101 protein-coding genes, 1 tRNA gene and 2 pseudogenes (2 of these 104 running past the window's edge) are annotated in these 114,515 nt (G+C 70.8%); 37 read left to right on the top strand and 67 right to left on the bottom strand.

Annotation, left to right across the window (positions count from 1 at the left end):
• The 9 genes from tmk to bldG form a co-directional block, all read right to left on the bottom strand.
• A protein-coding gene (tmk, locus tag WN71_RS02280; protein ID WP_046581582.1) for a dTMP kinase crosses the window boundary here: on the bottom strand, window positions 1–254 show its beginning. Its footprint begins 2,986 nt before the window's first position; only the first 254 of its 3,240 coding nucleotides appear in the window; it begins with the start codon at window positions 252–254; its stop codon lies off the left edge, out of view.
• 169 nt (window positions 255–423) lie between these two features.
• Window positions 424–3,276: a type I DNA topoisomerase gene (gene topA, locus WN71_RS02275; protein ID WP_046581580.1), complete on the bottom strand. Its 2,853-nt coding sequence runs from the start codon at window positions 3,274–3,276 to the stop codon at window positions 424–426.
• Between the two features lie 429 nt (window positions 3,277–3,705).
• Window positions 3,706–3,903, bottom strand: coding sequence for a hypothetical protein (locus WN71_RS02270; RefSeq protein ID WP_046581579.1), 198 nt, complete (start codon window positions 3,901–3,903; stop codon window positions 3,706–3,708).
• 173 nt (window positions 3,904–4,076) lie between these two features.
• Window positions 4,077–6,362, bottom strand: a complete 2,286-nt coding sequence (locus tag WN71_RS02265) for a serine/threonine-protein kinase (protein ID WP_046581577.1) — start codon at window positions 6,360–6,362, stop codon at window positions 4,077–4,079.
• A 274-nt stretch (window positions 6,363–6,636) separates the two neighbouring features.
• Entirely contained in the window at window positions 6,637–8,166 is a 1,530-nt protein-coding gene (locus WN71_RS02260; protein WP_240529537.1) for a DUF7059 domain-containing protein, read from the bottom strand.
• Between the two features lie 171 nt (window positions 8,167–8,337).
• A complete protein-coding gene (locus WN71_RS02255; protein ID WP_046581575.1) occupies window positions 8,338–8,955 on the bottom strand; it encodes a hypothetical protein in 618 nt (205 codons plus the stop codon).
• A 196-nt stretch (window positions 8,956–9,151) separates the two neighbouring features.
• Entirely contained in the window at window positions 9,152–11,557 is a 2,406-nt protein-coding gene (locus WN71_RS02250; RefSeq protein WP_046581574.1) for a sodium-translocating pyrophosphatase, read from the bottom strand.
• 533 nt (window positions 11,558–12,090) lie between these two features.
• Complete coding sequence (locus WN71_RS02245) at window positions 12,091–12,525, bottom strand: ATP-binding protein (RefSeq protein WP_046581572.1); 435 nt, start codon at window positions 12,523–12,525, stop codon at window positions 12,091–12,093.
• A 277-nt stretch (window positions 12,526–12,802) separates the two neighbouring features.
• Window positions 12,803–13,144: an anti-sigma factor antagonist BldG gene (gene bldG, locus WN71_RS02240; RefSeq protein ID WP_003975386.1), complete on the bottom strand. Its 342-nt coding sequence runs from the start codon at window positions 13,142–13,144 to the stop codon at window positions 12,803–12,805.
• An 80-nt stretch (window positions 13,145–13,224) separates the two neighbouring features.
• On the opposite strand from bldG, the gene WN71_RS02235 reads away from it, so the two are divergent.
• Window positions 13,225–15,702, top strand: coding sequence for a DEAD/DEAH box helicase (locus tag WN71_RS02235; protein WP_079177590.1), 2,478 nt, complete (start codon window positions 13,225–13,227; stop codon window positions 15,700–15,702).
• On the opposite strand, the gene WN71_RS02230 is transcribed toward WN71_RS02235, so the two are convergent.
• The 6 genes and pseudogenes from WN71_RS02230 to WN71_RS02210 form a co-directional block, all read right to left on the bottom strand.
• Window positions 15,644–16,090 carry an Rv3654c family TadE-like protein gene (locus WN71_RS02230; protein ID WP_420856440.1) on the bottom strand — a complete coding sequence of 149 codons (447 nt, stop codon included), beginning with the start codon at window positions 16,088–16,090 and terminating at the stop codon, window positions 15,644–15,646. The genes WN71_RS02235 and WN71_RS02230 overlap by 59 nt on opposite strands.
• The gene (locus WN71_RS02225) at window positions 16,087–16,452 is read right to left on the bottom strand and encodes a TadE family type IV pilus minor pilin (protein WP_046581632.1); all 366 of its coding nucleotides are present in this window, start codon (window positions 16,450–16,452) and stop codon (window positions 16,087–16,089) included. The genes WN71_RS02230 and WN71_RS02225 overlap by 4 nt, the downstream gene beginning before the upstream one ends.
• 49 nt (window positions 16,453–16,501) lie before the next feature.
• A complete protein-coding gene (locus WN71_RS42490) occupies window positions 16,502–16,693 on the bottom strand; it encodes a DUF4244 domain-containing protein (RefSeq protein WP_079177596.1) in 192 nt (63 codons plus the stop codon).
• A 326-nt stretch (window positions 16,694–17,019) separates the two neighbouring features.
• Window positions 17,020–17,811 carry a type II secretion system F family protein gene (locus tag WN71_RS02220; RefSeq protein ID WP_046581563.1) on the bottom strand — a complete coding sequence of 264 codons (792 nt, stop codon included), beginning with the start codon at window positions 17,809–17,811 and terminating at the stop codon, window positions 17,020–17,022.
• On the bottom strand, window positions 17,808–18,677 hold the full coding sequence (locus WN71_RS02215; protein WP_046581561.1) for a type II secretion system F family protein: 870 nt from the start codon (window positions 18,675–18,677) through the stop codon (window positions 17,808–17,810). Before WN71_RS02215 ends, WN71_RS02220 begins: the two co-directional genes overlap by 4 nt.
• Window positions 18,667–19,047: pseudogene (locus tag WN71_RS02210) on the bottom strand (ATPase, T2SS/T4P/T4SS family); the annotation flags it as partial. The pseudogene WN71_RS02210 and the gene WN71_RS02215, both read right to left, overlap by 11 nt.
• A gap of 44 nt (window positions 19,048–19,091) precedes the next feature.
• Between WN71_RS02210 and WN71_RS39440 the strand changes: the two are divergent.
• The 6 genes from WN71_RS39440 (at window position 19,092) to WN71_RS41380 (ending at window position 26,027) form a co-directional block, all read left to right on the top strand.
• Window positions 19,092–20,654 (top strand): recombinase family protein, encoded by a 1,563-nt coding sequence (locus tag WN71_RS39440; protein ID WP_079177589.1) that lies wholly within the window; start codon window positions 19,092–19,094, stop codon window positions 20,652–20,654.
• Window positions 20,655–21,952: 1,298 nt separating this feature from the next.
• Window positions 21,953–22,429, top strand: coding sequence for a hypothetical protein (locus tag WN71_RS41390; RefSeq protein ID WP_143074791.1), 477 nt, complete (start codon window positions 21,953–21,955; stop codon window positions 22,427–22,429).
• A gap of 238 nt (window positions 22,430–22,667) precedes the next feature.
• Window positions 22,668–22,925: a hypothetical protein gene (locus tag WN71_RS02205; RefSeq protein ID WP_046581558.1), complete on the top strand. Its 258-nt coding sequence runs from the start codon at window positions 22,668–22,670 to the stop codon at window positions 22,923–22,925.
• A complete protein-coding gene (locus WN71_RS41385) occupies window positions 22,918–23,397 on the top strand; it encodes a hypothetical protein (protein WP_143074790.1) in 480 nt (159 codons plus the stop codon). The genes WN71_RS02205 and WN71_RS41385 overlap by 8 nt, the downstream gene beginning before the upstream one ends.
• A gap of 162 nt (window positions 23,398–23,559) precedes the next feature.
• On the top strand, window positions 23,560–24,396 hold the full coding sequence (locus WN71_RS02200) for a phage major capsid protein (protein ID WP_046581631.1): 837 nt from the start codon (window positions 23,560–23,562) through the stop codon (window positions 24,394–24,396).
• 1,004 nt (window positions 24,397–25,400) lie between these two features.
• Entirely contained in the window at window positions 25,401–26,027 is a 627-nt protein-coding gene (locus tag WN71_RS41380) for a hypothetical protein (RefSeq protein WP_143074789.1), read from the top strand.
• 95 nt (window positions 26,028–26,122) lie between these two features.
• Here the strand turns inward: WN71_RS41380 and WN71_RS02190 are convergent, their stop codons facing one another.
• Genes WN71_RS02190 through WN71_RS02180 form a run of 3 tightly spaced genes read right to left on the bottom strand, consistent with a single transcriptional unit; the run spans window position 26,123 to window position 27,739 of the window.
• Window positions 26,123–26,977 (bottom strand): helix-turn-helix domain-containing protein, encoded by an 855-nt coding sequence (locus tag WN71_RS02190; protein WP_046581555.1) that lies wholly within the window; start codon window positions 26,975–26,977, stop codon window positions 26,123–26,125.
• 20 nt (window positions 26,978–26,997) lie between these two features.
• Window positions 26,998–27,513 (bottom strand): DUF6879 family protein, encoded by a 516-nt coding sequence (locus WN71_RS02185; protein WP_046581552.1) that lies wholly within the window; start codon window positions 27,511–27,513, stop codon window positions 26,998–27,000.
• On the bottom strand, window positions 27,485–27,739 hold the full coding sequence (locus WN71_RS02180) for a hypothetical protein (protein ID WP_046581630.1): 255 nt from the start codon (window positions 27,737–27,739) through the stop codon (window positions 27,485–27,487). The genes WN71_RS02185 and WN71_RS02180 overlap by 29 nt, the downstream gene beginning before the upstream one ends.
• A gap of 182 nt (window positions 27,740–27,921) precedes the next feature.
• Here WN71_RS02180 and WN71_RS39430 point away from each other — a divergent pair, with 182 nt between their 5' ends.
• Window positions 27,922–28,122, top strand: coding sequence for a hypothetical protein (locus WN71_RS39430; RefSeq protein ID WP_079177595.1), 201 nt, complete (start codon window positions 27,922–27,924; stop codon window positions 28,120–28,122).
• Between the two features lie 457 nt (window positions 28,123–28,579).
• Here the strand turns inward: WN71_RS39430 and WN71_RS02175 are convergent.
• Together WN71_RS02175 and ssd are read right to left on the bottom strand one after the other, a co-directional pair.
• Window positions 28,580–29,497: pseudogene (locus WN71_RS02175) on the bottom strand (TadA family conjugal transfer-associated ATPase); the annotation flags it as partial.
• A 29-nt stretch (window positions 29,498–29,526) separates the two neighbouring features.
• Window positions 29,527–30,630 (bottom strand): septum site-determining protein Ssd, encoded by a 1,104-nt coding sequence (ssd, locus tag WN71_RS02170; RefSeq protein WP_046581549.1) that lies wholly within the window; start codon window positions 30,628–30,630, stop codon window positions 29,527–29,529.
• A gap of 581 nt (window positions 30,631–31,211) precedes the next feature.
• Between ssd and WN71_RS02165 the strand changes: the two genes are divergently transcribed.
• A complete protein-coding gene (locus tag WN71_RS02165) occupies window positions 31,212–32,045 on the top strand; it encodes an HAD family hydrolase (protein WP_046581547.1) in 834 nt (277 codons plus the stop codon).
• 450 nt (window positions 32,046–32,495) lie between these two features.
• Here the strand turns inward: WN71_RS02165 and WN71_RS02160 are convergent, their stop codons facing one another.
• A complete protein-coding gene (locus tag WN71_RS02160; RefSeq protein WP_046581545.1) occupies window positions 32,496–33,359 on the bottom strand; it encodes a Fic family protein in 864 nt (287 codons plus the stop codon).
• 101 nt (window positions 33,360–33,460) lie between these two features.
• Between WN71_RS02160 and WN71_RS02155 the strand changes: the two genes are divergently transcribed.
• Window positions 33,461–34,447: an ATP-binding protein gene (locus tag WN71_RS02155; RefSeq protein ID WP_046581543.1), complete on the top strand. Its 987-nt coding sequence runs from the start codon at window positions 33,461–33,463 to the stop codon at window positions 34,445–34,447.
• Between the two features lie 25 nt (window positions 34,448–34,472).
• Here WN71_RS02155 and WN71_RS02150 read toward each other — a convergent pair whose 3' ends face one another.
• The gene (locus WN71_RS02150; protein WP_046581541.1) at window positions 34,473–35,765 is read right to left on the bottom strand and encodes a polysaccharide deacetylase family protein; all 1,293 of its coding nucleotides are present in this window, start codon (window positions 35,763–35,765) and stop codon (window positions 34,473–34,475) included.
• Between the two features lie 336 nt (window positions 35,766–36,101).
• Here WN71_RS02150 and WN71_RS02145 point away from each other — a divergent pair, with 336 nt between their 5' ends.
• From WN71_RS02145 to WN71_RS42485, 6 genes are all read left to right on the top strand, one after another.
• Window positions 36,102–38,561, top strand: a complete 2,460-nt coding sequence (locus WN71_RS02145; protein ID WP_046581539.1) for a SulP family inorganic anion transporter — start codon at window positions 36,102–36,104, stop codon at window positions 38,559–38,561.
• 391 nt (window positions 38,562–38,952) lie between these two features.
• Complete coding sequence (gene acs / locus WN71_RS02140; protein WP_046581537.1) at window positions 38,953–40,908, top strand: acetate--CoA ligase; 1,956 nt, start codon at window positions 38,953–38,955, stop codon at window positions 40,906–40,908.
• Between the two features lie 326 nt (window positions 40,909–41,234).
• Window positions 41,235–42,605 (top strand): Na+/H+ antiporter NhaA, encoded by a 1,371-nt coding sequence (nhaA, locus tag WN71_RS02135; protein WP_420856441.1) that lies wholly within the window; start codon window positions 41,235–41,237, stop codon window positions 42,603–42,605.
• 115 nt (window positions 42,606–42,720) lie between these two features.
• Window positions 42,721–43,251 (top strand): phage holin family protein, encoded by a 531-nt coding sequence (locus WN71_RS02130; protein ID WP_046581533.1) that lies wholly within the window; start codon window positions 42,721–42,723, stop codon window positions 43,249–43,251.
• Window positions 43,248–44,198, top strand: coding sequence for an alpha/beta fold hydrolase (locus WN71_RS02125; RefSeq protein WP_046581531.1), 951 nt, complete (start codon window positions 43,248–43,250; stop codon window positions 44,196–44,198). The genes WN71_RS02130 and WN71_RS02125 overlap by 4 nt, the downstream gene beginning before the upstream one ends.
• Window positions 44,199–44,373: 175 nt before the next feature.
• Window positions 44,374–44,553, top strand: coding sequence for a hypothetical protein (locus tag WN71_RS42485; RefSeq protein ID WP_079177587.1), 180 nt, complete (start codon window positions 44,374–44,376; stop codon window positions 44,551–44,553).
• A gap of 49 nt (window positions 44,554–44,602) precedes the next feature.
• On the opposite strand, the gene WN71_RS02120 is transcribed toward WN71_RS42485, so the two are convergent.
• The 3 genes from WN71_RS02120 to nth all read right to left on the bottom strand — a co-directional run bounded on the left by WN71_RS02120 (window position 44,603) and on the right by nth (window position 47,556).
• A complete protein-coding gene (locus tag WN71_RS02120; RefSeq protein WP_046581529.1) occupies window positions 44,603–45,802 on the bottom strand; it encodes a MarP family serine protease in 1,200 nt (399 codons plus the stop codon).
• Window positions 45,803–45,815: 13 nt separating this feature from the next.
• On the bottom strand, window positions 45,816–46,517 hold the full coding sequence (locus WN71_RS02115; protein WP_046581628.1) for an NUDIX hydrolase: 702 nt from the start codon (window positions 46,515–46,517) through the stop codon (window positions 45,816–45,818).
• Window positions 46,518–46,620: 103 nt separating this feature from the next.
• Window positions 46,621–47,556: an endonuclease III gene (gene nth / locus WN71_RS02110; protein WP_107469536.1), complete on the bottom strand. Its 936-nt coding sequence runs from the start codon at window positions 47,554–47,556 to the stop codon at window positions 46,621–46,623.
• A gap of 311 nt (window positions 47,557–47,867) precedes the next feature.
• Between nth and WN71_RS02105 the strand changes: the two genes are divergently transcribed.
• Window positions 47,868–48,542: a Crp/Fnr family transcriptional regulator gene (locus WN71_RS02105; RefSeq protein WP_046581525.1), complete on the top strand. Its 675-nt coding sequence runs from the start codon at window positions 47,868–47,870 to the stop codon at window positions 48,540–48,542.
• 162 nt (window positions 48,543–48,704) lie between these two features.
• Window positions 48,705–49,544, top strand: coding sequence for a nucleotidyltransferase domain-containing protein (locus tag WN71_RS02100; protein WP_046581524.1), 840 nt, complete (start codon window positions 48,705–48,707; stop codon window positions 49,542–49,544).
• Window positions 49,545–49,629: 85 nt separating this feature from the next.
• On the opposite strand, the gene WN71_RS02095 is transcribed toward WN71_RS02100, so the two are convergent.
• The 4 genes from WN71_RS02095 to WN71_RS40655 form a co-directional block, all read right to left on the bottom strand.
• On the bottom strand, window positions 49,630–50,460 hold the full coding sequence (locus tag WN71_RS02095; protein ID WP_046581522.1) for an MBL fold metallo-hydrolase: 831 nt from the start codon (window positions 50,458–50,460) through the stop codon (window positions 49,630–49,632).
• Window positions 50,457–51,344 (bottom strand): NUDIX hydrolase, encoded by an 888-nt coding sequence (locus tag WN71_RS02090; RefSeq protein WP_046581520.1) that lies wholly within the window; start codon window positions 51,342–51,344, stop codon window positions 50,457–50,459. The genes WN71_RS02095 and WN71_RS02090 overlap by 4 nt, the downstream gene beginning before the upstream one ends.
• 103 nt (window positions 51,345–51,447) lie before the next feature.
• A complete protein-coding gene (locus WN71_RS02085) occupies window positions 51,448–51,912 on the bottom strand; it encodes a RidA family protein (RefSeq protein WP_046581518.1) in 465 nt (154 codons plus the stop codon).
• Window positions 51,912–52,070: a Sp36 family protein gene (locus tag WN71_RS40655; protein ID WP_107469535.1), complete on the bottom strand. Its 159-nt coding sequence runs from the start codon at window positions 52,068–52,070 to the stop codon at window positions 51,912–51,914. The genes WN71_RS02085 and WN71_RS40655 overlap by 1 nt, the downstream gene beginning before the upstream one ends.
• A gap of 116 nt (window positions 52,071–52,186) precedes the next feature.
• On the opposite strand from WN71_RS40655, the gene bagA reads away from it, so the two are divergent.
• Together bagA and bagB are read left to right on the top strand one after the other, a co-directional pair.
• Window positions 52,187–53,164 (top strand): ATPase BagA, encoded by a 978-nt coding sequence (gene bagA, locus WN71_RS02080; protein WP_046581516.1) that lies wholly within the window; start codon window positions 52,187–52,189, stop codon window positions 53,162–53,164.
• Window positions 53,161–54,570: an ATPase BagB gene (gene bagB, locus WN71_RS02075; RefSeq protein ID WP_046581515.1), complete on the top strand. Its 1,410-nt coding sequence runs from the start codon at window positions 53,161–53,163 to the stop codon at window positions 54,568–54,570. The genes bagA and bagB overlap by 4 nt, the downstream gene beginning before the upstream one ends.
• Window positions 54,571–54,937: 367 nt before the next feature.
• Here the strand turns inward: bagB and wblA are convergent, their stop codons facing one another.
• Window positions 54,938–55,276: a transcriptional regulator WblA gene (gene wblA / locus WN71_RS02070; protein ID WP_046581513.1), complete on the bottom strand. Its 339-nt coding sequence runs from the start codon at window positions 55,274–55,276 to the stop codon at window positions 54,938–54,940.
• A 494-nt stretch (window positions 55,277–55,770) separates the two neighbouring features.
• Here wblA and WN71_RS02065 point away from each other — a divergent pair, with 494 nt between their 5' ends.
• On the top strand, window positions 55,771–58,038 hold the full coding sequence (locus WN71_RS02065) for a transglycosylase domain-containing protein (RefSeq protein WP_046581511.1): 2,268 nt from the start codon (window positions 55,771–55,773) through the stop codon (window positions 58,036–58,038).
• 213 nt (window positions 58,039–58,251) lie between these two features.
• Here the strand turns inward: WN71_RS02065 and WN71_RS02060 are convergent, their stop codons facing one another.
• Window positions 58,252–58,719 (bottom strand): GatB/YqeY domain-containing protein, encoded by a 468-nt coding sequence (locus WN71_RS02060; RefSeq protein WP_046581509.1) that lies wholly within the window; start codon window positions 58,717–58,719, stop codon window positions 58,252–58,254.
• A gap of 108 nt (window positions 58,720–58,827) precedes the next feature.
• On the opposite strand from WN71_RS02060, the gene WN71_RS02055 reads away from it, so the two are divergent.
• From WN71_RS02055 to WN71_RS02045, 3 genes are all read left to right on the top strand, one after another.
• Window positions 58,828–59,754 (top strand): metallophosphoesterase, encoded by a 927-nt coding sequence (locus WN71_RS02055; RefSeq protein WP_046581503.1) that lies wholly within the window; start codon window positions 58,828–58,830, stop codon window positions 59,752–59,754.
• Between the two features lie 58 nt (window positions 59,755–59,812).
• Complete coding sequence (locus tag WN71_RS02050) at window positions 59,813–60,604, top strand: Pr6Pr family membrane protein (protein WP_046581501.1); 792 nt, start codon at window positions 59,813–59,815, stop codon at window positions 60,602–60,604.
• A 33-nt stretch (window positions 60,605–60,637) separates the two neighbouring features.
• A tRNA-Pro gene (locus tag WN71_RS02045) sits at window positions 60,638–60,711 on the top strand.
• A gap of 82 nt (window positions 60,712–60,793) precedes the next feature.
• Here WN71_RS02045 and WN71_RS02040 read toward each other — a convergent pair.
• The 14 genes from WN71_RS02040 to WN71_RS01975 all read right to left on the bottom strand — a co-directional run bounded on the left by WN71_RS02040 (window position 60,794) and on the right by WN71_RS01975 (window position 71,893).
• Window positions 60,794–61,999: a site-specific integrase gene (locus WN71_RS02040; protein ID WP_046581500.1), complete on the bottom strand. Its 1,206-nt coding sequence runs from the start codon at window positions 61,997–61,999 to the stop codon at window positions 60,794–60,796.
• Window positions 62,000–62,072: 73 nt separating this feature from the next.
• Window positions 62,073–62,285 carry a helix-turn-helix domain-containing protein gene (locus WN71_RS02035; RefSeq protein WP_046581498.1) on the bottom strand — a complete coding sequence of 71 codons (213 nt, stop codon included), beginning with the start codon at window positions 62,283–62,285 and terminating at the stop codon, window positions 62,073–62,075.
• Window positions 62,286–62,513: 228 nt separating this feature from the next.
• Window positions 62,514–63,647, bottom strand: a complete 1,134-nt coding sequence (locus WN71_RS02030; RefSeq protein WP_046581497.1) for a DUF3631 domain-containing protein — start codon at window positions 63,645–63,647, stop codon at window positions 62,514–62,516.
• 202 nt (window positions 63,648–63,849) lie between these two features.
• Window positions 63,850–64,758 carry a bifunctional DNA primase/polymerase gene (locus tag WN71_RS02025; RefSeq protein WP_046581495.1) on the bottom strand — a complete coding sequence of 303 codons (909 nt, stop codon included), beginning with the start codon at window positions 64,756–64,758 and terminating at the stop codon, window positions 63,850–63,852.
• 86 nt (window positions 64,759–64,844) lie between these two features.
• Window positions 64,845–65,354, bottom strand: a complete 510-nt coding sequence (locus WN71_RS02020; protein WP_046581494.1) for a hypothetical protein — start codon at window positions 65,352–65,354, stop codon at window positions 64,845–64,847.
• A gap of 12 nt (window positions 65,355–65,366) precedes the next feature.
• A complete protein-coding gene (locus tag WN71_RS02015) occupies window positions 65,367–66,161 on the bottom strand; it encodes a deazapurine DNA modification protein DpdA family protein (RefSeq protein WP_046581492.1) in 795 nt (264 codons plus the stop codon).
• 10 nt (window positions 66,162–66,171) lie between these two features.
• Complete coding sequence (locus WN71_RS02010) at window positions 66,172–66,633, bottom strand: hypothetical protein (RefSeq protein ID WP_046581491.1); 462 nt, start codon at window positions 66,631–66,633, stop codon at window positions 66,172–66,174.
• A 17-nt stretch (window positions 66,634–66,650) separates the two neighbouring features.
• A complete protein-coding gene (locus WN71_RS02005; RefSeq protein ID WP_046581490.1) occupies window positions 66,651–66,845 on the bottom strand; it encodes a hypothetical protein in 195 nt (64 codons plus the stop codon).
• Window positions 66,846–66,860: 15 nt separating this feature from the next.
• Window positions 66,861–67,118: a hypothetical protein gene (locus WN71_RS02000; RefSeq protein ID WP_046581488.1), complete on the bottom strand. Its 258-nt coding sequence runs from the start codon at window positions 67,116–67,118 to the stop codon at window positions 66,861–66,863.
• A gap of 141 nt (window positions 67,119–67,259) precedes the next feature.
• Window positions 67,260–69,512: a cell division protein FtsK gene (locus tag WN71_RS01995; protein ID WP_206299995.1), complete on the bottom strand. Its 2,253-nt coding sequence runs from the start codon at window positions 69,510–69,512 to the stop codon at window positions 67,260–67,262.
• A gap of 80 nt (window positions 69,513–69,592) precedes the next feature.
• Window positions 69,593–69,976: an RRQRL motif-containing zinc-binding protein gene (locus WN71_RS01990; protein ID WP_046581625.1), complete on the bottom strand. Its 384-nt coding sequence runs from the start codon at window positions 69,974–69,976 to the stop codon at window positions 69,593–69,595.
• Window positions 69,976–70,626, bottom strand: a complete 651-nt coding sequence (locus WN71_RS01985) for a GGDEF domain-containing protein (protein WP_046581487.1) — start codon at window positions 70,624–70,626, stop codon at window positions 69,976–69,978. Before WN71_RS01985 ends, WN71_RS01990 begins: the two co-directional genes overlap by 1 nt.
• The gene (locus WN71_RS01980; RefSeq protein WP_046581485.1) at window positions 70,623–71,609 is read right to left on the bottom strand and encodes a DUF2637 domain-containing protein; all 987 of its coding nucleotides are present in this window, start codon (window positions 71,607–71,609) and stop codon (window positions 70,623–70,625) included. Before WN71_RS01980 ends, WN71_RS01985 begins: the two co-directional genes overlap by 4 nt.
• On the bottom strand, window positions 71,606–71,893 hold the full coding sequence (locus WN71_RS01975; RefSeq protein WP_046581484.1) for a hypothetical protein: 288 nt from the start codon (window positions 71,891–71,893) through the stop codon (window positions 71,606–71,608). Before WN71_RS01975 ends, WN71_RS01980 begins: the two co-directional genes overlap by 4 nt.
• A gap of 614 nt (window positions 71,894–72,507) precedes the next feature.
• On the opposite strand from WN71_RS01975, the gene WN71_RS01970 reads away from it, so the two are divergent.
• Window positions 72,508–72,843: a winged helix-turn-helix domain-containing protein gene (locus WN71_RS01970; protein ID WP_046581481.1), complete on the top strand. Its 336-nt coding sequence runs from the start codon at window positions 72,508–72,510 to the stop codon at window positions 72,841–72,843.
• Between the two features lie 158 nt (window positions 72,844–73,001).
• A complete protein-coding gene (locus tag WN71_RS01965) occupies window positions 73,002–74,249 on the top strand; it encodes an NsdA family TPR-like regulatory protein (RefSeq protein ID WP_079177584.1) in 1,248 nt (415 codons plus the stop codon).
• Between the two features lie 32 nt (window positions 74,250–74,281).
• Here the strand turns inward: WN71_RS01965 and WN71_RS41375 are convergent, their stop codons facing one another.
• Window positions 74,282–75,361 carry an LPO_1073/Vpar_1526 family protein gene (locus WN71_RS41375; protein WP_143074788.1) on the bottom strand — a complete coding sequence of 360 codons (1,080 nt, stop codon included), beginning with the start codon at window positions 75,359–75,361 and terminating at the stop codon, window positions 74,282–74,284.
• Between the two features lie 1,260 nt (window positions 75,362–76,621).
• Between WN71_RS41375 and WN71_RS01960 the strand changes: the two genes are divergently transcribed.
• Window positions 76,622–78,625 (top strand): hypothetical protein, encoded by a 2,004-nt coding sequence (locus WN71_RS01960; RefSeq protein ID WP_107469534.1) that lies wholly within the window; start codon window positions 76,622–76,624, stop codon window positions 78,623–78,625.
• Window positions 78,626–78,696: 71 nt separating this feature from the next.
• Here the strand turns inward: WN71_RS01960 and WN71_RS01955 are convergent, their stop codons facing one another.
• A complete protein-coding gene (locus tag WN71_RS01955; RefSeq protein ID WP_046581476.1) occupies window positions 78,697–79,545 on the bottom strand; it encodes a TIGR03943 family putative permease subunit in 849 nt (282 codons plus the stop codon).
• On the bottom strand, window positions 79,542–80,654 hold the full coding sequence (locus WN71_RS01950; RefSeq protein WP_079177582.1) for a permease: 1,113 nt from the start codon (window positions 80,652–80,654) through the stop codon (window positions 79,542–79,544). Before WN71_RS01950 ends, WN71_RS01955 begins: the two co-directional genes overlap by 4 nt.
• Before the next feature lie 180 nt (window positions 80,655–80,834).
• Here WN71_RS01950 and WN71_RS01945 point away from each other — a divergent pair, with 180 nt between their 5' ends.
• Window positions 80,835–82,775 (top strand): NAD-binding protein, encoded by a 1,941-nt coding sequence (locus WN71_RS01945; protein WP_046581474.1) that lies wholly within the window; start codon window positions 80,835–80,837, stop codon window positions 82,773–82,775.
• Between the two features lie 183 nt (window positions 82,776–82,958).
• Here the strand turns inward: WN71_RS01945 and WN71_RS01940 are convergent, their stop codons facing one another.
• Complete coding sequence (locus tag WN71_RS01940) at window positions 82,959–84,779, bottom strand: S9 family peptidase (RefSeq protein WP_046581473.1); 1,821 nt, start codon at window positions 84,777–84,779, stop codon at window positions 82,959–82,961.
• 179 nt (window positions 84,780–84,958) lie between these two features.
• Here WN71_RS01940 and WN71_RS01935 point away from each other — a divergent pair, with 179 nt between their 5' ends.
• Window positions 84,959–85,744 carry an SURF1 family protein gene (locus WN71_RS01935; RefSeq protein WP_206299994.1) on the top strand — a complete coding sequence of 262 codons (786 nt, stop codon included), beginning with the start codon at window positions 84,959–84,961 and terminating at the stop codon, window positions 85,742–85,744.
• 73 nt (window positions 85,745–85,817) lie between these two features.
• Here WN71_RS01935 and WN71_RS01930 read toward each other — a convergent pair whose 3' ends face one another.
• The 7 genes from WN71_RS01930 to WN71_RS01900 all read right to left on the bottom strand — a co-directional run bounded on the left by WN71_RS01930 (window position 85,818) and on the right by WN71_RS01900 (window position 92,431).
• Window positions 85,818–86,972, bottom strand: coding sequence for a hypothetical protein (locus WN71_RS01930; RefSeq protein WP_079177581.1), 1,155 nt, complete (start codon window positions 86,970–86,972; stop codon window positions 85,818–85,820).
• The gene (locus tag WN71_RS01925) at window positions 86,969–87,640 is read right to left on the bottom strand and encodes a SigE family RNA polymerase sigma factor (RefSeq protein ID WP_079177580.1); all 672 of its coding nucleotides are present in this window, start codon (window positions 87,638–87,640) and stop codon (window positions 86,969–86,971) included. The genes WN71_RS01930 and WN71_RS01925 overlap by 4 nt, the downstream gene beginning before the upstream one ends.
• 574 nt (window positions 87,641–88,214) lie before the next feature.
• Window positions 88,215–89,267, bottom strand: a complete 1,053-nt coding sequence (locus WN71_RS01920) for an aspartate-semialdehyde dehydrogenase (protein ID WP_046581470.1) — start codon at window positions 89,265–89,267, stop codon at window positions 88,215–88,217.
• A complete protein-coding gene (locus WN71_RS01915) occupies window positions 89,264–90,541 on the bottom strand; it encodes an aspartate kinase (RefSeq protein WP_046581468.1) in 1,278 nt (425 codons plus the stop codon). Before WN71_RS01915 ends, WN71_RS01920 begins: the two co-directional genes overlap by 4 nt.
• Window positions 90,542–90,698: 157 nt before the next feature.
• Window positions 90,699–91,364, bottom strand: coding sequence for a DUF5063 domain-containing protein (locus WN71_RS01910; protein ID WP_046581466.1), 666 nt, complete (start codon window positions 91,362–91,364; stop codon window positions 90,699–90,701).
• Entirely contained in the window at window positions 91,357–91,956 is a 600-nt protein-coding gene (gene recR / locus WN71_RS01905) for a recombination mediator RecR (RefSeq protein ID WP_046581465.1), read from the bottom strand. Before recR ends, WN71_RS01910 begins: the two co-directional genes overlap by 8 nt.
• A 133-nt stretch (window positions 91,957–92,089) precedes the next feature.
• Entirely contained in the window at window positions 92,090–92,431 is a 342-nt protein-coding gene (locus tag WN71_RS01900) for a YbaB/EbfC family nucleoid-associated protein (RefSeq protein WP_079177579.1), read from the bottom strand.
• Window positions 92,432–92,685: 254 nt separating this feature from the next.
• Between WN71_RS01900 and WN71_RS01895 the strand changes: the two genes are divergently transcribed.
• On the top strand, window positions 92,686–93,435 hold the full coding sequence (locus tag WN71_RS01895) for an SLATT domain-containing protein (RefSeq protein ID WP_046581461.1): 750 nt from the start codon (window positions 92,686–92,688) through the stop codon (window positions 93,433–93,435).
• Window positions 93,436–93,494: 59 nt separating this feature from the next.
• On the opposite strand, the gene WN71_RS01890 is transcribed toward WN71_RS01895, so the two are convergent.
• Window positions 93,495–95,021 (bottom strand): substrate-binding domain-containing protein, encoded by a 1,527-nt coding sequence (locus WN71_RS01890; RefSeq protein WP_046581459.1) that lies wholly within the window; start codon window positions 95,019–95,021, stop codon window positions 93,495–93,497.
• 343 nt (window positions 95,022–95,364) lie between these two features.
• Here WN71_RS01890 and WN71_RS01885 point away from each other — a divergent pair, with 343 nt between their 5' ends.
• The 4 genes from WN71_RS01885 (at window position 95,365) to WN71_RS01870 (ending at window position 100,720) form a co-directional block, all read left to right on the top strand.
• Entirely contained in the window at window positions 95,365–96,720 is a 1,356-nt protein-coding gene (locus WN71_RS01885; protein ID WP_046581456.1) for an aspartate aminotransferase family protein, read from the top strand.
• Between the two features lie 93 nt (window positions 96,721–96,813).
• Window positions 96,814–97,515, top strand: coding sequence for a GntR family transcriptional regulator (locus WN71_RS01880; protein WP_046581455.1), 702 nt, complete (start codon window positions 96,814–96,816; stop codon window positions 97,513–97,515).
• A complete protein-coding gene (locus tag WN71_RS01875; protein WP_046581453.1) occupies window positions 97,512–99,971 on the top strand; it encodes a dolichyl-phosphate beta-glucosyltransferase in 2,460 nt (819 codons plus the stop codon). Before WN71_RS01880 ends, WN71_RS01875 begins: the two co-directional genes overlap by 4 nt.
• Before the next feature lie 98 nt (window positions 99,972–100,069).
• Entirely contained in the window at window positions 100,070–100,720 is a 651-nt protein-coding gene (locus WN71_RS01870; RefSeq protein WP_046581451.1) for a hypothetical protein, read from the top strand.
• Window positions 100,721–100,732: 12 nt separating this feature from the next.
• On the opposite strand, the gene WN71_RS01865 is transcribed toward WN71_RS01870, so the two are convergent.
• The 3 genes from WN71_RS01865 to WN71_RS01855 form a co-directional block, all read right to left on the bottom strand.
• The gene (locus tag WN71_RS01865) at window positions 100,733–101,023 is read right to left on the bottom strand and encodes a hypothetical protein (protein ID WP_046581450.1); all 291 of its coding nucleotides are present in this window, start codon (window positions 101,021–101,023) and stop codon (window positions 100,733–100,735) included.
• A 131-nt stretch (window positions 101,024–101,154) separates the two neighbouring features.
• Window positions 101,155–102,987: a bifunctional metallophosphatase/5'-nucleotidase gene (locus tag WN71_RS01860; protein ID WP_046581448.1), complete on the bottom strand. Its 1,833-nt coding sequence runs from the start codon at window positions 102,985–102,987 to the stop codon at window positions 101,155–101,157.
• A gap of 246 nt (window positions 102,988–103,233) precedes the next feature.
• Window positions 103,234–104,517: an adenylosuccinate synthase gene (locus WN71_RS01855; protein WP_046581447.1), complete on the bottom strand. Its 1,284-nt coding sequence runs from the start codon at window positions 104,515–104,517 to the stop codon at window positions 103,234–103,236.
• Window positions 104,518–104,706: 189 nt separating this feature from the next.
• Here WN71_RS01855 and WN71_RS01850 point away from each other — a divergent pair, with 189 nt between their 5' ends.
• The 3 genes from WN71_RS01850 to WN71_RS01840 all read left to right on the top strand — a co-directional run bounded on the left by WN71_RS01850 (window position 104,707) and on the right by WN71_RS01840 (window position 108,311).
• Complete coding sequence (locus WN71_RS01850) at window positions 104,707–105,588, top strand: diacylglycerol kinase family protein (protein ID WP_046581445.1); 882 nt, start codon at window positions 104,707–104,709, stop codon at window positions 105,586–105,588.
• A gap of 228 nt (window positions 105,589–105,816) precedes the next feature.
• Window positions 105,817–106,710 (top strand): ABC transporter ATP-binding protein, encoded by an 894-nt coding sequence (locus tag WN71_RS01845; protein ID WP_046581442.1) that lies wholly within the window; start codon window positions 105,817–105,819, stop codon window positions 106,708–106,710.
• A complete protein-coding gene (locus tag WN71_RS01840) occupies window positions 106,707–108,311 on the top strand; it encodes an ABC transporter permease (RefSeq protein ID WP_046581615.1) in 1,605 nt (534 codons plus the stop codon). The genes WN71_RS01845 and WN71_RS01840 overlap by 4 nt, the downstream gene beginning before the upstream one ends.
• 38 nt (window positions 108,312–108,349) lie before the next feature.
• On the opposite strand, the gene WN71_RS01835 is transcribed toward WN71_RS01840, so the two are convergent.
• The 7 genes from WN71_RS01835 to WN71_RS01805 all read right to left on the bottom strand — a co-directional run.
• The gene (locus WN71_RS01835) at window positions 108,350–108,946 is read right to left on the bottom strand and encodes a Uma2 family endonuclease (protein ID WP_046581439.1); all 597 of its coding nucleotides are present in this window, start codon (window positions 108,944–108,946) and stop codon (window positions 108,350–108,352) included.
• 106 nt (window positions 108,947–109,052) lie between these two features.
• Window positions 109,053–110,273 carry a cytochrome P450 gene (locus WN71_RS01830; protein ID WP_046581438.1) on the bottom strand — a complete coding sequence of 407 codons (1,221 nt, stop codon included), beginning with the start codon at window positions 110,271–110,273 and terminating at the stop codon, window positions 109,053–109,055.
• 60 nt (window positions 110,274–110,333) lie between these two features.
• Window positions 110,334–111,215, bottom strand: a complete 882-nt coding sequence (locus tag WN71_RS01825) for an alpha/beta hydrolase (RefSeq protein ID WP_046581436.1) — start codon at window positions 111,213–111,215, stop codon at window positions 110,334–110,336.
• Between the two features lie 249 nt (window positions 111,216–111,464).
• Window positions 111,465–112,736: a kynureninase gene (kynU, locus tag WN71_RS01820; RefSeq protein WP_079177578.1), complete on the bottom strand. Its 1,272-nt coding sequence runs from the start codon at window positions 112,734–112,736 to the stop codon at window positions 111,465–111,467.
• Complete coding sequence (locus WN71_RS01815) at window positions 112,729–113,577, bottom strand: tryptophan 2,3-dioxygenase family protein (protein WP_046581435.1); 849 nt, start codon at window positions 113,575–113,577, stop codon at window positions 112,729–112,731. The genes kynU and WN71_RS01815 overlap by 8 nt, the downstream gene beginning before the upstream one ends.
• A gap of 145 nt (window positions 113,578–113,722) precedes the next feature.
• On the bottom strand, window positions 113,723–114,136 hold the full coding sequence (locus tag WN71_RS01810; protein WP_046581433.1) for a DUF3151 domain-containing protein: 414 nt from the start codon (window positions 114,134–114,136) through the stop codon (window positions 113,723–113,725).
• A 311-nt stretch (window positions 114,137–114,447) separates the two neighbouring features.
• A protein-coding gene (locus WN71_RS01805) for an MFS transporter (protein WP_046581431.1) crosses the window boundary here: on the bottom strand, window positions 114,448–114,515 show its 3' portion. 1,390 nt of this gene lie beyond the right edge of the window; only the last 68 of its 1,458 coding nucleotides appear in the window; its start codon lies off the right edge, out of view; it ends in the stop codon at window positions 114,448–114,450.

Here is a 114,515-nt window from a genome sequence, read left to right as displayed (position 1 = left end):
ACGGCCGCGACCGCGAACGCCACGCCCCGGTACCCGCCGCCGAAGGAGCCTTCCGCGATGGCCGCCTGGAGGACGAGGACGACCAGGACGAGGAGGGCGAGGGTGTCGCCCACGCCTCCCACGAGCTGGGCGCTCCACAGCCGCTTCAGCTGCGGGCGGCGCAGCAGGGCTCGGACGGCGCGCTCGCGGGAGTCCGCGGCCAGGGCGTCGTCGGGGGCCGGGTGGGGGGCCGTTGGCTGCTCGGCTGGGGTCATGCGTTCAGCCTATCGGGACCGAGTGACACCGCGCGGTGACCGCCCGAACATGCGCACGACCCGACACCAAAGTGATGCCGGGGCGTGCGTTTCGCGAAACGGACGTGAAGGATCCGAAACGGACGTGGAGGACCGGGGCCCGCTCGGGCCCCTCACCGTGGCCGTCCGGTCACTCCTCCGTCGAAGCCTCCGCCGCCGCGGCCTTCTTCGCGGCGGCGGTCGTCTTCTTCGCCGCGGCCGTCTTCGCCGTCGTCGACTTCGCGGCCGTCTTCTTGGCCGTCGTCGTCTTCTTCGCCGCCGTCTTCTTCGCGGTGGTGGTCTTCGCCGCCGTCTTCTTGGCGGGAGCCTTCTTCGCGGTCTTCTTGGCGGGGCCCTTGGCGCGCTTCTCGGCGAGCAGCTCGAAGCCGCGCTCCGGGGTGATGTCCTCGACGCTGTCGCCGGAGCGCAGGGTCGCGTTGGTCTCGCCGTCGGTGACGTACGGGCCGAAACGGCCGTCCTTGACGACGACGGGCTTCTGGCTGACCGGGTCCTCGCCGAGCTCCTTCAGCGGCGGCTTGGCGGCCGCGCGGCCACGCTGCTTGGGCTGGGCGTAGATCGCCTCGGCCTCCTCCAGCGTGATCGTGAAGAGCTGGTCCTCGGTCTGGAGCGACCGCGAGTCCGTGCCCTTCTTCAGGTACGGGCCGTAGCGGCCGTTCTGCGCGGTGATCTCCACGCCCTCGGCGTCCTTGCCGACGACCCGCGGCAGCGACATCAGCTGGAGCGCCTCGGCCAGCGTGACCGTGTCGACGGTCATGGTCTTGAACAGCGAGGCCGTGCGCGGCTTGACGGCGTTCTTGCCCGTCTTCGGGGTGCCCTCGGGGAGGATCTCCGTGACGTACGGGCCGTAGCGGCCGTCCTTGGCGACGATCTGGTTGCCGCTGACCGGGTCGGCGCCCAGCTCGAAGTCGCCGCTCGGCTTGGCGAGCAGCTCCTCGGCGACCTCGACGGTCAGCTCGTCCGGCGCCAGGTCGGTCGGGATGTCGTGGCGCTGGTGCTCCTCGGAGTCCTTCTCGCCGCGCTCGATGTACGGGCCGAAGCGGCCGACGCGCAGCACGATGTCGTTGCCCACCGGGAAGGTGGAGACCTCGCGTGCGTCGATCGCGCCCAGGTCGGTCACGAGCTCCTTCAAGCCGCCGAGGTGGTCCCCGTCGCCGTTGCCCGCGTCGGCGGCGGCGCCGGTGATGGTGCCCTCGCCGAAGTAGAAGCGCTTCAGCCACGGCACGGCCTGCGCCTCGCCGCGGGCGATGCGGTCGAGGTCGTCCTCCATGCGCGCGGTGAAGTCGTAGTCGACGAGCCGGCCGAAGTGCTTCTCCAGCAGGTTGACGACGGCGAAGGACAGGAAGGACGGGACGAGCGCCGTGCCCTTCTTGAAGACGTAGCCGCGGTCGAGGATCGTGCCGATGATCGACGCGTACGTCGACGGCCGGCCGATCTCGCGCTCCTCCAGCTCCTTGACCAGCGAGGCCTCGGTGTAGCGGGCCGGGGGCTTGGTGGAGTGGCCGTCGGCGGTGATCTCCTCGGCGGTGAGCCGGTCGCCCTCGGCGACCTGCGGCAGCCGCCGCTCGCGGTCGTCCAGCTCGGCGTTCGGGTCGTCCGCGCCCTCGACGTAGGCCTTCAGGAAGCCGTGGAAGGTGATCGTCTTGCCGGACGCGCTGAACTCGACGTCGCGGCCGTCGGCGGCGGCACCGCCGATCTTCACGGTCACGCTGTTGCCGGTCGCGTCCTTCATCTGGGAGGCGACGGTGCGCTTCCAGATCAGCTCGTAGAGCTTGAACTGGTCGCCGGTCAGACCGGTCTCCGCGGGGGTGCGGAAACGATCACCCGAGGGACGGATCGCCTCGTGCGCCTCCTGCGCGTTCTTGACCTTGCCGGCGTACGTCCGCGGGCTCGGCGGCAGGTACTCGGCGCCGTACAGCTGCGTGACCTGGGCGCGGGCGGCGGCGATCGCCGTGTCGCTGAGGGTCGTGGAGTCCGTACGCATATAGGTGATGAAGCCGTTCTCGTACAGCTTCTGGGCCACCTGCATCGTCGCCTTCGCGCCGAAGCCGAGCTTGCGGCTCGCCTCCTGCTGAAGCGTCGTCGTGCGGAACGGGGCGTACGGCGAGCGGCGGTACGGCTTGGACTCCACGGAGCGCACCGCGAACTGCGTGTCCGCCAGGGCGGCCGCCAGCGCGCGGGCGTTCGCCTCGTCGAGGTGCAGGATGTTGGCGCCCTTGAGCTGCCCCACCGAGTCGAAGTCACGGCCCTGCGCGACGCGCCGGCCGTCGACCGTCTGGAGCCGGGCGACCAGCGTGGAGGGGTCCGAGGAGTCACCGGCGCGGCCGGTGCCGAAGGTGCCCGTCAGATCCCAGTACTCGGCGGAGCGGAACGCGATGCGCTCGCGCTCCCGCTCGACGACGAGCCGGGTGGCCACGGACTGCACGCGGCCGGCCGACAGGCGCGGCATGACCTTCTTCCACAGGACCGGCGAGACCTCGTAGCCGTAGAGGCGGTCGAGGATGCGGCGGGTCTCCTGGGCGTCGACCATGCGCTGGTTGAGGTCGCGCGGGTTGGCGACGGCGGCGCGGATCGCGTCCTTGGTGATCTCGTGGAAGACCATCCGCTTGACCGGGACCTTGGGCTTCAGCACCTCAAGGAGGTGCCACGCGATGGCCTCGCCCTCGCGGTCCTCATCGGTGGCGAGGAAGAGCTCGTCGGATTCCTTCAGCAGGTCCTTGAGCTTCTTGACCTGGGCCTTCTTGTCGGCGTTGACGACATAGATCGGCTCGAAGTCGTGTTCGACGTCCACGCCGAGGCGGCGGACCTCGCCGGTGTACTTCTCCGGCACCTCCGCGGCGCCGTTGGGAAGGTCTCGGATGTGCCCGACGCTGGCCTCGACGATGTAGCCGGGGCCGAGGTAACCCTTGATCGTCTTCGCCTTGGCAGGCGACTCGACGATGACGAGTCGGCGGCCGCCGTGCGCGGTCTCGCTGGTCGGGGACAACTTCGCTCTTCTCTCCGGTCGACGCTGGGCCTCCCCAGGCCTACGTCCCGGGGTCGTGTCATGGTGACGCTGCGGAGTGTGACGGTACATCCCGCCCCCGTGTCAAACGGGAAAAGCCCGCAACGGCCACTCGAACGGTAACCCGACTACCGCCATTCCTGCCGCCCGGAGTGGCCACCAGCCCCTTTCCGGGCGATCCGGAGGGGAAGCGTCAGGCCACCCCGCGCCGGGCTCCCGCCCGCCGCACCACCGCGCGGCGGTGTCCGTCGTCGCGGGGCACCGGCCACCCTTCAAACGTACGCCGTCCAACGCGCCCCGCGACGACGGAACGCCTTGTCGGACCGGGCGGAGGGCGTCACTCCGGACCGGGCCGAAGGCCGCTCGGGGCGGGCGGCGGGGCAGCCCCCCGGGCGCTCGCCGGGCGCCCCGTCACAGGTGCGCGAAGCACCACACGCCGAGGACCAGCGACACGGCGCCGGCGAGCGCGGCGAGGCCTGCGGATGCGACGGGCCTCACACCGGCGGCGACGGGCTGCCCCTGCCGGACCCGGACGGTCACCCACGCCAGCATGGCGGCTCCGAACAGGGCGAACACCATGGCGGTGAAGATCGCCGGGCCGCTCTCCATGTCGCGCTTCCTCCTGTGACGGGTCATACCGGAACGGCAGGCTCACACCCACGGGGAACGGCTGTCCCAACTCCCGGTGAACACCCGGAGCCGGACCGCCGGGAGGGCCGGCGGACACCGCGGCGCCCGTCGGCCGACGGGCGCGTCCGGGGCCCGCTCCGGCCGCCCGCCGCTCACACGTTCCCGGGCGCGGGTATCGCCCCGGCCCACTCGCCGTGGTCGTACCGCGCCACCGTGCACACGACCCGGGAGTACCCCTGGTTCCACTGGACCTCGGAGGTCATATAGCCGTATACGACCCGGTCGGATCCGGGCGCCCAAGTCGACGCGAACTTGTTGCTGCACAGCTTGGCGGCCTGACCGAGCGCGTTCTTGTACGTCAGGCTGCGCGGCGCGTCCGTGAAGCCGATCACCTGGTCGGTGTGCTGGTCCTTGCAGTCGTTCAGCGTCGCCGTGAAGTAGTCCTTGTGATCGACGTACATCCAGCAGTCCCCGACGCTCATCTCGGTCGCCCACACATTGCTCTGGGCGTCCCGGAAGTTCCCGATGTCGCCGCCTATGGGCACCGTCCGCCCCAGCACCAGGCAGGCGGTCCCGCGGCCGGCCGCCGTGAACCCCGCCTTCGTCGGCAGCAGCGCGTAGCCCTGCGCGTCGGGCAGCGAGGCCGCCGTCTGCCGGGTCCGGTCCCCGCAGCGCTGCGCGCCGTGCGCGCTGGCGTCGGCGTAGTCGCTCGCGGAGTCGACGGCCATGACCTGGCCGTCGGGGTTGTCGTGGGCGCAGTTGACGACGCCCAGGTTGGGCCGCGACGCGAACGCCGTGCCCGTCCACACCACGTGCACGCAGTCGCCGGGCTGCAGCGCCTTCTGGAGTCCCACCTGCTCGCCGTACGGATAGACCGGTCCGGTCGGCGAGGGCGTGGGCGACCCGTGGGCCCCCGGATCGCCCTTGTCGCCGGTCAGGGACACGGCCGCCCAGGTCCCGAGGCCGATCACCAGGGCGACGGCAGCCACGACGGCGACCACGGCTCCGGCACTCCGGCGACGCCCGGGTCCACCGGGAGGCGCCATCACGGTCGGGCCCTGGCCGGGGACGCCCGGCCCGCCGGGGTACGAGGCCGGGACCCCGCTTCCCGCGTACGGCGCCGTAGGACTGTTCGCGTAGGAGACCCACTCGGGCCGGCCGCCCGGGGCCGGCCCGCCGACGGGGGTGTGCGGGGTGTGGGGCGTGTTCGGCGGGGGCGGCGCGGCCGGGGTCTGCGGGGTGCCCGGGGCCGCCATCGGGTACCCCGGCGCCGCCGGTGTCCCGTGCCCGTACGGCCCGTACGGCGCCTGGCCCTGCGGACCGCCGACCGCGTAGCCCTGCGGGGCGCTCACCGCGTAGCCGGGCGGGGCGTCGAGCGGCCGGGCCTGCGGGGTGTGCGCCGCGTAGCCCGGCGGCACGCCCGGCGTCGGGTTCTGCGGTGCCGCACCGCCGTACGGTGGCGCACCGCCGTGAGGTCCCGCGCCGCCGTACGGTCCCGCGCCGTACACGGGCGGCGGGCCGAAGCCGCCCTGCGGCGCGGGCCGGTCCGCCGCCTCCGCGCGGGCGGCCGCCTGCTGCACCACCCGCTCCAGGCCGCGCGCCACGGCCTCCGGCGCGGACCGCCGCACCGGGTCCTTGACCAGCAGGCCGTGCAGCACGGGCGCGAGGTCCCCGGCGCGGACCGGCGGGGTCGGCTCCTCGGCGAGCAGGGCGGTCAGGGTGGCGTAGTCGCCGTGCCGGTCGAAGGGGCCGCGGCCCTCCACGGCGGCGTAGAGCGTGGCGCCCAGCGAGAACAGGTCGGCCGCCGGGGTGGGCGGCTCGCCGCGGGCACGCTCCGGGGCGAGGTAGCCGGGCGTGCCGAGGATCCCGGCGGTGGCGGTGAGGCGGGGCTCGTGCGACTCGGGCATGAGGGCGATGCCGTAGTCGGTGAGCAGCACGCGCGCGTAGGCGTCGCCCGAGGCGTCGGGCGCCAGCAGGATGTTGGCCGGTTTCACGTCCCGGTGCAGGATGCCGATCCGGTGTCCGGCGGTGAGCGCGTCGAGGACGGCGAGGCCGATCCGGGCCACCCGGTCGGGCGGCAGCGGGCCCGCGCCGCGCACTTTCGCCTGGAGGTCGACGGCGTCCGGCACGTACTCCATGACGATCCAGGGCAGGCCCTCGTGGATCACCACGTCGTGCACCGTGGCCACGTGCGGGTGGCCGCGCAGCCGGGCCGCGTGCCGGGCCTCGCTGCGGGCGCGGGCGATGCGCTGGGAGGTCTCGCCCTGGTCCGGCGGGCCCTCCGGCAGGGCGATCTCCTTGACGGCGACCTGGCAGGCCAGCTCTGCGTCGTGGGCGAGCCAGACCCGCCCCATGCCGCCCGCGCCGAGCGTGCGCAGCAGCCGGTACCGCCCGTTGATCACGCGGCCCTCGCCGCGCTCCGGCGTCCCCTCCGCCATGGCGCCTCCCCCGAGACAGCGCGCCTCCCCCGAGGACGCGTGCGTTCTGCCTCTAAGAAGTTAGCGTCGCATGCGCCACTGACAGGAGTACTTTTCCGCACCAATCCCGCCAATCGCGCCAGATCGGACGCATGAGCACCAGACGCACCGATCCGTCACGGGAGCACCGCACGCGGGCGGACGCACGCCGGGTGGGAGGAGGCGACACGCGGACGGGCGTACGCGCCCCCGGCCGCCCGCGCAGGCGCGCCGGGACCGCCGCGGCCCGCCGGTCTCACACCGCCGGTTCCAGGAACCCCTGTTCCACCAGGAGCCGGATCTGCGCCGGCGTACGGTCACGGAGCAGGACCGGGTCCTCGCCGACGAGTTGGGCGATGGCGTCGAGGATGCGGCCGGCGCTCAGCGAGCCGTCGCAGACGCCCGCGAAGCCCGCGCCGACGGTGTCGACCTTGGTGGCCCGGCGCATCCCGCGGTGCTGGCGCAGCACCACGTGCTCGGGGTCCTCGGCGCCCGGCAGCCCCACCTGTTCCTGCACCACCTCGGCGGTGAGCCGGAAGCGGCCCGCGAGCAGCGCCGCGTCGTCGTGCGCCCGCAGATAGTCCAGCCGCTCGAAGTGCGCCCGGATGGTGTCGCCGAGCGGCTGCTCGACCGGGTGCGGCCACTCCTCGACCGTCACCGAGGGCTCGGCGGCGGCCGTGCGCCGCAGGGTGATCCAGCCGAAGCCCACGGCCCTCACCTTGCGCGCCTCGAACTCGTCGAGCCACGCGTCGTAGTGCGCCTGGTACTCGGCCGGGTCGCCGCGGTGGTCGCCCGCGTCCCGCAGCCACAGCTCGGCGTACTGCGTGACGTCCTGCACCTCGCGCTGCACGATCCACGCGTCGCAGCCGCGCGGCACCCAGGCCCGGAGCCGGTCCTGCCAGTCCTCTCCCTCCACGTGCTGCCAGTTGGCGAGGAACTGCGCGAACCCGCCCTCGTTCAGCCGCTCCCCCGCCTGCTGAACGAGCGTGCGGCACAGATCGTCCCCGCCCATCCCGCCGTCGCGGTACGTCAGCCGGGCGCCCGGGGAGATCACGAACGGCGGGTTGGAGACGATCAGGTCGAACCGCTCGTCGTCGCGGACCGGCTCGAACAGCGAGCCCTCGCGCAGATCGGCGGCGGGCGCCCCGGACAGCGCCAGCGTGAGCGCCGTGATGTGCAGCGCGCGCGGGTTGAGGTCGGTGGCCGTCACGCGGGTGGCGTGCTGGGCCGCGTGCAGCGCCTGGATCCCGGAGCCGGTGCCCAGGTCCAGCGCGGAGCCGACGGGGCCGCGGACGGTGATGCCCGCGAGGGTGGTGGAGGCGCCGCCGACGCCCAGGACGACGCCCTCGTCCCGGCTGCCGATGCCGCCCGCGCCGCCGACCGCGCAGCCCAGGTCGGACACGATGAACCAGTCCTCGCCGTCGGTCCCGCCGTACGGCCGCACGTCGACGGTCGCGGCGACCTCGTCGGCGCCGGTGTCCGTCAGCCAGCCCGTCTGCACGCACTCGGCGACGGGCAGCACGGCCTCCGCGCGCGCCCGCGGCACCGGCTGCTGCAGCAGGAAGAGCCGTACGAGCAGCTCCAGCGGTGTGTCCCCGCGGGTCGCCCGCAGCGCCGGCACGGTCTCGCTGCGCGCCAGCGCCGCGTAGGCGGGGGCGCCCAGCAGTTCGAGCAGGCCGTCGGCGGTGAAGGAGGCCCCCAGCAGGGCCTCCCGCAGCCGGGCGGCGACGTCGGGGCGGTCGGAAGCGGGCAGCGGCGGCAGGGTGGCGTTGGTCACGCCCCCCATTGTCACCCGCGAACGCCTCCGAGGAAGGTCGGCTCAGCCTGCCGAGGGAGGTCGTCCCGGTCCGTCGTGGATGGGCGTCCCGGTCCGTCGTGGATGGGCGGCCCGGTCCGTCGTGGATGGTCGGCCCGGTCCGTCGTGGAAAGGCGGCTCAGCCCGTCGTGGAAGTCCGGCTCAGCCCGTCGTGGACGACGCCGAGGACGAGATCTTCTGGCAGCTGGCCTGCTTGGCGATCGCGTCCTTGACCTCGCCCTGCTCCAGCTTCTGCAGCGCGGCCGTACCGCTCTTGTTCTGCTGCTCCAGCGCGGTCATCTGGGTGGCGATGTCGTGCAGCCCGGACGCGAACTTCGCCTGGTCCTTGGTGTCCAGCGCGTCGACCTTCTTCTTCAGGTCGCTGTACGACGCGGAGAGGGCGTTGAGGTTCTTGACCGCGTCCTTCTGGCGCGCGGGACCGTCGTCGACGCCGGGAGGCGCGCCGGCGCCGCTGATCGCGGTCGCGAGCGCCTTGTAGCCGTCGGACATGTCCTGGAACGCCTGCGAGTCCGTCTTCTGGATCGTCTCCGGCGGGTTCGTGGTGTCCGAGGCGGCCTTGGCGATCGAGGCGTTGGCGGCCTTGATCTTGGAGTCCTGGGCCGGAACCGCGTCGCAGACCTGCTTGGCCCACGCGTCGAGTTCCTTGTTGTCCGTGTTGCCACCGCCGCTGCCGCTGCAGCCGGACAGTGCCGCCATCAGTACCGCACCGCCGGACAGTGCGGCCGCGAGCTTCTTGTTCACCGGATCGGTCCCTTCCATGGCTCTCGGCCCCCGGACCCTACACGGCGCCCGCCGGACGGCCACGCGCCCACGATGTCGTATGTCACCTTTTGCAGTCATTTGCACCAAGGGAGAGAAGGCTCACGATGTGGGCGGAGGGACATGCGAGACGGGCGGTCGATGCGCCAACGCGCTTCGACCGCCCGCCCCTTGAGCTGCCGCCCCGTAAGACCGCCTACGAAACCACCGCAGGATCGGCCGACTTGGAGACCCGCTCGGCATTGTCTTCTTCGTCACCCATGGTGATGCCGCGCCGCTTGGAGACGTAGACCGCGCCGACGATGACGGCGAGCGAGAGGATCGCGATCAGGATCCGCACGCCGATGTTCTTGTCGTCGCCGTAGGAGAACTTGATGACGGCCGGTGCGATCAGCAGCGACACCAGGTTCATGACCTTGAGCAGCGGGTTGATCGCCGGGCCCGCCGTGTCCTTGAACGGGTCGCCGACGGTGTCACCGATCACCGTGGCGGCGTGGGCCTCGCTGCCCTTGCCGCCGTGGTGGCCGTCCTCCACCAGTTTCTTGGCGTTGTCCCAGGCACCGCCGGAGTTGGCGAGGAAGACCGCCATCAGGGTGCCCGCGCCGATCGCGCCCGCCAGATAGGAGCCGAGCGCGCCGACGCCGAGCGTGAACCCGATGAAGATCGGCGCCATCACGGCGAGCAGACCGGGCGTGGCGAGTTCGCGCAGGGCGTCCTTGGTGCAGATGTCGACGACCTTGCCGTACTCCGGGGTCTCCGTGTAGTTCATGATCCCGGGCTTCTCACGGAACTGCCGGCGCACCTCGTAGACCACCGAACCCGCCGACCGCGACACGGCGTTGATCGCCAGCCCCGAGAAGAGGAAGACGACCGCCGCGCCCGCGATGAGCCCGACGAGGTTGTTGGGCTGCGAGATGTCCATCGACAGGGTCAGCGCGTTCGAACCGGTGAGCTTCGCCCCGACGTCCTGGACGTTGGTGGTGATCGCGTCCCGGTACGAACCGAAGAGCGCCGACGCCGCGAGGACGGCGGTGGCGATGGCGATGCCCTTGGTGATGGCCTTGGTGGTGTTGCCGACCGCGTCCAGGTTGGTGAGCACCTGCGCGCCCGCCCCCTCGACGTCGCCGGACATCTCGGCGATGCCCTGCGCGTTGTCGGAGACCGGCCCGAAGGTGTCCATGGCGACGATGACGCCGACCGTGGTGAGCAGGCCGGTGCCGGCCAGCGCCACCGCGAACAGCGCCAGCATGATCGACGTGCCGCCGAGCAGGAAGGCGCCGTAGACGCTCAGACCGATCAGCAGGGCGGTGTAGACGGCGGACTCGAGACCGACGGAGATGCCGGCGAGGACGACGGTGGCCGGGCCGGTCAGCGAGGTCTTGCCGATGTCCCGCACCGGACGCCGGGTGGTCTCCGTGAAGTAGCCGGTGAGCTGCTGGATCACGGCGGCCAGCAGGATGCCGATCGCGACCGCGACGAGCGCGAGGATCCGCGGATCGCCGTCCTTGGCCTTGATCGCGGCGTCCGAGATGCCGTCCAGGTCCGCGTACGACGACGGCAGGTAGACGAAGACCGCCACCGCCACCAGCACGAGCGAGATCACCGCGGAGATGAAGAACCCGCGGTTGATCGCGGACATGCCGCTGCGGTCGGTACGCCGCGGGGCGACCGCGAAGATGCCGATCATCGCGGTCAGGACGCCGATCGCGGGCACGATCAGCGGGAAGGCGAGCCCGGAGTCGCCGAACGCGACCTTGCCGAGGATCAGCGCGGCGACCAGGGTCACCGCGTACGACTCGAAGAGGTCGGCGGCCATGCCCGCGCAGTCGCCGACGTTGTCGCCCACGTTGTCGGCGATGGTCGCGGCATTGCGCGGGTCGTCCTCCGGAATGCCCTGCTCGACCTTGCCGACCAGGTCGGCGCCGACGTCGGCGGCCTTGGTGAAGATGCCGCCGCCGACACGCATGAACATGGCGATCAGGGCGGCCCCGAGGCCGAAGCCTTCGAGCACCTTCGGCGCGTCGGCCGCGTACACCAGCACCACGCAGGAGGCGCCCAGCAGGCCGAGCCCCACCGTGAACATGCCGACCACGCCGCCCGTGCGGAAAGCGATCTTCATTGCCGTGTGCGAGACGGTGGTGAGATCCTTTTCGGGTTCACCTTCCGCCGGGGTCGCTTCCCGTGCCGCGGCCGCGACGCGCACATTGCTGCGCACGGCGAGCCACATGCCGATATAGCCGGTGGCCGCCGAGAACGCCGCGCCGATCAAGAAGAACACCGATCGGCCGATGCGCTGATTCCAGTCGTCCGCGGGCAGCAGCATGAGCAGGAAGAACACGACCACGGCGAATACGCCGAGCGTGCGCAGCTGACGGGCGAGATAGGCATTCGCGCCTTCCTGCACCGCCGCGGCGATCTTCTTCATGCTGTCGGTGCCCTCGCCCGCCGCGAGCACCTGGCGTACCAGGACTCCCGCGACGGCCAGTGCCGCAAGGGCCACGACGGCGATGACCGCGATGATCGCGCGGTTCCCGTCGGTGAGCACTGCGGCTGCGAAGGTTGTGGGGTGGCCCAACTGATGAGGGGTAGAAAGCCCCGCCATTCGTCCTCCTTGACGCTTGGGCTGAGCTCAAGATGTGGACGGATTCTAGGTACCGGAACCTGATCAAAACAGTGTGCGGTCGGCGAAATTCGCCTTCACATGCCCTTCAGCAAATGATCGCCAGGTGGCACGGAACCCGAAAGGAGTAATGCCTTTGAGGCATTGACGCTTGATCCATTGTCGCGCGAATGATCGTGAATGAATTCACTAAATCTACGGCACTTCATCGGTACGGAACCTCGGACACGCCCACTGTAGGAGCGGGTTCCGCCACCCGCATACGCCGAAAGGCCCCACGGAGGGGGCCTACCGGGTGAGACATGGGTCCGATGGGGGTCGTGTCGCGGTGCTACGACGCCGGGCGCGCCGGGCGGGGGTACGAGGGCGTCCGGGCGGGCCGGGGGTGCGGACACGTCCGGGCCCGGCGGAGGTTCGAGGGCGCCTGGGCGGGGCAGGAGTGCGAGGACGTCCGCCCGAACGAGGGACGCCGAAGCGTCCGGATCGAGCACCGGACACCGGGAAAACGGCTGGGATCAGACCACCGGGGTCGCCGCCGGGGGTGTGGTGGGCCAGGTCATGCGGATCAGGCCGCCGTGTTCGCCGGCGCTCACCTCGACGTCGTCGACGAGCCCGCTGATCACCGCGAGGCCCATCTCGTCCTCCTCGGTCTCGACGTCGTCGGCCGCCGCCCCCGGGGCCCGCTCGCCGGGCGCAGAGCGTGGCGCCTCGTCGCCGACCTCGATGGAGAACTGTTTCTCCTCCTCGATCAGCACGACCTTCACCGGCGAGTTGATGCGCCCGTTCTGATGCAGCCCGACGGCCCGGGAGCAGGCCTCGCCGACGGCGAGCCGGACCTCGTCGAGGACGGCCTCGTCCACTCCGGCCCTGCGCGCCACCGCTGCCGCCACCAGCCGGGCGGTCCGGACGTGCTCGGGCAGCGCGCTGAAACGGAGTTCAACGGTGGCCATGCATCCCCCTCGGAGCTTCGGGCGTGCTGTCGGGGACCGAACCACCGGGCGAACCGGCCCCCAGATGTACTTCTCCCGTCCCGGAGCGGCCGTGGACATCGGCCACCGACGACACAGGCCGCCGTACGGCCGAGGCCGTCGTACGACGGAAACCGGGCGCGGGCGTCCGGCGTGTCGTCGGCCACCACCGCGGGACCGGCACGTCGGGACCTCGGTCCCGCGCACCGGCCCGGCAGCTCTCCTCGTCCGGCGGCCTCGGCCGTCCGGCGGCCGGAGATCAGTCGGTGGCCGCCACCGCTTCCTCGACCGAGGTGTGGATCGGGAACACCTTGGTCAGACCGGTGATGCGGAAGATCTTCAGAATGCGCTCCTGGTTGCAGACCAGGCGCAGGGAGCCCTCATGGGCACGCACCCTCTTCAGGCCGCCGACCAGCACGCCGAGCCCGGTGGAGTCGAGGAAGTCCACACCCTCCATGTCCACCACCAGGTGGAAACTCCCGTCGTTCACCAGCTCGACCAGCTGCTCGCGCAGCTTGGGCGCGGTATATACGTCGATTTCGCCACCGACCTCGACGACCGTACGATCGCCGACGGTACGGGTCGACAGGGACAGGTCCACGGATCCTCCAGCACCTTGCTATCGAGCGGTCGCCCTAAGGACACCTCGGCTTGCATGCCCAGGACTGTTCGCCAGCCGCGATGGCATTCAATCACTTACCGGCAGGCGTGCACGACGCCTTGGCCCCATTGTCCGTCACACCAGTGACACACTCGGTGCCGATGGCCAAGAATCACCGATCCGATCGATCCCCGGCTCAGCCCGTGCCCCGCTGGGAGCCGGGCACGGTCCTGGACCGGCTCGCCTCCGGGCCGAGTCGGTCCGCGCGCATCACTCATACGGAGCACTTGCCCCCGCGGGCGGGCCGCCATGCCGTCTGGCCTGATCGGATTCGCTCGGAAGTGATCGCCGCGATCCAGGAGCACGGCATCGAGCACCCCTGGGCCCACCAGGCGCTCGCGGCCGAGCACGCCCTGGACGGCGATTCGGTGGTCGTCGCCACCGGCACCGCCTCCGGCAAGTCGCTGGCGTATCTGGTACCGGTCCTGTCGGCGCTCCTGGACGGCTCCGAGGCCCCGAACGGGCGCGGCGCCACCGCCCTCTACCTCGCCCCCACGAAGGCCCTCGCCGCGGACCAGTGCCGCGCGGTGAAAGAACTCGCGGCGCCGCTGGGCCATTCGGTGCGCCCCGCGGTCTACGACGGCGACACCCCGGTCGAGCAGCGCGAGTGGATCCGCCAGTTCGGCACCTACGTCCTGACCAACCCCGACATGCTGCACCGCGGCATATTGCCCTCCCATCCCCGCTGGTCGTCGTTCCTGAAGTCGCTGAAGTACGTCGTCGTCGACGAGTGCCACACCTACCGGGGCGTCTTCGGCTCCCACGTCGCCCAGGTGCTGCGCAGACTGCGCCGCCTGTGCGCCCGCTACGGCGCCTCCCCCGTCTTCCTGCTGGCCTCCGCCACCTCCGCCGAGCCCGCCGTGGCCGCCCGCCGGCTGACCGGGCTGCCGGTGGTGGAGGTGGCCGACGACGCCTCCCCGCGCGGCGAACTCGTCTTCGCCCTGTGGGAGCCCCCGCTCACCGAGATGCAGGGCGAGAAGGGCGCGCCCGTCCGGCGCACGGCCACCGCCGAGACCGCCGATCTGCTGACCGACCTCGCGGTGCAGGGTGTGCGCTCGGTGGCCTTCGTCCGTTCCCGGCGCGGCGCCGAGCTGATCTCCCTCATCGCCCAGGAACGCCTCGCCGAGGTCGACCGGTCGCTCGCCCGGCGCGTGGCCGCCTACCGCGGCGGCTACCTCCCCGAGGAGCGCCGCGCCCTGGAGCAGGCCCTGCACTCCGGCGAACTCCTCGGGCTGGCCGCCACGACCGCCCTGGAGCTCGGCGTGGACGTGTCCGGCCTGGACGCCGTCCTGATCGCCGGTTATCCCGGCACCCGGGCCTCCCTGTGGCAGCAGGCGGGCCGGGCCGGCCGTTCGGGCCAGGGCGCACTCGCCGTGCTGGTCGCCCGCGACGACCCGCTGGACACCTTCCTCGTCCACCACCCGGAGGCGCTGTTCGACCAGCCGGTGGAGTCCACCGTCCTGGACCCGGACAACCCCTACGTCCTCGCCCCGCACCTGTGCGCGGCCGCCGCCGAACTGCCCCTCACCGACGAGGACCTGGAGCTGTTCGGGCCCGCCTGCGCGGACCTGATGCCGCAGCTGGAGGCGGCCAAGCTGCTGCGCCGCCGGACGAAGGCCTGGCACTGGACGCGCCGGGAGCGGGCCGCCGACCTCACCGACATCCGCGGCGGGGGCGGCCGGCCCGTCCAGGTCGTCGAGTCCGGCACCGGTCGGCTGCTCGGCACGGTCGACGAGGGCGCCGCCCACACCGGCGTCCACGAGGGCGCGGTCCACCTGCACCAGGGCCGCACCTATCTGGTCCGCTCGCTCGACCTGGAGGACTCCGTCGCCCTGGTCGAGCGGGCCGACCCGCCGTACTCGACGGTCGCCCGCGACCTGACGTCGATCTCCGTCCTGGAGACGGACGTCGAGATCCCCTGGGGCGACGGCCGCCTGTGCTACGGCTCCGTGGAGGTCACCAACCAGGTCGTCTCCTTCCTGCGCCGACGGGTGATCACCGGCGAGGTCCTCGGCGAGACCAAGCTCGACCTGCCGCCCCGCACGCTCCGCACCCGCGCCGTGTGGTGGACCGTCACCGAGGACCAGCTGGACGAGGCCCGCATCGGCCCGGAGATCCTCGGCGGCGCCCTGCACGCCGCCGAGCACGCGTCGATCGGCATGCTGCCCCTCTTCGCGACCTGCGACCGCTGGGACATCGGCGGCGTCTCGATCCCACTGCACCCCGACACGCTCCTGCCCACGGTCTTCGTCTACGACGGCCATCCCGGTGGCGCGGGCTTCGCCGAGCGGGCCTTCCACACGGCCCGCGCCTGGCTGACCGCGACCCGCCAGGCCATCGCCTCCTGCGAGTGCGACGCCGGCTGCCCGTCCTGCATCCAGTCCCCCAAGTGCGGCAACGGCAACGATCCGCTCCACAAGCGGGGCGCCGTGCGCCTGCTCACCGTGCTGCTGCGGGGGGCGCCCGAGGAGCAGCCGACCGAGGCGGCGAAGGGGTAGCCGCGGCGGGTCCGGCGCGCGCCCTCACCTCCGCCTCGAACAGGCCCCGGCCCGAGGCCGCCGTGACGTCCGAGATCTCTCCCGTGAGCGCGCACCGCACGAGCCGCGCGCCCTGCGCACGGGCCACCCGTTCGGCCCGCGCGCAGGCAGCCCCCGGGCCGTCCGCCCACCGGTCCGCCGCGGCCAGCGCCGCCAGATCCGCGCCGCCGGCCGCCCGGTGCCGTACCGTCACGGCCTGTCCGAGGGCGAGCACGGTCCCGAACACCGCGCACAGCACGGCGATCACCCCGACGCTCCACACGGTCGCGGAACCCCGGTCCGAGCGGTACGGCGCCGACGCGGCCCGCGGCCACTTCGGGAAGGGCCACTTCGCGATGGGCCTCTTCACGGGGCCACCTCCGAATCCGTCCCGGCACCGGCCGCCTCTTGCGGAGCCGTCTCCTCCGACGCCGCCACGGCCTCCTCGCGTACCTCGAAGGGCAGTCCGCGCAGCGGTCCCGGCAATCCGGCCACCACCGTCACGCGAACCTGGTCCCCTTCCCGGCTCACGGTCACGGTCGATCCGCGGGGCGCCAGGTCCCGGGTGACCGCGGCGACCGCGGCTGCGGGGTCCTGGCGGGCCGCGGCGCGGGCTCCCGACCGCGCCGCGTCCACGCACTGGATCCGGACCGCCATCACGCACAGCCCCCACAGCAGCGCCATGGCGACGAGCACCAGCACCGGCAGCACCACGGCGGACTCCGCCGTCACGAACCCGTCGTCCGAGCGCACCCGCACGCGAAGGCGCCGGGCCTTCCCGTCATGTGTGCGCACTGAGGGCCTGCTTCACGAGGTCCTGGAGCTCGGCGCTCACCTCGCCGCTCGTCACGATCTTGTAGAGCACCGCGGCGAAGCCGACCGCCGCGATGATCCCCACGGCGTACTCGGACGTGACCATCCCTGAGTCGTGACGCGCCCGGCACCGCGACCGCGCCCTCACTCGCGCCGACACCCGTGTCCGTGTCCGTACTCGGCGGCGCGACCGCCCTTCGTGCGCGTCCGATCGCTCGTCCCACGACCTGTCGGATCGCCCGTCCCACGGCCCGTCCGACGGCCCGTCCGACGGCGTGATCGACTGCGCGTCCGACTGCCTGTCCACATCCCTGTCCACATGCCTGTCCGACTGCCTGTCCGACTGCCCGTTCATCTCGACCCCCGTGAGGTGTCCGTATCCGTCCGCCGGTCCACACCGACGGCTTCGTCCTTCAGCGACTGCCACCTGCCACCTGCCACCCACCACCCACCGACGGCCGACTGCCGACTGCCGTCCGGAACGGGTCACTTGCCGGCCACCCCACCCCCTCCCAGCAGTCCGCCCGCGAGCCCGATCACCACGGGCAGGACGCCGATCGCGATGAAGGCGGGCAGGAAGCACAGCCCCACCGGGGCGGTGATCAGCACGGCCGCGCGCCGGGCCCGTTCCGTGGCCGCGCGGGACCACTCGGCGCGGGCGTCGGCGGCCAGGCGTGCGACCGGTGCCGCCGCCGGGAGCCCGGACTCGTCGGCCCGGCCGAGCAGCCGGGCCAGCGCGGCCGCGTTCGGCAGGGCGGCCAACTGCCGCCAGGCGTCGGCCGGTTCGCCGCCCAGCCGGATCTCCGCCGCGCCCCGCGCCAGCCCGTCGCCGACCGGCCCGGCCAGCGCCTCGCCCACCGCCTCCGCGGCGATCACCGGTCCGGCGCCGGCCGCGATGCAGGCGGCCAGCAGGTCGGCGGCCAGCGGGAGTTGGCGGGCGGCCTCGACGGGGTCGTAGGAGATCGGCGCGGCCGGACCCGATCGGCGGCGCCACCACCACAGTCCGGCGGCCAGGGCCGCCCCGGTCGCCGCGCCGGTGAGCCCGCCGACGAGCACCCACCCCGCGCACACGGCGCCCACCGCGGGCAGCAGTCGCCGTGGCGCCGGGCCCGACCGGAGGCGGGTGCGGGCGGGTTCCGGCTCGCCGGCCAGCAGCAGGGTCAGGCGACGGCGCACCCGGCCGGCGTTCCGGGCCGAGCCGATCCGGTGCCTCAGTGCCGCAAGCAGCGCCAGCGTCCCCAGAACCGTCCCCAGCCTGTGCACAACTTCCGCGCTCATGCCGCCTCCACCCCGCGCACGATCCGCAGCGCCCAGCCCAGACCGGCCGCCTCCAGCACCCCGCCGGTCAGCAGGCAGCCGAGGCCCGGACCGGTGTGCAGCAGGACATGCAGCGGGTCGGCGCCGAGAGCGGTGCCCAGCAGCACGCCCAGGACGGGCAGCCCGGCGAGCATCACCGCCGTGGTCCGCGCGCCCGCCAACTGGGCGCGCAGGTCGGCGCGTCGGTCCCGTTCGGCGCGCAGGGCGCCTTCGAGTCGGTCGAGGCCCGCGGCGAGCCCCGCGCCCCGGTCCACGGCGACCCGCCAGCAGGCCGCCAGCCCCAGCAGTCCCCCGGCGCCCGCCTGCCCCGCCGCGGCGGCGAGGGCGCCCGGCACATCCCCGCCGAAGCGCGCCGCCGCGAGCACGGCGGCCTGCGCGTCGCCCAGTCCACCGGAGTCCCGTGCGGCCCCGAGCAGTGCCTCGCCCGGTTGCCGTCCCGCGCGCACCTCCCCGGCGAGCGCCCCGCACAGGGCGATCACCGCGTCCCCGCGGCGCTCGCTCTCGCGCCGCGCCGCACCGGCCCGGCGGACCCGGCGGAGCAGCGGGACCCCGGCCGCCCCCGCGGCAGCCGGGATCGGCGAGGCGCTGATCAGCGCGAGCACCAGTCCGGCGACCGGCGCCCACCACTCGGGCGCCCATCCGCCGCGCAGCCGCCGCACTCCGCCGACGACCCGGTCCCACGGCGGTGGGGGTGGTCCGGTGCCGGTCACCCCGCCGCCCGCGAGCAGCAACCGCGCCCGCCGGGCCCCGGGCCGGCCCCCGCCCAGCAGCCAGGCCGCGGCTCCCGCGCAGGCCGCGCCCGCGGCCAGGGACATCTCACTCGTCATGCTCGCCCCGCCTCCGTCCCGTCTTCGTGCCGTCCCGCGAAATCCCCTTCTCCTCGGGGCTGTTCGCGCCTTCCCGGAGCAACTCGCGCAGCCGCTCCCAACCCCGTTCCCGGACGAAGGCGGCGGCCTCCCAGCGCAGGGCCGGGACCGTCCGCACCAGGCCCGTGGGGTCGCGTTCCAGCACGTGCACCTCGTCGATCCGGCGCCTGCCGGACCCGTCCCGCACGAGGTGCAGCACCACCGACAGCGCCGCCGCGACCTGGCTGTGCAGGGCCGCCCGGTCCAGCCCGGCGGCCGTACCGAGCGCCTCCAGACGGGCCGGGACGTCCGAGGCGGCATTGGCGTGGACCGTCCCGCAGCCGCCCGGGTGTCTCGCCTAGCACTGCAAGGCGTTCGACTCACCAGGGACGTTCCGTGAGCCAATCCACTTGCGTCATCTATGACCGCCTGTCCCGCCTCTTCGCTGAGGAAGCCCCGGACCACCGAATTGCAGCCTGCAAGGCCTACGCCGCACAGCGCGGATGGAAGGTGGTGCACATTGCCACCGACACCAACGTCAGCGGAGCAAGCCGACTCGAAGACCGACCCGGAATGCGCGAAGTCCTTTCCTGGCTTCCGCGCGCTGACTACGTGCTTGCCGCGAAGCTGGACCGGTACGCGCGCAGTGTTCTGGAATTCCAGCGCCTACTAGACGCCGCGAAGTCCACCAGCACGACCGTCATCACTGCGGACGGAGTTGTCAGCCCGGAAAACGCGTCCATCATCATCAACGTTCTTGCTGCGTTCGCCGAGTACGAGCGAGACATGATTAGGGCCCGTATCACGGACAGCAAGAAGCACTTTCGGGCGCGCGGCAATCACCTGGGTGGACTGACCCCGTACGGCTATGCAGTCAGCGGCCCGGTCAACAACAAGCGCTGGGTCATTGATGAATCAGCAGCAAGCATCCTGCGCGAGTGCGCAGACAAGCTCATCAACCACGGCGCTTCGCTGACTGGGCTTACCCGTGAACTGAATGAGCGCGAAGTCCTACCCCCGGCGGAACATGCCCGGCAGCGTGCTGGGCGAAAGCTGCGGGGCGGCAAGTGGCATTCCACCTCGCTCCGGGACGTGCTCTATTCGGCCGCCGTTCGCGGCTGGCTGGTTCAGTCCGTGCCCGGTACCAAGCGCGGCGCTCTCACCAATCAGCCCGTGCTTGACGCTGAGGGACATCCCGTGTCAGCGGGGCCGGAAATCCTCAGCGCTGAGACCTGGTCCGCAGTACGCGCAATGCTTGACGGCAAGGCAAAGGGGCGGGGCAGCGAGCGGACCGGTAAGGCGCTACTCCTACATGTGGCGCTTTGCTCGGAGTGCAACGGCCCCATGTACCGGCAGCGCCGTGCCGTCAACGGCAAGGACTACAGCACCTACGTATGTCGCGCCGGAGTCGGCAAGCGGGGAATTCACCGACCCAACGTCATCATTGCCCGCAATGTTGAAGAGTTGGTGACAGCTGACTATCTGAGGCGCTTCGGCAGCTTCGAGTTGATGCGCTGGGCTGAGCCGGACGGAAGCGCAGTGCTTCAACTCTCAGAGGTTTCGCAGCAGATTGAGCGACTGGCGGGGAACCTTGCACAACTCGACCCCAACGGCTCTGCGGCACGGGCAGTCATCGGACAGCTAACGGCGCTGGAAAAGCGGCAGGCGGAACTACAGGCAGAAGCCCAACACGCCGAAGGTCGCTGGGTCTCCGCTGGCGGAACCATTGTCGATGAATGGCAACGGCGTGACGACGAAGGGCGCCGGAATTTGCTGGCGGACCTAGGGGCCCGAGTGGTGATTAGCCCCGCCACGCCCGGAGCACCTAAGCGATTCGACCCGAAGCGAGTAGCCCCGGGTTATGAGGGTCCGGCATGGCGACGGGAGTTGAACCCGGCAGAAGCGGCTCTAGTGGACATTGCCCGGGAAGAGGAGTTGTCCGAACAGTTCGCCGTCTGATCCATCAGCAAAGATCACCCGCCTTGAGGCGCTGTAACAGGCACTCATGTGCTTCCCGGAAACGCTGACCGCGTAGCCCCCAGCGAAGACCTGAGCGCTCTCTAGCCCCGTCTGACCCCTGCGGTCCGGCGGGGCTCTCTCATGCCCCCAGAGGGACGCTGAGGGCTTCTCGGGGACGCTGGCAGCGCACTGAGCCGGTAGGGTCCGCCGACAGCCAGTCGAAGGGGAAAGTGGCATGCGTGAAGAGTCTTTGAGTGATGGCGCGAACGTCCCGTGTCGCTTGTGCGGCATGACGAGCCATTCGATCGACCAGCACGAAGCGGCAAAGCAAGCGGCGGGGGAATTCGCGCTACGGGCATACCGGTTCCACACGGACCACCTTCCGAAGGACGCTGCCCGGTGCCGTGCCGCCGGACACTGCGAGCACTACTACGAGTGCTGCAACTGTTCCGGCCTGCTGCCATCCGAAGAACGCAGGTTGGACGTTCTAGAGCTGTACAGGAAGGCAGGGGGTCAGTAACGCCCTGAGTGGCCGCCTGGGCGCCTTCTAGCCCCGTTGGGTCCCCCGAGTCCGGCGGGGCTTTCTGCTGCCCACTGAGCGCCTTCCAGAGCGGCGCTGACACCATGGTGGACCGGGGAGCACGCCGGAACGGCTCAGACGGGCACTCAGGGTCTCTACTGGTGCCATCCACAGGGTTGCGGATATCCCGACAGGCGGACGGGGTTATCCACAGTTGCTGTTGATAACCCGCTACGCGAGTCTGGCCTAGACCTCGCAGTGTCAGCGGGAAGGGTGAAACTGCACCCCCTACCTGACACCTCGTCAGCTATACCCTTTCTGGCCTGGCTTTTCTCTTCCTCGATGTAGTTATGTAGTTTCTGTACCCACTTCCAATACCTCTCGTGGGTTCTACAAGTGATACCCGGACTCGCTTCAGTTCCTACATTCCTGCACAGCGCCCGGCCCGAAGACTTGACGCGCCCCTTTTCGCTGTCCGTCGACATCAGCAGTAACGGCTACATAACGATTTAGCCCGGTCTCCCAGAATCACAAGTTTTCCGGCCTGAATGGGCATTCGACTCACTAGATAGAGGGTAGAGGGCGCGCACTGCGTCTTCACTGCGGACCACGCCCCTTATGAGGTCTGCCCATGAACGCCCGTGCGGGGGCATCAATCCGCACACGCTAAAGGCCCGATCCGGGTTGACTCGCATGACTGGCAGGGGTGTCCGGTCGTGCTGAGTCCCTGGGTCGGGCCTTTAGTCGTTTCTCACACCCCACCGAAAGAAGACTTCTCATGGCCACTGCTCGCGCTGAGTACGACACTGCACACCGGCACGTTGTTGCCGCCAAGGGACCGGCCAGCCACAAGCCCTGTGCTTTCTGCGGCACCTTCGCTGCTGACTGGTGCTACTCGCACCTAGACCCGGCCGAGATTTACCGTGATGGTTACCTGTGGAGTGACAGCACGGCGCACTACATGCCGCTTTGCAAGAAGCACCACCAGGACTACGACCGGGCATTCCGTCAGCACGGAAAGGCAGCGCTACCCGTCTTCGCTGAGTCGCTGCGTGAAGCCTGTCAGGCTACCTACGAGGAACGTCGGCAGGTTGTTGAAGCTAGGTCCGAGAACCTTTGGCGCGTCCGTGAGCGTGTGTTGGCGGAAAAGCGGGAGCATGGTATTGACACAGTACCCCGTGAAGTCATTCACGCCACTCATGATCTACTGGTGCGAGCCTACGGGTTCCGCCACGTTCAGCTACGTATGCAGTAGCCACCTCCGGATATTCGTAGGTGCGCAAAGACTCCGCTGACTGGTCTCAGCGGTTAGGGCTAGGAATGGCCCTTTCTCCAAAGTCGGGATTGGTTACCCCGCATGTCCCCGCCCCCGGATCTCAGTTAGGCGCGATGCCTGTCCGGGGGCGGGCCTACATTCTCCCCCGCTGCTCCCAGGTTCTTTCGTCCTTTCGGGCCTGGTTGAGCGCGGGGGTTCTTCGAAAAGGACACAGAACATGACTTCTCTTCTTGCGCAGCTTGCGGACGATCAGTTTGCGGCTTGCCAGATCGTTGCAGCGATAGCCCACAGCGCGCCGGATACTCAGCTTCCCGTCACAGCGCTGGCACAGGTGCTCTTCCTTGACGAAGCCGACATGCACACGCTGTATGGCGACCAGATGACCGCTTCTGAGGTGGTCGCGTACGTGCGAAACTGTCCGGCGTCTCACCTTCTCACGTTCATTTACGGCGCGGGAGTGAAGGTCGATGGCTGAGGCTGAGAACAACAGCGAGAATGCTGTCACCGAAAACGCAGCCACGGAAATTGACCAGGAACGGCCGGCATCCGGGGGAGATTCTGCTTCAAGCGAGGGAAATTCGACTAATCGAGAAGCCGCGAAGTACCGCACGAAGCTACGTGAGGCCGAAGGCAAGCTAGAGGCTGCCGAAGCCCGCGTTACTGCCCTTCTCCACAGGGAGATTGAGGCGCACGCAGCAAAGGTGCTGGCCGTTGGCGCTGACCTCTTCGATATCGGTGGAGCCAGCGTTGATGACCTGACCGACCCGGAAGGGAACGTCATGCCGGACGCCGTTAATGCCGCTGCTGAAGCGCTTCTAGCTAAGCGCCCTGGTCTCGGCAATCCAAATCGCCCGTGGGGTGATGTTGGTGGTAACCATCCCGCCTCTGGGCTGGAACGTCAGACAACGATGCGCGACGTCATCAACGAAGCAATCCACAAGCGCTAAGCGCATACCCGCTTACGGAAATCCGTAGGTGACCCTAGTGGCGCTGTTTATCCCCAGGTGGGAAACAGCGCCACACGTTTGGGCCTGGTTGCCCGCTCACTCTCGCTGTCAGGTACGGCGGGTTTCCATTTAGGCTCAAATTCCAAGGATGTGCAGTACGCCATGACCATGCTTTCTCCTGCTAACAGCGCGATTACTCCTGATGACCGGGGATCGCTTGTCACGAAGCCCGTTGAGGCGCTGGCCGTTGCCTACCTCACCGGTACGAAGGTCACCACTAAGTCTCACAGCTACCTCATTCCGATTCTTACGTCTGACGTGACCGTTGGCGCTGTGGCTGAGGGCGCGGAGATCACCCCGTCTGATGCCACGTTTACTGAGCTGGTGGTTACCCCGGCGAAGTTCGCTGGTCTCACCATTGCTTCGCGTGAGCTGATCGAGGACTCTAACCCGTCTGCTGATGCCGAGATTGGTAAGTCCATTGCCCGGCAGATTGCTAAGAGCGTGGATAACGCGCTGTTCAATGCGCTGTCTTCGCCCAACCCGGCTGGCTTTGCTTCGCTGGCTGGTATCTCGACGGTTTCAGCCCCGGTGACTTACACCAACCTTGACCCGTTCGAAGAGGCCGTGTCGAAGTCTGAGGCTGCCGGGGGCCGGATCACTGCGTGGGTTACCGGTGCGGATACTGCGCTGGAGATTGCGAAGCTCAAGGATCAGACCGGATCTAACCGGGGTCTCCTAAACCCTGACCTGACGACTGATGGACGGCGTCTCATTCTCGGCCGTCCGGTTGTTGTCAGCCCTCACGTTCCGGCCGACACCGTTTACGGCATCAGCAAGGATGATTTCCTTGTTGTGACCCGTGAGGACACGCGCCTTGACGTTGACGCTTCGGCGTACTTCTCCTCTGACCGTATCGGCGTGCGGGGCACCATGCGGGTTGCCTTCGGTATGCCGGTCGCTGGTGCTCACGTCCGTATCACCAACGCTGCGTCCTAATGGCGTAGCCACATGATCTAGCCCCGTCATCACCTTTACGGCACCGGGTGATGACGGGGCTATTCGTCTATGTGCTGCCGTTCGCTGGTGCAAGACCACGCTCCGAGCCGGCGAAAACGGCCACATTCTCTGACCTGCCCCTATCCCGCACAGTGACGTTGCTGCCCCCTGTGCTGGTGCTAACCCCCACCTCCGAAATTCGTAGGTGCCCTCATGCCGCAGGAGTACGGATATGCCGAGAAAGCCTATGAAGCCATGCAGCCAGCCGGGGTGCAGTGAGCTGACCAATGGTGGTCCATGCGCTCAGCACAAGAGGCAGCGCGAGGAACAGCGCGGCAGTGCGAGCAAGCGTGGTTATGACGTTGGCTGGCAGCGCAAGCGCAAGGCTTATTTGTACGCGAATCCGTGGTGCGTCCTGTGCAGTCGACCGGCAATCGTCGCTGACCATTGGCCGCTGAGTCGAAAGCAATTGCAGGAGCGACATGAGCCAAACCCTGATGCACCTAAGCACCTTCGGCCACTGTGCAAGTCATGCCATGACAGCGAGACCGCGAAGAATCAGCCTGGTGGATGGGCAGCCGAGAAGGCAAAGCCAAAGCCACCGAATCTCAATGACGTTCCGCCGTTCTGATCTACGCTGAGCCGCCCCCCTGGGGGATGACCCCCTTCCCTCTCAGAGATTGACCGGCAGGGAGGCAACTCTGTGGTGCCGCAGGTTAGGCAATTTTCGCGGAGAGAATGACCCCAATTTGATGCCCTGGTCACTCGCTGACCGGGGCTTTCCTATCAACTCTAAATCGACGCATGTTTGCCTGGCTTTCCGCTGGCGACGACTTCCTGACCCCCGAGCATGACCAGCACGTGACCGATTGGGTTGAGACCGAATAGCCAGCCGAACGCAGTACCCCTAGCCCTGTATCCGCTGCCTTCCTGGTGGCCGGTACTGGGCTCCTCGCGTTCCCGGGCGCTAGACAGCTTGCTGTGGACTGGGGATCATGACGCCCATGGATGCTGGGGTGGCGGCGGTACTAGGCGCGGTAACTGGATCAATCAGCGGTGTCATTGGTTCCATTACGGCTGGAAGGGCGCAGCGTGAAGGCGTCAGAATGACCGTGCGCTCAGAGCACGCAAAGGAGAGACACCAGCCACGGCGTGACGCGTACAAGGCTTTTCTGCAAGTTCTGCTCGACCTAGAGGCGCGTCTCACGATGGATGCGTACGAGGACTCAACCCCCGAAGAAGAAAAGCAGCTCAGAAGTGAGCTTGACGCACGATGGATTGACGTAGTCCTGGCAGGCCCCGAGGCGGTTACGGTCGTCGGTTACGTTGTACGGAACGCCGTAGACGACGTGTTTGCCCACATGGCTGAATGTCGTCAACTTATGCAGCGCGCCATTGAGGATTACGCCGACGAAGACGAAGAGGAGGCAGCTCGCCAAGAGTACGAGGATTCGCTGAACAGACTGCATGAATTCACACAGCTTCTGGTTGACTCCGTTAACGCGTTCGGGACAGTCGCCAGTAAAATTCTTGATCGAGACGGTACCGAATTGCAGAAACGCTCGCGGTGGTGGCGGCTCCGTAATCGGGCTAGCAGCAACCCTGCCCGAGCGTCTGGCCAGTCTTCTTAGGCTGCCTGGTGCTCAGCGAGCAGGGCGGCTACTTCCGGCACCTTGGCGTGTCTTCCTGGTGATGGTACGGGGCGCTTGGCATTTCTGATGAATCGTCAGGCTGCTGGGAGCATATCAATGGCGGATGTGATCAGCGAGCGCGCGTCCGCCCCATAGGCCGCAATCTCATGCAGGTTCCCGAACGCCTTGAGGTACAGCGCCACGTCACTCGGCTGAGTCTCCTTGATGGCTGCCGAGAGTGTTTCGACGTGCACACGCTGACCATCAAAGATGGTGAATGTCTCAAGGGGCCATGAGTCGCGGGGGGCTGTGAAAGGGATGATGCCGAGCGAGACCGAGGGAAGCGCCATGACCGACAGAAGGTGTCCAAGCTGAGCGGCCATTACTTCGGGGCTGCCTATGCGATATCGCAAGACCGCCTCTTCCACCAGGACAGCGAACCTGTGGTCACCTTCTCGGATCACACGAGACCGGTTCATACGCGCCGTTACGGCGTCTGCCACATCATCTGGCGTCCCTCGGAACTTCGCAATTGAAGTCAGCAGCGCTGCCGCATAGCCCGGCGTCTGGAAGAACCCTGGAACTACGTTGGAGCAGTAGACGTGAAACTGTCGTGTCTGCTCATAGAGCGGTACGCCCGACTCCTGTAGCCGCCTCAACCCGGTCCGCTGTAGCCGCTTCCACTGGACGTACATGGAATCGGCCTGCCGGTTGGCGGCGATTAGGTCATCAGCCTGCCCCGCAACACCGCATGCGGTGGACCAGGCGCGAATGTCAGCGTCACTAGGGGGCGTCTTCGCATGCTCGATACGTGACGACTTGGATTCGCTCCACGCACACCGGACAGCCAACTCACGCGCCGTGATCCCCGCGTCCAGCCTCATTTCCCGTAGGCGAACGGCTATGGCTTCCCGGGCCTCTTGGGCACGAGACGAAGGAGACGACGACATGGGTTGGCTGTCCGTTGGTGCTAGATCGTGTATTCGCTGTGCGGGGTTGCGCGGTGCCAGACTTCTTCAAACGAGGCAGAGCACATCTTCAACGTCTCTGCATCGGTGCTGAGTTCATCCCTTACGTGTGTGCCATCCCCCGCGAAGTGGTGGAGGCGGATTAGGTTTCCGTCGAACAGCCAGAAGTCATTGGCGGGCACCAGGAAGCCCATCACCTGGCTACGCGCCAGCCAGCGGACCTCTTCGCCAGCCTCCACATTGGCACGCGTCGCGTAGTGCTCCCAGCGGATGTATTCGCTGACAGGCTCCGAGACCACACGGGCACGGCGAACGACCACGCCACGCGCTACGGCATCCGCAATCGTCTGGTGGAACGGATGCCACCAGGACTCACGGTCATCCCAGTCAACGCGTTCTCCGCGCTGCCATGCCTCTAGCCGGGGATTGCTGCCGTAGTCGTCTCGCATTTCAAGGTGTACGGCGGATTCCCTGGTGTTGGCCAGTAGCTCACTGAACGGCGGAACGCTCAACTGCATCGCACGCTTCCCTGATCATCGGCACCATGCGCGCCGGAATCCTGATGACCTCTTCGCTGTCCGGGATCGCTCCGTGAGCCGGGCTGTTCGACTCACAGGCGGCACGGAGTTCAGGACTGGCCTTCCAGCCCTGCACCACCAGTTCCCCCGCCTCTTCGTCAGCCCAGACTGTAGGGCAGTGCTCAAGATCGGTGTCCGGGTCGATCCCGACGAACCGTAGCGCCATGTCAGCCTCCGTCAGTACGCGGTTTGCTTCGACTTGCACAGCCATCCTCCCTTCCTAGCGTGCACGGTCAAGACCGCCTGCAAAGTAATTGGCGTGCAAGTCCATGCAAGTTGATGGAGCACGCAGCGCCCCCGGTCGTTGACTGCACGCAGATGGCAGGGAAGTGATGCAGGGGGTTGGACGTGAGCGAGCCGAAGACCTATCCGAGTGATCCGGTTGAGTTGCCGTTGCGGCTCGGCAATCTGGAACCCACGCCCGTGGAAGGCTGCGCGAGTTGCACGGAACTTGCGAAGGTCCGGGATTGGGCACGCGCGGGCAGTGATCAGACCACCGTGACTGACTGCAATGTCCTCTTGGCGCGGCACCCCGAGGGGCACGAATGACGACGGCCCCGGAGCGTTCCCGTGTCACCGCCGGGCGAATATCCCAACCCCGGAAGTCAGCTCCGCATCATCCGAAGCCACGCGCCGGACGGACGGGCGGGGAGCGCCCTTGGTCCCTGTGGACGTGGGGGGACCTGTGCGGGCAGTGCGCTGGGCATCGTGCGATCTGGTGTGACGGGTGCGGCGGGTTCAGCGGCTGTGAGCTGTGCGGCTGGACGTACAAGCGCCCCTGCCCCGTGTGCGTGGGTGGCGACGCGGAACCTATCCGCTGGTGAGACTCCGGCCCGCTGAGCGACGGCGAGCAACACAGCTCAGCGTGTCGGCTGCCCCGTCTGTGCGTCTCCCCGGCGCATGGGCGGGGCTTCGTGCTGTGGAGTAACTGGGCCTGTGACCAGCGACGTTGCCTGTGTCGGCGCATCCTCGCTGAGCCCTGTCCCTGCATGTACGCTTAGACGAGGCACCCGCCCTCGTGGCCCGTGTTGAGCGCGGCCAGCAGATGGACGACCTCCGGGCCGCGCACCTCGCCGACGACCAGCCGGTCGGGACGCATCCGCAGCGCCTGGCGCACCAGGTCCTCGAGGGTGACCAGGCCGGCGCCCTCCTGGTTGGCCGGTCTGGTCTCCAGCCGTACGACATGGGGGTGGTCGGGGCGCAGTTCGGCGGAGTCCTCGGCGAGCACGATCCGCTCGCCGGGCCCGACCAGCCCGAGCAGGGCGCTCAGCAGGGTCGTCTTGCCGCTGCCGGTGCCCCCGCTGATGAGGAAGGACAGGCGGGCACCGATCAGCGCCCGCAGGACTCCCTCGCCGCCGGGCGGCACGGTGCCCGCCGCGGCGAGTTCGTCGAGCGTGAACGCGCGCGGCCGCGCTACGCGCAGCGACAGGCAGGTGCAGCCGACCGCGACCGGGGGCAGTACGGCGTGCAGCCGGGTCCCGTCGGGCAGCCGGGCGTCGGCCCACGGCCGCGCGTCGTCGAGCCGGCGCCCGGCCACGGCGGCCAGACGCTGCGCGAGACGCCGTACGGCCGCCGCGTCGGGGAAGGCGACCGGGGTCAGTTCGAGGCCGCCGCCGCGGTCGACCCAGACCCGGTCGGGCGCCGACACCAGCACGTCGGTCACGGCGGGGTCGGCGAGCAGCGGTTCGAGCGGGCCGCTGCCGATCAGCTCCGAGCGCAACTGCTCGGCCGCGCCGAGGACTTCCGCGTCGCCCAGCACGCGGCCCTGTTCCCGCAGCGCCTGCGCCACCCGCGCGGGTGTCGGTTCGGCGCCGCTCTGCGCGAGCCACTGGCGCACGCCGTCGAGCAGCCGTACCGGCGTCGCCGCCGCGCCCACCGCACCCGCCGCGCTCGCGGCGCCCACCGAGCCCACAGGGCCCGCCATGTCCGCCGGTGGCGGCGCGAAGACCGCGTTCATACGGCGCCCGCCTCGGCCAGGGCCCGCTCCCAGAACCCCTTGCAGAAGCGCGCCAGGGGGCCGCGGGCGGCCGCGCCGGGTGGCGCCGCCGTCCCGTGCGGGCGGGTCAGCGCGGCCTCGACGGGCACCTCGCCGGCCAGCGGCAGCCCCAGCAGGCGGGCCACCTCCCGGTCGTCCAGCCCCGGCGCGTACGGCCCGCGGACCGCCACGCGCAGGTCGCGCAGGACCATGCCGAGGGCTGCGGCCAGTTGTCCGGCCGCGGCGACCGCGCGGAGTTCGGCGGGGACCACGAGGATGCCGACGTCGAGCTGGGCGAGAGCCTCGGCGACCGTCTCGTCGAGGCGCCGGGGCAGGTCCACGACGACCGTGCCGCCCCGGCGGCGGGCCGCCGCGAGCACCGCCCGCACGGCCTGCGGCGGGATGCCGACGCAGTCGCCGCGGTCCCAGCTGAGCAGCCGCAGCGAGTGCAGCCGCGGCAGCGACTCCTCCAGCGCGCCGCCGCCCAGCCGGCCGCGCGAGGCGGCGAACGCGGGCCAGCGCAGCCCCTCGGCGGTCTCCCCGCCGAGCAGGACGTCGAGTCCGCCGCCCAGCGGGTCCGCGTCGACGAGCAGGCTGCGCAGTCCCTCCCGCGCGGAGGTGATGGCGAGCGCGCAGGCCAGCGTGGAGGCACCGGCCCCGCCCCGGCCGCCGATGACCCCGACGGTGAGCGCGGGGCGGCCGACGCCCTCGGCGACGTCGGCGATCCGGTCGATCAGCCACTGCTCTCCGTCGGGCAGCATCAGGACGTGATCGGCGCCGATCTCGACGGCGCGCCGCCAGACCCCGGGATCGTCCTGGTCCCGGCCCACCAGGACCACGCCGCGCCTGCGCGCGGCCGCCCTGACCCGGCGCGCGGCGTCGTCGCCGACCAGGACGAGCGGCGCGCTCTCCCATCCGCTTCTGCGGCGCGGCACCCCGGGATGGACCTCGGGGGTGGCGCCGGCCGCCGCGCACAGGCGCAGCAGGTCGTCGAGGAGCACGGCGTCCTCGGTGACGATCAGTGGCGCGCCCGGCCTGTCCCCGGTGTCGGGCGGCGGCTCATGTGTGACGGTTCCGGCCACGGGAGTCCCCCTTCGCTGCTTCTCTCGCGCGGCATCCGCGGCCGCGGCGATTCCCAAAGACGTGGGGAACCGGCGAGCGGCCCCCATATGAACGGCCGATACGAACCGGCCAAACGCGCCCCGACAAAGGGAACCGGCCATGAATCACCGCGGCCGAGACGCGCTGGAATCACCGTGCGACGAACCCGGAAATCATGTGGATCTTGGTCGAAAACTGTGGACATCTCGGTGGTTGTGAATATCGGCATCACCCATACCGGTGAGTGCCGAACCGACCCCTGTGCGACTCTCACAGAGCAGCGCGACGACTACGCAAAGTGACGAGTCATGGGCATGGCGAGTTGGCGCCCGCCAACTGCACGGCAGGCGCCACTGACTGCGAAGAAATCGGAAAAACCCATCCGGACATGCGACGACCCCCGCCGGGGGGGAGAGCGGGGGTCGTCTCCACGGCCGACTCGGGGGGGGAGGAGTCGGGCCGGGTTAGCACGGTCGCGAACGATCCGTGACTTCCATGGTGTACCCGAGAGCCTTCTCAGGCAAACCAACGCACCCCACCTTACGCCGAATGGCGGGCGCCTATGCTCGGGGGCGTGGAAAACCACTCCTTGCCCCGCACAGCGGCCTTCTTCGACCTGGACAAGACGGTCATTGCGAAGTCGAGCACGCTCACGTTCAGCAAGTCGTTCTACCAAGGCGGGCTGATCAACCGACGGGCCGTCTTGCGTACCGCCTACACCCAGTTCGTCTTCCTCGTAGGCGGCGCCGATCACGAGCAGATGGAGCGCATGCGCGAGTACCTCTCCGCGCTGTGCCGCGGCTGGAACGTCCAGCAGGTCAAGGAGATCGTCGCCGAGACCCTGCACGCCATCGTCGACCCGATCATCTACGACGAGGCGGCCTCCCTCATCGAGCAGCACCACGCCGCCGGCCGGGACGTGGTCATCGTGTCCACCTCCGGCGCCGAGGTCGTGGAGCCCATCGGCGAACTCCTGGGCGCCGACCGGGTGGTGGCGACCCGTATGGTCGTGGGCGAGGACGGCTGCTTCACCGGCGAGGTGGAGTACTACGCCTACGGCCCGACCAAGGCCGAGGCGATCAAGGACCTGGCCGCGTCGGAGGGGTACGACCTCTCCCGCTGCTACGCCTACAGCGACTCCGCCACCGACCTGCCGATGCTGCGCTCCGTCGGCCACCCGCACGCGGTGAACCCGGACCGCGCGCTGCGCCGCGAGGCGGTCGCCCAGGGGTGGCCGGTGCTCGACTTCCACCGCCCGGTGCGGCTCAAGCAGCGACTGCCCGGCCTGTCCGCGCCCTCGCGCCCCGTGCTGCTCGCGGCGGCGGCCGTCGGCGCCGCCGCGGCCACCGCGGGCCTGGTCTGGTACGTGAACCGGCGCCGGAGGGTCGCCGCCTGACCCCCGGCTCCGCGGGCCGCCGCGCCGGTTCCCGGGATTTGTTCGGAATTCCGATGCCCGTTTAGAACCTGTTTGAACATAAAAGTAAAGAAGTGCAGGCAGGGGTTCCGCTTGCTCCCGGCTTGCAGTACAAAGGACACAACGGCCCGCGAGACCGAAGGACATCCGAGAGGATCCCCTTTAACTACGCATTCTGGCCCCACGGACCGAGCATGAACATTGGGGACCCACGCGACGTCGACCCGTCGATTACGGGCCAGCCGCACCAGGTGACGGGCAAAGTTCCCGACCTGATGGGCGACACAGCGAGGACGCTTGGTACCCCGGTGAACGTGCCAGCGGCGGTACGGATCCCCGTACCGCCGCAACCCTGTCCAGGCCCGTTCCGGTGTCAGGCCTTCAGGCCCGGTCCAGCGTCAGGCCGCAACCCTGGTCAGGCCTGTTCCGGCGTCAGGCCGCTCCGCGCTGGAGCGCCTCGCACACCGCCGTCGACTCGCGGGCGCCGAGTTCCACCGCCCGGCCGCAGTGGCCGATCCAGGCCGCCATGCCGTCCGGGGTGCCGGAGACATAGCCGTCCAGCGCCGCCAGATAGGCCGCACGGCCCAGTTCGGCGTGTCCGACCTCGGACGGGCAGACCGCCTTCGGGTCGAGCCCGCTGCCGATCAGGACGATCCGCTCGGCCGCGCGCGCGACCAGCCCGTTGTGCGTGGTGAACGGCCGCAGCGCGAGCAGCTCGCCGTGCACCACGGCGGCGGTGACCAGCGCCGGAGCGGCACTGCCCGCGACGATCAGGTCGGCGAGCCCGTCCAGCCGCCCCGAGACCTCGTCCGCACCCGGCACCGGAAGCTCGATCAGCGGCTCGTCGACACGCTCACCGGCCCGCCTCGGACGGCCCACCTCGTCACCGGCGCCCGCGGCCGCCACCATGTGCAGCCGCGCCAGCACCCGCAGCGGCGACTGCCGCCAGATGGACAGCAGCTGGCCCGCCTCGGCGCTCAGCCGCAGCGCCGCGCCCAGCACGCGCGCCTCGCCGTCGCCGCTGAAGTCGGTGCGCCGGCGCACCTCCTCCAGGGCCCAGTCGGCACCCGAGAGCGCCGCCGAGCCACGGGCGCCACGGAGCGCCGCCTCGGCCGTGATCTGGTTGCTGCGGCGCCGCATGATCCGGTGCCCGTAGACCCGGTCCACGGCCTTGCGCATCGACTCGACGGACTCGGCGACACCGGGCAGCGAGCCCAGGGCGGCAAGGGGATCCCCGGCGATCGAGCCCGCCCGGGAGCTCGAAGGGGGCTCGGCGGTCGCTCCTGTCGTACTCATGAGTACGACCCTACGCACACCTGGCGCGCACCCCACGAAGGAGTGGTCTTCTTCACGACTCTCCGCGACATACGGCTATCGCGCGACTACGCTTCGTGAACATGAAAATTGCTTTCGTCGGGAAGGGCGGCAGCGGCAAGACCACGTTGTCCTCCCTGTTCATCCGCCATCTCGCCGCCTCGGGCGCTCCCGTCGTCGCCGTGGACGCCGACATCAACCAGCACCTGGGTGCCGCGCTGGGCCTCGACGAGACGGAGGCCGCCGGGCTGCCCGCCATGGGCGACCGACTGCGGCTGATCAAGGACTGCCTGCGCGGTTCCAACCCGCGCATCGCGTCCGCCGACACGATGATCAAGACGACCCCGCCCGGCGAGGGCTCCCGGCTGCTGCGGCTGCGCGAGGACAACCCGGTCTACGACGCCTGCGCCCGGCCGGTGGAACTCGACGGCGACGCCGTGCGTTTGATGGTCACCGGCCCCTTCACCGACGCCGATCTGGGCGTCGCCTGCTACCACTCCAAGACCGGAGCGGTGGAGCTGTTCCTGAACCACCTGGTCGACGGCCGCGACGAGTACGTGGTGGTCGACATGACCGCGGGCTCCGACTCCTTCGCCTCCGGGATGTTCACCCGCTTCGACATCACGTTCCTCGTCGCCGAGCCGACCCGGAAGGGGGTCTCCGTCTATCGCCAGTACAAGGAGTACGCCCGCGACTTCGGGGTCGTCCTGAAGGTCGTCGGCAACAAGGTCCAGGGCCCGGACGACCTGGACTTCCTGCGCGCGGAGGTCGGCGACGACCTGCTCGTGACGGTCGGGCACTCGGACTGGGTGCGCGCCATGGAGAAGGGCCGGCCGCCCCGCTTCGAGCTGCTCGAGGACGCCAACCGCCGCTCCCTGCGCGTCCTGCAGGTCGCCGCGGACGCGACGTACGAGCTGCGGGACTGGGAGCGGTACACCCAGCAGATGGTCCACTTCCATCTGAAGAACGCCCGCTCCTGGGGCAACGAGCGGACGGGGGCCGACCTGGCGGCGCAGGTCGACCCCGGGTTCGTGCTGGGCGAGGACCTGGGCGTCACGGCCCCCGTCTGACACGAGGGACGTCACCGCCCGCCTTCTACTGCTCCTTGCGTTCGTCGGCCGCCGGCGTTCCCGGTGCGCCGGGGACGCCCTTCGGCGCCGGCGCGGGCGCGCTCGACAGGTAGGACGCCCAGCCCGCGTTCGGGGCCTCGCCGACATTCAGGGCGCGCAGCTTCGCGAGCACCTTGGGGTCCTGCGCGTCCAGCCAGTCCGCCAACTGGTGGAAGGAGACACAGCGGACCTCGGGCTTGTTGCAGACGTTCTGGACGACCTCCTCGACGGCCCGCATGTAGGTGCCGCCGTTCCAGGACTCGAAGTGGTTGCCGATGACGAGGGGCGCGCGGTTGCCGTCGTAGGCCCGGTCGAAGCCCTTCAGCAGGCTGTCGCGCATCTGGTCGCCCCAGAAGGCGAACTTGTCGGGGTCACCCTGGGTCTGCGTGCCGGACTGGTTGACCATGTAGTTGTAGTCCATGGTCAGGTTCTCGTAGGTGTGTCCCGGGAACGGCACGAGCTGCATCGACAGGTCCCACAGGCCCTCCTTCTTCTTGGGCCAGACCTGCTCGTTCACGCCGCTGGTGTCGTAGCGGAAGCCGAGCTGGCTCGCCGCCTTCATGAAGTTCTGCTGGCCTTCGAGGCAGGGCGTGCGGGCGCCGATGAGTTCCTTGTCGTAGTCGAAGGGGAGCGGGGCCGCCTTCGTCATGCCGGAGTTGGTCTTCCAGCTCTGCACGAAGTGCTTGGCCTGGGCGATCTCGCTCTTCCACTCGTCGACGGACCACTGGCCGACGCCGCCGTCGTTCCCGCAGAAGTGCCCGTTGAAGTGGGTGCCGATCTCGTTGCCCTCCAGCCAGGCCAGACGCAGCTGCTGGACGGTGTCGGCGATGCCCTTCTCGTCGTTGAAGCCGATGTCGGAGCTGCCCGGCGAGTGCTGCGGCGGCTTGTACTGGTCCCGCTTCTCCTCCGGCAGCATGTACACGCCGCTGAGGAAGTACGTCATGGTGGCGTGGTTGGCCTTGGCCACCTTGCGGAAGCGGGAGAACAGCTTCTGGCTGTCCTCGCCCGCGCCGTCCCAGGAGAAGACCACGAACTGCGGGGGCCTCTGTCCCTGTTTCAGCCGCTCCGGCCTGGGGAGATGCGGCTGCGCCCCGGTGTACGCCGTCGAGCCGTCGCCGATCATACGGAGCACGCTGCCCGGTGCGGCCTGGGCCGGCCTCCCCTTCTGCGGGCCGGGCGCTCCGGGGGCGCTCTTCGAACCGATCGAGCAACCGGCGAGCGAGGCGGTGCACATCGCGGCGATCACGGAACCCGCGGCGATCTTCTGGGTGGCGGCCATGTCCGCCCACCTTCTTCCTTCTCTCGGGCCGAGGCCGATGAGGACGACTTCTGGTGCCGTGCCGGGAGGTGCCGACGGCGCCGTCAAGGTCGCACGGGCATGAGAAGGAATTAGTACGACAAGCCGATGAAATGCTCACTTCACCCATGGGAGTGCTTCACTAACCCATTTGCACCGGAATTCCCGGCAGGTCCTTTACTCTGAATTACGATCCATTTACCGACAGTTGATTCATCCCGCCGCTGCACGCCGTGACCCACGGCCGCGTCACGCCCCCTGCCACCGAAAGGGAGCCCACCCTTTCCGCGACCGCGCTGCCCCGGAGGAGACGGGAACATGTCAGCCTGCACCCCCACCCGAGCCGACTCGAGCGAACCCCGCCGCCTGCACCAGCCCCACAGCCCGCCACCGGCCCCGCCCCGCCGCTTCCGGATCGAGGGCGCCGACCTGTCCGCCTCGATCGCCGTCTTCCTGATCGCCCTCCCGCTGTCCCTCGGCATCGCCCTCGCCACCGGCGCGCCTCTCCAGGCCGGGCTGGTCGCCGCCGCGGTCGGCGGGCTCGTCGCCGGGCGGCTCGGCGGCTCGCCCCTCCAGGTCAGCGGCCCCGCCGCCGGACTCACCGTCGTCACCGCCGACCTGATCCACCGCTACGGATGGCGCACGACCTGCGCGATCACGGTCCTCGCCGGGCTGGCCCAGCTGGGCCTGGGCTGCCTGCGGGTGGCCCGCACCGCGCTCGCCGTCAGCCCCGCCGTCGTGCACGGGGTGCTCGCCGGCATCGGCGTCACCATCGCCGTGGCCCAGCTGCACATCGTCCTCGGCGGCACCCCGCAGAGCTCCGTCGTCGCCAACGTGCGCGCCCTGCCCGCCCAGTTGGCCGCGCTGCACCCGGGGGCGGTCACGGTGAGCGTGCTGACGCTCGCGCTGCTGCTCCTGTGGCCGCGGATCCCCGGCCGGGCCGGCCGCCTGCTGCGCGTACTGCCCGCCGCGCTCGTCGCCGTCGCCGGGGCCACGGCCTTCGCGTCGCTCGCCGGCATCGGCGTGGCCCGGGTCGATCTGCCGTCCTGGAGCAGCCACGCCCTGGCCGGACTGCCCGAGGGCCCGGTGGCCGGCCTCGCCGCCGCCGTCCTCACGACCACACTGGTGTGCAGCGTGCAGTCGCTGCTCGGCGCGGTCGCCGTGGACAAGCTGGTGGCCGCCCGGCCCGGCGGCCCCGCCGCCGTCCCGCGCTCCGATCTGGACCGTGAACTCCTCGGCCAGGGCGCCGCCAACGTCGTCTCCGGGGCGCTCGGCGGGCTGCCGGTCGCGGGCGTGGCGGTGCGCAGCTCGGCGAACGTGCACTCCGGCGCCGTGAGCCGCAACTCCACGATGCTGCACGGCGTTCTCGTGGTGATCGCCGCGCTGCTGCTGGTGCCCGTCCTGGAGCTCATCCCGCTCGCCTCGCTCGCCGCCCTGGTGATGGCCGTGGGCGTCCAGATGGTGTCCCTGCACCACATCCGCACGGTGACCCGTCACCGCGAGGTGCTGGTCTATGCGGCGACCGTCCTCGGCGTGGTGGTCCTCGGCGTCCTGGAGGGCGTCTGCATCGGCGTCGCCGTGGCCGTCGCTCTCGCCCTGCACCGGCTCGCCCGTACGCGCATCACCCATGAGGAGCACCCGGAGCGCGAGGGCGTCCATCACGTGCGGGTGCGCGGCCAGTTGACGTTCCTGGCGGTGCCGCGGCTCAGCCGCGTCCTGCACCACGTGCCTCGCGGCACCCACGCCGTCGTGCAATTGGACGGGTCCTTCATGGACCACGCGGCGTACGAGTCGCTCCAGGACTGGCAGCGGTCGCACACCGCGCAGGGCGGCAGCGTCGAACTGACCGGGCGCCGCGCGGGCGTGAGCGTCGCGGAGGCCCCCGACGGCACGGACCGCCTCGCCGGTACGACGCCGGTCGACGGCACCGCGTCGGCCGAGGACGCCGACGCGACCGGAGGCACCGACCTCGCCGAGAGTGCCGCGCCGTCCGGACCCGTGGGCTGCCGTTGCCGGCCCTGGACCCCCTGGCGCAACCACCGGTGCGCCCCCGGTCCGGCCACCCGGTCCACCGAGCAGGCCCGTCGGACAGGGCCACCGGAGGGTCAACTGGTGCGCGGGATCAGCACGTTCCAGCGCAACACCGCACCCCTGGTCCGCGATGAGCTGGCCCGGCTGGCGCGAGAGGGCCAGCGGCCCTCGCAGCTCTTCCTCACCTGCGCCGACTCACGGCTCGTCACCTCGATGATCACCTCCAGCGGTCCGGGCGATCTCTTCGTGGTGCGCAATGTCGGCAACCTCGTGCCCGCGCCCGGCGAGGAGAGCGGCGACGACTCGGTGGCGGCCGCGATCGAGTACGCGGTGGACGTGCTGAAGGTGCGGTCCATCACGGTCTGCGGACACTCCGGGTGCGGCGCCATGCAGGCGCTGCTCGGCGCGGATCCGGACGCCGAGCGGACGACCCCGCTCAGACGCTGGCTGCGGCACGGCGCGCCCAGCCTGGAACGACTGGCCGACGGCGGCCGCCCGCGGGCCCGGCTGGCCGGCCGCCCGGCCGCCGACGCCGTCGAGGAACTGTGCCTGGCCAATGTGGTCCAGCAGTTGGCGCATCTGCGCGCGCACGACTCGGTGGCGCGCGCCCTGCGCGAGGGCGCGCTGGAGCTGCACGGGATGTACTTCCATGTGGGCGAGGCCCAAGCGTATCTGCTCGGCGGCCACCTCGGGGACGACGTGTTCGCCCATGTGGCGGAGGCGGAGGAGGTGCCCAGCCCGGCGTGACGGCCCGGAGTGACAGCCCGGCGTGACGGCCCGGGTGACGGCCCTGCGTGACAGCTCGGGGTGACGGCCCGGGTGACGGCCCGGCTCGACAGCTCGGGGCGACGGCCCGGGTGACGGCCCGGCTCGACAGCTCGTCGTCACCGGCCCGGTGACGGCCCGGCGGGACGGCTCGGCGGGGCGGCTCGGCCCCGGCTGAACTGCGGGCGCCCGCAGTCCGTGGGTACCGATGAGGTACGGATGGGGTTCGGACGACGTACGGGACGAGGGCGCGATCCACGCGCCCCGCCCGCACAGGTCTAAACCAATTATCCGTCGGCCCTTGTCACCGGGCCCCCGGGTCTGATGAGCTGTGGCCTGGGACACAACGGACACCCTGCGAGAGGGAGATGTCGTGAGCAACGAAAGCCTGGCCAACCTGCTCAAGGAAGAGCGCAGGTTCGCGCCCCCCGCCGAGCTGGCCGCGAACGCCAACGTGACGGCGGAGGCGTATGAACAGGCCAAGGCTGACAGGCTCGGCTTCTGGGCCGAGCAGGCCCGTCGGCTGACCTGGGCCAAGGAGCCGACCGAGACACTCGACTGGTCGAATCCGCCGTTCGCCAAGTGGTTCAAGGACGGCACGCTCAACGTGGCGTACAACTGCGTGGACCGGCATGTCGAGGCGGGCCACGGCGACCGGGTCGCCATTCACTTCGAGGGCGAGCCGGGCGACAGCCGTGCCCTCACCTACGCCGAGCTGAAGGACGAGGTCTCCAAGGCCGCCAACGCCCTGCTGGAGCTGGGCGTGCGGGCGGGCGACCGGGTCGCCGTCTACATGCCGATGATCCCCGAGACGGCGATCGCCATGCTGGCCTGCGCCCGGATCGGCGCCGCCCACTCCGTGGTCTTCGGCGGCTTCTCGGCGGACGCGCTCGCGACGCGGATCCAGGACGCCGACGCGAAGGTCGTCATCACCTCCGACGGCGGCTGGCGGCGCGGCAAGCCGTCCGCGCTCAAGCCGGCCGTGGACGAGGCCGTCACCAAGGCGGGCAACGTCGAGCACGTGCTCGTGGTCCGCCGCACCGGCCAGGAGGTCGCCTGGACCGAGGGCCGCGACGTGTGGTGGCACGAGGCGGTGGACCGGCAGCCGGCCGAGCACACGCCGGAGGCGTTCGACGCCGAGCACCCGCTGTTCATCCTCTACACGTCCGGTACGACGGGTAAGCCCAAGGGCATCCTGCACACCTCGGGCGGCTACCTCACGCAGGCGTCGTACACCCATCACGCGGTGTTCGACCTGAAGCCGGAGACGGACGTCTACTGGTGCACGGCGGACGTCGGCTGGGTCACCGGGCACTCGTACATCGTGTACGGGCCGCTGGCGAACGGCGCGACGCAGGTGATGTACGAGGGCACCCCCGACACCCCGCACCAGGGCCGGTTCTGGGAGATCGTGCAGAAGTACGGGGTGACGATCCTGTACACGGCGCCCACCGCCATCCGCACGTTCATGAAGTGGGGCGACGACATCCCCGCGAAGTTCGACCTGTCCAGCCTGCGGGTGCTGGGCTCGGTGGGTGAACCGATCAACCCCGAGGCCTGGATCTGGTACCGCAAGCACATCGGCGCGGACCGCACGCCGATCGTCGACACGTGGTGGCAGACCGAGACCGGCGCGATGATGATCTCGCCGCTGCCCGGCGTCACCCAGACCAAGCCGGGTTCCGCGCAGACCCCGCTGCCGGGCATCTCCGCGACGGTCGTCGACGACGAGGCCAACGAGGTGCCGAACGGCGGCGGTGGCTACCTGGTGCTGACCGAGCCGTGGCCGTCGATGCTGCGCACCATCTGGGGCGACGACCAGCGGTTCCTCGACACGTACTGGTCGCGTTTCGAGGGCAAGTACTTCGCCGGTGACGGCGCGAAGCGGGACGACGACGGCGACATCTGGCTGCTCGGCCGGGTGGACGACGTGATGCTGGTCTCCGGGCACAACATCTCCACCACCGAGGTCGAGTCGGCGCTGGTCTCGCACCCGTCGGTGGCCGAGGCGGCCGTGGTCGGCGCGGCGGACGAGACGACCGGCCAGGCCATCGTCGCGTTCGTGATCCTGCGCGGCAGCGCTGCCGAGAGCGCCGACCTGGTGGCCGAGCTGCGCAACCACGTCGGGGCGACCCTGGGCCCGATCGCCAAGCCCAAGCGGATCCTGCCGGTGGCGGAGCTGCCGAAGACCCGCTCCGGGAAGATCATGCGGCGGCTGCTGCGCGACGTGGCGGAGAACCGTGAGCTCGGAGACGTCACCACGCTGACCGACTCCACCGTCATGGACCTCATCCAGACGAAGCTGCCCGCGGCGGCCAGCGAGGACTGAGCCGGCCGGCACAGCACCGGACAGCGAGGGGGGCACCCGGCGCCGAGGCGCGGGGTGCCCCCCTTCGGCGTCCCCGAATGAATGCCGGGTGCCCGCTTCGCACTTAATGTGGGGATCACCGGATTACTCCCCGCGCACGTTAGGTAAAGTAAGCAAAATGGCGGCACCCGAAGCAGCGGGTGCCCAGAGGTGACAGGTGCGCCGGGAAGTCTGGTCGGCATGTGCCCCGCCCTGCCCACCCACCGGAGGTCCCCGCCGTGCCGGCGAACCGTTCCGTCACCCGAAAGGTCCTCGGCCGTCTCTCACTGCCGGAGCGGACCTTCGTCATGGACGCGCTGCGCACCGAGACCGTGGGCGGCGTCCTGCTGCTGATCGCGGCGATCGCCGCGCTGCTCTGGGCGAACATCCCCGCGCTGCACCACAGTTACGAGGCCGTCAGCCACTACCACCTGGGCCCCTCGGCCCTCGGCCTGCATCTGTCGGTCGAGCACTGGGCCGCCGACGGACTGCTCACCCTCTTCTTCTTCGTCGCCGGCATCGAGCTCAAGCGGGAACTCGTCGCGGGCGATCTGCGCGACCCCCGCGCCGCCGCCCTGCCGGTCGCCGCCGCGGTGTGCGGCATGGCCGTACCGGCCCTCGTCTACACCCTCACCAGCCTCACCGGCCACGGCTCCGGCGACGGCTGGGCCGTGCCCACCGCGACCGACATCGCCTTCGCGCTCGCCGTGCTCGCCGTCATCGGCACCTCCCTGCCCAGCGCCCTGCGCGCCTTCCTGCTGACGCTCGCCGTCGTCGACGACCTGATCGCCATCCTGATCATCGCGGTGTTCTTCACCGACCGGATCCACCTCGGGGCGCTCGGCGGGGCCGTGCTCGGGCTCGTCGTCTTCTGGCTGCTGCTGCGCAAGGGCGTGACGGGCTGGTACTGGTACGTCCCGCTCGCCCTCGTCATCTGGGCGCTGATGTACAACAGCGGCGTGCACGCCACCGTCGCCGGCGTCGCGATGGGCCTGATGCTGCGCTGCACCGCGCACCCCGAGCGGGGCGAGGAGCACTCCCCGGGCGAGCACGTCGAACATCTCGTGCGGCCGCTCTCCGCGGGGCTCGCGGTGCCGCTGTTCGCGCTGTTCAGTGCCGGTGTCACGGTCTCCGGAGGGGCGCTCGGGGATGTCTTCACCGAGCCCGAGACGCTGGGTGTGGTGCTCGGACTCGTCATCGGCAAGAGCGTCGGCATCTTCGGCGGCACCTGGCTCACGGCCCGCTTCACCAGCGCGTCGCTCAGCGACGATCTCGCCTGGGGCGACGTGTTCGCGGTGTCCGTGCTCTCCGGCATCGGCTTCACCGTGTCGCTGCTCATCGGCGAGCTGGCCTTCGCGGGCGCCCCGGTACTGACCGACGAGGTCAAGGCCGCCGTCCTGATCGGCTCCTTCATCGCCGCCGTCCTCGCCACGGCGCTGCTGAAGATGCGCAACACGCGCTACCGCCGGCTGTGCGAGGCGGAGGAGCGCGACGACGACCAGGACGGCATCCCGGACATCTACGAGGAGGGCAATCCCGCGTACCACCTGCGCATGGCGGAGATCTACGAACAGAAGGCCGCCGAGCACCGCCGGATCGCCCGGACGAAGGCCGCGGAGCAACTCGGGCGTGCCGAAGTGCCGGGCGGGGCAGGCGCGGAGAACGACCGTCCGGCATGATCTGACGGGACGGTACAAAACACGGGACCGTTCGCAGTCAGTACATACGGGCCGAACGAGTCGGCCCCTACCGGCGCGGACGGACCGCGCACACAGGCAGAAGAGGGAGACCGCGATGAGCGCACCCGACGGCAGCCCGGTCGGCGCCGAACGCAGCATCGGCCAGCTGTTCTCGTCGGCGACGGCGGAGTTGTCGGCGCTGGTGCACGACGAGATCGCGCTGGCCAAGGCGCAGCTGAAGCAGGACGTCAAGCGCGGCGCGACCAGCGGCGGCGCGTTCTCCGCGGCCGGCGCGGTGCTGGTGTTCTCGCTGCCGATGCTCAACTTCGCCCTGGCGTACGGCATCCACGCCTGGACCGGCGGCCACAACGGCGAGGGCGGCTGGAACCTCGGCTGGTGCTTCCTGCTGTCCTTCGCCGCGAACGTCCTCATCGCGGCCGTCCTCGCGCTGGTCGGTGTGATCTTCGCGAAGAAGGCCAAGAAGAGCCAGGGCCCGCAGAAGGTCGCCGCGTCGATGAAGGAGACGGCGAACGTGCTCCAGAACGCCAAGCCGCACCCGCGCCCCGAACCCGACACGCTCGACGACCGGGCCCTGGAGGACCGGACCCCCGCGGCCATCGAGGCTGTGGCACGCTCGTCGTCATGACGGACCCCGCCACCCCTTCGGCGCAACCTGCCTCGGTCGTACGCATCGACGTACCCGGCGGCCACAAGGTGACGCACCGGGACGTCGCCGCCAACGGCGCGCGTTTCCACATCGCGGAGCTGGGCGACGGCCCCCTGGTGATGTTCCTGCACGGCTTCCCGCAGTTCTGGTGGGCCTGGCGGCACCAGCTGGTGGCCCTCGCCGACGCCGGTTTCCGCGCGGTCGCGATGGACCTGCGGGGCGTGGGCGGCAGCGACCGCACCCCGCGCGGCTACGACCCCGCCAACCTCGCCCTCGACATCACCGGCGTGGTCCGCTCCCTCGGCGAGCCGGACGCCGCGCTGGTCGGGCACGACCTCGGCGGCTATCTGGCGTGGACGGCCGCCGCGATGCGCCCGAAGCTCGTACGGCGGCTCGCGGTCTCCTCCATGCCGCATCCGCGGCGCTGGCGCTCGGCGATGCTCTCCGACGTCCGCCAGACCTCCGCCGGCTCCTACATCTGGGGCTTCCAGCGCCCGTGGATCCCGGAGCGGCAGCTGACCGCCGACAACGGGGAGCTGGTGGGCCGGCTGATCCGGGAGTGGTCCGGGCCCAACCTGCCGGACGACGACGCCGTGGAGGTCTACCGGCGCGCCATGTGCATCCCGTCGACGGCGCACTGCGCGATCGAGCCGTACCGCTGGATGGTGCGGTCCATGGCCCGGCCGGACGGCATGTTGTTCAACCGGCGCATGAAGCGGCCCGTGCGGGTGCCGACGCTGCATCTGCACGGCTCCCTGGACCCCGTCATGCGCACCCGCTCCGCCGCGGGCTCCGGGGAGTACGTCGAGGCGCCGTACCGCTGGCGGCTCTTCGACGGCCTCGGGCACTTCCCGCACGAGGAGGACCCGGTCGCCTTCTCCTCCGAACTGATCAACTGGCTCAAGGACCCCGAACCGGACCGCTGAGCGCGCTGAGGCGCCCCGTGCGGGGAACGCGGGTGCGCCGGGTGCCCGGACCGCTGGTGCGCCCGGTATGCGGAACAGAACACCTGTTCCTCGAACAGCCACATGCCTGGCGCATAGGCCGATTGGGGGGCCGGGAGGCGGTTATCGACCTTCGGGCAGGGGCAGACGTCGGGGTATGGGCTGGACGCACGACTACAGTGACGCAGCACGCAACCGTCGCTCGGGCAACCTGAGCTCGCAGCGCGGCGCACCGCAGCTGCCGGGCACGGACACCGATCCGCGCGTGGGTATTCCGCATATTCTGCGCCGCCGGGCACGCTGGGTGTCGGTACGGCTGCGTCACTCCCGGGGCTGACGCCACCGGCCGGCCGTCCCGGCGCGGGACCGGCGCCGGCGACCCTTCGTCACAGTGCGCAGCTGTCGCTGTCCACCTGTTCGTTCGCCGTACGGCCCTTCGCGATGTCCTGCTGGATCTCGTCGGAGGTCAGGGCGTAGCCGGTGCTGGCGTCGTCGAGGGACTTCGCGAAGACCACGCCGTACACCTGGCCCTGCGGGGTGAGCAGCGGGCCTCCGGAGTTGCCCTGGCGGACGGTCGCGTAGAGCGAGTACACGTCGCGGCGCACGGTGCCGCGGTGGTAGATGTCCGGGCCGTTGGCGGTGATGCGTCCGCGCACCCGCGCCGAGCGGACGTCGTAGGAGCCGTTCTCGGGGTAGCCGGCGACGATCGCGCTGTCGCCGCTCGCCGCGTCCTTGGACGCGAACCGCAGCGCGCGGGCCTGGAGGTCGGGTACGTCGAGTACGGCGATGTCGCGCTTCCAGTCGTACAGCACGACCTTGGCGTCGTACTTACGGCCCACGCCGCCTATCTGGACGGTGGGCTCGTCGACGCCGCCGACGACATGGGCGTTGGTCATGACGCGGCGGCGGCCGAAGACGAAGCCGCTGCCCTCCAGGACCTTGCCGCAGCTGGTCGCCGTGCCCGTCACCTTGACGATGGACTGCTGGGCCTGCGCGGCCACGGCGCTGCCCGCGAGGGCCGGGTCCGGGGGCTGCACGTCGTTGATCGGCTCGTTGGCGAAGGGGCTGAAGACCTGCGGGAAGCCGTTCTGCGCGAGGACCGAGGAGAAGTCCGCGAACCAGGTGTCGGCCTGCGTGGGCAGCGCGCGGGAGACGCCGAGCAGCACCTTGGAGCTGCGGACCTCCTTGCCGAGGGTGGGCAGGGTGGTCCCGGCGAGCGCGGAGCCGATCAGCCAGGCCACGAGCAGCATCGCCACGACGTTGACCAGGGCGCCGCCGGTCGCGTCCAGGGCGCGCGCCGGGGACCAGGTGATGTACCGGCGCAGCTTGTTGCCGAGGTGGGTGGTGAGCGCCTGGCCCACCGACGCGCACACGATGACCACGACCACGGCCACCACGGCGGCGGTCGGGCTGACCTCGGAGTTGTCGGTCACCGCGTCCCAGATCACCGGCAGGGTGTAGACGGCGAGCAGTCCGCCGCCCAGGAAGCCGATGACCGACAGGATGCCGACGACGAAGCCCTGGCGGTAGCCGACGATCGCGAACCACACGGCGGCGGCCAGCAACAGGATGTCCAGCACATTCACGGCAGCCACCCTGTCATGACCGCCAGTCGAGCGTGACCAGCTTGTCGCGGTCCCACGGACGCTCCCAGCCGGAGTAGTGCAGCAGGCGGTCGATGACCCCGGCGGTGAAGCCCCACACGAGGGTCGATTCGACCAGGAATGCCGGGCCGCGGAAGCCGCTGGGGTGGGTGAGGGTGGCCCGGTGGGCGGGGTCCGTGAGATCCGCCACGGGGACCGTGAAGACGCGGGCCGTCTCGTTCGGGTCGACGACCCCCACCGGGCTGGGCTCGCGCCACCAGCCCAGCACCGGGGTCACCACGAAGCCGCTGACCGGGATGTACAGCGTGGGCAGCACGCCGAACAACTGCACGCCGGCCGGGTCGAGGCCGGTCTCCTCCTCGGCCTCGCGCAGGGCGGCCCGCAGCCGCCCGTCGCCCTTCGGGTCGCCGTCCTCCGGGTCGAGGGCGCCGCCCGGGAAGGACGGCTGCCCCGCGTGCGAGCGCAGGGAGCTCGCCCGCTCCATCAGCAGCAGCTCGGGACCGGTCTCGCCGTCCCCGTCGCCGAAGAGGATGAGGACGGCGGACTGGCGCCCGGCGCCGTCCGCCGGAGGCAGGAAGCGGCTCAGCTGGAGCGGCTGGACGGTCCGCGCGGCGTGCACGACGGGGTCGAGCCAGTCCGGAAGCCCCTCCGTGCTGACCGCCACCGCGCCGCCCTGCGTGTCGCTCACGCGCCCCATCGCCACCCCCGTCGTCCTGCCCTGTCCAACGCCCGGCGTTCCCGAGATCGTTCCGCGGTGCCGGACCCGGGCCCGGACTTCACCCGTTCGGGAAGGAGGCCCCTCATCCGGCCCCCAGCGGCGGGGCCGCCTTGCCGCCCGCGTCGAGATAGGACTGCGGCGGCTTCAGGCGCTGGCCCGGGAAGCCGCCCTTCTCGTACTTCAGCAGCTTCTTCGCCTTCTCCGGGTCCGTCTCGCCCTCGCCGTACGCCGGGCAGAGCGGGGCGATCGGGCAGGCCCCGCAGGCGGGCTTGCGGGCGTGGCAGATGCGCCGACCGTGCCAGATCACATGGTGCGAGAGGTCCGTCCAGTCGCTCTTGGGGAACAGCGCGCCGATCGCCGCCTCGATCTTGTCGGGGTCGGTCTCGGCGGTCCACTCCCAGCGCCGCACCAGCCGCTGGAAGTGCGTGTCGACGGTGATCCCGGGCCGCCCGAACGCGTTGCCCAGCACCACGAAGGCGGTCTTGCGGCCCACCCCGGGCAGCTTGACCAGGTCCTCCAGCTTCCCCGGCACCTCGCCGCCGAAGTCCTCCGCCAGCGCCTTGGACAGCCCTATGACCGACCTGGTCTTGGCCCGGAAGAAGCCGGTGGGCCGGAGGATCTCCTCCACCTCCTCCGGGTTGGCCGCGGCCAGGTCCTCGGGGGTCGGGTACTTGGCGAACAGCGCCGGGGTCGTCTGGTTGACCCGCAGATCGGTGGTCTGGGCGGACAGCACCGTGGCGACGACCAGCTGGAAGGGGTTGTCGAAGTCCAGCTCCGGATGGGCGTACGGGTACACCTCGGCGAGTTCGCGGTCGATCCGGCGGGCGCGCCGCACCAGCGCGGTGCGCGACTCGCCGGCGCGCTTCCCGGCCACGGCCTTCGCGGGGGCCGCCTTCCCGGAGGCCGCCTTCGCCGGGACGGCCTTCGCGGGCGCCGCCTTCTTCGCGGAGGCCGCCTTCTTCGCGGGCGCCTTCTTCACCGCCGCCGTTTTCGCCGCCGCCGTTTTCGCGGTCTTCACCGTTTTCCCGGCACGGTCGGACCTCTGTTCGCCCACAGCGGAATCACGTCGTACTGCCACCCGTCCAGCCCCCTTGGCCTGTGCTCACCGGCGCTTTGGACACCCGGCCAGCCTAGAGCCCGGCACCGACAATCGCCCCGGTCACCGAAGATCGCTCCCCGATTGGCCCCCTGCCGAGTACCTCGGGACACCAGTGCGGCATCCTTGTGACAGATCACACTGTTCGGACCGTCCGGCAAAATGGGGAACACGGCCCCCTGTGTACGTAGGGGGAGCAAGAACCCCTGAGCAGGTCGACAAGGAGAGAACTCGTGGACGACGTTCTGCGGCGCAATCCGCTCTTCGCGGCACTCGACGACGAGCAGGCCGCTGAGCTCCGCGCCTCCATGAGTGAGGTGACCCTCGCGCGCGGCGACTCGCTGTTCCACGAGGGCGACCCCGGTGACCGGCTCTACGTCGTCACCGAGGGCAAGGTCAAGCTGCACCGCACGTCCCCCGACGGCCGCGAGAACATGCTCGCCGTCGTCGGCCCCAGCGAGCTGATCGGCGAGCTGTCGCTGTTCGACCCGGGCCCGCGCACCGCGACCGCCACGGCGCTGACCGAGGCGAAGCTGCTCGGCCTCGGCCACGGCGACCTCCAGCCCTGGCTGAACGCGCGCCCCGAGGTGGCCGGCGCCCTGCTGCGCGCCGTCGCCCGCCGACTGCGCAAGACCAACGACCAGATGTCCGACCTGGTCTTCTCGGACGTCCCGGGCCGTGTGGCGCGCGCCCTGCTGGACCTGTCCCGCCGCTTCGGCGTGCAGTCCGAGGAGGGCATCCACGTCGTCCACGACCTGACCCAGGAGGAGCTGGCCCAGCTGGTCGGCGCGTCCCGGGAGACCGTGAACAAGGCGCTCGCCGACTTCGCGCAGCGCGGCTGGCTGCGGCTGGAGGCGCGCGCGGTGATCCTGCTGGACGTCGAGCGGCTCGCCAAGCGCTCGCGCTGACGCCGCAAGCGGCCCCCGCCCAGGGGGCCGCGGCCCGTGCGCCCACCGGTGCGGCCGAGCGGCCCGCGCGCGGGCGCCCGTGCGCACCCCAGGCGCCCCTTTTCGGCGGCGCACCGCCCCGTCCTGACCCCGCGGACCCGCGCGGGTTGGCACAGTGGCCCCATGGCAGACACGACCCGCAGCAGGGGCCTGGACGCCCAGGGCTACCTGGCACGTGAGGGGTCCCTGGGACAGATCCCGCACGCCTTCCGGCCCGTGGTCGCGGCCGCCCGCGACCGGCTCCTGGACGCGTTCGGGGCCCGCCTGCACAGCGCCTACCTCTACGGGTCCGTCCCGCGCGGCACCGCGCGCGCGGGCCACAGCGACCTGGACCTGCTGGTCGCCCTCCACGACGAACCCGGCGCGCCGGACCGCACCCAGGTGGACGCCCTCGGCGACGCCCTCGACAAGCAGTACCCGCAGATCGACGGCGTGGGGACGATCCTCGTCGGCCGCGCGCGCGTGCTCAGCGAGGGGGAGCGCCACGACCTGGGCTGGTTCGTGGCCTGCCTGTGCACCCCGCTGCTGGGTGAGGACCTCGCCGAGTACCTGCCCCGCTACCGGCCCGACGCGCTGCTCGCCCGCGAGACCAACGGCGACCTCGGCCGCCGACTGCCCCGCTGGCGCGAGCGGATCGCGGCCGCCGACGTCACCCAGGAAGCCCTGCGGCCCCTGGTCCGGTCCCTGTCCCGGCACCTCGTCCGCACCGGCTTCACCCTGGTGATGCCCCGCTGGAACGGCTGGACCAGCGACCTGCACGAGATGGCCGAGGCCTTCGGCGGCTACTACCCCGAGCGGGCCGCGCCGATGCGCGAGGCCGCCGCGTACGGCCTGGAGCCGTCCGGCGACCCCGCCGGGCTCAGGGCGGTACTCGACTCGTACGTCGACGATCTCGGGCCCTGGCTCGCGCGGGAGTACGCGCGCGTGCACGGCGAGAAGGCGGCGCGGCAGGAACTGCCGTGACGCGGTGACCGCCGTACGGCCGGGGGGGGCGGACCCGCTCCGCCGTGCGGCCGGGCGGGCGGACCCGCCAGGGCGTGTCCGACCCCTAGATGAGCCCGTGCTCGCTCAGATAGTCCAGCTGCGCGCGCACCGACAGTTCCGCCGCGGGCCACAAAGAGCGGTCCACGTCCGCGTACACGTGCGCGACGACCTGGGCCGGCAGCCGGTGACCGTTCTCCACGGCCGTCTCCACCTGGGCCAGCCGCGTGGCACGGTGGGCGAGATAGAACTCGACCGCGCCCTGGGCGTCCTCCAGGACCGGCCCGTGACCCGGCAGGACCGTGTGCACGCCGTCGTCGACCGTGAGCGATCTCAGGCGCCGCAGGGAGTCCAGATAGTCGCCCAGCCGCCCGTCGGGGTGCGCGACCATGGTCGTGCCGCGGCCGAGGACGGTGTCCCCGGTCAGCACCGCCCGGTCGGCCGGCAGGTGGAAGCAGAGCGAGTCCGAGGTGTGGCCCGGGGTCGGTACGACCCTCAGCTCCAGCCCACCGACCGTGATCACGTCACCGGCGGCCAGCCCCTCGTCGCCGAGGCGCAGCGCCGGGTCGAGGGCCCGCACCTTGGTGCCGGTCAGCTCCGCGAACCGGGCCGCGCCCTCGGCGTGGTCGGGGTGGCCGTGGGTGAGCAGGGTGAGCGCGACCCGCTTGCCGGCCTTCTCGGCGGTGTCGACGACCGCGCCCAGATGGCCCTCGTCGAGCGGCCCCGGGTCGATCACGACGGCCAGCTCGGAGCCGGGCTCCGAGACGATCCAGGTGTTGGTGCCGTCCAGGGTCATCACGGAGGCGTTCGGCGCGAGGACGTTCACCGCGCGCTCGGTGGCGGGCCCGGAGAGGACCCCGCCCCTCGGCTGGCCGGGCAGTGCTGCCGCTTCGGTCATGCCGGGCCTCCTCCGGTCGGGGCGGTCGGAGCGGTCGGGATGTGCTTGGTGAACTCGTCGTGCCCCGGCCAGGTCAGGACGATCTCTCCCTCGACCAGCCGGGCGCGGGCCAGCACCGGCGTCAGATCGCGCGCCGGAGCCGCGTCGAGCGCCTCCGCGGCCGTGGCGTACGGCAGCAGCTGGCGCAGGGTGGCGATGGTCGGCGGCATCATCGTCAGCTCACCGGAGTCGTAGCCGCCGGCCGCCTGTCCGGGGCGGATCCACACCGTGCGGTCGGCCTCGGTGGACGCGTTGCGGGTCCGCTGGCCCTCGGGGAGGGCGGCGACGAAGAAGAAGGTGTCGTAGCGGCGGGCCTCGAACTCCGGGGTGATCCAGCGGGTCCAGGCGCCCAGCAGGTCCGAGCGCAGGACCAGCCCGCGCCGCTCCAGGAACCCGGCGAAGGACAGCTCCCGCGCCACCAGCGCGGCGCGGTCGGCCTCCCAGTCCTCGCCCGTGGTGTCGCCGACCACCGAGTCCGCGGACTCCCCGGCGAGCAGCACCCCCGCCTCCTCGTACGTCTCCCGTACGGCGGCGCAGACGATCGCCTGGGCGCCCGTCTCGTCCACCCCGAGCCGCTTCGCCCACCACGCGCGCGTGGGGCCCGCCCAGCGCACCTGGTGGTCGTCGTCGCGGGGGTCGACACCGCCGCCCGGATACGCGTACGCGCCTCCGGCGAAGGCCATGGAGGCGCGTCTGCGCAGCATGTGCACGGCGGGACCGGCCGTGGTGTCCTTCAGGAGCATGACCGTGGCCGCCCGCCTGGGCGCGACCGGGGTGAGCGTGCCGTCCGCGAGTCCGCGGATACGCTCCGGCCAGTCCTCGGGGAACCACTGCCCATTCGCCATGGGCGGAGGCTATCCCGTGGTGCGCGAATGTTCGAGAGGGACCCGGGACGGGCCCGGACCGAGGCCGGACCCGAGGTCAGCGGGTCCCTGGCGGCCGAGGGGATCAGGGAACGAGTTCCACCTGGATCTCGACCTCGACCGGCGCGTCCAGGGGCAGCACCGCCACGCCGACCGCGCTGCGCGCGTGCACGCCCTTCTCGCCGAGGACCTCGCCGAGCAGCTCGCTGGCGCCGTTGACGACGCCCGGCTGGCCGGTGAAGTCGGACGCCGAGGCGACGAACCCGACGACCTTCACCACGCGCGCGACGCGGTCCAGGTCGCCGACGACGGACTTGACGGCGGCCAGCGCGTTCAGCGCGCAGGTGCGCGCCAGCTCCTTGGCCTCCTCCGGGGTGACCTCGGCGCCGACCTTGCCGGTGACGGGCAGCTTGCCCTCGACCATGGGCAGCTGCCCGGCGGTGTAGACGTACACGCCGGACTGGACGGCGGGCTGGTACGCGGCGAGCGGCGGCACGACCTCCGGAAGGGTCAGCCCGAGCTCGGCGAGCCTGGTGTCGACGGCGCCCATCACGGCTTCTCCCGCTTCAGGTAGGCCACCAGCTGCTCGGGGTTGTTCGGCCCCGGCACGACCTGGACGAGCTCCCAGCCGTCATCGCCCCAGTTGTCCAGAATCTGCTTCGTGGCATGGACGAGCAGCGGCACGGTTACGTATTCCCACTTGGTCATGTGGCCGACTGTAGCCGCTGCGCACCGCGTCGCCCGACGTGCCGTCGGCCGACCGGGAGGGCAGTTGTCCACAGCCTCCCGCGTAGGTGTCGGCCGGACTGGTTAGGCTCGAAGACGTGAGCAGGCTCCAGGTCGTCAGCGGCAAGGGCGGGACCGGAAAGACGACGGTCGCCGCCGCACTCGCGCTCGCCCTCGCGACGGAGGGGAAACGAACCCTCCTCGTCGAGGTCGAGGGCCGGCAGGGCATCGCCCAGCTCTTCGAGACGGACGCGTTGCCGTACGAAGAGCGGAAGATCGCCGTCGCCTCCGGCGGTGGCGAGGTGTACGCCTTGGCCATCGATCCCGAACTGGCCCTTCTGGACTACCTCCAGATGTTCTACAAACTGGGCAGCGCCGGACGGGCCCTCAAGAAGCTCGGCGCGATCGACTTCGCCACCACCGTCGCGCCCGGCCTGCGGGACGTCCTGCTCACCGGCAAGGCGTGCGAGGCCGTCCGCCGCAAGGACCGCGCCGGCCGGTTCGTGTACGACTACGTGGTCATGGACGCGCCCCCGACGGGCCGGATCACGCGCTTCCTCAACGTCAACGACGAGGTGGCGGGCCTGGCCAAGATCGGCCCGATACACAATCAGGCGCAGGCCGTGATGCGGGTGCTGAAGTCGCCGGAGACCGAGGTGCACCTGGTGTCACTGCTGGAGGAGATGCCCGTCCAGGAGACCGCCGACGGCATCGCCGAACTGCGCACCGCGGGGCTGCCGGTGGGCCGGGTCATCGTGAACATGGTGCGCCCCCAGGTGCTGGACGCGGCCGACCTTGAGCTGTTGCGGACGGTCCCGCGCACCGCCGTCGCCAAGTCGCTGTCGGCGGCGGGGCTCGGCGGGGCCCGCCGCGGCGGGCACGCGGAGAAGCTGGTGGACCCCCTCCTCGCCCAGGCCGAGGAGTACGCCGAGCGCTACGAGCTGGAGCACGAGCAGCGCGCGGTCCTCACCGACCTCGGCCTGCCGCTGCACGAACTGCCGCTGCTCGCCGAGGGCATGGACCTCGCGGGCCTGTACGAACTCGCCACCGAGCTGCGGAAGCAGGGGATGTCATGAGTCCGGACCCGGCCGAGGCGACCCACACCGACCAGGGCGGCGCGCGGCGGCGCCTGTCCCACGCGCGCGTGCTCGACGTCGATCCGCTGCTCGACGATCCGGAGGTCCGGATCGTGGTGTGCTGCGGCTCCGGCGGTGTGGGCAAGACCACGACCGCGGCGGCCCTCGGCCTGCGCGCGGCCGAGCGCGGCCGCAAGGTGGTGGTCCTCACCATCGACCCGGCCCGGCGGCTCGCCCAGTCCATGGGGATCGACTCGCTCGACAACGTGCCGCGCCGGGTGAAGGGCATCGACGACGCGGCCGGCGGCGAACTGCACGCCATGATGCTCGACATGAAGCGCACCTTCGACGAGATCGTCGAGGGGCACGCGGACCGCGAGCGCGCGGACGCCATCCTGAACAACCCCTTCTACCAATCGCTCTCGGCGGGCTTCGCGGGCACGCAGGAGTACATGGCGATGGAGAAGCTGGGCCAGCTGAGGGCCCGGGACGAGTGGGACCTCATCGTCGTGGACACCCCGCCGTCCCGGTCGGCGCTGGACTTCCTGGACGCGCCGAAGCGGCTCGGCTCGTTCCTCGACGGCAAGCTGATCCGGGTGCTGCTCGCGCCCGCGAAGGTCGGCGGCCGCGCGGGCATGAAGTTCCTGAACGTCGGGATGTCGATGATGACCGGTGCGCTGGGCAAGCTGCTCGGCGGGCAGCTGCTCAAGGACGTGCAGACGTTCGTGGCCGCGATGGACTCGATGTTCGGCGGCTTCCGCACGCGCGCGGACGCCACCTACAAACTCCTCCAGGCGCCCGGTACGGCCTTCCTCGTGGTCGCGGCCCCGGAGCGGGACGCGCTGCGCGAGGCGGCGTACTTCGTGGAGCGGCTGGCCGCGGAGAAGATGCCGCTGGTCGGTCTCGTGCTGAACCGGGTGCACGGCAGCGGGGCCGACCGGCTCTCCGCCGACCGGGCGCTCGGGGCCGCGGAAAATCTTGAGGAGCGCGGCATTGTGGATCAGGAGGACGGGAAGGCTGGACTTCGTAACTCTCCCGACACTCACGGCAGTTCAACATCATCGACCGACCCGGCCGCGCCCGTGACATCTGCTCCCGACGGAGGCTCCCCCGCCGCCACGGAGAACGAGGAGAGCACGGCGCGCGCGGACCGCGCGGACCTGGACAAGGAGCGGTCCGTCGATCGGCTCACCACCGGCCTGCTGAGGCTGCACGCCGAGCGGATGCAACTGCTCTCCCGCGAGCAGCGCACGCGCGGCCGCTTCATCGCGCGCCACCCCGAGGTGGCGGTGGTGGAGGTCGCCGCGCTGCCCGGCGACGTGCACGACCTGGAGGGTCTCCGGAACATCGGCGACCGCCTGGCGGCGCACCGGGCGGAACTCCCGGAGCCGGACGCGGAGGCCTGACGGGACCGGCCCGGAGCGAGCGACGGACCGGGCGCGGGCGAACGGCCGGACCACCGGCCCGAAGTGAACGACCGGGCCAACGGCCACCGGGCCGCAAAGAACGGCCGGGCCAGCCGCTGACGAGCGCGGAAGCTCGCCGGAACCGGTCGGCCGGACGGGCCGGAAGCGAACGCGCGGGCCTCACACGGACCTCGCGGACCCCAACACGGACCTCGCGGACCTGACGGACCCCACCGTCGTCCCGAACCGGTCGCGAATGACCGCGAACGGCAGCAGACGGCCACAGGCGGCCGCGGACGCGGGGGCGGACCCGCTGGGCCCGGCGTCTCCGGTCGGCCGGAGACGGGGGCCGGACGGGGGCCGCGCCTCACCCCACCGCGGCGTAGTTCTCGTAGACCTCGTCGTTGTCGAGGGGAATGATGCCGACCCCTCGCTCGTACTCGCTGCGCGCGGTCTCCAGGAGCCGGCGCCAGGAGGTCACGGTGGGCCGCCTGCGCAGCAGCGCGCGGCGCTCCCGCTCCGTCATGCCTCCCCACACGCCGAACTCGACGCGGTTGTCCAGCGCGTCCGCCAGGCACTCCGTGCGCACCGGGCAGCCGGTGCACACCGCCTTGGCCCTGTTCTGCGCTGCTCCCTGAACGAACAGTTCATCCGGATCGGTAGTGCGGCAGGCCGCCTGCGCACTCCAGTCGGTTACCCAGCCCATACCGGCGCCGTCCTCTCCCGAATCGAGGCTCCCCCACGGCGGCAGCGGCATATTCACCGCCGCCAGTTGAGGACGTTACGGAAGGTGGGCACAGCGCAACACCCCCTTCGGGCCCAATCTTGAATGGCCCGAACGGACTATGGGTAAGCGGCAGATCACCCGCGGGAGTGAGCTGGCGACATGCGTGATCATCCCGGCATACCGGGACAGCTGCGGCGCGTCACAACGGACGCCGGATGACACACAAGGCGGATTCGGACACGTTCTCCACACGACCGGCCGGGTCTCTCACGAAGCCGCCGGGTCACTCCGGAAACGGCTTCCGACCCGGCTTCCCGGCCCGGTTCGGGCCCCGCCGAAAGACTTTGGCGAGATCCGGAACGATGCGAGGCCGCCGGACGTATTGATACGTGACCGCACTGCTGTGACAGTTGAGAGCAGCTTAGGCCAAGGCATATACCCGTGTCCGGCGAATGAGAACGTAGGCTGCCCCCATGCCAAAGAAGCGCTCGGGCGGTGGTCTGTCGGTGACCCAGCAGGCCGCCAAGTTCCTCGGTGTCAGTGTGCTCGCGGGAGCCGTGATGGCCGGTATCGCCCTGCCGGCGGCCGGCGCCCTCGGTCTCGCGGCCAGAGGTTCGGTCCAGGGATTCGACGACATCCCGGCCAATCTCAAGAGCCCGCAGCTGAGCCAGCGCACCACGATCCTCGACAGCAAGGGCAACCAGATCGCGCAGGTCTACTCCCGTGACCGCACGGTGGTGAACCTCAAGGACATCTCGCCGTACATGCAGAAGGCGATCGTCGCGATCGAGGACTCGCGCTTCTACCAGCACGGCGCGATCGACCTGAAGGGCGTGCTCCGCGCCCTGAACAAGAACGCGCAGAGCGGCGGGGTCTCCGAGGGCGCCTCCACGCTCACCCAGCAGCTGGTGAAGAACTACTTCATCGAGGAGGCGGGCGACGACCCGACGAAGGTCGCGCAGGCCACCCAGCAGACCATCGGCCGCAAGGTCAAGGAGCTGAAGTACGCCATCCAGCTCGAGGAGAAGCTCGGGAAGAAGAAGATCCTCGAGAACTACCTCAACATCACCTTCTTCGGTGAGCAGGCGTACGGCGTCGAGGCGGCCTCCCAGCGCTACTTCTCCAAGCACGCCAAGGACCTGAACCTCCAGGAGTCGGCCCTCCTCGCCGGCATCGTCCAGTCGCCCAGCCGGTACGACCCGGTCAACGACGAGGAGGAGGCCACCAAGCGCCGCAACACGGTGCTCGCGCGGATGGCCGAGGTCGGCGACATCTCGAAGGCGGAGGCGCAGGCCGCGGAGGCGAAGCCGCTCGGCCTGCATGTCACCCAGCCCAAGAACGGCTGCATCACGGCCACCAAGGGCGCGGCCTTCTTCTGCAAGTACGTGGAGAACGTCTTCCTGTCCGACCCGGTCTTCGGCAAGACCCGGGAGGAGCGGGCGGCGATCTGGAACCAGGGCGGCCTGACCATCCGCACCACCCTGGACCCGCAGTCCCAGGACTCGGTGCAGGCGTCCCTCAAGGACCACGTCTACAAGTCGGACAAGGTCGCGGCCGCCGCCACCCTGGTGGAGCCCGGCACCGGCAAGATCCTGGCGATGGGCCAGTCGAAGCCGTACGGCTACGGCAAGAACGAGACCGAGTACAACTACTCGGTCAACCAGGACATGGGCGGCTCGAACTTCGGCTTCCCGACCGGTTCGACGTTCAAGCCGTTCGTCGCCGCGGCCGCCCTGGAGGGCGGCAAGTCCGCGACGCAGGCGTACTCGTCGCCGTACAAGATGTCGTACCCGAGTCCGGTGCAGACGTGCAGCAGCAAGTCCTGGCTCAACGACAAGGGCTACACGGTCGAGAACGAGAGCGAGTCCGAGGTCGGGCCGTACCAGATGAAGACGGCGATGGCGAAGTCCGTGAACACGTACTTCGTCCAGCTGATCTCCGACATCGGCCTGTGCCCCGTGGTGAAGATGACCGACGCGCTGCACGTGGTGCAGGGTGACGGCAAGAAACTTCCGGAGAGCCCGTCGATCGCGCTCGGCGCGGTGGGCCTGTCCCCGCTGACGATGGCGAGCGCGTACGCCGCCTTCGCCGACGAGGGCATGTACTGCACCCCGATCGCCATCGAGTCGATCACCCAGAAGATCGGCGACAAGGAGAAGTCGCTCGACGTGCCGAAGTCCACGTGCTCGCGCGCGATGAGCACGCAGACCGCCGACACCGTCAACACGCTGCTGCGCGGCGTGATCGACTCCGGTACGGGCCAGCAGGCCGGCCTCACCGACCGGGAGAGCGCGGGCAAGACCGGTACCACGGACGAGCGCAAGAACGCCTGGTTCGTCGGCTACACCCCGAACCTCGCGGGCGCCGTCTGGGTCGGCAGCGCCAAGCAGAACGTCTCGATGACCAACATCAGCATCGGCGGCGTCTGGCACGAGCAGGTCTACGGCGCCGACACCCCCGGACCGATCTGGAAGGACGCCATGACCGGCGCCCTCCAGGGCAAGCCCGCCCAGAACTTCAACCTCGTCAACATCCCGGACGACAACAGCAAGGACAAGGGCAAGCACGACGGCGACAACAACGGGGACAACGGCGGCAACAACGACGGCGGCGGCTTCATCGCGGGCCTGACCGACGGCGGGGCCGGCGGCTCCACCCCGACCCCGACGATCTCCCTGCCGGACGGCTTCATCCAGGGCCGCAACAGCGGGGGCAACGGGAACGGCGGCAACCGTGGCTGAGCCGCTGCCGCCGGGCTCGGCCGGGTGAACGCGCGGGTGGGTGAACGCGCCGGCATCTGAGGCGCAGGTACGTGAACGCGAAGGGGCCGCACCGGGAGGTGCGGCCCCTTCTGCTGTGGCTGTCGCGCCGCAGGCCGTGGCAGTCGCCGCAGGCCGCGGCTGTCGCCGTACACCGTGGCAGTCGCCGTACGCCGATCGCCTCGCCTCCGGCGGTCAGCCGGCGAGGAGCTTCTTCACCGCGGCGGCGACCCGGCCGCCCTCGGCCTGACCCGCCACCTTGGGGTTCACGATCTTCATGACGGCACCCATGGCGCGCGGCCCCTCGGCACCGGCCGTCTTCGCCTCCTCGACGGCCTGCGCGACGATCGCGTCCAGCTCGTCGTCGCCCAGCTGCTTGGGCAGGTACGCGGCGAGCACCTCGCCCTCCTCCGTCTCCCGCTTGGCCTGCTCGGGGCGGTTGCCCGCGGCGAAGGCGTCGGCCGCCTCGCGGCGCTTCTTCGCCTCCCTGGTGATCACCTTCAGCACCTCGTCGTCGGAGAGCTCGCGCTTCTCCTTGCCCGCGACCTCCTCCTTGGTGATCGCGGAGAGGGTCAGCCGGAGCGTGGAGGAGCGGAGCTCGTCGCGCGCCTTGATCGCTGCGTTGAGGTCGTCGTGCAGCTTCGACTTGAGCGTGGTGGTCATGGATCGATTGTCGCAGGTGCACCACGGCCGCCGCCCGCGGATTTCGGGCCCCCGCCCGCCGGGGGGCGCGGGGTCCGGCGTCATGGACGGGTCTGACACGATGGGCGCATGCGCGCGCGATACGGAGTACCCCTGGGCATCACGGCGGTCGCGGCCGCCGGTCTCGCTTACTCGGCCGGTTTCGAGGTCCGTTCCTTCCGGCTGCGGCGGGTGACCGTCCCGGTGCTGCCGTCGGGGATGCGCCCGATGCGCGTCCTCCAGGTCTCCGACATCCACATGGTCGGCGGCCAGCGCAAGAAGCAGCGGTGGCTGCGCTCGCTGGCGGGCCTGCGCCCCGACTTCGTGATCAACACCGGCGACAACCTGTCGGACCCGGAGGGCGTGCCCGAGGTGCTGGACGCGCTCGGTCCGCTGATGGAGTTCCCCGGCGCGTACGTCTTCGGCTCCAACGACTACTACGGCCCCAAGCTGCGCAACCCCGCGCGCTACCTGCTGGAGAAGACCAGCGGCCGCCACGGGCTGAACGGCAACGCGCCGGCGGTCGGCGCGATCCACAACCCGTGGGAGGACCTGCGCGACGGCTTCGACACGGCGGGCTGGCTGAACCTGACCAACACGCGCGGTGTGCTGAAGGTCGAGGGCGTGTCCGTGGAGCTGACGGGCCTGGACGACCCGCACATCAAGCGCGACCGCTACGCGCAGGTGGCCGGCGGCCCCTCGGACGCGGCCGACTTCTCGATGGGCGTGGTGCACGCGCCGTACCTGCGCGTCCTGGACTCGTACACGGCGGACGCGTACCCGCTGATCCTCGCGGGTCACACCCACGGCGGGCAGCTCTGCATCCCCTTCTACGGCGCCCTCGTCACCAACTGCGACCTGGACACGGACCGCGTGAAGGGCCTGTCCCGGCACACGGCGGAGGGCAGGACGTCGTACCTGCACGTCTCGGCGGGCTGCGGCACCAACCGCTACACGCCGGTCCGCTTCGCGTGCCCGCCGGAGGCGACCCTGCTGACGCTGGTGAGCCGGGACTGATCACCCGCACGCCACACCCGGATGGTCCGATATACCCCCCATGCCTAGCTTGGGGGATATGACCGCCCCCATACCCAGGGACCTCCCGGACATCCCCGCGATACCGGGCATACCCAAGCTGATGCCGTCGTCCGTCCCGGCCTCGGCCGTGATGACGCCCCTGCGCCGCCCGTTCGTCGCGGTCTTCCGCCTCATGGTCGCCCTGGCGGCGGCCGGCGCGGCCGCCCTGGCGTTCCTGCTCGGGGACTGGACCCAGGCTCTCTGCTACTTCTCCGTGCAGAGCGCGATCCTGCTGGCGCTGACGTTCGCGGTCTCGGCCCGCAGGGCGTGGACGGCGCGCCGCCCGGTCTCCCCGGCCCTGACCGGAGCCGTACTCCTCTACGCGGCGATCACGACGCTCGTCTTCCACCTGCTGCCCAGCCACCTGACGCCGGTCTTCGCGCTCCCCCTCCCCGCGAAGCCCCCGGCCCCCAGCCTGGCGCAGACCCTCGCGAACCACGCCCTGCACACGGCGGTCCCCCTGGCGGCGGTGGCGGACTGGCTCTTCCTGACGACGCCCGGCCGGCTGCACCTGCGGCAGGCGGCGGCGTGGATGGTGTATCCCGTGGTCTACCTGGCCTTCACGCTGGCCCGCGGCGCGCTCCTCAGCCCCGACGCGCCGGCCCGCTACCTCTATCCCTTCCTCGACGTCGACGGGCACGGCTACAAGCACATCCTGGGCAACGCCCTCCTCCTGGGCCTCTCCTTCTACGCCCTGGCGGTCCTTCTGATCGCCCTGGACCACGCCCGCCCGAACCCGATCCGGCACCACGCCAAAACCGGATTTCGTCTCCAGCCACCAGTGGGCTAAAGTAAACGTCGTCGCCGCGACAAGCAGCGACATCGGGGTGTAGCGCAGCTTGGCAGCGCGCTTCGTTCGGGACGAAGAGGTCGTGGGTTCAAATCCCGCCACCCCGACGCTGGTCAGAGGGCCGATCGCAGAAATGCGGTCGGCCCTCTGTCGTGCTCGGGGGCCAAACAGGGGGCCAAACGATTTTGATCAGGCCACCGCGTCGCCCGCTTCGTCGTCCGCCGCGGTACTCCCTTCCTGATCTTCGGCGAAGATGTCGTCCATTGCTTCGGCACCCTGCGTGATCACGGGCCGGAGCTGCTTGCGGTAGACCGCCTCTGTGGTCGCCTGGCTGCTGTGACCGACCAAGAGCGCGATCCGTTCCAGCGGGATGCCGTGGTCGGAGAGCAGAGACACGAAGCTGTGCCGGAGCTCCCGCGGCGTCCACTCAGGCTTCAGGCCCGCCCTCTTCGTAATGGCCTTGAAGTCGCGCCGGACGTTGGCCGCGTCGAGCGGCTCACCGCTCCGGGTGGTGAATACGCGACTGGTCGGGCTCCACTCCATCCCGCTCGCGGCCCGCTCCTGCTTCTGCCATCGCATGTGCTCTTCGAGGACGTCGACCACCTGCTTCGGCAGGGCGATGGTCCGGCGGCTCTTCCTGGTCTTGGTCTCACCGTGCTTGCGCACCGAGCGCCACACCGCGACGTGAGGCGGGATGCCGTCCGTCGTCTCCAGGAAGACGTGATCCCAGGTGAGGGGCCGCGCCTCTTCTGTGCGCACACCACTGAGGAGCGAGAGGACGAGGTAGGCGTACAGCCGTGACGGGCGCGCGGCCGAGAGCACGGCTTTCGCCTGCTCCAAGTTCAGCGCCTTGCTCGGACGGCCGGGGCGCCCCTCCGGTGCGGTGACGAGTAAGGCGACGTTCCGCGCGGCCTTGTCCCTGCGCTGAGCGTGCGCGATGGAGCGGCGCAGGATGGCGAGCAGGTCACGCAGGCTTCGCGTAGCCAGGAATTCGGCCCTGTCGTCCAACCAGTCGTCCACGTCGTCCGCGCTGAGTTCCTTCAGCTTGGCCTTGCCGATGAAGGGGATCAGGTGCTTGTTCGCCATCGAGCGGTTCTTGCCGATGGTGCCCTTCTCGTCGCGCCCCTTCAGCCCGCGTTCCAACCAGTCGTTCACCGCGTCGGCCACGGTGTAGTTGGCGGGCGCCTTGACCCCCGTCTGCACCTCCTTCTTCAAGTCCCGGATCTTCTGGCGGACTTCGGTCTTCGTCTTGCCGTACACCTTCGGCCGACGACGCTTGCCGTTCGGGCCGTGTCCCAGGGAGACGGCCCCCACGAAACTCTTCTTGGCCGGGTCCCAGTAGATGGTGTCCGCACCGTGGCCGGCCCTTTGTGCGCGCTTCGGGGTGTCGGTCATGCTCTGTCGTTCCTCCGTAGGACAGGGCCGCGCCCTGTGGACGCGGCCCTGTGGAAATCGGGTGGTGGAAGGTTCAGGCGATGGCTTCTGCCTCGCTCTTGAGGAGTTCGACGTACCGCTCGATGTAGTCCGGCGGCACGAGACGGCGACGGCCTATGCGGACGGTCTGAAGCCGACCGAGGCGGATTTCCTCGTAGACCTGCGAGCGGCCGATGCCCAGCGCCGCCGCGGCTTCTTCCGGTCGGTACAGGAGCCGCTCTGCGGGAGCGGCGAGCGTGACGCTCATTCCGGAGTGCCTCCTAGGCAGGGTCCTTGGGGCCTTCTCAGGAGTCCGCTACATCCGCTACGCCGCTACATCGCAGGTCAGCGGGGGTGTTTGTGTAGCGGACGCGCGGGATGTAGCGGCTACGGCGCCGCGTCGGAGACGTGACCGTAGCCGCTACATCAGGGGCTTGCCGCTACAGGTTTTAGGTCTCTGACCTGGGGTGTAGCGGGTGTAGCGGATGTAGCGGACCTACGGGGACGGGGACGGGGGCGGGCAGTAGCGGGCCCACGCGTCTTCCAGGTCTTCGCTGTAGTAGCCCTTGAGGACTCCTCCGGCCGTGCGGATGTTCCGTGAGGCGACGGGAGTTCCGTCCGCGGTGACGTACTGGCTGAGCATCTTGGACAGGCGCCGGTTGTCGAGTGCCTTGCCGTCGAGGTCGGCCCATGGGGCGTCATCAAGGGCGTTGAGCCTGTCGAGTACGGCGATGGTGGGCAGGCGGTCGACGCCCACCATGACGTGGTCGCGCAGGTCGGTCAGGAGGCGGATGCCGATGCTGCCCTTGTCGTTGACCTGGGATGCCTTGACCAGCTCCGCGCAGGCTTCGCGGGCGCGCTTGGGCCAGTCGCCCCCGACCGCGTCCGCGACGGCGAGCAGGGGTTCCCATACGTCCGCCGGCCGGTCGGTGACGCCTTCGGGCATCTCCGGCCAGGCGCCCATGACGAACCCGCGGGCGGCTTCGGCCCATGCGGCGAGCTGGTCGCGCAGGGCGAAGCCTTCCTTTTCGTGGATGCGCGAGCGGTACGGCTCCGCCTTCTCGTTCCGGGCCCGCCGGCGCATTCGGATGATGACCGAGCGGGTCAGGATCGTGTCGGGCAGCGAGCCGAGACCGGCCACCGCCACGGCGGTGTAGGACGGGAACGCCTGCACGGTCTGGTTGGCTCCGTCCCCGACGCACCGGTACATGACCTTGCCGCGTCGGTGTCCGGCGTTGATGAAGCCGCGGAGCTGTTCGTTCTCTCCGGCCTTGGGGCCGAAGATGGTGTCGATCTCGTCGAACAGGATCGTGGGGCGCTTGCCGTCGACCCCGGACACCGCGCGGAACAGGGCGGCGGCGGACGCGTCGACTGCGGCCATCGGGTTCGGTACGAGGGTTTCCACGATCTCCAGTGCCCGTGACTTCCCGGACCCCGGTTCGGGGCTGAGGAAGGCGAGACGGGGGGTGGACTCGAAGCAGTCGAGCAGGTGGGCGTGCGCGTCCCACAGAGTTACAGCCGTATAGGCGGCTTCGGTGGGGAAGACGTTGAAGCGCCGGTGGAAGGCTTCCACCTCATCGAGCAGGGCGGCGCCGTCGATGGCGGACGGGGCTGGGGTCTGGTCAGTCATGCTGCCCGTCCTTCCTGGAAGTTGCGGGGCAGGCAGGTGGCGCGGGGCCCGTCGTCGTCCTGCGGGTCAGTACCAAGAGCAGTGCGGACGCCTTCGGCGACGCTCTCCGGGTCGCCCACGGCCGGTGTGAGCGAAGCCAGTTCGGCGACCTGACCTCGACTCGCGGGCCGTTGGCCTTCCAAGGAAGAGGAACGGGGGGCGTTCATGCCGTCTCCCGGGGTCGGGCCTTGCGGATGGAGCTGTCCAGGGCGCTGCGGATCGTGGCGCGGCACTCGGCAGCGGTGAGCCCCCGCCCCTCTCCCGCCCCTTGGAAGGCCACTTCCACCACCTGCCGGGGGATGTCGCCCCACGCGACGAAGCGCCCCACCTTGAAGGCGCACCGGTTCAGCGTGGTGTTGCGCTGCCTGTCCGGCGCCGCCGAGACTGCGGCGCATTCGGCTTCGAGTGCGGACAGTGCCGCGCGGCTGCCGTCGACCGCAGGCAGCCTCAGCGCCCCCGTGGAACGCTCCGGGGAGGGTTCCAGAATCGTCAGCAGCCATCCGGGAAGTGGAGCCGCCACGGAGCCGCTCACGGCTTCGTACGCTCCGGCGTCGGTGGCGCTGCCCGCGGCGACGACGTAGCCGCCCCATGCGCGGGTGTCGACCAACTCACCGATGGTTCCAGCGGTGTTGGCCAATCGGACGCCGGCCGGGGCGGTGAAGTACAGGTGTGTCCCACCGCTCGCGGTCCGCACCCGGTAGGTGTCGGGGACGGCGTGCCCGGCGCGCTCGCAGAGCGCCTCAAAGGTCGCCGCGCCGCACGGCGCGTCCGAACTGCCCTTGGCCTTGGGCATGTCGAGGTCGACGACGACCAGCCTGGACGGGCCGGTGGCGATGCCGACGTTGAATGCGGCGACCGACCAGGCGGCGCGGATGCGCTCGGGGTCCGTGGTGGCGCGCTGCTCCCACTTCACGTGTCCGCCGGCGCACTGGCCGGTACGGGGGCAGTTGGCTTCGCCATGCAGGGCCGGCCGCTTGGTGCCGGGGCGGAGGGGGAAGACGTGCCAGCCGTGCGCGGCTGCTTCCAGGGCCGCGGACAGAGGGTCTCGCGGGATGGTGCTGGCATGGGTCATGCTGGGGGTTCTCCTGATCTCTTGGAGGGACGGGAGGACCGGGGCGGGCGCAGGCTTTGGAGAGACGGCGCCCGCCTCGGGCGTAGTTACTGGTTCTTGGCCCATTGGGCGTATTCCTGGCGGACGTAGCCGCGCGGGTTGGCGGTCGCGTCCGGGTCGTCCGGCCGGTAAGGCGCGCCGTGGCAGCCGCCTTCACTGCCGAAGTCGTGCGCGATGAGCTGACGGGCCGCCTCGGTGGCCACCTCCCCCGCGTCGCCGGTGATGCCCTCGGCTTCGTCGCCCACCGCGATGCGGTCCAGCGCAGCGGCCTTGCGGAGCCAGTACTCACGCATCAAGACCTCACCGAACGGCTTGCAAGCGGCCGTTTTGGCGATCCATCCGATCTCGCTCACGATGCTCGGGGCGAGCGCGTACACCTCGCCCGGCTCGGGCCACGGCTCCGGCTGCGGTCGGTGGTCGGCGGTGACGTACAGCCGGGTGCGCTTGCTGTCGCGGGTCGGGTAGGTGCGTACGGCTCCGGCCACGAACGCGTTGCTGAGTGCCGAGGTAACGCGGTCCGTGTCGACCGTGTCGCAGATGATGCGGATCTCGAACATGGCTTCCTTTCGTCAGGCTGCGTCGAGGAAGGGCTGTTGCCAGGGCGGGAGGCTGGCCAGCACGCGGGTACGCCAGCGCAGGGCGTAGTCGAGGCAGTTGGCGCAGGTCTTGTGCGGGTGGCCGGGCAGGGGCGGGCGGCGGCGGGCGTGGTAGCTCCATGCCGCGGAGTCGGCCGATGCGAGCAGGTGGCCGACGCGTTCCAGACCGAGAATCTTGAATCCGAAGCCGTGCAGGCGCAGCCCCCGCGCGGCCATCGCGGTCACGATCGCGGCGCCTTCGCGGGTGGACTGCAAGCGGCAGACCGAGCCGAGCCCGACCGTGGGTTCGCCGGTGAGGTCGACTCCGGCGCGCTCGTACAGTTCTGCGCACCACTCGTAGTCCGCGACCGTTCGTCCCTGAAGGACCGGGGCTATGCGCAGTTCCGGGGCGAGGGAGCGCAGTTCGAGGAAGTTGGCGACGGTACGGCGTTGATGCTCGGCCACGCTGAGGCGGGTGCCGGCGAAGACGTTCGGCCCGGCGGTGCCGCCGTGGATGATGAGGTCTTCGCACATCCAGTCTTGTGGGGCTGCCCAGTCGTAGGGGCCGACGCATTCCCAGATGCGGCGCAGATCTTCGATGTACTGGCGCGGGCTGCGCGTCCAGCGGCCGTGGCGCTGGAGCTCCGAGAAGCCGCCGGAGTCCACCGCGTACCTGCCCCGCGCGGGGTGCAGCTTGACCGCGGTGACGAAGTGCTCGGACTTCAGGAACAGCGGCACATCGGTCAGCCGGACCCAGTGGCGTTTGTGGGTGGTCAGGTAGAAGCGCACTCCACCCACCTCAGCCGTGGAAGTGGTTGCGCTTGATGACGGCTTTGCGGATGTTGACCGTGGTTGCGCCGCGCTGGCCGCTCGCGGCGAACGCCTGCACGGCGATCCAGCCGCCGAAGACGACGGCGGCGAGGATGACCAACTGGGTGATGAGCGCGGTGAGGGCGGTGATGAACGCGGTCAGCAGGAACAGCCCACCGCACACCGCGAGGAACCCAACGCCTCCGAGGGCGACATTCACGGCCGCGCGGGAGACGGGCGGCTTGGCGGCGAGGGGTTCGGGCTGCGCGGGAGCGATGGCGTAGCCGGTGACGACACGGCCGTCCGGCAGGACCACGCTCGCCACGGACGGGATGCCGCCGGGCTGCACAGCCGCGAGCGGCGCCGCCTGCACGGGCACGATCGGCGTGGGGTGGTGGACTTCCAGGGTGGCCGTGCCGTACGCGGCCGGGTAGCGGGTGGGCTCGTTCACGGTCGTGGTTTCCCTTCTCAGTTGCCGAGTTGGGCGATGGCGTCGGCGGACGCCTGCACGAGGTTGTGGATGGGCTCGTACGCGCCGGTCCCGGCGGCGAAGAAGCCGAACAGGAACAGGACCAGGGCGGCGCCGCCCCCGGCGGACTTGGTGCGGACGGCGAGGGCGGACGCGGCGCCGAACAGCAGCACGGCGGAGATGTTCAGAATCATCAGGTGGCCTTCCGGTCAGTGGGTGGGGGTGCCGGCGCGGTAGATGCGGGCCCACCGGTTGTAGAGCCAGCGGCCGATGCGGATGCGTTTGCCGGTGGCGCGGCAGCGGCGGCAGTCCTTGCCGCGCTTCTGGCGTCCCTTGCGGTCGGTCTTCACGGCGAAGCCCCAGCCGTGGCACTTGCGGCAGTTGCCGAACGGCGAGGCTGCACACAGCCCGCTGTAACCAAGAGTGACGACTATCAGGCAGGTGATAGCGAGCAGGGCGGGAGTCATGAGGGGCCCTCCGGGGCGGTTTTCAGGGGTTTCCGCAGGTGGGCCGCTATCCGCTAGCGGCCTGATCAGAACGGGTTCGGGCCGCTAGCGGGGCCGCTAACGTTAGCGGGGTGTGCCGCTAGCGCTAGCGGCCCCGGAGCGTCAGCCCGCGTCCTGGTTTCCGTCACGCTCCGCAATCGCCGTGGTGATGTGGGAGCGGTCGATGCCGCGCCGGTTGACGACCTTGCCGCCCGTCCGGCGGCCCACCTGGATCGTGGCGATGCCGTGCGGCTTCAGGGCTGCGGCGAGTCCTTCGGGGTCCCAGCCGTCGTAGACCTCGGGCCGCAGTTCGGCGAGGCGGGCGACGACGGTTTCGGACCACACCTTGGGCTCGTCGGCCGGGACGACGACGAGAACGTCGCGCAGCAGGTCATACGCGCTGGAGGTGTCCGGCTGCGGGTCCTCCCCGAGCGCGTGGCCGGAGAGCGTGCCGGCCAGTTCGCGGGCCTTGCGGGCACGGGCGCCGATGGCTTCTGCGGCCGGGGCGTCCACGTACACCGAGCCGACGATCCGGGCGTCCGAGCCCTCACCCACGAAGTAGTGAATGCCCTTGTCAGCCCAACTGAACATGGTGGCGCGTACACCCCGCTTGTAAGCGGACGTGCCGAGCACCATGTCGTTCTCCAGCTGGCCCATGACCTTCAGGCAGAACCGGGCCGAGGCGTTCGCGCTGATGCCGGTGGGCAGCGCCTTGGCGTCCGGGCGCTGCGTCGCCAGAAGGAGCACGATCCCGGTGGCCGGGCCGCGCTTGACCAGGTCGGTGCAGATCTCTTCGAGTTCCTTGCCGTACTTGTCGTGCTCGAACCAGACCTGGCACTCATCCACCCCGACCACGATCGGGTGCAGCCCGAATGACGGCTTGTTCGCCAGGTCCGAGGTCACCTTGGACTCGGGGCAGACGTCCCGGGGCAGGGAGCGGATCATCTTCGCGCGGCGCCGCAGTTCCTCGCGCAGGGCGCGCAGGTCCCGCACCGCGTACTCGATGTCCTCCTCTTCGTCGCCGGCCCGGTGCCGGTGGCTCACGGCGTTGCCGACCGGGTCGAGGTCGCCGGTGCCCTTGAGGTCGTAGGTGTGCAGCTCCGCGCGCGGGTCCAACGCGGCGATGAGCAGCAGCAGACGCAGAAGGAACGTCTTGCCCATGCGCGGGATCGCGCCGATGACGGCCGCGATGTACATGAGCGTGATCTCGACCCAGCGTCCGCGCTGGTCGGTGCCGAACGCGACCGGCTTGAACAGGTCCACACTGCCGGACTTCAGCAGCGGCCACACGGGCTTCTTGGCCGTGGACATGTCCTGATCCCCGACCCACAGGATCAGGTGTCCGGTGTGCTCGTTGGGCACGGCCTCCGGCCACACGCAGCCGAGCGGGCGGCGCAGGCCGGACGCGAGGCGTTCGCGCCGCTCGATGATGTCCGTGACCGTGACGCCGTAGGGGAGGTTGCCCTCCGCCCGCCACCCGGGTCCGTCGCGGGTGATCGGTGCGGTGAACTCGAACCCGTTACGGCCCTTGGCCTGCGCCTGGTTGATGGCGGGGATGCCCAGCGCCCCCAGCGCGCGCAGCACGATGTCACTGGTCAGCTTGACCGCGGCCGGCAGTTCCACCGCACGGTGGATGACGGGGGCGTCCGCGCGGCGGCCGGCGGAGCCGAGCGCCATCACGACCGCCCCCGCCGAGACGGCTTGCAGCCACTCCGGGGCGAGCACGTAGACGGCGAGCGCGGCACCCAGCCCCGTGAACAGGGCGAGCACCGCCACCAGGGTGCGCAGCCGGACGCGTCCGTCGCGCTGCCTCGACAGCTTCAGGTACTCCGCCGCGTCTTCGCGCCGCACCGCGGCGAGACGGACCGGCTCGCCCTCCGTGTCGGCCATCCACCGCATCGTGCCGCCGACGAACCGGGCGGCCCCGGTCGGCGCCTGGAGGGTGAGGCGGGCGGCGTAGACCGGGGCCCGCAGCGCGTGGTACCCGGTGGCGTGCGCGTAGTGCCGGGCCACCCACGCCGCAGCCGTGCGCAGTTCGGCGAGCGAGCGCAGCCACTCCGGAACGACCGCACGGCGGTGCGCACCGGCCAGCCGACCCAGGTAGCCCGGACCGGTGGCGGCCGGGGTCGGCTGGTCGACCATCACGCGCGCGGCCGGGTCGCCCGACTGTGAAGCCAACTCGGCAGCCGACCAGTCCGGGGCAGAGTCGGCCGACCGGTCGGCGCCCGGTCGGGCGCTCGGGTCGGCCGACTCGATGCGGGCGGATCGGGCCTTGCCGAGGTCGACCACCGCGCCCCCGGAGTCGGGCCGGTAGTCGGGGCTCATCTCGGCTTCGAGCCGGTGGAAAAGTTCGTTGTCGTCGTCGGGGTGCTTCACTGAAGCGTCCTTCTCTCAGAGGAGGATGGCGGGGCCCGGCCGCTGCTCTGGTCGGTTGAGACCGGGCCCCGCAGCACTGGTCAGGCGGCGCGCTGTTCCTCGGGATAGGCACAGGGGACGCACACCCCGAGCGAGGTCGGGATGCAGTAGCTGTAGGTGAGTCGGCACTGCGGGCAGGTGCGGCGGGCGAGCATCGCCAGCGCGAGCGCGCCCCACTTGCGCGACGTCATCAGCCGCACCGGCCTCGCAAGGTCGATGCGGTAGAGGTAGGCGACCTGCACCCCGGCTTTGAGGCCCCGGTGGGCGCGCATGACCTGCGCGGCGACCGGCTGACCGCCCGGCCGCAGTCCGGCGTCCCTGAGTTGACGGCGGGTGGCATAACCGTCCGGGGCAAACCGCCACGGGTACGTAGGGATGCCGAACCGGGCACCGGCCGGGTCGAAGCACTTGGCGTAGGAGGCCATCACGCCGCCACCCCCACGACCGGAACATCCAGGGTGGTACCGGGGCGTCCGGCGCGGCGGCCGGCCAGGGTCGCGAACAGCCAGCCGAGCCCGGCCCGGCGCATCCCGGCACGGCCTTGCTTGGCCGCGTACATCGCCTCATCCGCCCGCCGCAGCAGGCCGGACAGGTCATCGCCGGGGAAGTCTGCGGCGCGGACCCAGCCGAGCGAGACCGTGGTGTGCACGGCCGGGTCCTGGCGGTCGACCGGGCGGGCGAGCACCCGGTGCAGCACGGCCAGCAGGTCCGCGGCAGTGCCGTGATCGTCGATGAGGACGGCGGCGAACTCATCGCCCCCGAGCCGACCAGCGACCCCGGTACGGCCGGCGTGGTGCGCGAGGCGGTAAGCGGTCGCCTTCAGCAGCAGGTCGCCGGCCGCGTGCCCGTAGGTGTCGTTGATGTGCTTGAACTTGTCGACGTCGGCCAGCACCACGACCGCTCGCGGGTCCTTGAGCAGGACCGTGGCCCGGCGGGTGAACCCGTCGCGGGTGCATAAGCCGGTCAAGGGGTCACGCCGGGCCGTGTCCAGGGACCTGCCCAGCAAGCGCACGTGCACAGCCCAACCGGCGGCGAGGGGGAGCGCGGACAGCAGGATCGTGGCGAGCGTGCTCATGCGGCCACCCCCTCGCCGACCACGACCGCGGCCGCGTCGGACGGGTGCAGGCTGCGGCCGTCCGCCCGCTCGGCGAGCAGGGCGTCACGCACCTGCCGCGCGGGGCCCGAACCGCAGTGCAGCGCCTTGCGCAGCCCCTCCGCGTTGATCCCGGCGTCCGGCCAGTCAGCCGTAGCCGAGCGTGCCTCGCTCAGCAGATCCGCCACCGTGCGCGGCGCCGCAGCCTTGGCCCGGCTTTTCGCGGGGCGCTTCCGCGGCGCCTGCACGGCTGAAGCGGCGGCATCCGGCACGGGCTCGGGGGCGACGTCGGCCACCGCACCGGCCGGGTTCAGCTCACCCAGACGCAGAAGGACGCGTTCGCGGCGCGGCGTACTGCGCCGCCATGTGCGGCCGTACCGCTCGCGCAGATCCGCACGGGCCAGCAGCCGCTCACGCTCACGGGCCAGCGCGTCCGCGTAGGAAGTGACCTCCCACAGCGTCATGCGCCGCCACAGCGCGAACGTCGACACCGGGGCGAGCATCCAGCGGGAGAATCGGATCTTTTCCATCCGCCGGCCGGTCGCGGCGCCGATCCGCACGGCGTAGACGTGCGCGCCGATCTCGGAGAACACCACCCACAGCAGCGGCATCGTGCCGTGCGCGACCTTGGCCGCCGCAGAGTGTCCGGCCGCGATGTTCAGCCCGCAGGTGACCAGCGTCAGCGCCCACGGCACGAACCGCACCCACGCCAACGCCATGTCCATCCGGATCAGCAGCAGGTTGGCCACGGTGAACACCGGAATGGCCGTGTCGACCCCGACCGGCAGCATCCACGGAGCGTGGAAACCCCAGCGCAGCGCGGCAGCCGAGACCGCGTCGAAGGAAGAGATCAGACCGAGCGCACCGACGCCGGCCGCAGCCAACGCGCCGAGGCCGGCGAGTCCCAATTCCGGTCGGGTCAACGGCGGCACCGCCGAAGACTCGATGGTCTGCGTCGTCGTCATGCCGCCGCCCCCTTGCGCGCCGCGCGCCGGCGGTTGGGGCGGGGCAGCGGGACGACGACGAACAGGTCCGGGTTCTCCTCGATGACCTCCGCAGCCAAGCGGATCAGGTCATCGGGAAGACCCGGGTTGTCGGCGAGGATGTCGCGCCCCGCGTCCAGGCGGGCCGCGCGTTCCTCGTCGCTCTCGCTCTCGACCCCGAGCCACAGCTCAACCGGTGTGCCAAGGGCCAGTTCGATGAAATCGCTTGCAGATAAGGCCTGATGACGGCCGATGTACGTGCGCATTGCAGGGCTCCTGACGCAGGAGGGACGGGGAGCACCGAGGCGGGCGCAGGCTTTGGAGAGACGGCACCCACGCTGCGGCGGAAGGGGAAGTCACCCGCGGTACCCGCAGGCACCGGACTCCGGCTCCTCTCAACCCCTCCCGTACGGGATCGCTCCGCAGAGCTCCCGGACGGGAGGGGCGAGCAACCGGCGCGGCGCTAGCCGCCGCGATTCGGTAGAAGGCGACCGGTCATCCGCAGCACCGCAAGGGGGCGGACCGGGGGTGAAACGGCGCCGCCGTGCCGGTCGATCACGGCCGCGCCCATCGCTTTCGTCGACTCACTGCCACTCCTTCAGACCGCTGAACAGGGGAAACACACTGCAAGGGGGACCTTGTCCCCACACTCCGGCCGTTGCTCGCGGTCACCGGGCCACCTCGCCAGTCGGGCCGTAGCCCTGTCCCCTGGCCTTCAGCGGGATTGCAGCGTCCCCGCCCCGTGCATTCGTGCAGGTCAAACGGCCCTTCCCGGAGAGCCGGGGCGCCCGTTCATTGGCTAGCTTGCACTAGTCTGCTGTGGTGCACAACCCTTGTGCGGTGATGCGCTCTAGTTCGCTGTAGTGGGTACGCTCAGAGCATGACTGTCACAGGAGGGCCGAAGCCGAAAGCGGCGCAGGTCGCGGACGCACTTCGTGAGGACATCAAGAAGATGAAGCCGGGGGACAAGCTTCCATCGCAGCGCGAGTTGATCGACCGGTTCGGCTTCGCGAGCCAGACGATCCAGAACGGTTTGGCCGCACTCAGGGCCGAAGGGCTCATTGTGTCGGCCGGGAACCTCGGTAACTTCGTCAGCGACGGGACTTCCCCTGGCAATGACGTGCGCGATGACATCAAGGAAATCCGCTCCCAGATTCAGGCGTTGGCTGAACGGGTCGCAGCGCTCGAAGAGCGTTCCGCCCCGGATGGTGCGTGATCTGCAACCAGCATGTGGGGAACGGGAGTTGAGGCGTAAGTGACAGGCAGGGGACGGAGAGTCGGAGGTGGGGACATGTCCAGTGACACCCCGGTGTCCCCTTCCCTGTCCCCGTGGCGCGCGGGTGAGACTCGGAGCAGGCACGCGGAGGAGGGCACATGACCGAGGACAGGCCCGCATGGGCGCGGCGCATGGCTGCCGAGCGCATGGCGCGCGACTGGTCGCAGCGCGACGCAGTCAGGGCACTGCGGGCGCACGCTCCCACGGAGCTGCCGGCAGAGGACAGCATGATTCGCCAGTGGAAGCGCTGGGAGTCAGGCCAAATGCCGAACGACTTCTACCAACCGATCATCGCGGCCCTGTTCGGCACCGTGACGCACGCGCTGTTCCCGGCGCCATCGCGGCGGGACGGAGACAGGGAGATCCTTGCGGCGTCCGGCATGGAGACGCTGGAGATCGTGAGCCGTCTCAACCGGTCCGACGTCGACAACGCCACTCTTGATGCTCTGCGGATCACGGCGGACCGGCTCGCCTCGGAGTACCCGTTCATGCCGAGCGAACAGCTTCTTATTGAGGGACGGCAGTGGCTGCGCCGTGTCGTCGACCTGCATAAGAAGAGCCTCACGCTCGCGCAGCACCGCGAGGTACTCGCACTGTCTGGTTGGCTCGCGCTGCTAGTCGGCTGTGTCGAGTACGACACGGGCGCACGACATGCGGCTGAGTCGACACGACAGGCGGCGCTCTCACTCGCCACCGAGGCTGACCATGCAGAGGTCGCCGGGTGGGCGCATGAAATGCGGGCGTGGTTCGCCCTCACGACCGGCGACTACCGCGGTGTCATCGCGGCGGCTCAGGTCGGCGCCGAAACAGCGCAGCATCACGGCGTGGCCGTGCAGCTCGCAGCCCAGGAAGCCAAGGCATGGGCTCGGATCGGGGACCGCCGGCAAGTCGAGGTGGCCTTGGACAAGGGGCGACGGTTGCTCGAAGAGATGCCGTACCCCGAGAACCTGGACAACCACTTCGTCGTGGACCCTGCGAAGTTCGACTTCTACGCGATGGACTGCTACCGCCTGGTCGGCGAAGACAAGCTTGCGCGCACGCTCGCCGAAGAGGTCTTGAGGGCGGGAACGGACTTCGACGGCACCGAACGCTCGCCCATGCGCAACGCGGAAGCGCGGGTCACCCTCGGAGTCACGGCAGCGCGGGAGGGCGACTTGGAACAGGCACTCCTCATGGGCGAGCGGGCCCTCGAAGGAGACCGGCAGTCGGTGCCGTCGCTCATCATGACCAGCCGCGAACTCGCTGCCGAGATGCGGCGCCGGTACAGCTCCGAACCGGCGGCACAGGACTACCTCGCGCGGCTTAGCTCGCTCGCCGAGCAGAAGCCAGGATTCCTGCCTAGGTAGGAATCCAGGCGGATACAGGGGCCCGCTGCGCCTTAAGAAATCCACACATCAAGAGCAGATGAGAATGCCCCGCTCGTAACCTTGCGCAAATTCGCGTGCCCGATAGCGGTCCCAATTGCAGTGTTACTGCAATTGGGAAGACTCTTGGAATTGTAGACTTCTACAACTTCCCCTAGCCGAGGATTATAGGCAGCCAACTCCGCCATAATCACGTCCCCGTTCACGGGCCTAGCGGTCAAGGCTCTACGTAGCACTTCCTCACGCTCAAGCAGTCCGTTATCTTCGAGTAGCTTATGAAGGCCCTCTTCGTCTACGGCAGCAACCTGGAGCCTCGTAGGGTCCCTGAGGCTACGCGTCACCGCAGGAGTCCCCTTTAGCATATTTATGACCGACTCCGGCCCATCCTCCGGAGCCCCACTCAGCTCATTGGGGGCAGAACTAATATCTACGCCCTCACAGAAGAGCCCAGGATAGGTTCGCTGCATGGTCTCGTGAATCGAAATCGAGCCCATCGAAATCGTGATACATCCAAGGGCCGCCAAATATTCAACATCGGACTGGGACAAACTCAAAATTTCATCCCGAATAGGTCCCAGATACTGAGAGGTTCGCTCGTACACCTGCTCAGGGCGCCCAACCCCGAGCATCCTAAGTTGCTTGAAAACAAACAGCGCACTCAACGCTGCAAAATGGGCACCTGTAAGCCTCTGCGCCGTTGACAGTGCGGCACTCAGCGCCAGGCTCGCAGTATTCCTCTCTTTTCGAGCCGTGCGGTCTACGAGGATATCGACCAGGATCTCCCCAAGATCGCGGTCACCACTCTTCGCGAACCCCGACTGCGCTTCAAGAATGTCGGACTGCACGCCCGGGTCTTCAATGTTCTCGATAGCCTTCGGCTCTCGATCGTGAAGCTCACTCAAATAATTTAACGTAAGTTCATCTGCTCTCTCTACGGCCACGCGATGCGCATTTTGGGACAGCTTGGCAAAATTATCATTGAATACATCCATGGCGATTTGTTTGGCGTCTACATAGCTGACACCATACTGCACTATTTGCGCCTGAATGTTCGTCGAACTGTCACCGCCACGCTGCTTTTGCCGCCAGATCAACGGTCACCACCAATTTTATTGCTGTCGCCCATGTTGATGTTTCCGCCGCTCTGTATATTCGTGGAATTGTCGCCACCGCGCTGTACTTGACGACGGGACGGCGACGCTCCTGATCCACCTCCGCCGGGCTGTATCAGTTGGTAAGCGGCAACGGCCAACGATCCGACCCCTGCTACAGCGCTGACGATGCTAGCGAGCTTGTCTGTCCGATCTAGGCCCAGGTAGAGACTGGCGGCCAACAGGACAGCACCAACAACCGCAGTGGTGCCGACAAGGACGAGGCGTTGTGTTCTGGTCACTCTCGCAAGTGTGAGGCACTGAAGCCTCGTACGCACCAATTTTCCCCAGTTCTTCGGCACTTGGACCCTCAGCAGCAGCATCTGCGTTCGGTTCCCCCCTCGGGCCCTCGGACCGACCCTCCTGGCCAAGCCGCTGGGGGGCCAAACAGGGGGCCAAACGAAGCGACAGCGCCAAGACTGTCCCGGACACCGATGGACAGTGCCGGAGCAGAACCATCAGGTCAGGGCCCCGGATCAAGGTCACAGGGGGGCTGATCGCGTTCGGGACGAAGAGGTCGTGGGTTCAAATCCCGCCACCCCGACAGCTGAAAAGCAGTAGCAGTACAGAGGGCCCTCACCGGATCGGTGAGGGCCCTCTGGCATTCCCTGTCGTGTCGAAGATCCACCGCGGGTGACCCTGGTCACTTCCGCAAAAGATGGCGGGAACGCCCCGGAACCGGGCCGTCGCTCTCCGCCATTCCGCGGGCGCGGGACCGCGGGCGTCCGCGGGTCGCGCGGGCGCCCCGAGCCCGGCCTCGCGGGGGCCGGTCCGGCGTCGGATCGGATATCGTTCTGAGGCTCTGACCTGCCGGTAACCGCGCCGCGGCGTTCGACCCGGGTGGTCGGCGCGGGCCCGTCGCCACGAGCGCCCGGGTCCCCGCGGGGCCCGGGGGCGGTAACGACTCGCTAAAGGACCGCGCCCCAGGGGCATCCGTTTCGGGTCGTTCCGGGCACTCTCCACCCCTCGCCACGGCCTCGCCACTGGAAGCAAAAGGCGACACACAGGTAAAGTCCGACCACCTATTCGATGAAGAACATCCCTACACATCGGCTTCCGGCCCGCAGCCACCTGATCACGCCGGCCCGCAAGTCCGCTCTTGAGGATGTCGAGTTGTCCGGAGCCCGCGAAGTGTCAGCATCGCCCTTGTCCGCTCGGTTGCGCGCCGCAGCGGCGCGCTTCGTCCTACCCACGGTGCTCGTCGTGGCGTTCGCCGTACAGGCGGTCAGCGCCCTCCTGTCCAGCGTCCACGTGCTCGTGGCCTCCGCCCTCGTCTGCCTGGCCGCGGACGCCGCCCTGCACCGCTGGCAGCGGGGCCTGGTCACGGCCTTCGGCAAGCTGCACGCCACCGTCACCGTGCGCCAGGTCGTCCGCGACCTGCTGCTCGTCCTCGGTCTGCTGCGGATAGACGTGGAGCCCGAGAGCAAGTACCTGTGGATCGTCTGCGGCCTGATGGTCTACTACGCCCTGCACTTCGCGTGCCAGGCGCTGGCGATCGTCGTCCGCCGCACCCGGACCCTGCCGGTCGTGACCAGGAACATCGACACCTCGGCGCTGCACCTGGACGCCGCTCCCCCGGAGCTGCTGATGCACCGCACCGGGCAGCGGCTGCTCACGTCCGGCCTGCCCGTCGCCGCGGGTCTGCTGGCCACCGCCGAGACCAGCCACCTGCGCTACGCCGCCGCCGGGCTCGCCCTGTCGGCCGCGTTCGAGGCGATCGGCGCCGCCATGCTGTTCGCGCGCCTGCTGCCCCGCCGCAAGCCGGTCACGGCCGACCAGGCCATCGAGTGGTTCGAGAAGTGGCTCGCCGAGTACCAGCCCACGGTCGGCATGTACTTCTCCGGCGGCACGAACTCCGCCTACCAGGCCAACATGTGGCTGGAGCCGCTCGCCCGCCTGGAGGGCCGCCCGATCATCGTGCTGCGTGAGCGCTTCATGGTGAAGCGGATCGCCTCCACCGACATCCCGATCGTGTGCCTGCCCAAGGTCGCCGACCTGATGCGCCTCGAGCAGTCCACGCTCACGATGCTGATCCACCCGTCGAACTCCGGCAAGACCTCGCAGGTGCTGCGCATCCCCACGATCAAGCACGCCTTCGTCAACCACGGCGAGAGCGACAAGCTCTCCAGCTGCAACCCCTACGCCAAGGCCTACGACGAGGTCTGGGTGGCCGGTCCCGCGGCGCGCGAGCGCTACGCCCTGGCCAACGTCGGCATCGACGACAGGGACGTCGTGGAGATCGGCCGTCCGCAGCTCGACGTCATCCAGCCGTACGCCGGCGCGCCCACCGGCGCGTACACCACCGTCCTGTACGCCCCCACCTGGGAGGGCTGGGACGGCAACCCGGGCAACACCTCGGTCATCCAGGCCGGCGAGAACATCGTCCGCGCCCTGCTCGCCGACCCGGCGGTCCGGCTGCTCTACAAGCCGCACCCGCTGACCGGCTCGGTCGAGCCGAAGGCCGGCGCCGCGAACCTGCGCATCATGGAGATGATCCGCGCCGCGAACGTCAAGCGCGCCGCCGACCAGTCCCTCGCCCGGCCCGCCGCGGCCGCCGCGGCGGAGCTGACCCGGCGCACCGCCGAACTCGACGCGCTGACCACGTCCACCTTCCGGGACAGCGCCGACGACATGGAGCGCATGCTGCTCCAGGGCGCCCCGGAGGCCGGCCGCGCCGCCGCCGTGACCGACGCGACCGCCGCCTGGGAGGCCGCGTTCTGGGCCTCGTTCCCGGTCTGGGAGCACCAGATCGTCACCGACGCGCGGCCGACGGTCTACGCCTGCTTCAACGCCGCCGACGTGCTGATCAGCGACGTCTCCAGCGTCATCTCGGACTACCTCGCGAGCGAGAAGCCGTACGCCGTCGCCAACACCAGCGGCCTGCCCGAGCAGGAGTTCCGGGAGACCTTCCCGACCGTCCGCGCGGGCGCGGTCCTCACGCCGGACGCGTCCGGGATCCCGGCCCTGCTGGAGTCCGTGCGCAACCCGGAGAAGGACCCGTACGCCGACGACCGCAGGGACCTCAAGCTGCACCTGCTCGGCCCGTCGGACCCGCCGTCGGCCGTCCGCTTCAACGACGCCTCCCGTGCGCTGAGCTCGCGGGCCGAGGCGCACCGGGAGGGCATGGCCGTACGGGCCGCCGTCGCGGTGATACCGAAACAGCGGGAGACGGAGAACACCCCGAACGGCGAGACCGTCGGCGGATAGTCCCCGGTTCCCCACGCGCACTGAGGCCCCCGGAGTCCTTTGACTCCGGGGGCCTCAGTGCGCGTGGTCCGTCACTGGTTCCAGCTCTCGTCGTACGGGTCCTTCGGCGTCGGCACCGGCTTCGCCTGCGTGACCTCGATGTACGGGATCAGGCCGTTGTTCACCGGGTCCCGAGTGGTCTTCGGTGTGTAGGTGCCGGTGACCTGGAGCCAGCTGTCCGGCTGGAGGACCGGGGGGATCTTGCCGGTCAGCGCGATCTTCACCGGCTGGGCGTCCGCAGCGCAGCAGTTCAGGGCCATGCGGACCAGGTAGGGCGCGCCCTTGCCGTCCAGGGCCACGAACCCGGTCACCTGGACACGGCGGTTCGTCAGGTGCCGGCCGTGGTCGTAGGCCGCCCGGCCCGCGTAGTCGACCAGGCTCATCGGCAGCGGATCGGTGGCGGGCAGGGCCGTGTAGCCGTACGGCTTCTGGAGGGCCGTTCCCGTGCGCACGGCGCTGTAGGAGCCGAGCGCCGGGGGCGCCACCAGGATCAGCGCGAACAGGGGGACCAGGAGGAACCAGGAGACGCGGGGTTCGGGGTGGACGTGGGGTGCGGTCGAGTGGGGCTCGGTCTCGTGGGGCTCGGTCTCGTGGGGCTCGGTCTCGTGGGGCTCGGTCTCGTGGGCGTGCGACTCGCCCTCCTGCTCGTGCGCTTCGCCCTCCCGCGCGTTCGCCTGCGCCTGCGCCGCCTTCGTCCTCCGCCCCCGCCGCCACTCGTACCACGCGGTCGCCAGCGCCGTGACGATCAGTACGACGCCGGCCAGGAGCAGCAGCGGGCGCAGGCCCGCCTTGACGTAGCGGAGGTAGAGGTCGGTCATGCCCGCGTGCAGCAGGGCCGCGCCGATGAGGAAGAGGACCGCCGTCTGGGCCTGTCGGTTCACAGCAGCACCGCCCCGGTCAGGACCGCGCCCACGATCGCCAGGACGAACGTCGTCGGCGCGAAGCGCAGCGCGAAGGCACGCCCGAAGGTGCCCGCCTGCATCGCGAACAGCTTGAGGTCGATCATCGGCCCCACCACCAGGAACGCCAGCTTCGCGGTCATCGAGAACTGGGTCAGCGACGCGGCCACGAACGCGTCCGCCTCCGAGCAGATCGACAGCAGCACCGCCAGTACGGCCAGCGCGAGGATCGCCACCAGCGGGTTGCTCGCGGCGGTCCGCAGCCAGCTCGCCGGGGCCACCGCCTTCAGGGTGGCCGCGGCCATCGCGCCGAGGACCAGGAAGCCGCCCGCGTGCATCACGTCGTGGCGCACCGAGCTCCAGAACGCCTCGATCCTCGTCCCGCCCTCGTGCGGCTCGTGCGCGGGCGGGCGCAGCCAGTCGGTACGGCCGAGGCGCTGCCACAGCCAGCCCATCACGCACGCGACGAGCAGGCTGGCCACGAACCGGCCGACGACCATCTCCGGGTTGTGCGGGAAGGCCACCGCCGTCGCCGTCAGCACGATGGGGTTGATGGCGGGGGCGGAGAGCAGGAACGCCAGGGCCGCCGCCGGGGTCACCCCGCGGCGGACCAGCGCGCCCGCCACCGGGACGGACGCGCACTCGCAGCCGGGGAGCATCGCGCCCGCCATCCCCGCGACCGGTACGGCCAGCGCGGGGCGGCTGGGCAGGGCGCGGGCGAAGAAGGCCGGCGGGACGAAGACGGCGAGCGCGGCGGAGAGCAGGACGCCGAACACCAGGAAGGGCAGGGCCTGCACCACGACCGCCACGAACACGGTCATCCAGCTCTGCATCACCGGGGCGGACAGCGCCTTGCGCACGGGGCCCTGCACGCAGATCACCAGGACCATCAACAAGGTGAGCGCGAGGGGGGAGTTGAGGTGCCAGCCGTCCTGGGAGGGCGGTTGCGGGGACTGCCCGGAGGAGTCCGGCGCGGGCGCCGTCCGGGGGGCCGACGCCGGGGCCTCGGAGACCGGTTCCAGGGCCTCGGGAGCCGGTTCCGGTGTCGTGTCCGGTGCCCGCGAGGCGGGTGCGGGCTTGGTGACGGCCACGGGTGAGGCACCTCCGGCAGAGCGTCGCAAACGGGTCCTGCTCCCCCTCACTACGGCTTTCCGGGCACACCTGTTCAACCGTTTGCTGGAACCACCCGTGTCGTTGGGGCAGTCTTTTCCCTCGTGGCGAGTGTTCCGTACCAGGGCGGTCAGAGTGGGCACGGCGACGGGTCCGCGCACATGGTGGTGTGCGGCGACGACGGACTCGCGCACCGGCTCGCGGCCGAGTTGCGGAGTGTCTACGGCGAGCAGGTGACCCTTGTCGTGCCGCCGGACGAGCGGGCCCGGCCGCCGGTGGTCGGGCGCGCGCGGGCCGCGTCCGCGGCGCTGCTCGACCGGGTCGTGAACGCCGCCGTGGGCCGCGGCACGGGCTCCGGGTCCGGCTCCGGCAACGGCACGGGCGGGAACGGCGGTGAGAACGGCCGGCCCGCCCGGGTCCTGGCCGCCGTCGAGGCGACCGAGGCCGTGCTCGCCGACGCGGGGGTGGAGCGGGCCGCCGCGCTGGCGCTCGTGTACGACGACGACGAGACCAACATCCGCGCCGCCCTCACCGCCCGCCGGCTCAACCCCCGGCTGCGGCTCGTCCTGCGGCTGTACAACCGCAGGTTGGGCCAGCACATCCAGGAACTACTGGACCAGGCGGCCGCGTTGGTGACGGGCGATCCCGATGCGGCCGACGGCGGCGGGGGTTCGGGCGGCTCGGGCGACGGCGGTGACGCCTCCACGATCGTGCTCTCGGACGCCGACACCGCGGCACCCGCGCTGGCCGCCACCGCCGTCGCCGGCACCAGCAAGGTCGTCCAGACGGACCGGCTGCTGCTGCGGGTGCGGGAGCGGCCGCCGCCGGCGCCGGGCGAGGTCGCCGAGCCGGGGCTGTGCACGCTCGCGCTGCTCTCCGCGACCAGCAGCGACCCGGCCGGCGCGGACGGTTCGGAGGGCAGCGGGGAGCACCGGCCGCGGCTGCTGCCGGACGCGGCGGCGGTCCGGGCCGCCACCGGGCGCGGGACCGTCGTACTGGAGCAGGTGTCGTACACGGGCGACGAGTCGTCGTCCGGCGGGCTCGGGGTCGCCGGGGTGGTGGCGCCGTTCGCGTCCCTGTTCTCGCGGCGGCTGCGGTGGTCGCTGGCGGGGCTCGTGGGGTGCGTGATCGCACTGGCCGTGGCGCTGTGGCTGGTGACCGGGATGCATCCGCTGAGCGCGTTCTATCTGACGCTGCTCGACCTGTTCGCCATCGACAACCCGGCGGTCGGGGCCTCGGTGGGGCGGCAGGTGCTCCAACTGCTCTCCGGGCTGGTCGGGTTGCTGCTGCTGCCGGTGCTGCTGGCCGCCGTCCTGGAGGGGCTCGGCACCTTCCGTACGGCGTCCGGACTGCGCAAGCCGCCGCGCGGGCTCGGCGGGCACGTGGTGCTGCTCGGCCTCGGGAAGATCGGCACGCGGGTGCTGAACCGGCTGCGCGAGCTGCACATCCCGGTGGTGTGCGTGGAGTCCGGGCCCGAGGCGCGCGGGCTCGCGGTGGCGCGGCGGCTGCGGGTGCCGGTGGTGCTGGGGGACGTCACGCAGGAGGGCGTGCTGGAGGCCGCCAAGATCCACCGGGCGCACGCGCTGCTCGCGGTGACCAGTTCCGACACGACGAACCTGGAGGCGGTGCTCTACGCCCGCTCGGTCCGGCCCGACCTGCGGGTCGTACTGCGGCTGTACGACGACGACTTCGCGACCGCCGTGTACCGCACCCTGCGGGCCGCGCATCCGCAGGCGCTCACCCGCAGCCGGAGCGTGTCGCATCTGGCCGCGCCCGCGTTCGCCGGGGCGATGCTGGGGCGGCAGATCCTGGGGGCGATCCCCGTGGAGCGGCGGGTGCTGCTGTTCGCCTCGATGGAGGTGGGCGGGCATCCGCAGCTGGAGAACAGGACGGTGGGCGGGGCGTTCCGGGCGGGTTCGTGGCGGGTGCTGGCGGTCGAGCGGGGCGCTGCCCGTGGGCACGGGTCGGGGCTGGTGGGTGACCTGGATGTCTCCGACCAGTACGTCCTGAGGCCGGAGGACCGGGTGGTTCTGGCCACCACCCGCCGGGGCCTCGCGGAGCTGCTGGGCCGTCGGGCGGCCTCCGGGGGTTCGACGCACTGACCGGGGAGGCCCCCGGGCCCCCGCGCCCCTGTCCGATCACACCCGCGGCCCGGTGGGGGCCGCTCGCGCAGTTCCCCGCGCCCCTTTCAGGGCGCGCCACTCGCAACCGTGCCCCGAAAGGGGCGCGGGGAACTGCGCGAAGGGGCCCCACCGGGCCGCAGGTGTGGTCGTACGGGGGACCGCTTACCCCACCGGCAGGTGCCTCGCTGCGAAGTCGAGTTCCAGGCGGACCTGCTTGATGCGTTCGTCCACGACCAGGGAGCCGTGGCCCGCGTCGTAGCGGTAGACCTCGTGCGTGGCGCCCCGCGCCTCCAGGCGCTTGACGTAGTTGTCGATCTGGCGGATCGGGCAGCGCGGGTCGTTGACGCCCGCCGAGATGTAGACCGGGGTCTTCACGTCGTCGACGTAGGTGAGGGGCGACGACGCCTCGAACCGGTCCGGGACCTCCTCCGGCGTGCCGCCGAGGAGGGTGCGGTCCATCGCCTTCAGGGCCTCCATCTCGTCGTGGTACGCCGTGACGTAGTCCGCGACCGGCACCGCCGCGATGCCGACGGTCCACGCCTGCGGCTCGACGCCGATGCCGAGCAGGGTGAGGTAGCCGCCCCAGGAGCCGCCGGTGAGGATCAGGCGGTCGGGGTCGGCGAGGCCCGACTCGATCGCCCAGGCGCGGACCGCGGCGATGTCCTCCAGCTCGATCAGGCCCACCCGGTGCTTGAGGGCGTCCGTCCAGGCGCGGCCGTAGCCCGTGGAGCCGCGGTAGTTGACCCGGATCACCGCGTAGCCGTGGTCGACCCAGGCGGCCGGGGCGGCGGCGAAGGCGTCGCTGTCGTGCCAGGTGGGGCCGCCGTGGATGTCGAAGACCGTGGGCAGCGGCCCGGTGGCGCCCCGCGGCTTCTGCACCAGGGCGTGGATCCGGCCGCCGGGGCCCTCCACCCAGACGTCCTCGACCGGCACCGAGCCGGGGGACTTCAGGCCCGGCGGGTCCAGCACCACACCGCCCGCGGTGGAGCGCACCCCGGACGGCTCGGCGGCCGAGGACCACATGTACTCCACCGACCCGTCGGGGCGGGCCGTGGCGCCCGAGACCGAACCGGGCGGCGTGGCGACCCGGGTCTTCTCACCGGTCGCGAAGTCGTAGCGCAGCAGCTCGCTGCGGGCCTCGAAGCTGTGCACGATCAGCAGCCCGGAGCCGTCCGGGTACCACTCGGCGCTCACGTCGCCGGGCAGCTCCAGGGCGAGGTCGGTCTCCTCCCCGGTCGTCACGTCCCACACCAGGGGCTCCCAGCGGCCGCGCCGCTGGTGACCGATGAGCAGCCGGCTGTCGCCCTCGACGGGGGCGAATCCCAGCACCTCCAGGCCCAGTTCCTCGGTGCCGCCCTTGGTGTCGTCCAGGTCGGCGACCGCGGTGCCGTCCAGCCGCACCACGCGCAGCGCGGAGTGCATGGCGTCCCCGTGCTCCGTGTGCTCGATGGCGATCAGCGAGCCGTCGTGGGACAGGTCGCCGACGCCCGCGGACTCGCGGTGGCGGTAGATCTGCACGGGCGCCTCGCCGGTCACGGCGACGTGGATCGTCGTACCGTCCTCGTCCGTGGAGCGGCCCACGACGGCCGTGACGCCGTCCCGGGAGAGGGCGAGGCCCGCCGGGTAGGAGGGATCGAGACCGGGGGTGGCCAGTTCGTCCTCGCCGCCCGTGAAGGGCTGGCGGCGCCAGACGCCGAACTCGTCGCCGTCCTTGTCGTCGAACCACCAGATCCAGCCACCGTCCGGTGAGAGCACGCCGTCCGTCGTGCCGTTCGGCCGGTTCGTCACCTGGCGCTGGGCGCCCGTCGCGCGATCCCAGGCGTACAACTCGTACGTCCCTGTCGCGTTCGACACGAACACGGAGTGGTCCGGCGCGTCCTCCGCCCAGTCGGGCAGCGACACGCGGGGCGCCCTGAAGCGCTTCTCCCAGTCCGGCATCTGCTCACTCCGCGCCCGCGCAGCGGAGCCGTTGCTCTCAGTCATGGCCCCATACTGCCTGGCCGCGCCCACAATGTGCGGGCCCGGACCCTCAGCCTGTGGATAACCTTTGCCGAGCGTGACGGTCATGGACACGACGAAAGCGGTTGCTGCTCGCGAGGCGTCCGACGCGCGACCCCACCCCGCACCCGGTTCCGCGGATGCCAGGTCGTACCGTTGTGGGCGTGTACCGGTTCCTGCTGACGCCCCGCTGGTGGGGGATCAACGTCTTCACCCTGCTGGCCATCCCCTTCTGCCTGTTCATGGGGTCATGGCAGCTGAGCCGGTTCCAGGACCGGGTGCAGGAGGACCGGACCCAGACCCGGCAGATCGCCACCAACGCGCACGAGTCCCCGAAGCCGCTCGACTCCCTGCTGCCCGTCGACAAGGGCACCTCGGGCAAGCGGACCACCGTGAGCGGCCACTACGGCAAGCAGCTCCTCGTGCCGGGCCGGCAGCTCGACGACAAGGACGGCTACTACGTCCTGACGCTGCTGCGCACCGACACGGGCAAGGCGCTCCCCGTCGTCCGCGGCTGGCTGCCGGGCACCGCCGACGCCTCGAAGGCGCCCGCCGCCCCGGCCGGGGAGGTCACCGTCACCGGCGTGCTCCAGGCGTCCGAGACGCCCGGGGACAACGGCGTGAGCGCCCAGGGCGGGCTGCCCGCCGGGCAGACGGCCGCGATCAGTTCGGCGTCGCTGGTCAACCTGGTGCCGTACCGGCTGTACGACGCCTGGATCACGCTGGACCAGGCCGACGCCGGGATGCGGACGGTGCCCGCCACCGCGCCGGCGGACAGCGGCCTGGACCTCAGGGCGTTCCAGAACCTCGGCTACACCGGCGAGTGGTTCGTCTTCGCCGGGTTCGTGGTGTTCATGTGGTTCCGGCTGCTGCGGCGCGAGGTGGAGACCGCGCGGGACGCGGCGCTCGGCATCGAGCCGGCCGAGCAGCCGGTCGTCACGGTCTCCTGACCCCACCGGCTCCGGTACCCCTCGGCTCCGGTACCCCTCGGTTCCGGAGCCTCCTCGGGTCTGGCGTCCGTCGCTACGAGGCCGCCAGCACGCCCGTCCGGTACACCGTCCCCTCGCACGCGCCGGAGACGGTCGCCGAGACGGTCGGCGAGCCCTCCTCCGTCGTGTGGGAGACGACGACCGAGCCGTCCGTGGTGCCGTCCTCCCGGACGAGCTGGGTGCTCGTGCCGCCGGTGCTGCTGGTGACGCCCGCGTCCTGCGTGGGCGTCGGGTCGGCCGACGCCCCGCCGGTGTCCGAGCCGCCGGTGCCGCCGCCGGTCGTGGTGCCGGTGCTCGGGCAGGCCGCCGAGGGCACCCAGGCGAACTTCACCTCGTAGGCCGCGCCGGGCAGCAGGACCAGCTGCGGGACCTCGGTGGACGGGTCCGGCAGGCCGGTCGCCGCGTCGCCCGCGACATGCTGGACGACCGTGATCTTCGTGGCGTCGGCGCCGCCCTGCGCGAGGGTCGTGACGCTGCCCTGGCCGCCGACGGTGCAGCTGGCGGTGGAGACGTTGGTGACGTGGAAACTGCCGTAGACGATGCCCGCGGAGTCGGGCGAGGCGACCGTGCCGGTGGCGCTGCCGAGCTGGGTGGCCGTACAGACCGGGGCCGTGGCGCCGGTACTGGCCGAGGGGTCGGCCGCGCCGGTCGAGCCGCTGCCGCCGGCCGAGCCGCTGCCCTTGTCGCCGCTCTTCTGGCCGGTCCCGCCGGCACCGGCCGAGACACCGCCGGCCGAGCCGCCGGAGGTGCCCTCGCCGCCGCTGGGGCTCTTGCCCTGCGTCGTGCCCTGCGCCTCGGAGCTGTTGGCCGCGATCGACGGGTCCGCGTTGCCCGCGGCGTTGGAGACATGCACGAGGGCCGGGACGGCGGTGCACAGGAACAGCGCGGCCGCGGCCATGCCGACGGCCGCCTGCCGCTTGCGCGCCCGCCGGAGCGGGACCGCGCCGCGCAGGTGCTCCAGGGTGCCGTCGCGCGGCTCGATGTCCTCGACCGCGTGCTGCAGCAACCGGCGCAGCGCCAGCTCGTCCGCGTCGAGGCCCTCGGGGCCGGGGGCGTCGGTGCCGTGGTTCACAGTTCCGTTCCCACCATGCGATCGCGTCTGCTCTTGCTCGTCGTCCTGCATCGGCTCGTGCCACTCGTACGGCTCGTGCCGCTCATGGGAGTCACGCCCCTCGGGATGCTCGTTCACGCCGGCGCCTCCATCGCGACGCGCAGCGCCGCGATGCCGCGGGAGCCGTACGCCTTCACCGAACCCAACGACACGCCGAGCGTCTCCGCCACCTGAGCCTCCGTCATGTCGGCGAAGTATCTCAGGACCAGCACCTCGCGCTGACGGCGCTGGAGTCCCTTCATCGCCTTGATGAGCGAGTCGCGCTCCAGCTGGTCGTAGGCGCCCTCCTCGGCGCTCGCCATGTCCGGCATCGGCTTCGACAGCAGCTTCAGGCCGAGGATGCGCCGGCGCAGCGCCGAACGGGAGAGGTTGACGACCGTCTGACGCAGATACGCCAGGGTCTTCTCCGGGTCGCGCACCCGTTTTCGCGCCGAGTGGACGCGGATGAAGGCCTCCTGGACGACGTCCTCGCAGGAGGCGGTGTCGTCGAGCAGGAGGGCGGCGAGGCCCAGCAGGGAGCGGTAGTGCGCCCGGTAGGTCTCGGTCAGATGGTCGACGGTCGTGCCGGCGACGGAGTCGTCGGCGCCGTCACGCTGGCTGGGGATGCGGGTGGGCCGCGCGGCGGGCATGGGGGCGATCACCGGCATGCCGCCGGGCGCCCCCGGCGTACGGGGTCGCAGCGTCGCGCGGGGTGGCCGCAGCGCGCTGGCGCGTGCGGCGACCGGGAAGTCGAGTACCTCAGCCACGCCAGTTGGACACGCGTCCCCCCGCGGAGGTTGTACGTGCGCCGCGTCACGTTTTCGCCGGACGAACCTGACGGTCCGTCCGGCGATCCGTCCGGCGGCGCTGTCCACGGTCTCCGCGCGTCAGGCGGCACAACGGACGGTGCCTCAAATGCCCTCATGCGTCCCGCTCATCCCCTATGTCGTGAATCAACCGGGACGTCCCCACGCCCCGCCCAGCATCCCCACAGCCCATACAGGGCTATCGCAAAGACGCTCCCCGCACTCCGCGCGGTTGCGGAGGGCAGGGAGGAAAATCATCGAACGCCGTTGCTGCTGGATCAAGTGGTCCAGGCCATTACCTGAAACCGCTTGTCCCGCAGGGATCCTATAAAGCGATCACGCGATGGCCAGCGGTTTTCCCCTGTGGAGAGCGCCTCATCGCGGACTCGGGTGATCACCCGAGGGGTCGCGGGGCGGACGCGAAAGCTGACGGAAACTCACGAAAGCCGCACGCGGGCAGGAACGGAGGGGGGCGTCCGGCGCTCTCCCGGGCCGCCGTTCCGGCGATCCCGCAAGCGAACACCCCCCGCGGCCCTCACCCGAGTTCCGAGGCCACCAGCTCCGCGATCTGGGCCGTGTTCAGTGCGGCCCCCTTGCGCAGGTTGTCGCCGCAGACGAACAGCTCCAGCGCGGTCGGGTCGTCCAGGGCCCGGCGTACCCGGCCCACCCAGGTCGGGTCGGTGCCCACCACGTCGGCGGGCGTGGGGAACTCCCCGGCCTCCGGGTCGTCGAAGAGGACGACACCGGGCGCCGTCGCGAGGATCTCCCGGGCGCCGTCCACGGTGACCTCGCCCTGGAAGCGGGCGTGGACCGTGAGCGAGTGCGTGGTGACGACGGGGACCCGGACACAGGTCACGGCCACCGGCAGCTTCGGCAGTCCGAGGATCTTGCGGGACTCGTCCCGCACCTTCATCTCCTCCGAGGACCAGCCGTCCTCGCGCAGCGAACCGGCCCACGGCACCACGTTGAGCGCCACCGGCTCCGGGAACGGCCCGGTGTCGTCCCCGACCGCCCGCCGTACGTCGCCGGGACTGTTGCCTAGCTCGGTGCCCGCGACGAGTGAGAGCTGGCGGCGCAGCGTCTCGACGCCGGCCCGGCCCGCGCCGCTCACCGCCTGGTACGACGACACCACCAGCTCGCGCAGGCCGAACTCGGCGTGCAGCGCGCCCAGGGCGACGATCATCGACAGCGTCGTGCAGTTGGGGTTGGCGACGATCCCGCGCGGCCGGATGCGCGCCGCGTGCGGATTGACCTCCGGCACCACCAGCGGCACCTCGGGGTCCATGCGGAACGCGCCGGAGTTGTCCACGACCACCGCGCCCTTGGCGGCGGCGATCGGCGCCCACCGCGCGGACACCTCGTCGGGTACGTCGAACATGGCGACGTCGACCCCGTCGAAGGCCTCCTCGGTGAGCGCCACCACCTCGACCTCCTCGCCGCGCACGGCCAGCTTGCGGCCGGCCGAGCGCGGGGAGGCGATCAGACGGATCTCGCCCCAGATGTCCGCGTGCTGGGACAGGATCTGGAGCATCACCGTGCCGACGGCTCCGGTCGCCCCCACGACCGCGAGCGTCGGTCGGACGGTCATCGCCCGGTGCCTCCGTAGACGACCGCCTCGTCGCTCTCGGAGTCGAGTCCGAAGGCGGTGTGCACGGCGCGGACGGCCTCCACGACGTCGTCGGCGCGCGTCACGACCGAGATGCGGATCTCGGAGGTCGAGATCAGCTCGATGTTGACGCCCGCGTCGGACAGCGCGGTGAAGAAGTCCGCGGTGACGCCCGGGTTGGTCTTCATGCCGGCGCCGACCAGGGAGATCTTGCCGATCTGGTCGTCGTAGCGCAGGGAGTCGAAGCCGATGCCCGCGCGGTTCTTCTCCAGCGCGTCGATCGCCTTGCGGCCCTCGGACTTCGGCAGCGTGAAGGAGATGTCCGTCAGGCCGGTGGCCGCGGCGGACACGTTCTGCACGACCATGTCGATGTTGACCTCGGCATCGGCGATCGTGCGGAAGATGGACGCGGCCTCGCCGGGCTTGTCGGGCACGCCGACGACCGTGATCTTGGCCTCCGAGGTGTCGTGCGCGACACCGGAGATGATGGCCTGCTCCACCTGCTTGTCCCCTTGCTCGATCGGCTCGCTGCTGACCCAGGTGCCCTGCAGCCCGCTGAAGCTGGACCGGACGTGGATCGGGATGTTGTACCGGCGGGCGTACTCCACGCAGCGGTGGAGCAGCACCTTCGAACCGGAGCTGGCGAGCTCCAGCATGTCCTCGAAGGAGATCCAGTCGATCTTCTTCGCCTTCTTCACCACGCGCGGGTCGGCGGTGAACACGCCGTCGACGTCGGTGTAGATCTCGCAGACCTCGGCGTCGAGGGCCGCGGCCAGCGCGACCGCCGTGGTGTCGGACCCGCCGCGGCCGAGCGTGGTGATGTCCTTCTTGTCGGCGCTGACACCCTGGAAGCCGGCGACGATGGCGATGTTGCCCTTGTCGAGCGACTCCCGGATGCGGCCCGGGGTGACATCGATGATCCGCGCTTTGTTGTGGACCGAGTCGGTGATGACACCGGCCTGGCTGCCGGTGAAGGACTGGGCCTCGTGGCCCAGGTTTTTGATCGCCATGGCCAGCAGGGCCATGGAGATCCGCTCCCCGGCGGTCAGCAGCATGTCGAACTCACGCCCGGCAGGCATCGGGGATACCTGCTCGGCGAGATCGATCAGCTCGTCCGTCGTGTCGCCCATCGCGGAAACGACGACAACCACCTGGTTGCCGTTCTTCTTCGCTTCCACGATCCGCTTGGCGACGCGCTTGATGCCCTCGGCATCGGCTACGGAGGAGCCTCCGTACTTCTGCACGACAAGGCCCACGTGCGCTCCTCGCTCAGTGTGTCGATTGCGCGCTCAGTCTATCGAGCGTCCGAAATAACCCTTCGGGATACCGCATCGTGAGATTCCCGCGATCCGGCGGCCCGTCGAAGGGTTCCTGCCCAGAGCGGACCCGATGAAGGCTGTGGGCTGCCTCTCATCAGTTCGGTCGTGCCGAGCCCAGCCCCAGCGGGCCGCCGATCTCCTCCGCCATCACCTGGCCGGCCTCGAACTCCAGGGTGTCGTCGCCCACGCCCTGGTCGGTGTCCAGGCCGTCCAGCTCCTGGAGCGGCTGGTCCAGGCGGATGTGGGCGAGCACCGAGTGCAGGGCGCGCAGGCTGGCCGAGGCCGTCGAGCCCCAGTTGGAGAAGTAGGAGAACTGCCACCACCACAGCGCCTCGGTGACCCGGCCGGCCCGGTAGTGGGACATGCCGTGGCGCAGGTCGGTGATGACGTCCGTGAGGTCGTCCGAGATCCGCGCCGGGACGGGGGCCTTGCGCGGCTCGTAGGGGTCGAAGACCTCGGAGTAGACGTCGATCGGCTCCAGCAGCCGGGCGAGGTTCTCGCGCAGCTCGTCGACGTCCGGCTCGGGACCCATGTCGGGCTCGTAACGCTCCTCGGGGACGATGTCCTCGTGCGCGCCGAGCCGGCCGCCGGCCAGCAGCAGCTGGGAGACCTCCAGGAGGAGGAAGGGCACCGCCGAGCCGGGCTCGTCGCCCTTCGCGACCTCGGTGACGGCCACCAGGAAGCTCTCGATCTGGTCGGCGATCTGGACCGCGAAGTCGTCCGGGTTCCGCGTCGTGTCGTGCAGCGTGGCGTCAGACATCTAGGAGTCGTCTCCCCTCGAAGGCGCGGCCGAGGGTGACCTCGTCCGCGTATTCCAGGTCGCCGCCCACCGGGAGGCCGCTGGCCAGGCGGGTGACCCTGAGGCCCATGGGTTTGATCATGCGGGCGAGGTACGTGGCCGTCGCCTCGCCTTCGAGATTGGGGTCGGTGGCGAGGATCAGCTCGGTGACCGCGCCGTCGGCGAGCCGCGCGAGCAGTTCCCTTATCCGCAGGTCGTCCGGGCCCACGCCGTCGATCGGGCTGATCGCGCCGCCGAGCACGTGGTAGCGGCCGCGGAACTCCCGGGTGCGCTCGATCGCGACGACGTCCTTCGGCTCCTCGACCACGCAGATGACGGACGGGTCGCGGCGGGCGTCACGGCAGATGTTGCACAGCTCCTCCTGCGCGACGTTGCCGCACGTCGCGCAGAAGCGGACCTTCGCCTTGACCTCCAGCAGCGCCTGGGCCAGACGCCGTACGTCGGTCGGCTCCGCCTGGAGGATGTGGAAGGCGATCCGCTGCGCGCTCTTGGGACCGACGCCGGGCAGCCGTCCCAGCTCGTCGATGAGGTCCTGGACCACGCCTTCGTACAACGGACCGGCCTTCCTGTTCCACGGGTCTTTCAGTACGTACGGTAGTTGGCCGCCGCCTTCCGGAGGAAGGCGCTGCCGGGGTGGCGTTGCGAGAACGCCTCGGTGACGTCGTACGGCACGCGCGCCGCGGACGTCAGAAAGGCAGGCCCGGGATGCCTCCGCCGCCCAGGCCCTGGGCCAGCGGGCCGAGCTTCTGCTGCTGGAGCGCCTGCGCGTTCTCGTTGGCCGCCTGCACCGCCGCCACGACCAGATCGGCGAGGGTCTCGGTGTCCTCCGGGTCGACCGCCTTCGGGTCGATCCGCAGCGCCCTCAGCTCACCGGCGCCGGTGACGGTGGCACGCACCAGGCCGCCGCCCGACTGCCCCTCGACCTCGGTCACGGCCAGTTCCTCCTGCGCGCGCTGGAGGTCCTGCTGCATCTTCTGGGCCTGCTGGAGCAGCTGCTGCATATTGGGCTGGCCACCACCGGGGATCACGATCAGCTCCTGTTTTCGTCCGGCTGTCAGTTGATTTCTCCGCTGTGCACGAGCCTACGTGGTCCCCGTGGCCGACGCGCCGCCACTCTTTCGAGTGAGATCGGAACGGGCCCTATACCCGACAGGGGCCCTCTTCCGGGCGGAAAAGACGCCGAAACTACCCCTTCGCCACCCATTGGGCGGTAGGAAGGGTGCCGCGCGTCAGCATCCAATGTGACGGAACGTGACCGATCGGGATGAGTAGGGAGAGCCGGGTGGGTCAGCCGGAGATGCAGCCCGAGGGTCCGCCTCAGGACGGGCGGGGCGAGGGTGCGGCCGGGCTGCGGCCGGGCGATCTGACCGGGCGGGTCTTCCCGCTCGGCGACTGGGGCGAGCCCGCGGTACGGCTCGACGAGCTGTACCGGTGGGTGGAGCACGGGGCGCTGGAGACGGCGGCCTGGTATCTCGGGGACCGGGTCTGGAAGCGGCGCGGCGCCCGGGTGCTGCGCACCGGTGCGGCGGTGGGCGCGGTGACGGGCGCCGCGCTGCCGCTGCTCGACCTCACGGGCGCGGTGACCGGGGTGGCCGCCTGGGGGTATCTGGCGCTGCTGATGGGGGTGGCGTGCGTGGCCGGGGACCGGTTCTTCGGGGTGACGTCCGGCTGGATAAGGGACGTGGCGACCGCGCAGGCGGTGCAGCGGCGGCTCCAGGCGCTCCAGTTCGACTGGGCGGCGGAGAGCGTGCGGGAGGTGCTGGGACCGGCCGAGGGCACGGCCGGTGAGGCGGCGGAGCGGTGCCTCGGGGTGCTGCGCAGGTTCTCGGAGGACGTGACGGAGCTGGTGCGGACGGAGACGGCGGACTGGATGGTCGAGTTCCGCACCGGGTCCGCGCCGATGGGCCTGCACTCGGCGGTCTCCTCCGGCGGGCGGCACGAGGGGCAGGTCGTGCAGGGCCGCTTCGGGATGCCGGCCGCCGGCCCCGCCCGCCCCAACATGCCCCGCCAGCGCCCGCCGGAGCCGCGCTGACCCCTGCGGGGCGCCGTGCGGGCGGGCCGGCGCCAGGCCCGCCGGTGCCTGCACCGGTGTCACGCGCAGAGCTTCATCCCTTCCGGCGTCCAGCACGGTATGTGGCCGTGCGTGCGGATCACGTCCTGGCCGTTGCCCCGGGACAGATACGTCAGGAAGCTCGACGCGAGGGAGTCGGCGGGCGGCTGCCCGTAGGTGTAGGCGTACTCGATCTCGCGGTACGGGTACGCGCTCGTGCCGTGCTCGATCGCGTCGACCGAGGGCGCGTCGCCGTCGAGCCGCAGGATGTGCAGACCCTTGGTCCGGTCCGCGAGGTTGAGCTCGCTGTAGCCGATGGCGCCGGGCAGGTGGGCGACCTCCGCGAGAACCTGGTCGGTGGAGTCGAGTTCGCAGCGGATCACCGAGGCCGTGGCGTCGTCCTTGTGCACGCAGTCGACGGAGGAGTTGGCGATCTCGCCGCGGCCCAGCACCCGCCGCTGGAAGACCTGCCGGGTGCCGGAGTTGGCGTCCCGGCTGACCAGATGGACCGCGAGGCGGGGCCCGCCCAGTCGGCTCCAGTTCGAGATCTCCCCGCGGTACAGGCGCCGTAGATCGGCCGTGGAGAGGTTGGTGAGGTGCACGTCGTCGTTGACCACGAGGGCGAACACCGAGACGGCGACGCGGTTCTCGCGCAGCTGGGGCAGGCCGTCCGGCTTGGGGCCGTCGGAGAGCGCCACGACCGCGGGCGAGCCCTTCTCCGACTCGGCGCCGGTCGCGTTCAGTTCCCGTACACCCGCGGTGGAGCCGTGCGCGTCCACGGTGATCGTGCTGCCCGCGCAGTCGTGCTCGTACTTCGTCGCCACCTCCTGCACGACGGGCGCGAAGGCGGTGGAGCCGATGACGGTGAGCGAGCCCGTCGCGCAGCCGATGGGCGGCGGGGCGTCGTCACGGGCGACGACGATCGTGGCGAGGGTGAGCACGCTGACCGTCAGCAGGACGGTGATCAGCCGGGAGGCCCGGCTGAACAGCGGGGGCTTGTCGTCGGGGGTCGCGCTGCGGTTGGGGTGGACCTCGCCCTCGCTGATGCCGCCGACCAGGTGGATCGGCTGCCCGACACCGCCGCCGGACAGCAGCACCAGCAGCTTGAAGTGGTCGCCGTGGTTGAGCGGGACGCGCGGGATGCGCAGGGTGTGGCCGGCGAAGCCGAACCCGCGCTCCGGCGTGAAGTGGTCCATCAGATGGCCGTTGACGGTCGGCTGGGTCACCGACACCCCGCGCACCGTGCGGTCGGTGAACTCGGCGGTCAGGCCGTGCAGATCGGGGCCGGTGTAGTCGTCGCGGCCGATGCTCTGGGAGCCGTCGTTCTCCACCCTGAGCAGCACCAGGGTGGCGTCGGCCATCCCCTCCATGTCGTTGAAGACGCCGATCCGGCGGTTGGGCCGGCCGGAGCGGGCCCCGTCGCCTATGGGGTTGTCCATCTGGACGCGGTAGCCGATGCGTTTGCGGCGCGGCACCCGGCGTTCGTACCAGAGCATGATTCCGGACGCGGCGATGCCGAGGACCGCGGTCCCCACCGCCACCACGTTCTCCGCACTCAGCCACTCCATTGTGGGTGCCCCCGCCGCTCCCGGAGCCGGTAGTGGGGTCACGGTACGCAGGGCGGCCGGAAAGCACCGGTCCGGCGGGGGGAAGACGGGGTGACGTTCAGCCGAAATCCGGGTGCCGGGCCGTCGCTCGACTCACAGGAACCGGGTGCCGGGCCGTCACACGGCTCGGCGGAACCGGGTGCCGGGCCGTCGCTCGGCTCGTGGGAGCACCATCCGGCGGGAGGGGAGGCGGACCCGCCCAGGGCCGACCGCTCGGCCCGTCGACAATCTGTCGCGGAAACCCCCCGACCGCAGACAGGACGCCCATGTCGCGGGCGCGCGGCGGCCTCGTACGCTCGCCCGCATGACCCCTCAGCCCAACCCCCAGGCCGGCGCCGCCGTGAAGGCCGCGGACCGCGCGCACGTCTTCCACTCCTGGTCCGCGCAGGAGCTCATCGACCCGCTCGCCGTCGCCGGTGCCGAGGGGTCGTACTTCTGGGACTACGACGGCAACCGCTACCTCGACTTCACCAGCGGCCTCGTCTACACGAACATCGGCTACCAGCACCCCAAGGTGGTCGCCGCGATCCAGGAGCAGGCCGGGCGCCTGACCACCTTCGCGCCCGCGTTCGCCATCGAGTCCCGTTCGGAGGCGGCCCGGCTGATCGCCGAGCGGACCCCCGGCGACCTGGACAAGATCTTCTTCACCAACGGCGGCGCGGACGCGATCGAGCACGCCGTGCGGATGGCGCGGCTGCACACCGGCCGGGCCAAGGTGCTCACCGCCTACCGCTCGTACCACGGCGGCACCCACCAGGCCGTCAACATGACCGGCGACCCGCGCCGCTGGGCCTCCGACAGCGCCTCGGCCGGCGTGGTGCACTTCTGGGCGCCGTTCCTGTACCGCTCGCGGTTCTACGCCGAGACCGAGGAGCAGGAGTGCGCGCGGGCGCTGGAGCACCTGGAGACGACGGTCGCCTTCGAGGGGCCCGGCACGGTCGCCGCGATCGTCCTGGAGACGATCCCGGGCACCGCGGGCATCATGGTCCCGCCGCCCGGCTATCTCGCCGGGGTCCGGGAGATCTGCGACAAGTACGGCATCGTGTTCGTGCTCGACGAGGTGATGGCCGGGTTCGGGCGGACCGGCACCTGGTTCGCGGCCGACGCCTTCGACGTGGTGCCGGACCTGATGACCTTCGCCAAGGGCGTCAACTCCGGCTATGTGCCGCTCGGCGGCGTCGCCATCTCCGGGGCGATCGCGGAGACCTTCGCGCGCCGTCCCTACCCCGGCGGCCTGACGTATTCCGGTCACCCTCTGGCGTGTGCCGCGGCCGTCGCGACGATCGGTGTGATGGCCGAGGAGGGCGTCGTGGAGAACGCGGCGCGGCTCGGCGCGTCCGTCGTGGAGCCGGGCCTCACGGCCCTGGCCGAGCGGCACCCGAGCGTCGGCGAGGTGCGCGGCATGGGCATGTTCTGGGCGCTGGAGCTGGTGCGCGACCGCGAGACCCGCGAGCCGCTGGTGCCGTACAACGCGACCGGTGAGGCGAACGCGCCGATGGCCGCGTTCGGGGCCGCCGCGAAGAAGCACGGTCTGTGGCCGTTCATCAACATGAGCCGCACGCACGTGGTGCCGCCGTGCAACGTCACCGAGGCCGAACTGAAGGAGGGTCTGGCCGCCCTGGACGCCGCTCTGACCGTGGCCGACGAGTACACGGTGTAACTGACTGCCCGGGAACCCGAACGCGTAAGGTGGCGTGCCCGTACACATAGACGTACGCACGCCACCCGCACGCGCAAGGGGGACCAGCCGACCATGCACGGCTCCAGCGGCACCGGTGCCGTCACCCGCAGCACCCTGCGTCAGCAGATCGCGGACGCGCTCCGCGACGAGGTGCTGGCCGGGCGGCTCCAGCCGGGCCGGGAGTTCACCGTCAAGGAGATCGCCGACCAGTACGGCGTCTCCGCGACGCCCGTGCGCGAGGCGCTCGTCGACCTGTCGGCGCAGGGGCTCCTGGAGGCCGACCAGCACCGCGGGTTCCGGGTCACCGAGTACTCGGCCGACGACTACCGCGGCATGGTCGAGGCCCGCAGCATGGTCACGGACGGCATGTTCCACGCCCTGCTCGACGGGCATCACGCCCTGCGGGAGGCGGACGACCCGCGCTCGGTGGCCGCGCTCGCCGCGGTGCGCCGGCGCGGCGAGGAGGCCCAGCGGGCCGCCGCCGCGGGCGAGCTGAGGGTCCTCGTCGGCTACGACCTGAGGTTCTGGCGTGAGCTGGGCGCCCTGTTCGGCAACGCCTATCTGACCGACTTCCTGCACCGGCTGCGCGTGCAGTCCTGGGTGTGCACGGTGCAGCACCTGCGCGGGGCCACGGATCTGCGCGGACAGCTGTGGGCCGGCCACACCGAACTGGTGGACGCCCTCGGCAACCGTGACGTGGACTCCGCCCGCAAGATCGTCGGCGAGTACAACGCCCATTCCCTCGCGCTGGTCGAGCGGCTGGCGGGCCGGTGAGCGCGGCGCCCGTGCGCCAGACCCGGCAGACGGTGGCGCTCTCGGTCGTCGTACCCGCCTACAACGAGCAGGAGCGGCTCGGGCCGACCCTCGACGCGATCACCGGCTATCTGGAGGAGCACCCGGGCCGCTGGGCGGACTGGGAGATCGTGGTCGCCGACGACGGTTCCACGGACGGCACCCGCGACGTGGTCAGCGGACGCGAGGACGACCGCGTCCGCCTGGTCGCCGGCGCCGACCACCGCGGCAAGGGCCGGGCGCTGCGGCTCGGCGTCGCGGCCACCCGGGGGCGGCGGGTGCTGGTCACGGACGCCGATCTGGCCGCGCCCATCGAGGAGTTGGCGCGGCTCGACACGGAGCTGTGCGCGGACGGGGGCGCCGCGGCGGTGATCGGCTCGCGCTCGGTGCCGGGCGCGACGATCCACCTGCGCCAGCACCGGATGCGCGAACTGCTGGGCCGTGCCGGCAACTTCGTCATACGCGCCGTCGCGGTGCCCGGCATCCGCGACACCCAGTGCGGGTTCAAGCTGTTCGACGGCGACCGGGCCCGGGAGGCGTTCGCCGCGTCCCGGCTCGACGGCTGGGGCATAGACGTCGAGGTGCTCTCGCACTTCCACCGCGCCGACTGGCCGGTCGCCGAGGTCCCGGTCAGCTGGTCGCACCGGATCGGCTCGAAGGTACGGCCGCTCGACTACGCCCGCGTCCTGACCGAACTCGTCCGGCTGAAGGCCCGGCACACCCTGCGCCCCGCGGACCTGCTGGTGGGGCTGTTGTTCCTGGCGATGTCGGTGGGCCTGTACTCGGGCCGGTTCTTCGACCCGAACCACCGCTATCTGGCCGACTCGCTCCAGGACCAGAACCAGTGGGAGTGGTTCTTCGCGGTCGCCGCGGACAGCGTGGCCCACCTTCACAACCCGTTCTTCACCGATCTGCAGGGCTTCCCCGACGGCGTGAACCTCATGGCCAACACGGTCATGCTGGGCCTGTCGGTGCCCTTCGTGCCGGTCACCCTCGCCTTCGGCCCGGCGGTGTCGCTGAGCCTGTGCATGACGCTGGGCCTCGCGGTGACGGCGTTCGCCTGGTACCGGCTGATCGTGAACCGGGTGGTCGCGCGCCGGGCGGCCGCCTTCGTCGGGGCGTCGCTGGCCGCGTTCGCGCCGCCGATGGTCAGCCACGCCAACGCGCACCCCAACTTCGTCGTCCTGTTCATGATCCCGCTGATCGTGGAGCGGGCGCTGCGCCTGTGCGCGGGCGTCCGCGTCCGCCGCAACGGCGTCGTCCTCGGCCTGATGGCGGCCTACCAGATCTTCCTGGGCGAGGAGCCGCTGCTGCTGGCGTCGATCGGCATGGCGCTGTTCGCGCTCGGCTACGCGGCCGCCCGCCCGGCCGTGGCACGGGCGGCGTGGCGGCCGCTACTCAAGGGGCTGGGCCTCGCGGCCCTGGTCTGTCTGCCGCTGGTCGCCTACCCGCTGTACTGGCAGTTCGCCGGAGCGCAGAGCTACGCCGCCTTCCCGCACAGCAAGGCGGCGAACAGCCCGCTCGCCCTGATCTCCTTCGCCGAGCGCTCGCTGTTCGCGGGGGACGCGACGAAGGCGGGCCTGCTGGCCTCCAACCCGACCGAGCAGAACGCCTTCTACGGGTGGCCGCTGCTGCTGGTGGCGCTCGGGACCGCCGTACGGCTGTGGGACCGGCCGCAGGTGAAGGCGCTCGCGCTCACCGCGGGCGGCGCGGCGCTGCTCTCGCTCGGTCCGACCTTCCGCATCCCGCGCACGGACGTCGTCTTCCCCGGCCCGTGGGCCCTGTTCGCGCGTCTGCCACTGTTCGAGTCGGTGATCGAGGGCCGGGTGGCGATGGTGTGCGCGCCCGCCCTCGGGATGCTGCTGGCGCTCGCGGTGGACCGGCTGGCGGCCACCCGGCAGCTGGGCACCCAGTACCTGGGCCTGCTGGCCGTCTCGCTGGCGCTCCTCCCGATCGTCCCGGCGCCGCTGCGGGCCGTGGACCGGGAGCCGGTCCCCGCGTTCTTCACGTCCGGGGAGTGGAAGTCGTACGTCCACGGGGACGAGTCGCTGGTGACGCTGCCGCTGCCGGACGCGGGCGACGCGACGGCGCTGCACTGGCAGACGGCGGCCCATCTCGGCTTCAAGCTGCCCGGCGGCTACTTCAACGGCCCCTACGGCAAGGACCGCACCGGCATCTACGGCGCCGCGCCGCGCTGGACCTCCGGCATGCTGAGCGATGTCCGCGACACCGGGGTGATCCCGAACATCGGCGCCAACTGGCGGGCGCAGGCCGCGAAGGACTTCGCGTACTGGCGGGCGGGCGCGCTGGTGGTGGTTCCGCAGTCGCACGGCGAGCAGGTGCGCGAGGCTGTGGAAAAGCTGGTGGGCCGGCCCGGTAGGTGGACGGGTGGGGTGTGGGTATGGGACCTGCACAAGGCCCCGTCGCCGGGGAGCTGACCTCGTGTCGACGGGGACGAACGGCGCCTGTCGGGGCACCGGCCGCACCGATTACCCTTCCCTGACCGTGTCGTGCACTTCGCAACGAGGAGCCCTCTTTGGCCTGTGACCTGTGGCTGGTACCGCTCGTGGACGTGTTGTGCCACACGCCCGACAACCCGTTCGCCGAGGAACTCGCGCAATACAACAAGCTGCTCGCCGAGAACGGGCTCCCGCCCGTGCCGGTCTACCAGTACATGCCGGGCCTGTCCGGCGAGGTCGCCCCGGTCGCCGGGTTCGACTACGACGCGCTGCACTTCCTGCGGCGGGCCTATCTCCTCAAGGTGTGCGGGCTGGCGGTGACGCCCGTGGACGAGCTGGGCGGCGACTACGAACAGCTGCTGGAGATGTTCGAGTCCACCGCGCAGCAGTCGCACCTGGTGTGGCACTACGACCACGCGGGCGCCTACGTCCCGGTCGACTTCGCCGTGCCGCTGTACAACGACGAACTGCTCTCCGGCGGCGGCCCGCTGGGCTCCTCGCAGGCGCTGCTGCGCGAGCTGGAGTTCGTGGCGCCGGTGATCGGCATCGACCCGGCCAACCCGCCGGCGCCCCCGCAGCCCCCGGCGGCCCCCACCGAGCTGGAGGAGCCGGCCGTTCCCGCGCCCTACGACCCGAGCCCGTTCGCGCGCGAGCGGCACGTCTGGCTCGGTCTGTACGCGGCCACCACCCGCAGCCTGGCCCAGGGCTCGATGATCGTCTTCAGTTGAGCGGCCCGCGGGTCACCTCAGCTGGGAGAGCCCCTTCGACAGGTCCTCGCCGTTCATCACGGGCGTGAACTCGACCCTGGCGCCCAGGTCCATGAAGAAGGGCTCACCGACCGGCGGCATCTGGGCACTGTCCGCCATGTCGAAGAACAGGTATGCCGTCCGGTCCCCGCCCTCGACGGTGAAGTAGGCCGCCTCCGGCTTGATCGCGTCCAGTGCCTGCTGCATCAGCTGCGGCATCTTGCCGCTGCGGATGACCTCGTTGGCCTTCTCGGTGTCGAGGGATGCCTTGAGCAGCATGCGCATCGCACTCACCTTCCTCCGGCCGGCGTACGCCGAAGTGCGCACGCGCACGACCTCAGAATATGCCCGATCCGCTCCGCCATCGCGTCGGTGCCGGGGCCTGGCGAAGGCCCCGGCACCGCATGGCGCGGCGGTCAGCCGAAGACCGGCGTGCCCGCCTGGGTGAGCTTCCAGTTGGCGGCCGCGAAGTCGGCCGGGTCCAGGGCGCCCTTGGCGATGACGTAGGCGATCATCATGTCGCGGATCTGGTCGGGCGTGCTGAACGCGGTCTCCGCGGCCGCGATGTGCGGGTAGCCCGAACCGCCGTTGGCGCGGTAGTTGTTGACCGCGACGACGAAGACCTGGTCGTCGGCGATCGCCGCGCCGTTGTAGGTGAGGTTCTTGATCCGCGAGCCCTCGGCCGCCGCGATGTCGATCTCGTAGTCGACGCCCGCGGCGGTGTCGTACATGTAGTCCCAGAAGCTGTTGGCGTTGGTGAGGGTGGCGGTGTCCACCGCCGTGCCGGCCGGGACCTGGTGGTAGTACTTCGCCGCGTACTCCAGGTAGTCCCTGAGCTGGGCGCCGGTCAGCTTCTTGCCGTAGAGGGTGTTGTCGTAGATGTACAGCCCGGCGATGTCCTTGATGGTGACGTTGCCGGCCGGGATGTCCGCGGTGCGGCTGAAGGGCGCGGCGACCGAGATCAGCGGCAGCGCCGCGTCCGCGGTGGACAGGCCCGCCTTCACCGACTCCATCTGGACCTCGTGGATGAAGTCCATGACCGGGACGTCCTTCCAGCAGGCCTCGGCCGCGGAGAGGTCCTCGGTACAGGTGCCGACCGCCGTGTTGACGTACTTCACGACGAGCTCGTGGTCGGCTTCCAGGTGCTTCTTGATCTCCGCGTCCTCGTCCACCGCCGCGGGGTTGAGGGTCTGCGCGGTCTTGCTCACGACCTTCCAGCGGCCGTGCTCCAGCTCCATCTCGAAGTCGAAGACGCTCAGCCGGTAGCCCCAGCAGTACGGCTCGGAGAGCAGGACGTCCTCGCCGGTCTCCTCGTTCTTCACCGTGTAGGAGGAGACCTCCACATGGGTGTGGCCGACCAGGATCGCGTCGATGCCGGGCACCTGCTCGGCGACCAGGTTCGAGGCGTTCTCCACGTACGGCAGCGCGTCGCCCCACGACGAGGAGCCGTCGAGGCCGGAGTGGTCGGTCAGGAAGACGACGTCGCAGCCGAGCGCGCGCAGCCGGGGCACGTACTTCTTCGCCTGCTCGACCAGGCCCGGGAAGACCATCTTGCCGTTGACGTTGTCCTTGTCCCACAGCGCGATGCCGGGGTTGGTCAGGCCCATGATGCCGACCTTGATGTCGGGGGCTCCGGGCACCCTGATGTGCTTCACCGTGTACGGCTGGAACGCGGGCCGGAGCGTCTTCGCGTCCAGCGCGTTGGCGCCGAGCAGCGGGAAGTCGCACTGGCTCTCGAACTTGCGCAGCGTGTCGATGCCGTAGTTGAACTCGTGGTTGCCGAGGGCGGCGGCGTCGTAGCGCATGAGGTTCATCGCCACGGCCATCGGGTGCTTGGGGCCCTTCTTGCCGTTCGTCCCGGTGATCGGGTCGACGCGTGCGAAGTAGTAGCCGAGCGAGGTGCCCTGGATGATGTCGCCGGCGTCGACGAGCAGCACGTGGTCCTCGCCCTTGGCGGCGCGCTGCTGCTTGATGAGCGTGGCGACCTTGGCGACACCGACGGTGTTGCCCTTGGTGTCGGAGTAGGCCGCGTCCTTGTAGTAGTCCCAGTTGAAGACGTGGCTGTGCAGGTCGGTGGTGCCCAGGATGGAGAAGCTCCAGGTCTTGGGGGCCTTCGGCGGCTTCGGCGCGGGGTGGTGCTCGGCGGCCTCGGCGGGGCCGGCCGCGACCGCGGACCCGGCGGCGACGGCGGCCCCGGTGACGGCCGACTTCTTCACGAACTCCCGGCGGTTCAAGGGACTGGCGGGCATACAAGGCTCCTGGGAAGCAGACGTGACGCGTGTAGACAGGGCTGCCGTGCGGGACTACTCGCGTAGATCGTGGCGCTGCCCGGTCCGCCCCGAAACCAGGAATCGGTCATGCCCAGGTCAAGGATGAGTCATGTGTTGCCCCTGTGGCGGGATGTTCGAACGCCCGGCCGGACAGCCCGGCCGGGCGTTCACGCGGACGTAACCGCGCCGTGTTCACGTGCCCCTGACGATGTGCCAGACGTCCGTCTAGAGGAACGAGTTGATCTCGATCGTCTCGTCACGGCCCGGACCGACGCCGATCGCCGAGATCGGCGCACCGGACATCTCCTCCAGCGCCTTGACGTAGTCCTGCGCGTTCTTCGGCAGGTCGGAGAAGGACTTCGCCTTGGTGATGTCCTCCGACCAGCCCGGCAGCGTCTCGTAGATCGGCTTCGCGTGGTGGAAGTCGGACTGCGAGTAGGGCAGTTCCTCCACCCGGCGGCCGTCGATCTCGTACGCCACGCAGACCGGGATCTCCTCCCAGCCGGTCAGCACGTCCAGCTTGGTGAGGAAGAAGTCGGTCAGGCCGTTGACGCGGGTTGCGTAGCGGGCGATCACCGCGTCGAACCAGCCGCAGCGGCGGTCACGGCCGGTCGTCACGCCCCGCTCGCCGCCGATGCGGCGCAGCGCGTCGCCGTCCGCGTCGAACAGCTCGGTCGGGAACGGGCCGGCGCCCACACGGGTCGTGTACGCCTTGAGGATGCCGATGACCCGGCTGATCTTCGTCGGGCCCACGCCGGCGCCGGTGCAGGCGCCGCCCGCGGTCGGGTTCGACGAGGTGACGAAGGGATAGGTGCCGTGGTCGATGTCCAGGAGCGTGCCCTGGCCGCCCTCGAACAGCACGACCTTGTCCTCCTCCAGGGCCTGGTTGAGCACCAGGACCGTGTCGGCGACGTAGGGCCGCAGCTTGTCGGCGTACTCCAGCAGCTCCGCGACCACCTGGTCGACGGCGATCGCCCGCCGGTTGTAGAGCTTGGTGAGCATCTGGTTCTTCACGTCCAGGGCCGCTTCGACCTTCTGGGTGAGGATCGACTCGTCGTACAGGTCCTGGACCCGGATGCCCACGCGGTTGATCTTGTCCGCGTAGGTCGGGCCGATGCCGCGGCCGGTGGTGCCGATCTTCCGCTTTCCGAGGAAGCGTTCCGTCACCTTGTCCACCGTCACGTTGTACGGCGTGATGATGTGCGCGTTACCGCTGATCAGGAGCTTGGACGTGTCGACGCCACGCTCGTTCAGACCGCTCAGCTCGGAGAGCAGGACCGACGGGTCCACGACGACGCCGTTGCCGATGACCGGAATGCAACTGGGAGAGAGAATCCCGGAAGGGAGCAGGTGCAGGGCGTACTTCTGATCGCCCACGACCACCGTGTGGCCGGCGTTGTTGCCGCCCTGGTAGCGCACCACATAGTCGACGGATCCACCGAGCAGGTCCGTCGCCTTTCCCTTGCCTTCGTCACCCCACTGAGCACCGAGCAGCACAAGTGCGGGCACGCGCGTACACCCCTTCCGGGCGGGGCATGTCCAAGGTCAGGGGCGTACGCGTAAGGTTCAACGCCGCGCACCACCGCGACCGCCATTGGTCGCACAACCCGTCGGACCGGATGCCCCGGAATAGACGAAGCCCCTGGCGCAATAGCGCAAGGGGCTCTTGCACAAAGATGCTACCCGAGGAAGCGAGGCATGGCCGAGGTGGCGACGTCCGCGAGGTCCGATCAGCTGCTGGTGATCATCGATCCGATGGCCAGGCGGACGGACGGAGAGTCCGTACGGATCGCGAAGGACGTGCTCAGCGCCGGTGCGGCCACGAAGGTCTGCCTGCCCGAGGACCCCGAGGAGTTCGCCCGCGCGCTCGCCCGGCGCGGGGCGCGTCGGCCGGTCCTGATCGGCGACGACGGGGCCCTGGTGCGGACGGTGGCCCTGCTCCACCGCCGGCGGGAGCTGGCCGGATGTGTGCTGTCCGTGGTGCCGGTCGGGGGCGCCCTCACGCTCGCCGGGGCGCTCGGGGTGCCCACCGGGGCCGTGGCGGCCGCGCGCGCCGTGCTCGACGGGGTGGAGCGGCGCCTGGACGTGCTGGTCGACGAGAGCGACGGCGTGGTGCTCGGCGCGCTGCGCATCCCCGCGCTGCCGCTGCCCGGGACGCCGCCCGCGCAGGCCGACGGCGGCGACGGCGGGCCGGACGGCGCGCGGCCCTGGCTGCGGACGGCCCAGTCCCTCGTACGGACGCTGGTGCCGGTCCGGCCGGCCCGGAGCACGGCCGTCCCCGGCGCCGGACCGTCGCGGCTGCGGGTGGAGGTCGACGGGGCGCCCCTGATCGACCTGGACCAGCCCGTGGAGGGCGTGACGGTGACACCGGGGCGGGGCGGGGTGGCCGAGGTGGAGGTGCGGCCGGTGTCGGTGGGGGCGGAGGCGTCCTTGCTGGTGGCGTCGGGGCGGGTGGTGACCGTGACCGGGGCGGACTTCCGCTATCGCGCGGACGGAGGCGTCGCGGGGCCGGTACGGCGGCGGACCTGGCGGGTGCTGGAGGAGGCCTGGGGGCTCACGGTGCCTCAGCGGGGGGCCTGAGAACCGACGCCACCCGAAGCGGGCGGTCGGCCACCGGTCGCCCGTGCCACCCGAAGCAGGCCGTCGGCAAGAGGTCGCCATGCCACCCGGAGCAGGCGGTCGGCAAGGGGGCGTCGGGGCCACTCACCGCAGGCGGTCGGCCCGCGGTCGGTGACCGGCTCGGCCTTCTTTCGTCCGCACCGGCGAAAGGGCTGCTCACCGGGGGCGCGGGAGCGTACTTTCGGGCGCATGACAACGGCGATCACCGTCTCCGGACTGCACAAGTCCTTCGGACGGACCCACGCCCTGGACGGCCTCGACCTCGACGTCGCGGCCGGCGAGGTGCACGGTTTCCTCGGCCCCAACGGCGCCGGCAAGTCCACCGCCATCCGGGTCCTGCTCGGCCTGCTGCGCGCCGACTCCGGCACCGCGCGGGTGCTCGGCCTCGACCCCTGGGCGGACGCGGTGGAGATCCACCGCAGGATCGCCTACGTCCCCGGCGACGTGACCCTGTGGCGCAACCTCTCCGGCGGCGAGGTGATCGACCTCTACGGCCGCCTGCGCGGCGGCCTCGACGCGACGCGGCGGGCGCGGCTGATCGAGCGGTTCGAGCTGGACCCGGCCAAGAAGGGCCGCACGTACTCGAAGGGCAACCGGCAGAAGGTCGCCCTCGTCGCCGCGTTCGCCTCGGACGCCGACCTGCTGATCCTGGACGAGCCCACCTCCGGCCTCGACCCGCTGATGGAGGAGGTGTTCCAGGCTTGCGTGGAGGAGGAGCGCGACCGCGGCCGTACCGTGCTGCTGTCCTCGCACATCCTCAGCGAGGTCGAGGACCTCTGCGACCGGGTGAGCATCATCCGCAAGGGCCGCACGGTGGAGACCGGCTCGCTCGCCGACCTGCGCCATCTCACCCGTACCAGCGTCAGCGCCGAACTCGCCGCCGAGCCGGACGGGTTGGCGGGCCTGAAGGGCGTGCACGACCTCGACATACAGGGCCGCCGCGTCCGCCTCCAGGTGGACACGGAGGAACTCGGCGGCGTCCTCAGGAAGTTGACCGAGGCGGGGGTGCGCTCGCTGACCTCGACGCCGCCCACCCTGGAGGAGCTGTTCCTGCGGCACTACCAGGACGAGGTGCCCCGATGACAGCGTACGCGCTCCCCGCACCGACCGGCCGGGACCGCCAACTCGCGGGCACCGGGACGCTGTTGCGGTTCGCGCTGCGCCGCGACCGGGTGCTCGCCCCGGTCTGGGTCGCGGTGAACACGCTGATGGTCCTCTCCATGCCGAACACCCTCGACGGCCTCTACGCCACCCCCGGCGACCGCGCCGACCTGATGCACCAGGTGCTCACGAACGCCTCCTTCCGCGCCCTGATCGGCCCCCTGTTCGCCACCTCGACCGGCGCGCTGACGGCCTGGCGGGTGGGCGTGTACGCGGGCGTCCTCGCGGCGGTCACCAGCCTGCTGGTCGTCGTACGGCACACCCGGGACGAGGAGGAGAGCGGGCGGTACGAGCTGGTCGCGTCCGGGGCGGTGGGCCGCCGGGCCCCGCTCACCGCGGCCCTGCTCGCCGCCCTGGTGCCCAACGCGGCCCTGGCGCTGCTGGTCACGGCGGGCCTGGCCCGCCTCGGCCTCGCGGGCGCGCTCTGCTTCGGCCTCGGCCTCGCCGCCGTCGGCATGGTCTTCGCGACCATGGCGGCGATCGCGGCCCAGCTCACGGAGAGCGCGCGGCCGGCGCGCGGGCTGACGTCGGCGGTCCTCGGCGCGGCCTTCGTGCTGCGCGCGGCGGGCGACTCCGGGACGGCCGACGGCTCCTCCGTGCTCACCTGGCTCTCCCCGCTCGGCTGGCTGGAGAACCTGCGGTCCTTCGCCGGCGAACGCTGGTGGGTGCTCGGGCTGTCGGTGGCGGCGGTGGCCGTCCAGGCGGTCGCCGCCTACACGCTCGCGGGCCGCCGCGACCTCGGCATGGGCCTGCTGCCCGCCCGGCCCGGCCCGCCCGCCGGCACCCTGGGCTCCGTGGGCGCCCTGGCGCTGCGGCTCCAGCGGGGCGCCCTGCTGGGCTGGGCGGCGGGGTTCCTCCTCGCCGGGGCCGTGTTCGGCTCGATGGCGGGCAGCGCGGCCGACCTGGTCGGCACCAACAAGGCCACCCGGGAGATCTTCGAGCGGATGGGCGGCCAGAGCGGGGTCACGAACGCGTTCCTGGCGTCGATGGCCGGCATCCTCGGCCTGGTCGCCGCGCTGTTCGTGGTGGGTTCGGTGCTGCGGCTGCACGGCGAGGAGACCTCGGGCCGCGCGGAACCGCTGCTGGCCTGCCCGGTGGGCCGGCTGCGCTGGGCGGCCGGCCATCTGGTGATCGCGTTCGGCGGCTCGGCCCTGATCATGACCCTGGCGGCGCTGGGCCTCGCGGCCGGCTACGGGAGGGACGTCGGCCCGCTGCTCGGCGCCTGCCTGGTGCAGCTCCCGGCGATCTGGGTGATCGGCGCGGTCACGGTCCTGCTGTACGGCCTCGCACCCAGGCTGGCACCGGGGGCCTGGGCGGTCGCGGTCGCCGTGCTCCTGATCGGCTGGGTGGGCCCGGCCCTGAACGCACCGCAGATCGTGCTCGACCTGTCCCCCTTCGGTCACCTGCCGAAGCTGCCGGGCGTGGCGATGCGCTGGGAGCCGGTGCTCGCCCTGCTGGGCCTGGCGGCGGCGCTGCTGGGCGGCGGGCTCGCGGGGCTGCGGAGGCGGGATCTGACCACCTGACGACCGGGCTCGCGGCGGACGGCAGGCGGCAGGCGGTCTCAGTCGGCGTACTGCCTGAGCTCCTCGGTGTCGAGTTCGATGCCGACGGGCTCGGGCAGGGAGACCTTGCCGCCGAGCCGCACCAGGTGGATGTCCCGGTAGCCGTCCTTCGGGTCCGGGTCGCTGTGCACGACGACCGAGTCCTTGTCGCGGTCGATCAGCAGGTAGACGGGGATACCCGCCTCCGCGTAGGCCCGGGGCTTCTCCACCCGGTCGCGGTTGTGGGTGTCCGAGTCGTACGACGTGATCTCGACGGCCATCAGCACGCCGTCGGGGTCGGCCCAGTCGCCCTGACCGTTGAAGTGCCCCACCGGTGCCAGCACGGCATCGGGCCGGGCACGGCCGCTGCGGTACGACGCGACCTTCAACCCCTGCCCGGTCACGTTGAGGGTGAGATCGGACCGCGCCTGCTTGCAGTGGAAGACCAACCACATCGCGATCTCGCCGTGGGTGCCGTTCGTCATTTTCCTGAGCCCGATCCGTCCGTCGATGAACTCGAACCTGACGGTGTCGTCCTGGGACTCGGCGAACTCGGCGATCCGCTCGAACATGTCGACCGACAACGGGGATGACGCGCGCTCTGCCATGACCGTCATGGTGCCTCCCTTCGCAGGCAGGCACCAGCGTGACGAGCCACGGTCGGCCGCCGGGCGGTATGGCTCGATGATCAGCCGAACGGGTGATCGTCTCGCCCGGTCTCCCTCACCCCACCCGCACGTTCAGCCCCTCCAGCCCCCGGATCACGAAGTTCGGCTTGCGTTCCGGGTCCGCGGCCAGGGTCAGCGTCGGCGCCTGGGTCAGCAGCGCGCGCATCGAGGCCGCCAGTTCGATGCGGGCCAGGGGGGCGCCGATGCAGTAGTGGATGCCCGCGCTGAAGGAGATGTGCGGGTTCTCGCGCCGGGTCAGGTCCAGGCGCTCCGGGGCGGCGAAGACCGCCGGGTCGTGGTTGGCGGAGCCGAAGAGCATCGCGATCTCCGCGCCGCGCGGGATCGTCGTGCCGTCGATCTCGATGTCGTCGAGGACCCAGCGTTCGAACAGCTGGAGCGGGGTGTCGTACCGCATCAGCTCCTCGATCGCCGAGGGGACGAGCGAGTGGTCCGCGCGCAGGGCGGCGAGCTGGCCGGGGTTGCGGAACAGCGCCGCCCAGCCGTTCACGGTCGCGTTGACCGTGGCCTCGTGGCCCGCGTTGAGCAGCAGCACCGCCGTGGAGATCATCTCCTGCTCGGTGAGCCGGTCGCCCTCGTCGTGCGCCTCGATCAGCCCGGAGATCAGGTCGTCGCCGGGGTCCTTGCGGCGGGCCGCGATCAGCTCGCGCAGATACTCCGAGAACTCCTCCGACGCCCGGACCGCCCGCGCCGCGGTGTCCTCGGACGGGTTCAGCTCGTACATCCCGCAGATGTCCGCCGACCAGGGCCGCAGCTGGGCGCGGTCGGACTCCGGGATGCCGAGCATCTCGGCGATCACCGCGACCGGCAGCGGCTCGGCGACATCGGTGAGCAGATCGCCCCCGCCCGCCGCGACCAGGGCGGCGACCAGCTCACCGGCCAGGTTCTCGACGTACGGCACCAGCCGGTCCACCGTGCGCGGCGTGAACGCCTTCGACACCAGGCGCCGGATCCGGGTGTGGTCCGGCGGCTCCAGGTCGAGCATCCCGTGGTCGTTGAGCGTGTGGAACGGCTCGTGCTCCGCCGGGGGCGCCGTACGGCCGAAGTCCTCGTGCTCGAAGCGGTGCTGGTAGGTGCGGCCCAGACGGCGGTCGCGCAGCAGCGCCGAGACGTCCGCGTGGTGCGGGACCAGCCACTGGTCGGTCGGCTCGAAGCGGATCACCCGGCCGCGCTCGCGCAGCTCGGCGTACGCGGGGTACGGGTTCGCGAGGAACGCCGGGTCCCAGGGATCGAAGGCGAGATCGGATACGGCTGCCATGCACGGACGCTAGCCCGCGCGGCCCCCATCTGACCAGCCCCGTTCCGACCGGCGCCGGTGTCACCAGGCCAGCTGGGCGATCTCCTCCGCGACCACCGCGCAGGCATCCGCCGCCGGGTCGATCAGCGGGAAGTGGCCGACGTCCTCCAGCAGCGTCAGGCCCACCATCTCGCCCGCCTTCGCCGCCGCTTCGGCGTACGCCTCGGCGACCGCCTGCGGTACGACGTCGTCGGCGCGGCCCTGCACGACCGTGGTCGCGATGCCGGTGGGCAGCAGCAGCGCCGGGTCGGCGTACGGCCTGCGGTCGGCGAACAGCTCGTCCCCGCCTAGGAGTTGGAGCGATGCGTGGCCGCACACCTCCAGCTTCTCGGCGACCTCGAAGTCCGCGATCGGGGCGAGCGCGACGACCCCGCGCAGCTCGGCCGGGCCGTCCGTGCGCCAGGGCGCGCCGGCCGGCAGCACATGACGGGCCGCCGCCCACAGCGCCAGGTGCCCGCCGGCGGAATGGCCGGTGAGCACGGTGCGGCGCGGGTCGGCCCCCGGCAGGATCTCCCGCACCAGGGCGGGCAGCGCGTCCAAGGCGGCGGCGACGTCGTCGAAGGTGTCCGGCCAGCGCCCGGCGACCGGGGCACCACCGCCGTCCGCGCCCGCGGCGCCGCGCCGGTACTCGACGCTGGCCACCGCGAAGCCCTGACCGGCCAGGAAGCCGGCCAGCGGGCTGACGTGCGCCCGGTCGTAGGGGGCCCGCCAGGCGCCGCCGTGCAGCAGGACGACCAGGGGGGCGAGTCCGTCGGGGGCGCCCTCGCCGCGCGGCGCGAAGAAGTCGATCACCTGGTCCGGATGGTCGCCGTAGGCGGCCGTGGCGTCGGGGTCGACATGCGGGTGGGAGAAGGCGGACTCCTCCTCGGCGGTGGCCCGGGCTGCGGCGACGTCGTCCGGCATGCTCCAACCTCTCAGCGATGAACCGTATTTGGGCGGACCAGGTGAATATGCGGCCGTTCCGGGACGGTATCAGGCCTATGACGTGCGCGGACACGGGGATGTCACGCAGGGTGAGGGATAAACGGTTCACCCGCGCCGGAAGTGTCACGGAAGGGTGGCGAAACAGCGGAAGGGCGACGCGCAGGCGAAAGGCCGGTCCGGGGCACACCCCGGACCGGCCTCACGGCGAGGGCCTCAGCGGCCCACGTCTCAGCCCGTGACCTCGGCCAGTACCTCCGCCAGCACCCGCGCCGCCCGCTCCGCGTCCGCGAAGCCGACGTACAGCGGGGTGAAGCCGAAGCGGAGCACGTCCGGGTGGCGGAAGTCGCCGACCACACCGCGCTCGATCAGGCCCTGCATCACGCGCGCCGAGTCGTCGCAGCGCAGCGCGACCTGGCTGCCGCGCTCGGCGTGCGCGGCCGGCGTGATCGACTCGACCCTGCCCTCGGGCACGTACCGGCCGACGCACTCCAGGAAGAAGTCCGTGAGCGCGAGCGACTTGGCGCGCACCGCGTCCACCGACACCCCGTCCCACACCTCCAGGGCCGCCTCCAGGGCGAGCAGGGAGAGGATGTCGGGGGTGCCGACCCGGCCGCGCACGGCGCCCGCCGCGGGCTCGTACGTGCCGCGCATCCCGAACGGCTCCACATGGGAGTTCCAGCCGGGCAGCGGGGAGTCGAACCGGTCCTGGAGTCCCTCGCGGACGTAGAGGAAGGCCGGTGAACCGGGGCCGCCGTTGAGGTACTTGTAGGTGCAGCCGACCGCCAGGTCCACCCCGTGCCCGTCCAGGCCGACCGGCAGCGCGCCCGCGCTGTGGCACAGGTCCCAGACGGCGAGGGCGCCCGCCGCGTGGATCGCCGCCGTGAGCGCGGGCAGGTCGTGCAGCCGGCCGGTGCGGTAGTCCACGTGGTTGAGCAGCACCGCGGCCGTACGGCCGGACAGCGCGTCCGGCACCTCGGCGGGGGCGACCGGGCGCAGGGTGCGGCCGGTCATCCGGGCCGCCGACTCGGCGATGTAGCCGTCGGTGGGGAAGGTGGTGGCGTCGACGAGGATCTCGTCCCGCCCGTCCCCGGCGATCCGGACCGCCGCGACCAGCGCCTTGAAGACGTTGACGCTGGTGGAGTCGCCGACCACGACCGTGCCGGGGGCCGCGCCGACCAGCGGCGCGATCCGGTCGCCGATCCGCTCGGGCGCCGTCCACCAGCCGCCCTCGGTCCAGGAGCGGATGCGCATCTCGCCCCACTGGCGGCGCACCACGTCCTCGACGCGGCCGGGCACGTGCGCGGCCAGCGCGCCGAGCGAGTTGCCGTCCAGGTAGACACCGTCGTCGAGGACGAACTCCTGCCGCTTGGCGGCCAGTTCGTCGGCGGCGTCCAGCTTCTCGGCGCGCCGGGCGAGCTCGGCGAGGGCGGACTCGACCGGGGCGGACCCGATCCGTGCGGGCTCGGTCAGGGCGGGCTCGGTCAGGGCGGGCTCAGACATAGGACCTCGCAGTCCACAGCTCGGGGAAGACGTTCTTGCGGGCGCGCTTCTCCAGCCAGGCCACCCCGGCGGAGCCGCCGGTGCCGGCCTTGGCGCCCATCGCGCGGCGGGTGGCGACCAGGTGGTCGTTGCGCCAGCGCCAGACCAGTTCGGCCACGTCGGTCAGCGCCTCGCCGAGCCGGGCGACCTCGTCCTCGCCGTCACCGGCGTAGACCGCCGTCCAGACCGCCTCGACGGCGTCGGAGGGCTCGTGGCGCAGGGTCAGGTCGCGCTCCAGCACGTCCGCCGGTACGGCGTGGCCGCGCCGGGCGAGCAGCCGCAGCACCTCGTCGTAGAGGCTCGGCTCGTGCAGCGCCTTCTCCAGCTCCGCGTGGACGCGCGGGGCGCCGCGGTGCGGGACCAGCATCGACGCGGACTTCTCGCCGAGCAGGAACTCCATGCGCCGGTACATCGCCGACTGGAAGCCGGAGCCCTCGCCGAGGGCGCTGCGGTAGGCGTTGAACTGCGCGGGGGTGAGCCGGCCGAGCGGCTTCCAGGAGGCGTTGAGCGCCTCCAGCTCGTGCGTGGAACGCTTCAGTGCCTCGATCGCGACGGACACCCGGTCCTCGCGCAGCGCCCGCGCCGCGGTCTCCCACTCGTGCACGATCACCGTGAACCACAGCTCCATGACCTGGGTGGTGACCAGGAAGACCATCTCGCCGGGGTCGTCCGAGAGGGTGTGCTGGAGGTGGGTGAGCACGTCCGCCTTGACGTAGTCCTCGTACGGCGTGGTGCCGGCGAAGTCGAGGTGCGGAGTCTCGGGCTCCTGAGTCTCGTAGGACCGATGAGCCTGTTGGGACATCGCTGTCTCCTGTGTTGCTGAGGGTAGCGGTCCGCCCCTGCCGATGCCGGCACGGGGGCCCCGGTCCCCAGCGGCATCCTTCAACAATCCCGCCCGAAACGGCAAGGCCCGCCCGCCACGGACGGGCCCGCCGGTCACGCTCGGGTCATCCCAGGGTCTGGGCGGCCGCGGGCGAGGAGTCCTTCAGGAACTGCGCGCAGCGCTGGTACTCCTCCTGCTCGCCGATCGACTGCGCGGCGCGCGCGAGGGCGTGCAGGGCGCGCAGGAAGCCGCGGTTGGGCTCGTGCTCCCAGGGGATGGGGCCGTGGCCCTTCCAGCCGGCCCGGCGCAGCGCGTCCAGGCCGCGGTGGTAGCCCGTGCGGGCATAGGCGTACGACTCCACGACCGAGCCCCGCTCGAACGCCTCGTCGGCGAGCCTGGCCCAGGCCAGCGACGAGGTGGGGTACCGCGCGGCGACGTCCGCGGGCGCGGTGCCGCTCGCCAGCAGTTCGCGGGGTTCCGGGTCGTCGGGGAGTTGGGTCGGGGGCGGGCCCCCGAGGAGGTTCTCGTGAATCGTCATGGGTTCCAGTGTGGCTCAGCCTGCGGTGGGCGCGCGCGGCTGGGCTCGACGGTGGTGGGCCGGGGCCCGGGATGGGGTCGCCGGATCGCCCAAGGGGCGGGGGTGTCCGGCCGTGTGGCGACTGCGGGTCCGTCGTGGCCGTTCGCGCAGTTCCCCGCGCCCCTGAAGGGGCGCCCTCGGCGGCCCGGTCTTAGGGGCGCGGGGAACTGCGCGAGCAACCCACCGCCGGGCCGCACCCGTAAGGGGCGCGGGGAACTGCGCGAATGACCCGCCGCCGGGCCGCACCCGGAAACGCAGCCCCGACCGAGCCCTCAGCCCGAGACCCCGTGACCCTCCAGGGGCGGGGTCGTCACCGAGCCGTGGGTGCGGCATTCCGGGC

The organism is Streptomyces mangrovisoli, from assembly GCF_000974985.2.
In the GTDB taxonomy this organism is placed as follows: domain Bacteria; phylum Actinomycetota; class Actinomycetes; order Streptomycetales; family Streptomycetaceae; genus Streptomyces; species Streptomyces mangrovisoli.
This window is presented reverse-complemented; position numbering and strand designations above follow the sequence as displayed.

Excerpts from the sequence above, each read along its gene's own strand:
- WN71_RS41380 (WP_143074789.1), top strand. The coding sequence starts at position 25,401 with ATGGATGCTGGGGTGGCGGCGGTACTAGGCGCGGTAACTGGATCAATC.
- WN71_RS02265 (WP_046581577.1), bottom strand. The coding sequence starts at position 6,362 with ATGGCGGAGGGGACGCCGGAGCGCGGCGAGGGCCGCGTGATCAACGGG.
- WN71_RS01835 (WP_046581439.1), bottom strand. The coding sequence starts at position 108,946 with ATGACGGTCATGGCAGAGCGCGCGTCATCCCCGTTGTCGGTCGACATG.
- WN71_RS02245 (WP_046581572.1), bottom strand. The coding sequence starts at position 12,525 with ATGGCCACCGTTGAACTCCGTTTCAGCGCGCTGCCCGAGCACGTCCGG.
- WN71_RS02100 (WP_046581524.1), top strand. The coding sequence starts at position 48,705 with ATGGCAGACACGACCCGCAGCAGGGGCCTGGACGCCCAGGGCTACCTG.
- WN71_RS41385 (WP_143074790.1), top strand. The coding sequence starts at position 22,918 with ATGGCTGAGGCTGAGAACAACAGCGAGAATGCTGTCACCGAAAACGCA.
- WN71_RS01880 (WP_046581455.1), top strand. The coding sequence starts at position 96,814 with ATGCACGGCTCCAGCGGCACCGGTGCCGTCACCCGCAGCACCCTGCGT.
- WN71_RS01865 (WP_046581450.1), bottom strand. The coding sequence starts at position 101,023 with ATGCGCATGCTGCTCAAGGCATCCCTCGACACCGAGAAGGCCAACGAG.
- WN71_RS02200 (WP_046581631.1), top strand. The coding sequence starts at position 23,560 with ATGACCATGCTTTCTCCTGCTAACAGCGCGATTACTCCTGATGACCGG.
- WN71_RS02165 (WP_046581547.1), top strand. The coding sequence starts at position 31,212 with ATGCTCGGGGGCGTGGAAAACCACTCCTTGCCCCGCACAGCGGCCTTC.
- WN71_RS02155 (WP_046581543.1), top strand. The coding sequence starts at position 33,461 with ATGAAAATTGCTTTCGTCGGGAAGGGCGGCAGCGGCAAGACCACGTTG.
- WN71_RS01850 (WP_046581445.1), top strand. The coding sequence starts at position 104,707 with ATGGCCGAGGTGGCGACGTCCGCGAGGTCCGATCAGCTGCTGGTGATC.
- WN71_RS01840 (WP_046581615.1), top strand. The coding sequence starts at position 106,707 with ATGACAGCGTACGCGCTCCCCGCACCGACCGGCCGGGACCGCCAACTC.
- WN71_RS02160 (WP_046581545.1), bottom strand. The coding sequence starts at position 33,359 with ATGAGTACGACAGGAGCGACCGCCGAGCCCCCTTCGAGCTCCCGGGCG.
- WN71_RS02260 (WP_240529537.1), bottom strand. The coding sequence starts at position 8,166 with ATGGGGGGCGTGACCAACGCCACCCTGCCGCCGCTGCCCGCTTCCGAC.
- WN71_RS02235 (WP_079177590.1), top strand. The coding sequence starts at position 13,225 with ATGGCATTCAATCACTTACCGGCAGGCGTGCACGACGCCTTGGCCCCA.
- WN71_RS01890 (WP_046581459.1), bottom strand. The coding sequence starts at position 95,021 with ATGGAGTGGCTGAGTGCGGAGAACGTGGTGGCGGTGGGGACCGCGGTC.
- WN71_RS02065 (WP_046581511.1), top strand. The coding sequence starts at position 55,771 with ATGCCAAAGAAGCGCTCGGGCGGTGGTCTGTCGGTGACCCAGCAGGCC.
- WN71_RS01845 (WP_046581442.1), top strand. The coding sequence starts at position 105,817 with ATGACAACGGCGATCACCGTCTCCGGACTGCACAAGTCCTTCGGACGG.
- WN71_RS02090 (WP_046581520.1), bottom strand. The coding sequence starts at position 51,344 with ATGGCGAATGGGCAGTGGTTCCCCGAGGACTGGCCGGAGCGTATCCGC.
- WN71_RS01970 (WP_046581481.1), top strand. The coding sequence starts at position 72,508 with ATGACTGTCACAGGAGGGCCGAAGCCGAAAGCGGCGCAGGTCGCGGAC.
- WN71_RS41390 (WP_143074791.1), top strand. The coding sequence starts at position 21,953 with ATGGCCACTGCTCGCGCTGAGTACGACACTGCACACCGGCACGTTGTT.
- WN71_RS02270 (WP_046581579.1), bottom strand. The coding sequence starts at position 3,903 with ATGGAGAGCGGCCCGGCGATCTTCACCGCCATGGTGTTCGCCCTGTTC.
- WN71_RS02130 (WP_046581533.1), top strand. The coding sequence starts at position 42,721 with ATGAGCGCACCCGACGGCAGCCCGGTCGGCGCCGAACGCAGCATCGGC.
- nhaA (WP_420856441.1), top strand. The coding sequence starts at position 41,235 with ATGGACGCGCTGCGCACCGAGACCGTGGGCGGCGTCCTGCTGCTGATC.
- WN71_RS01975 (WP_046581484.1), bottom strand. The coding sequence starts at position 71,893 with ATGCGCACGTACATCGGCCGTCATCAGGCCTTATCTGCAAGCGATTTC.
- WN71_RS01990 (WP_046581625.1), bottom strand. The coding sequence starts at position 69,976 with ATGGCCTCCTACGCCAAGTGCTTCGACCCGGCCGGTGCCCGGTTCGGC.
- WN71_RS01940 (WP_046581473.1), bottom strand. The coding sequence starts at position 84,779 with ATGACTGAGAGCAACGGCTCCGCTGCGCGGGCGCGGAGTGAGCAGATG.
- WN71_RS01945 (WP_046581474.1), top strand. The coding sequence starts at position 80,835 with ATGGTGGTGTGCGGCGACGACGGACTCGCGCACCGGCTCGCGGCCGAG.
- WN71_RS01830 (WP_046581438.1), bottom strand. The coding sequence starts at position 110,273 with ATGGCAGCCGTATCCGATCTCGCCTTCGATCCCTGGGACCCGGCGTTC.
- WN71_RS02125 (WP_046581531.1), top strand. The coding sequence starts at position 43,248 with ATGACGGACCCCGCCACCCCTTCGGCGCAACCTGCCTCGGTCGTACGC.
- bagB (WP_046581515.1), top strand. The coding sequence starts at position 53,161 with ATGAGTCCGGACCCGGCCGAGGCGACCCACACCGACCAGGGCGGCGCG.
- WN71_RS02020 (WP_046581494.1), bottom strand. The coding sequence starts at position 65,354 with ATGTTCGAGATCCGCATCATCTGCGACACGGTCGACACGGACCGCGTT.
- WN71_RS01825 (WP_046581436.1), bottom strand. The coding sequence starts at position 111,215 with ATGCCGGACGACGTCGCCGCAGCCCGGGCCACCGCCGAGGAGGAGTCC.
- wblA (WP_046581513.1), bottom strand. The coding sequence starts at position 55,276 with ATGGGCTGGGTAACCGACTGGAGTGCGCAGGCGGCCTGCCGCACTACC.
- WN71_RS02000 (WP_046581488.1), bottom strand. The coding sequence starts at position 67,118 with ATGACTCCCGCCCTGCTCGCTATCACCTGCCTGATAGTCGTCACTCTT.
- WN71_RS02035 (WP_046581498.1), bottom strand. The coding sequence starts at position 62,285 with ATGAGCGTCACGCTCGCCGCTCCCGCAGAGCGGCTCCTGTACCGACCG.
- WN71_RS02205 (WP_046581558.1), top strand. The coding sequence starts at position 22,668 with ATGACTTCTCTTCTTGCGCAGCTTGCGGACGATCAGTTTGCGGCTTGC.
- WN71_RS02185 (WP_046581552.1), bottom strand. The coding sequence starts at position 27,513 with ATGCAGTTGAGCGTTCCGCCGTTCAGTGAGCTACTGGCCAACACCAGG.
- WN71_RS02055 (WP_046581503.1), top strand. The coding sequence starts at position 58,828 with ATGCGCGCGCGATACGGAGTACCCCTGGGCATCACGGCGGTCGCGGCC.
- WN71_RS02095 (WP_046581522.1), bottom strand. The coding sequence starts at position 50,460 with ATGACCGAAGCGGCAGCACTGCCCGGCCAGCCGAGGGGCGGGGTCCTC.
- WN71_RS02190 (WP_046581555.1), bottom strand. The coding sequence starts at position 26,977 with ATGTCGTCGTCTCCTTCGTCTCGTGCCCAAGAGGCCCGGGAAGCCATA.
- WN71_RS01885 (WP_046581456.1), top strand. The coding sequence starts at position 95,365 with ATGACCCCTCAGCCCAACCCCCAGGCCGGCGCCGCCGTGAAGGCCGCG.
- kynU (WP_079177578.1), bottom strand. The coding sequence starts at position 112,736 with ATGTCTGAGCCCGCCCTGACCGAGCCCGCCCTGACCGAGCCCGCACGG.
- WN71_RS01815 (WP_046581435.1), bottom strand. The coding sequence starts at position 113,577 with ATGTCCCAACAGGCTCATCGGTCCTACGAGACTCAGGAGCCCGAGACT.
- WN71_RS01985 (WP_046581487.1), bottom strand. The coding sequence starts at position 70,626 with ATGAGCACGCTCGCCACGATCCTGCTGTCCGCGCTCCCCCTCGCCGCC.
- WN71_RS42485 (WP_079177587.1), top strand. The coding sequence starts at position 44,374 with ATGGGCTGGACGCACGACTACAGTGACGCAGCACGCAACCGTCGCTCG.
- WN71_RS01810 (WP_046581433.1), bottom strand. The coding sequence starts at position 114,136 with ATGACGATTCACGAGAACCTCCTCGGGGGCCCGCCCCCGACCCAACTC.
- WN71_RS02150 (WP_046581541.1), bottom strand. The coding sequence starts at position 35,765 with ATGGCCGCCACCCAGAAGATCGCCGCGGGTTCCGTGATCGCCGCGATG.
- WN71_RS01920 (WP_046581470.1), bottom strand. The coding sequence starts at position 89,267 with ATGACCGTCCGACCGACGCTCGCGGTCGTGGGGGCGACCGGAGCCGTC.
- WN71_RS02005 (WP_046581490.1), bottom strand. The coding sequence starts at position 66,845 with ATGATTCTGAACATCTCCGCCGTGCTGCTGTTCGGCGCCGCGTCCGCC.
- WN71_RS02255 (WP_046581575.1), bottom strand. The coding sequence starts at position 8,955 with ATGGAAGGGACCGATCCGGTGAACAAGAAGCTCGCGGCCGCACTGTCC.
- WN71_RS02220 (WP_046581563.1), bottom strand. The coding sequence starts at position 17,811 with ATGAGCGCGGAAGTTGTGCACAGGCTGGGGACGGTTCTGGGGACGCTG.
- WN71_RS02025 (WP_046581495.1), bottom strand. The coding sequence starts at position 64,758 with ATGACCCATGCCAGCACCATCCCGCGAGACCCTCTGTCCGCGGCCCTG.
- WN71_RS02060 (WP_046581509.1), bottom strand. The coding sequence starts at position 58,719 with ATGACCACCACGCTCAAGTCGAAGCTGCACGACGACCTCAACGCAGCG.
- WN71_RS40655 (WP_107469535.1), bottom strand. The coding sequence starts at position 52,070 with ATGACCAAGTGGGAATACGTAACCGTGCCGCTGCTCGTCCATGCCACG.
- WN71_RS01980 (WP_046581485.1), bottom strand. The coding sequence starts at position 71,609 with ATGACGACGACGCAGACCATCGAGTCTTCGGCGGTGCCGCCGTTGACC.
- WN71_RS01965 (WP_079177584.1), top strand. The coding sequence starts at position 73,002 with ATGACCGAGGACAGGCCCGCATGGGCGCGGCGCATGGCTGCCGAGCGC.
- WN71_RS02180 (WP_046581630.1), bottom strand. The coding sequence starts at position 27,739 with ATGGCGCTACGGTTCGTCGGGATCGACCCGGACACCGATCTTGAGCAC.
- WN71_RS01910 (WP_046581466.1), bottom strand. The coding sequence starts at position 91,364 with ATGTCTGACGCCACGCTGCACGACACGACGCGGAACCCGGACGACTTC.
- WN71_RS02085 (WP_046581518.1), bottom strand. The coding sequence starts at position 51,912 with ATGGGCGCCGTCGACACCAGGCTCGCCGAGCTCGGGCTGACCCTTCCG.
- WN71_RS02040 (WP_046581500.1), bottom strand. The coding sequence starts at position 61,999 with ATGACCGACACCCCGAAGCGCGCACAAAGGGCCGGCCACGGTGCGGAC.
- WN71_RS02145 (WP_046581539.1), top strand. The coding sequence starts at position 36,102 with ATGTCAGCCTGCACCCCCACCCGAGCCGACTCGAGCGAACCCCGCCGC.
- WN71_RS02030 (WP_046581497.1), bottom strand. The coding sequence starts at position 63,647 with ATGACTGACCAGACCCCAGCCCCGTCCGCCATCGACGGCGCCGCCCTG.
- WN71_RS02115 (WP_046581628.1), bottom strand. The coding sequence starts at position 46,517 with ATGGGGCGCGTGAGCGACACGCAGGGCGGCGCGGTGGCGGTCAGCACG.
- WN71_RS01860 (WP_046581448.1), bottom strand. The coding sequence starts at position 102,987 with ATGCCCGCCAGTCCCTTGAACCGCCGGGAGTTCGTGAAGAAGTCGGCC.
- WN71_RS02215 (WP_046581561.1), bottom strand. The coding sequence starts at position 18,677 with ATGACGAGTGAGATGTCCCTGGCCGCGGGCGCGGCCTGCGCGGGAGCC.
- WN71_RS02250 (WP_046581574.1), bottom strand. The coding sequence starts at position 11,557 with ATGGCGGGGCTTTCTACCCCTCATCAGTTGGGCCACCCCACAACCTTC.
- WN71_RS02050 (WP_046581501.1), top strand. The coding sequence starts at position 59,813 with ATGACCGCCCCCATACCCAGGGACCTCCCGGACATCCCCGCGATACCG.